The organism is Dactylosporangium darangshiense, assembly GCF_039537565.1.
GTDB lineage: Bacteria > Actinomycetota > Actinomycetes > Mycobacteriales > Micromonosporaceae > Dactylosporangium > Dactylosporangium darangshiense.
In genome coordinates, this window is the sequence record NZ_BAABAT010000008.1 from 112,793 (window position 1) to 222,647 (window position 109,855).

Consider the following 109,855-nt stretch of genomic DNA (forward strand, 5'->3'; position numbering starts at 1 on the left):
CCGGTCTCGGCCCGCCTGGCCTGGCACGCCCCTTGGGGCCAGCGTTTCGCCACGGTCCCCGGCGCCGTCGGCATCCAGGTAGTCCTGCGCGGCGAGTGCTGGCTGATCCCCGACACGGGCGCCCCGACCCGCCTCTCGCCGGGCGACGTCCTGCTCATGGCCCACGGCAACGGCTACGCGCTGGCCGACGCCCCGGAAACCCCACTACAGCCCTGCTCCGCGGCAACACCCTCCGTGCCCGACTCGCCTCCACCAACGCTCGGCACCCCCGACGGCGTTGTGCTATGCGGTGCGTACGAGCTGCAACCAGACCGCGTCCATCCGCTCATCGACGATCTGCCACAACTCGTTCACCTGCACGCACACCCGCAGCTACGTTCCGTGATCGACCTGCTGAACGGGGAGTTGGAGCGCGACGGCGGCGGCGCCGAGGTCGGCGTGTCGGCGCTGCTCGACCTGCTGTTCCTGCACGCCCTGCGAGCCTGCCTCGAGGACCGGGCCGAGCCCACCACGGCCGGTTGGGCAACCGCGCTGCGCGACCCCGCGATCGGCACGGCTCTGAAGGCGATCCACCGCGAGCCGCACCGCCCGTGGACGGTCGCCGATTTGGCCGCCGCCGGCGGCCTGTCCCGCGCCCCATTCGCACGCCGTTTCACCGCCCTCACCGGACGCGCCCCACTGTCGTACCTGACGTGGTGGCGCATGACCCTGGCCGCCCGCCTGCTCCGCGACTCCGACGCCCCACTTCGCGTCGTTGCGCAGCGGGTCGGCTACGCCTCGGAGTTCGCATTCGCCGCAGCCTTCAAGCGCCGCTTCGGCATCGCACCGGGCCGCTTCCGCCGCGCCGCGTGATCGCTGCGTAACCGTCGCCGGTATTCGGTTGCTCCAATGCGCCACGGTCGGTGCTCGGCGGTTCCCGTGTGCCGCGGCCGGTGTTCGGCCGCTCCTTTGTGCCACGGTCGCTGTTCGCGGTTTCCCGCGTGCTGCGGCGGTCGGCGTTCGGCCGTTCCCGCGCGGCGCCGCCGGTGTTCGGCCGATCCGTGGGCCCGGTCGGCGTTCGGCCGTTCCCGCGCGGCGCTGCCAGTGTTCGGCTGATCCGGTGGTCCGGTCGGCGTTCGGCCGTTCCCGCGCGGCGCGGCCGGCGTTCGGCTGATCCGGTGGCCCGGTCGGCCTTCGGCCGCTCCCACGCGGCGCGGCCGGCGCTCGGCCGTTCCTGCGCGCCATCGCCCGACGGCGGCGTCCGTTCGCATCGCCCGAGGTGGCCTCCCGTCGCATCGCCCGGACGACAACTGACCGGTGATCTCCGTCGCCATGCTTGACGGCGATACCCCCTGGGGGTTTATCGTGAGGTAGCTTGGTACCCCCAGGGGGTAGGACGAAGGGAAAGCGATGCTGACGACATACACCGTGACCGGCATGACGTGTGCACACTGCGTGAACGCGGTCAGCGAGGAGCTCGGCCGCCTGGAGGGCGTGAGCGACGTCCGGGTCGACCTCCCGACCGGCGAGGTGGCGGTAACCAGCGACCGCGAGCTCAACCTCGACGAGGTGCGTGCCGCAGTCGACGAAGCCGGCTACGCCGTAGCGGCCTGACGCCCCTAGCGGCGCGAGCCAGGGCCCGTTTCGCCACCGTTCGGACTGGTTCCTGACGTCGGCGCGGAGCTCGTTTCACCACTGGTCGTATGAGTATCGGGCCTGTTCGGAATGTTGGCCGAACAGGAGTTGAGCTGATGAGGGAGGCGACGGATCGTGTCTGGAAGTGATTGGAGCGTGCGGACGCCGCTCAAGCTGGGCGCGTTCGTCGCCGGCCTCGCCACCGTGTTCGCCGCGTCGCTCGGAGTCGGCCACCTGGTCGGCCCCGTCGCGCCGCCGCAGAAGGCCGCACACGCGGACATGACACGCGCAGATATGAACGGCGCGGCCGGTGGTGACGCCGGCCACGACGGTGGAAACGCAGGCGCCGGGGGTCACGACGGTGCGAACGGAAGCGCCGGCGGCCACGACGGTGCGAACGGAGGCGCCGGGGGCCACGACGGGTCCGGCACGCACGGTGAGACCGGTCAGCCGCCCGCGGGCCTGCAGGTGACCGAGGCCGGATACCGGCTCGTGCCCGTGACCACCACGCTGCGTGACGGCGCGGAGTTCCGGTTCAGGATCGACGGCCCGGATGGGCATCCTGTCACGCAGTACGCGACCGCTCACGGCAAGGAGTTGCACCTCATCGCCGTGCGGCGCGATCTCAGCGGGTTCCAGCACGTGCACCCGCTGCGCGGCGCGGACGGCGTCTGGAGCGTGCCGCTGCGCGTGCCCGCCGCCGGCCAGTACCGCATCTTCGCCGACTTCCGCCCCGCGGCCCGTAGCGAAGGCCTCACGCTCGGCATCGACGTCGACGCGCCCGGCGACTACCGGCCGGTTGCGCTGCCGGAGGCGCAGCGCAGCGTGACGATCGACGGCGGGTACACGGTCACGATCGAAGGGGACCTGCACGCCGGCGCCGCCTCGGTGCTCGGGCTGCGGGTCGCGCGTCAGGGGGTACCGGTGACGGATCTCGAACCGTACTTGGGTGCCTATGGGCATCTCGTCGCGCTGCGGCAGGGTGACCTGGCGTATCTCCACGTTCACCCGGAGTCCGACGCGCAGGCCGGGCCGCTCGTGCGGTTCACCGCCGAGGTGCCCTCGGCCGGGACGTACCGGCTCTATCTGGACTTCCAGCACGGCGGAACGGTGCACACCGCCGAATTCACCGCCGCGGCAACGTGAGGACCCGAACGATGACCCAGCCGGCAACCCAACGCGTCGAACTGTCCATCGGCGGCATGACCTGCGCCTCGTGCGCGATGCGCATCGAGAAGAAGCTCAACCGCATGGACGGCGTCACCGCGTCCGTCAACTACGCCACCGAGACCGCCGACGTCGTCTACGCGGAGTCGCTCACGCCGCGTGACCTCATCGCCACGGTCGAGCGGACCGGGTACACGGCGCTGCTCGTGCCCCCACCGTTCGCCCCCGCCCCGGCGCGCTCCGGCTCCGCCGGCGCAAGTCTCGTGGCGGCAAGTCCCGCCACTGGAACTTCCGCCGCGCGTAGCTTGACCGGCGCTGGGCAGGTCGGGCCGACCGCCGGGATCTCGGCCGAGTCTTCCACCGACTACGCAGCGTCTTCCGCTGCCATCCTGTCCTCCGCCGTCGCCGGTACCGCCGCCGACTCCGCTGGGGTCGGACCCGCCGCTGCAGCCGGGTCTGCTGCTGGACCATTCGCTGACTTCGAGGCGTCGAGTGCGGTCGGTTCGGGTGGGGCATTCGCGCCGGACAGGTCGGTACCGCCGCGGAATGCACGCCGTGACGAACTCGCCGCGCTCCGTCTCCGGCTGCTGATCACGGCCGTCCTGAGCATCCCGGTCATCCTGCTGGCGATGGTGCCGGTATGGCAGTTCGAGTACTGGCAGTGGGCCTCGCTCACGCTCGCCGCGCCCGTGGTCGTCTACGGCGGGTGGCCGTTCCACCGCGCCGCGTGGATCAACCTGCGGCACGCCGCGGCGACCATGGACACGCTGGTCTCCGTGGGGACGCTCGCCGCGTTCGGGTGGTCACTGTGGGCGCTCTTCCTCGGCACCGCCGGCGAACCCGGCATGACGCATCCGTTCGAGTTCACCATCGAGCGCACCGACGGAAGCGGCGACATCTACCTCGAGGCCGCCGCCGGCGTGACCATGTTCCTGCTCGCCGGGCGGTACTTCGAGGCCCGCGCGAAACGCCGCGCAGGCTCGGCGCTACGCATGGTGCTCGAGCTCGGCGCCAAGGACGTCGCCGTGCTGCGCGACGGCGTCGAATGGCGCGTGCCCGTCGCGCAACTGAGCGTGGGGGACCGGTTCGTCGTGCGGCCGGGCGAGAAGATCGCCACGGACGGCGTCGTCGAGGAGGGCAGCTCCGCCATCGATGCGAGCCTGCTCACCGGCGAGTCCGTGCCGGTCGAGGTCGGGCCGGGCGCCGAGGTCACCGGCGCGACCGTCAACGCCGGCGGGCGGCTCATCGTGCGAGCGACCCGCATCGGCGCCGACACGCAGCTGGCCCGCATGGCCGAGCTCGTCCGGCGCGCGCAGAGCGGCAAGGCCGCCGTCCAGCGGCTCGCCGACCGGATCTCGGGCGTGTTCGTACCGATCGTGATCGCCCTCGCGGTCGCCACGCTCGGCTACCGGCTCGGCACGGGGGGTGGCGCAACGACGGCGTTCACCGCGGCGGTCGCGGTCCTCATCATCGCGTGCCCGTGCGCTCTCGGGCTCGCCACGCCGACCGCGCTGCTCGTCGGCACCGGGCGCGGCGCCCAGCTCGGCGTCCTCATCAAGGGACCCGAGATCCTCGAGCAGACGCGCCGGGTCGACACGATCGTGCTCGACAAGACCGGCACGGTCACCACCGGAAAGCTGAGCCTCGTCGACGTGACGGGCCGTGACGGGCAGGACACGGACGAGCTGCTGCGCCTGGCCGGCGCCGTCGAGCACGCCTCGGAACACCCCGTCGCGCAGGCCGTCGCCCGCGCGGCCGAGGAGCGGGTCGGCCCGCTGCCGGCGGTCACCGACTTCGCCAACGTGCCAGGGCTCGGTGTACGCGGAGTAGTGGACGGGCGCACCGTCGTCGTCGGCCGTGCGCAGTTGCTGCACGACAATGGCATCGACACGGACGGTGACGAGGACGGGATCCTGGTCGGGTGGGACGGCGCCGTGCGCGGCGCGCTCACGGTCGCCGACACCGTGAAGCCGACGAGCGCCCGGGCGGTGCGCCGGCTGCGCGACCTCGGCCTCACCCCGATCCTGCTCACCGGCGACGGATTGGCCGTGGCCCGCGAGGTCGCCGACGAGGTCGGCATCGACGAGGTCATCGCCGGCGTGCTGCCCGAGGGCAAGGTCGAGGCCGTCCGGCGCCTGCAGGAGCAGGGGCGCGTGGTCGCGATGGTCGGCGACGGTGTCAACGACGCCGCGGCATTGGCACAGGCCGATCTCGGACTGGCCATGGGAACCGGCACCGACGCCGCCATCGAGGCCGCGGATCTGACGTTGGTACGCCCCGATCTGCTCGCCGCCGTCGACGCCATCCGGCTGGCGCGCAGCACCCTCGGTACCATTCGCGGAAATCTGTTCTGGGCTTTTGCCTACAACGTCGTCGGACTGCCGGTGGCGGCGGCCGGACTGCTCAACCCGATGCTCGCGGGCGCGGCGATGGCATTGTCGTCCGTCTTCGTTGTGGCCAACAGCCTGCGGTTGCGCGCTTTCCGCCCGGTGGCATCCTGACTCCATGCGGGTTCTGCTCGTCGCCGCTCCGCTGATCGGCCACGCATTCCCATTCGTGCCGCTCGGCCGGGCGCTGCAGGCCGCCGGTCACGACGTGCTCGTCGCGACCGGCGGCGAGGCCCTTTCCGTCGCTGATGCCGGCCTTGCGGTACACGACATCGCCGGCTCCCTGTCGATCGCCTCCATCGCGATGCCGATCATGCTGCGCCATCCGGTGATCGCCCGCGCCGAATTGGCCGGCCGGGCCGGCACTCGAGGCGTCGGGCTGCTCTTCGGCGCGCTCAATTCCCGCCTTGCCGGACCCGCCGTGGAGCTCGCCGAATCCTGGCATCCGGATTTGGTACTGCATGAGCCCCTCGCCATCGCCGGCTCCCTGGCCGCGGCGGCCGTCGGCGCGCCCGCCGTGCTGCACGAGAACACGTTGTTCGACGCCCGGACGCTGGTGCGGGAAACGCTTTCGCGAATGGGTGCCACCGTCCCCGAGTTCGCCGGCGTCATCAGTTCGGCGCCGCCGAGCGTGCTGCCGGGCCGGGAATCGTCGCGCCCGATGCGCGCGGTGCCCTACGGCGGGATCGGTTCGCCGCCGATTCTTCCCGAGAGCGGGCGGCCGTTGATCGCCGTCAGCCGCAGTACCATCGCGGGGCCCGGACGCGAACGGCTCATGGAACGGGTCGCGGCCGCCGCACCCGGCGTCGACGCCGATTTCCTGCTCATCCGCCCGGCGCGCCAATTCGACGTTCCCCCGAACGTGTACACCTCCGGCTGGGTTTCGATTCCGCAACTGCTCGGGCGGTGCGCCGCAATCGTCCACCACGGCGGCGCCGGCACCACGCTCGCCGCGCTGCACGCCGGCGTGCCGCAGCTCGTCGTCAACGGCGCCGGGGACCGCCGGCACAACGCCGGACTGATCGCGGCCCGCGGCGCCGGGCTCGCCGCCGACGAACCGGAAATCGACGCCAACACATTGACGCGGCTCATCACCGACCCGTCGCTGGCCGCCGCGGCGGGCGAGGTGCGCGACGAAATGGCGGCAATGCCCGCACCGGAGGCGCTCGTGCCGTGGCTGGAGTCGCTGCCCCACGGCTGACCCGATTTTTGTCGTACCCCCCGGCTATGTTCCCCCCATGACCCGCGCTCTCGACGCCACCGCACCCGTCCGGCACCTCGCCGAGGCGGCCGCCCTTGCCGTCCGCCTGCTCACCGGCCGGTCGCCGCATCCGGTCCACTCGGCCGTGCTGTTGCACGGCGGCGAGGACGGCCTCACGCTGTCGGCCACCGATGGCGCGCTCACCGTTCGCCTGCACGTCCCGGCCACGGTCCACGAGCCGGGCGAAGCCCTGGTGTCGCGGCGCGGCCTGGCCGACACGCTCGCGGGCCTCGACCCGCCCGAGGCCAGGCTCGTCGCCGAGGGCAGCCGCGTGGCGGTGCGGGTCCCGGGCGGCCGGTTCGCCCTGCCCGTGCTCGCCGACACCTGGCCGCCGACCGCCGAGCTACCGGCCGAGACCGGCCGCGCACCTGGCGCCGCCCTGCGCACCGCGGCGGCCGCGGTCGCCGGCGCCGCCTCCCGCGAGCACGCGCTGCCCATCTTCACCGGCGTCCGTGTGCGCGCCGCCGCCGGCTCCGTGTCGCTGCTGGCCACCGACCGCTACCGGCTCGCCGCAGCCACGGTGCCGATCGAGTCCACGGCCCCGTTCGACGCCCTGGTCCCGGCGGGCCTGCTGGCAAGGGTCGCCCCGGTCCTGGGCCGCGCCGAGACCGTCGCCCTGCATTGCGGCGGCGACCTCTTCGCCCTGTCCTGGCCTGGCGGCAGCGTGACCACTCCGACGCTGGGCGACGCCTTCCCCGACGCACAGTTCGACCGCCTCCTCGACGTCGCCCCGGAGTGCGTCGCCGAGGTCGAGTCGGACACCCTGGCCCACGCCGTCGACCGCGCCGCGGCCTACGCCGGCCAGCAGGGCCGCATCACCCTGCAGTCGATCGAGGGCGCCCTGCTCGTGCGCGCCTCCGACCCCCTGCGCGGCGAGTCCGAGGAGACGGTGAAGGCGACGGTTCGCTCCGGCCAGGCCACCAGGTCCTATCAGGCCCGCCTGCTCGGCGACGCCCTGCGCGCGTTCGCCGGCGAGCCGGTCCAGCTGCGCATCCAGCCCGCCCTGCGCGCAACGGAGGTGACCACGGCGACCGCCGACCTGCGCTACCTGATCGTGCCGATGCGCCAACCCGACCCGTCCTGACCCGGCCGCCTTGACCGGGCCTGACCCGGTCGCTCTGACCCGGCCGCCCTGGCCGAGCCTGACCCGGCCACCCAGCGCCCGCGGGCGCCCTCCGCGGTCGGCGCATCGCCGGGTTACCCGGGCATCGTCACCGCCGCAGCTGCGCGCTCGCCGATCGCCGCCGCAGGCGCCGCGTCGTAACGCCGTCGGGCCGGGCGCCGCGACACCGCGGTCGCGGTCATGCCCGCTGGCGTGGTGTGAGACGTGGCAACCGCTGCGGTCGTGCGCCACGCCGCGCCACCGCGGGCCGCGCCAACGCGGGCCGCGCCAACGCCACCGCGCCACGCCACCGCGGCGCGTGCCGCGTGACGCGCTATCGCCGTCAGCGTCCGTGTGCCATGACGCGGTCCGCCTCCGCTGCCGCCGGGGCAATCGAGTCGAACTCGACGACGAGGTGGCGTGGTCCGCGCAGTTCCGGGTTGGGTCGGTACGGGGGAGGGTCGGCGACCAGGCTGGGGTTCACGAGCCGGCGGGCCAGTGCCGGCAACGCCACCTGTGTCTCGACCCTGGCCAGCGGGGCGCCGAAGCAGTAGTGGATGCCGCTGCCGAAGCCGAGGTGCCGGTTGTCGGTGCGCTCGGGGTCGAAGCGGTCCGGGTCGAGGAAGCGGTCGGGGTCGCGGCTGCCGGCGGCGAGCACCAGGATCAGCGGGGAGCCCTCGGGGATGGTGGTGCCCGCGATGTTGATGTCGGCGAGCGTGCTGCGCCGGGTCAGCATGTGCACCGGTGGTTCGTAGCGCAGCAGCTCCTCGACCAGCGGGGTGATCAGGTCGGGTTGGTGGCGTAGCCGGTCGAGCACGCCGGGGTGGCGCAGCAGGGTGAGCATGCCGTTGGCGATGAGGTTGACGGTGGTCTCGTGGCCGGCGATCAGCAGCAGGGCGGCGGTGCTGAGCAGGTCCTGCCGGGCCATCGGCGCGTGCGGGCCGGTGTCGGTCAGCAGCCCGGAGATCAGGTCGTCGCCGGGCTGGCGGGCGTGGTCGTCGGCGAGCCCGCCGAGATACGGGCCCAGCTCGGCCATGACCTCGTGCCGCCGTTGCTGACGCTGCGTGAACGTGCCCGTGGTGACATCGAGGGTCTCGACGAGCGCGTCGGCCCAGACGTGGAAGCGCGGCTGGTCCTCGCGGGGGACGCCGAGCAGGCGGCAGATCGCGGTTACCGGCAGCGGGTAGGCGAAGTCGTCGACGAGGTCGACGCGGTGCCTGCCGGCGAGGTTGTCGATGAGCCGGTCGGTGACCTCGGTCAGCCAGGGGCGCATGCCCTCGATGCGGTCGTGGGTGTGCGGTGGCCCGAACGGCCGCATGGCCAGCTCCCGCAGTCGGTCGTGCTCGGGCGGGTCGCGTTGGAGGAACGATTCGGGCAGTCCGGCCGGCGCCTCCTCGGGTGTGGCCGTGGTGGCTGCCATCTCGGGGTGGCTGCGGGGGTCGGAGCTGACCCGTGGGTCGTGCAGCAGCGCGAAGATCTCGCGGTACGTGCTCACGACGTAGGTGCCGTCGGGCTCGCGCGTAACCGGGGTCCTGCGCAGCTCGGCGTACAGCGGGTAGGGGTCAGCGCGGTTGGCGGGGTCGAGGATCTGCTCGACGATGCTGGCCGGTGCCATGGCATGCCTCCCTGGAGATCGCCCGGGCGGCCGTGCTGTGTGCCGCGCGGTGCATCGACGCTCGGGTCAGCCGTGGTAGAGCAGCTCCGCCCGCCGCTCACTCGGATCGTGGCCGGTCACCACGACGGTGGCCTCGAGATCGCGGGTCTTGCGGTCCGGCACCTGGGCCGGCACGGGCCGCCGGTCGGCCGGCTGGTCGACGGTGCGGAAGTCGGGCGGGAACGGTGCGGCCGCCTCGATCATGCCCTGGTAGAACTCCAGCCACTTGCCCTGGTCGAACCCGACGGCGGCGGTGATGCGGCCGTGGTAGCCGTAGACGGCAACGAACTGCCGATCGGCCACCGAGCCCTGGGTGATGACGAGCTCGTCGGCGAAGGTCGGCACACCGACGGACTTGATGTTCGTGCCGAACTGGGAGGACCAGAACACCGGGGTGGCCAGGTGCGGCCACCGGTCGGGCGGGGCATTGATCATGTTGTGGGCGGCGACCTCGGCCTGGGTGACCGCGTTGCCCCAGTGTTCGAGGGCGAGGAATTGGTAGTCGTACAGCGGGTGCGGGAAGCGTGCCACGTCACCGGCCACGAACACATCCTCGGTGACCAGGCCGTTGACGTCGAACGCGCGGCAACCGGCATCGCAACCTACCCCCCAGGCGCCGACGGCCAGGCCCGACCCGCGCAGCCATTCGGTGTTGCGCACCGCGCCCAGCGCCACCACGGCCACCTCGGCATCCAGGGTGGTGCCGTCGGACAGGTGGGCGCGGCGCAGCCGGCCGTTGCGATGACCCTCCAGCCGCGTGACGGTGAGCCCACAGCGCAGGTCGACGCCGTGCTCCCGCTGCAGGTCGGCGGCGACCGCGCCGATCACCCCGCCGAGGGCACCGACCAGCGGGGTGGGGCCCCGCTCGACGACCGTCACCGCCAGGTCGCGTTCCCGGCAGGCGGAGGCGACCTCCGAGCCGGTGAACCCGGCGCCGATGACCAGCACGCGCCGGGGCCCCTCGGCCAGCCGGTGCTGCAGGCCCGCGGCGTCGTCGCGGTCCCGCAGCACGAACACTCCGTCGAGTGCGGCCTCGGCGTCGTCGAACCAGGCCCGGGCCCGGGTCCCGGTGGCGATCAGCAGCCGGTCGAACCCGACCGCGTCGCCGTTGGCGAGGTGGACCTCCTTGCCGGCCAGATCCAGCCCGGTGGCGGGCACTCCGAGCCGCCAGTGCACGTCGAGGTCGGCGCGCAGCGGCAAATCGGTGTGGCCCGAGGGCATCGACCCGTCGAGGACCTGCTTGGACAGCGGTGGGCGGTCGTACGGCTGGTACGGCTCTTCCCCGATCATGGACAGGGAGCCCGTGAAGCCGTCCCGGCGCAGCACCGCCGCGGCCCGCAGCCCGGCCAGCGACGCACCCACGATCACAATGCGACCGTCCCGGCGGAAGGCCTCAACCGCCGCATCCCGTCGGCCCGACAGGGCCGAGCCGAATGGCCTGGCCGGTAAGACGGGACCCGGCGACGTGGCTGCCGACGGCGCGGCCGGCGCGGTAGCCTCCCGGGCGCCGATCCTGTCGACCAGGATGGCCTGCACCGGGCACGCCGCCGCCGCCCGCACGACTCGGTCCCGCTGCGCGTCGTCGGGCTCCGCGTCGTACATCAACGCCTCGGCGCCGTGCATTCGGAAGACGTCAGGGGCGAGAAAAGCGCACTGCGCATAGCCCTCGCAGCGCGTGAGATTCACGACAACCCTCATCGATCACCGCTTCCCGGTTCGCCCGCGGGCAAACCTCTGGCACCACCTGAGCCGGGCCACGCCCAGGAACGGCCAGAATTGAGCCGGGCCACGCCCGGGAACAGCCAGCACTCGATCCGGTGGTGGCCGTCTGCGGGTCGTAGGGCCGCCAGAATTCATCGCCGAAAGCGTGACGTCGGCGCGTCGACCGGTCGGTGTCACCCTTCGCGTCGCTCGATCGCGCCGGGTGAGCGGAATAGCGTGAGCTGCGGTGGCCGACGCGACGCGACCGGGGCAGGCACAACGGCGTATGGCCGCTGGGCGAGAACAACACTGCCACCTCGCTCGCATCACACGACAACTCACCGCGGGAATGACAGCGAGCGGCGCCGGTGGCAGATGACGGGGAGAGGCCGGTGATGTTGACACGCCTCGCGGCTCGGCTTGTACGGCCGACGCCGCCGCCGCTCGGGGCGGGTATCGCGGTCGGCGCGCTCTTTGTCGCGGTCGAGATGTTCCTGGTCTACCTGCTCGGCCGCATGGTGTCGCGAGACATCATGGTGCTGTTCTTCCTGCTCGGCGTGCTGGCGATCTCCACGATCTGGGGCGTGCGGCTCGCGTTGCCCATGGCGGTCGTGAGCGTCGCGGCGTACAACATCGGCTTTGTACCGCCTGTTCGGCACCTCGACGTCGGACAGAGGCGGCCCTGGGCGGAACTCGCGGCGTTCCTCGTCGCGGCCGTGCTGGCCAGCTTGATGGCCGAACTGGCCCGCGCTCGAGCGCTCGAGTCGATCGAACGCCGCGAGGAGGCCGACTTCTTCGCGGGGCTCGCCCGGCACTGTCTGGCCCTGCGCGACCTGCACTCGGTGCTGCCGGAGGCTTCCCGCCGCCTCGCGGGGATGCTGCGGCTGCAGTTCGCGGCGATCGAACTGGGCAGCGTCCCGGCCGAGGAGCGCCGAATGGCACTCCCGCTGAACTACGGATCGCAGACCGGCACCCTCCTGGTCCCAGCCGACTCGCCGGGGCCGGTCCTGCACCGGCTGCAGCAACGGGTAGTGCCCCGTCTGGAGATCGTGCTGCAGGCCGCGACCGAGCGCGAGGCCATCGCCAACTCCCTCCGCGATCTTGCGACCGAACAGGCGAGCCTGCGACGGGTGGCGCTGCTCGTCGCCCACGGCGCGCCGCCGGGCGATGTCGCCGCCGCGGTCGCCGCCGAGACGGCGTCGCTGCTGGCGGCGGACGCCACGAGGCTGATGCGCCGCGAGGTGCCCGGCACGGTCAGTGTCATCGGCGAGTACAGCAAACCCGGCACCGAACCCCTGCTGGGGCGGCAGTTCGCCGTCGAAGGCGGCATCACGGAGCTGGTGCTGCGCACCTCCGCCCCGGCCCGCGTAGACGGCTACGACCTGCGCACCGGTGCCCTCGCCGACCTGGCGCGCAAAGAGGGATTCAACTCGTCGGTCGCCGCACCGATCCTGGTCGAGAGCCGGATCTGGGGCGCACTCGTCGTGCTGTGGGAACGACGCGAACCGGCGCCACCCGACACCGAGGACCGGCTCGCACAGTTCACCGAGCTCGTCGGCACCGCGGTCGCGAACACCGAGAGCCGGGCCGAGCTCAACACGTCGCGTGCGCGAATCGTCCTGGCCGCCGACGAGGCCCGCCGCCGCATCGAACGCGACCTGCACGACGGCGTTCAACAGCGCCTCGTGTCGCTCGGCCTTGAGCTCCGCTCGGCCGAAGCGCTGCTGCCACCCGGCGCCGGCGAGGCCAAGGCGCAGCTCGACCGGACGACCGAGGGCCTGGCCAACGTATTCAGGGAACTGCAGGACATCTCGCGAGGCGTCCACCCGGCCATCCTCTCGCAAGGGGGCCTCAGGTCTGCGCTGAAGACGCTCGTGCGCCGCAGCCCCGTCCCGGTCACCATCAACCCGGGCCCTCGACGCCAGCTGCCCAGCTGCGTCGAGGTCGCTGCGTACTACGTCGTGTCCGAGGCACTCACCAATGCGGCCAAGCACGCCGGCGCCTCCAAGGTCGACGTGCACGTCGACCTCACGGTCGACGAGCGCACGGCGCGTGAGGTCCTCGTGCTCTCTGTCCACGACAACGGCGTCGGCGGCGCCGACCCGGCCCTGGGCTCGGGACTCGTGGGTCTCGTCGACCGGGTCGAGGCGCTCGGTGGACGCTTGCAGATCTCGAGTCCAGCAGGTGCCGGAACGACATTGCTCGCCACGCTACCGGCCGACATCGACTGCTCGTCTGCTTCTTGATACCTGGTGGATCTGTGCGGTGACGCTGAGCGGATGCGGTTTCCCGCGCCGGTGAGCGGGTACGCCCGCTTCCGGCAAACGGAAGGTGCACGAAGGTCTGAAAATGGTTGCGATCGATGGTTCCGTGGCGCTGGTGACCGGCGGTCGACGTGGCATCGGCAAAACGTTCGTCGATGCGCTGCTGCAGCGCGGTGCGGCAAAGGTCTACGCAACCGCACGAAAGCCCAGCCCCAGCCGGGACCCGCGGGTCGAGGCCGTTGCACTCGACGTCACCGATCCGGACGCGATCTCGGCTCTGGCCGGCCGCGCCCGTGACGTGAACATCGTCATCAACAACGCGGGGGTCTTGTTTCCGGCGCCGCTGCTGGACGCGGACATGACCGACGTGCTGGCGACATTCGACACGAACGTGTTCGGGGCACTTCGGGTTGCACGGAGCTTCGCCCCGATCCTGTCGGCGAACGGGGGCGGTGCGCTGGTCGACATGCACTCAGTGTTCTCGTGGGGTGCCGGCGCAGGCGCTTACGGCGCCTCGAAGGCCGCGCTGTGGTCGATCACGAACTCGCTGCGGATCGAACTGGCGCCGCAGGGGACGCAGGTCGTCGGCGTGCACCTCGGCTTCGCCGACACCGACATGGTCGCCGGAATTCCGACCCGGAAGATCTCCCCGGCCGAAGTCGCCGAACTGGCCTTGAACGGCATCGAGGACGGCGGCAACGAGGTGCTCGTCGACGCCCTGACCAGGCAGATGAAGGCCGCACTCGCCGGACCGGTGGAGGGACTCACCGTTCGCGTCGAGCGCTGAGCACCGCCGGCACCCAGTCCGCACCACCGTCACCCGCAAAGGACAGCGCAATGCCTCTATGGCAGGTCTATCACCCGGTCGGCGCCTACACCGCGCGGCAGAAGGAGGAGTTCGCCGCCGATGTCACGGCGTTCTACGCCAACCGCGGTCTGCCGAAGTTCTACGTCGTGACCCTCTTCCACGAGGTCCCCGAATCCTCGTTCCTGATCGGCGGAGAACCATCGAACACCTCCGTCCGAATCATGATCGATCACATCGCTCGCCACTCGCCGGATCCCGCCTCACGAATACAGATCGGCGAGAGCCTGAGCCGCCTGCTGGCTCCCCACACCCAGGACCGCGGCCTGTACTGCGAGTTCCACATCGACGAAACACCGCGCGAGCTATGGATGATCAACGGGCGGTGGCCTCCCGCGTCGGGCAGCGAAGCCGAGCAACTTTGGGTGCGCGAGAACCGGCCGGTTCCCTACTGACCGGCCGGCGGCAGGTCTTTCGAACATTTCTGCTCCTCGGCTGTCGAGAACATCCGGCCGGCTCCGTCCCAGGGGGACGAGCGGCCACGGACATGCCGCTCGACGACGCCGACGGAGGAGCGATCGCCGTGCAACCGACCGAGATCACCGAGATCCTGAACCGCCCGTTGAGCCAGGAGCTGCTGGCCCGCGACCTGACCCGCCTCGCCTACGTCGCCAAGGACGGCACACCGCGCAGTATCCCGATCGCCTTCACCTGGAACGGCTCGGAGATCGTCCTGTGCACTACGAAGAACGCCCCGAAACTGCCCGCACTGCGCGAGAACCCGATGGTTGCCCTGACCATCGACACCGAGGTCCACCCGCCGAAGATCCTGCTCATCCGTGGGCGGGCCGAGCTGGACGTCGTCGACGGCATCCCGGACGAGTACCTGCAGATGAACGGCAGCTACGAGATGACACCCGAGCAGCGCATCGAGTGGGAGGCCGAGGTCCGTTCGCTCTACGACGGCATGGTCCGGATCGTCGTCACCCCGACCTGGGCGAAACTCATCGACTTCGAAACCACCCTGCCCACCGCGGTCGAGGAGCTGATCCGGCAGCGGGCCGAACGTCAGCACGCCTGAGATCAATGCGGCCGCCGCCGCCCGGCCCGGCGACGCGGCGGATCCGCGACCGCGTGCCTGGCGCCTGCCAAACTACACGCGTGTAGTTGCCGATCAAGCCTTTGACCTGGTCAGAGGGCGGGCTAGCCTACGCTGCGTGAAGGTCATCGGCGCGATGCAGACGCCCGGCGGCGACTGGCGCGTCGAGGTGGTCCGGCATCCGAGCGGGTCTCGGTGGTACCGCCTGATCCACCACGACAACGTCGTCGACTATCTGACGATCAGGCGGGTCACGGAGCTGTTGGCGCAGGCCGGGGTGGACATGAGCGACCTCGTCGAGATCGCGGGGCCCGCCGCGCGCGCCGGTTGAGCTGGACCGGCGGCGTTACCTTGTGCTGGTGGCCGATCCGCTGCAGCCGAGCTTCTTGACGAGACTGCGGGCGGGCCTGGCCGGCGAGCGCGACACCGTCTACCTGGAGGCCCTGCGCGCGGCCGGCCGGGTCGCCTACGACGAGATGCTCGCCGCCGACGAGCTGCGTGAGCGGCTGCCCACGCTGTGGAACATCCCGGTCGCGCCGGCCAGCCAGCTGCTGGCCGCCTGGAACGCGTTCGTGCTGCAGACGCTCGGCGAGACGTTCCTCGACGCCGACTACGCTGCGCAGCCGGCCACTGCCGGATATGTGCCGCCGGTGACGTTCGACCAGGCGGCCGCGTGGCTCACCGCCGTCGGTGACTGGGTGTCATGGGCCCGGCAGGCGCGCGCGAACCCGGAGCTCGACCTCGCGCTGCTGACCGCGCTGCCGGCGCCGCTGCCCGCGTGGGCGGAGGTGATCACCTGCCCGCCGGTGCACCTGGCGGCGTTACAGGCCGCGGTCGCGCCGGTACGCGAGCACGCCGAGGTCGCGCTGCACGCGCTCGTGCGCCAGGGCGTGCCGCCGCAGTTCGAGTCCGCGGTACACCGGCTGCACCAGGACACGGCGGCGGCCGCGGCGGCCGTGGAGTACGCGGCGGGGCTGCGCACGGGGCGGCACCACCCCGGGCTGCACGAGCTGATCGAGCAGAACCTCAAGCGCGCGCTGGAGCTGTGGTACCGCGTCGGGCAGCTCGCGTCGATGCCGTCGCTGCTGTCCGGCCCGCGCTTCGACGTGTGGTGCATGACCGACCGCGCGACGCTGAGCCGCTGGCGCAACGACCCGCGGGCGTGCCAGGCGGTGCTCGAGATGTGGCGCGGCGACCCGAACCCGGCCGCGACGCTGGCGATCCAGTCGCGGATCGACGCCGGGCTGCGGGCCGGGGATCTGTGGTACCACGTGCCACGCTTCGGCGACACCTGCTACTTCGAGCCGCCATTCTCGTCGCTGTACGAGGTGCGCCGTCCCATCCGCATCGCCGGCATCGCGCTGCGCGTGCAGACCCAGTTCGCGGTCCGCGGCGGCGTGAACCGCGGCCTCGTCCTGGGCCCGTTCCGCCCCACCGAACGCGTTCGCTACCGCGTCGCGTAGGGCCCGCCCCCGAACACGTTTGCCGCCCGGCCGCAGAAACCCACCGCCCGAACGCGTTCGTCAACGTGCGGCGGTGGAGCGATGAACGAACGCGTTCGTCAGCGCCCGGAAGGAAGACGGCTCGACAGACTGTCGAATGTGGACGATAAACGCGGGTCAGGCGACCGGGGTCAGGGTCGCGGGCGCCGGTGACCGCACCTGCCGGCGGCGCGCCGAACGGGACTCCAGCGCGAAGCTCGCCCCGGCCAGCGCGAACCCGGCCACGCCGAGCCCGACGCCGACCCAGCTCGGCGCCACGTACCCCCAGCCGGACGCGATCACGACCCCGCCCAGCGCCGCACCGAGGCTGTTGGCGATGTTCATCGCCGACTGGTTGACCGCGGCGCCCATGAGCTGCGCGCCCGGCGCGACGCCGATCAGGCGCGACTGCATCGCCGGGCCGAGGAAGAGGCCGGCGGCGCCGATGAGGAAGGCGCCGGCGAACAGGGAGTAGCGGTTGTGGGCGAGCAGCGCGAACGCCGCCATGCTCGCGATGAAGACCACGAAACCGATCAGGAGGCTGCGGCGCAGGTCGCGGTCGGAGGCCCAGCCGCCCAGCGCGTTGCCGACCGTCATGCCCAGGCCCACGGCGACCAGGACCCACGGCACGGCGGACTCGCCCAGGTGGGCCACGTGCGTGGTGACGGGGGCGATGTAGCTGTCGATCGCGAAGAAGCCGCCGAAGCCGACCGCGGCGGTGACGGCGACGAGCCACACCTGCGGGCTGCGGAACGCGCGCAGCTCGGCGCGCGGGGAGCCGGCCGGGTCGGCGGGGGTGGCGGGGACGGTGAGCGCGACGAACGCGAGCGTAAGGGCGAACATCGCGGCGATCGCGAAGTACGCCAGGCGCCAGCCCGCGGCCTGGCCCAGCTTCGTGATGAGCGGGACGCCGAACACGTTCGCCGCGGTGAGGCCGCCGAGGACCGCGGCGAAGCCCTTGGCCTGGCTGCCGGGGCCGATGATCGACGCGGCGACGAGGCCCGCGGCGCCGAAGTAGGCGCCGTGTGGCAGGGCGGCCACGAAGCGTGCCACGAGGACCAGCCAGAAGCCAGGAGCAACAGCCGACGCCACGGTACCGAGGGTGAAGAGCCCCAGCAGCCCGACGACGAGCGTCTTGCGGGGCAGGCGCGCGGTCAGCGCCGCGATGGTGGGAGCGCCCACGACCACGCCCAGCGCGTACGCCGTGATCATCCAGCCACCGTGCGCGACGGCCTTGGCGGGCGACTGGGCGTACAGCTGCGGGAGGAGATCCTTGGAGATGTCCGGCAGCAGGCCCATGGCCACGAACTCGGTCAGGCCGATGCCGAAGCCGCCCAGCGACAGGGCCAGCAGCGCGGTCCAGCGGCGAACCGCGGTGAGGTCCTCCATGCGCGACAGTTTAGCAACGCTGTTGCGTTATAGGATGTGGTCGTGGACACGCCCGGTGCCGGCCTCGGCTACCTCCGCGGGTACAACGACGCGCTCGTCGTCGGGCTCGCCCGCGCCACGCCGCGCTTCGACCGCTCGTCGATCGCCGCCGCCACCGGGCTCACCCCGCAGGCGGTGTCGAAGGTCCTCGCCCGGCTGGTGGGCGACGGGCTGATCGAGCCCGCCGGGGTGCGCCGCCAGGGCGTCGGCAAGCCCGCGACCATCTACCGGATCGTCGCGGCCAGCCGGCACGCGATCGGGGTCCACGTGGCCCGCCCCGGCGTCCGGCTCGTGCTCACGGACCTGCTCGGAGCGGTCGTCGCCGGCGCCGAGGCGCCCCTGCCCGCCGACTTCACGCCCGAGGAGCTGCTCGACCGGGTGGACGCGGCGCGCGCCGAGCTGCTGCACCGCAGCGTGGTCGACCCGGCGCGGATCGTAGGCATCGGCATCGGCATGGTCGGTCCCCTCGACCACGCCAACGGCATCGTCCGGGACGCGCACCGCCTGCGACACTGGCATGACGTTGCGCTGCGAGAGCTCGCGGAACGGCGGTTGGCTCTTGCGGTACACCTGGACAAGGATGTAACCGCCGGAGTGACGGCGGAGGCATGGCGCCGCGGCGCCGAGTTCCGCGACGGCGTGCTCATCATGGTGGAGTCGGGCATCGGCGCGGGACTGTGGCTGGGTGGCGCCGCCTACCGCGGCGCGCACACCAACGCCGGCGAGTTCGGGCACACCGTCCTGCAGTTCGACGGACCCCGGTGCGTGTGCGGGCGGCGCGGCTGCCTGGAGATCCTGCACGACCGCGCCGTCGAGGCCGGCGACGTGCGCCTCGCCGCGCGGCTGCTCGGCATCGGCGTGGTCAACCTGCTGCAGACCACCGACGTCGGCCACGTCGTGCTCGCTGGCGCGGACCTGCTGCGCCACCGCGACGTCTACCTCGACGAGGTTTCCGCGGCGGTACGCCACCAGGTGCCCCGCGCCGACTGGCTCACGGTCGACGTCTCCGTGTCGGCGCTCGGCGGCGACGTGATCGCGGCCGGGGCGGCGATGCAGGTGCTCAACGCCGCCTACGGCCGCCCGTCACTGCACGGCGGCCCCGGCCAGTGAGTCACGGATCGTGAACACTCGGTCCAGCCCGGTGATCTGGAAGATGCGCAGCAGCCGGGCGTGCGGGATGACCAGCTCGACGACCCCGCCGTCCTCGGCGAGCCGCTTGTGCACGCTGATGAGCACGCCCAGCGTCGTCGAGTCGAGGAACCCGACGTCGCTGAGGTCCACCACCAGCGTGGATGCCCCGTCGTCGAGGATCCTGTGCAGGTAGGCGCGTAGCTCCGGAGCGGTCGCGACGTCCAGCTCCCCGCTCGCCGTGACCACGGCGCGCGGTCCATAGATCGTCGAGGTGACCTGCATCGGCGTCCCGCCCCTTCTCTGGATATTCCCTGGCGTGTGCGGATGGATATTCACGACTCGTACTTTCGTCCGGGTAAGCATACGTCCGAACGGCCGATTACTCCCGTCCGGACGGTCACCCATCAGTGGGTCGGTTCCCACGTCAGATGCTTGCTGAAACGGACAAGGGTCCCCGTGTCCTCGACCGAGACCACGTCGAGGCGCTCCACCACGGCGGCGAGGACGTGCAGGCCGCGCCCGCTCTCGCGCAGCCCGCCCGGCTCGTCGGCGGGCCGCACGGGGTCCACCGCCGGCACCAGCGCCGGGTCGAACCCGCCCCCGTCGTCGGTGACCTCGATCACGCACTCGCCCTCGTCGACCGTGACTTCGATGTGGTACCCGTTGGCGAGGCTCGCGTGCGACACGACGTTCCCACACGCCTCGGTGAGCGCGAGCCGAATGTCGTCGCGGCAGTCCTCGGTCACGCCGGCGCCCGCGAGCGCCCCGTCCAGGGTCCGCCGCGCGTCGCGGACCAGTGCGGCGTCGCGCGGCAGCTCCAGCGAGAACTGCAGACGCATCTCGTGCTGCGGCACATTTTCCTCCTTCGTCGCGACCACCGGCGTACCCACCACGCGCGCACCGAAAACTGTCGTACCCATCGGGGAAGATGCGCCCATGGACATCCGGGTCGCACACCACCGCAGCCGCGCCGCCAAGACCACCGTCACCACCGTCGTCGACGTCACCTCACGCGGCCCACACCCGTGGGTGCGTTTCAGCCCGTTCTATCCGCACGGCGGCATCCCGGTCCCCCTCAGCCCGGGCGAGACCGGCACGTCGGTAGAGGCGATCTGGCAGGCCCTGAAGGTGTTCGACACCGCCGACGTGGACCGCGCCCTGCTGTCCGCGACCCGCATGACGGGCCTGAAACGCACCGTGCGCCGCCACGGCCCGGTCCGCGGCCACCGCGCCGGGCTGGCCGGCACCGACCTGCTGGACTACGAGACGGCCCGCCGCCGCCTCTACCTGCCGGCCTACCGTTTCGTCCTCGACCATCACCTCACGGCGGAGCTCGCCCAGCTGCACCGCCTGGCCACGGCGGGCCCGGTGACCCTCCTGGACTACACGACCAACGGCGACGTCTCCGACCTGTCGACGCCCCTGTCGCACGCGGCCCTGATCCGATTACACGTCCTCGGCGAGTGGCCAACCGGGTGACCACACCGCCCGCGCCACCCGCACGCGGCCGGCGCCGGCCGGTTCGTCTCCGCGCTGGTGGCGCTGGCGGGGCCTCCGTCTCCTGACGGCCGGTGCCAGCTGGGGTTCCGTCTCCGCGCAGGGCGGCGTCTGCGGGCCGCGCCCGGCTCACGGTTTCGCCTTCGCGCGGGTGAACGCGGTCGGTTTACTTGCCGGTGTTCTGGAACCGCTTGCCGGTGCCGTGCGGGCAGCGCCCTTCGTTGACGATGGTGTTCGTGGTGGCGTCCAGGATGATGAAGTGGTCGCCCTGGATGATGTTGAGCCGACCGCCGGGGATCGGCGTCCCGGTGCAGTAACTGGGCAACGGCACCGTACGGCCCGCGCTCAGCATGGCCGGCTCCGCCTGCGGCACGAAGGCGGCCAGTGCGAGCACCCCGACCAGTGCCACCCGCGAGCCCCGCCGAGACCGGGCTCGGGGCTCGCGCGGCCTCGGTGCCGCGGCAACCGGCCGGTCGAGGTCGATGACCACCTCGGCGGTGTCCAGGTCCCGGCCGTCACCCGCCGTGTCGCCGAGGCCTGCCGCGTCCGGGTCTCGGCTGTCGCCGGCCGTGTCGCCGAGGCCTGCCGAGTGTGGGTCCTGGCCGTCGCCGGCCACGCAGCCGAGGTCTGCCGCGTGCGGGTCCCGGCCGTCGCCGGCCATGTCGGCGGGGTCTGCCGCGGCCAGGCCGGGCGCGCGATCGAACCGGGCCGCATCCGGGCTGTGCGGGCCGTGCGCGCGGTCGGACGGGTGATCACCGAGGGGACGCGGGGACATTACTGCATATCGTAGCCTTGCGATCGATGCGTTACTTCGTTTACTGCGCCGATCGCGCCGGCTCCTGGGACCAGCGGTACGAGCTGAGGGAGGCGCACTGGTCGTACATGGACGGGTACGAAGCGCAGCTGTATGCGCGCGGGCCGACGTTCAACGCCGATCGCACCGAGGTCACGGGGAGCCTGCACATCGTTGAGTTGCCGTCCGATGACGCGGCGTGGGCGTTTGCCGAGGAGGAGCCGTATCGGCGGGCGGGGGTGTACGAGGCGGTCGAGGTGTACCGGTTCGACGACCTGCTCGGGCGCTCGATGTGGCAGTTCCCGGGGCCGGACGGGGACCGGTTCCTCGCCGTTGCGCTCACCGGTGACGAACCGCCGGCGCCGAGCGGCGAGGACAGGCCGGGCGGCGAGGGCGGGTCGAGCGATGAGGGCGGGCTGATCGTCTACGGGGTGTTGCGGGACCTCGACGGGAACGCAGCCGGGGTGGGCGCGTGCGTGCAGGCCGGCGACGCCGATGCTGCGGGCGCGCTCGTGCGAGCCGTTGCGCACATCAAAGCCGACGTCCAGGTGACCGTGCGGCCGTGGCAGTTCGGCGGGCGGCCGGCCAGCTAGGACCGTGTAAGCCAGGACCGTGCGAGCTAGGACCGTGCCAGCTAGGACCGTGCGAGCCGGGACCGTGCGAGCCAGGATCGGGCGAGCCGGGAACGTGCTGGCTATGAAACTTGCGTGGCGGGAACGTGCTGGCTATGAAACTGCGTGGCGGGAACGTGCTGGCTACGAACGTGCGAGGCGGAACGGGGCGATGATCTCGCGGACCATTGCGGCGGCGCCCCAGTCGTCGTCGCCGTGTGCGATCGTGCTGAGCAGTTCGCGTAGGTACAGCAGGCTCATGCGGTCCCGCCAACCTGGTGGGGGAGGGGCTAGCTCCTCGTAGGCGTCGAAGCAGCGCTGGGACTCCGGCGGGCGCGGGGAGCACCACAGCATGGACAGGTCGGTCTCCGGCCAGCCGAACGAGACGGCCGGGTCGATGAAGGCCGGTGTGCCGTCGGGGGAGGCCAGGACGTTCTCGGTCCACAGGTCGCCGTGGGTCAGGCACGGGAGTTGCGGTGGGACCAGGTCCGGCAGGGCGTTGCAGAGGCGCTCGAGCGCGGCGCGGTCCTCAGCGGTCAGGGCGGCCTCGGTGTGCGGCTCGGGCAGCCAGCGCAGCAGGCGGTGTTCGGCGAAGAAGCGGTGGCCGTCGCTGGCCCATGCGTTGCGCTGGGGGAGGCGGCCCAGCCAGCCGTCCTCCGGCCAGCCGAAGCGGCCCGCGGCAGTGTCCCTTGTGGACAGGTGCAAGGTTGCCAGCATGCGGCCCAGCTGTTCCCAGAAGGCGGGCGTCGCGGGGCGCGGGAACAGGCGGGACAGGACGAGCAGGGCTGGTGTCGCGGCGTACACCTCCGGGACCGTCGCGCCGCCCAGGTCGTGCAGGGCGCGCAGGCCGGCGGCCTCGGTCTCGAACAGGCCGGGCACGGGGGTCGGCAGCGTCTTGGCGAACACCGAGGAGCCGTCCGTGAAGCGTACGACGCCGGCGAGCGCGACCACGCCGCCCGCGGCCGGGGTCACCGCGACGACCGGCATGCCGGCCTCGCGCAGCCGGCGCCGCAGCAGCTCCATGCCGGCAAATGTAGCGGGCAAACCGAATACAAACCCAACACGACTAAATCGAGCACGATCCCGACACGACCAAACCCCGAACACGAATCCAACCCAAGGGCTCCGGAAAGGCCGACGCACCCTGTCAGGTTTTCCTGGGACGGTGACGGCATGAACGCAACAGCACCACTGAAGGGACGGGTCGCGCTCGTCGCGGGAGCCACGCGCGGGGCCGGGCGGCAGATCGCCGTGCAGCTCGGGGCGGCGGGGGCGACCGTGTACTGCACGGGGCGGACCACCCGCGAACGGCAGTCGGAGATGGGGCGGCCGGAGACGATCGAGGAGACGGCCGAGATGGTCACGGCCGCCGGCGGCAACGGGATCGGGATCGGGGCCGACCACCTCGACCCGCGGCAGGTGCGCGACGTCGTGGCGCGCATCGACGCCGAGCAGGGGTGCCTCGACGTGCTCGTCAACGACATCTGGGGGGCCGAAGGGCTGTTCAGCTGGGACAAGAAGCTGTGGGAGGACGACCTCGACGTCGGGCTGCACATCCTGCGGCTGGCCGTGGACACCCACATCGTGACGAGCCACGCGGCGCTGCCGCTGCTCGTGCGCCGGCCCGGCGGGCTCGTGGTGGAGGTGACCGACGGCACCGCGCAGTACAACGAAAGCAGGTACCGCGTCTCCTTCTTCTACGACCTGGCGAAGGCGTCCGTGCTGCGCATGGCATTCGCGCTGTCCGAGGAGCTCAAGGGCTTCGGGGGCACCGCGGTGTCGCTCACGCCGGGGTTCCTGCGCTCCGAGCTGATGCTCGAGCACTTCGGCGTCACCGAGGCCAGCTGGCGTGACGGCGCCGCGAAAGATCCGCACCTCGCGATGTCGGAGACGCCGGTGTACATCGGGCGGGGCGTCGCCGCCCTCGCCGCCGACCCAGACCGGGCGCGCTGGAACGGGGCCTCGCTGTCCAGCGCGGCGCTGGCGAAGGAGTACGGGTTCACCGATGCCGACGGCAGCCGGCCCGACTGGTGGCGGTACGACGCCGAGGTCATCGGTGAGGGGCGGCCGGTGACTACGGAGGGCTACCGTTAGCCGGTGCGCGTCTCCCGGCTGATCTCGCTGGTGCTGCTGCTGCAGTCCGGCGGCACGCGCACGGCCGCCGAGCTCGCCGAGCAGCTCGAGGTGTCCGAGCGCACCATCTACCGCGACGTGCTGGCCCTGTCGGCGGCGGGCGTGCCCGTCTACGCCGAACAGGGCCGCGCGGGCGGGTACCGGCTGCTGGACGGCTACCGGACCCGCCTCAACGGGCTCAGCCGCGCCGAGGCCGAGGCGCTGTTCCTGTCCGGGCTGCCCGGGCCGGCCCGCGACATGGGGCTCGGCGAGGCGCTTGCGGCGGCGCAGCTGAAGGTCGCCGCCGCGCTGCCGGACTCGCTGCGGGAGGCCTCGGGGCGCGCCCGGCAGCGCTTCCATCTCGACGCGCCGGGCTGGTTCCGCGACGCGTCGCCGCCGCCGCTGCTGGGCGAGCTCGCCCGGGCGGTGTGGGAGGACCGGGTCGTGACGCTGGACTACCAGGGGCGGGCCGGCGCGGTGACGCGCAGCATGCAGCCGCTCGGGCTCGTCCTCAAGAACGGCATTTGGTACGTCGTGGGCCGCGTCGGCGCCGACCCGCGCACCTACCGGGTCGACCGGGTGCGCGCGGCCACGGCCACGCAGGAGCGCTTCGAGCGCGACGACGACTTCGACCTCGCCGCGTTCTGGAGCGAGCGGGCCGTGGAGTTCGAGCGGGCCGTGCTGGCCGAGACGGTCACCGTGCGGCTCAGCCCGGCCGGGCTTCGGCTGCTGCGCTTCGCCGTCGAGCCGATCGCGCACCGGGCGGCGACCGAGGGCGCCGGTCCGCCGGACGCCGACGGCTGGGTCACCGTCGAGCTTCCGGCGGAGTCGGTCCCCGTCGCCTACACCCAGCTGCTGGCCCTCGGCCCGGAGGCCGAGGCGGTCGCCCCGCCCGAGCTGCGGGAGCTGCTCGCCGCGTCGGCGGAACGCACCGCCGCCCTGTACCGGCGCTGATACGACAGCGCGGCCACCGCGAGCGCCCACCCGTAGCCACCGGCGGCGAGCGCCCCCGCGCTCACCGCGCTGTGCAGCATGAGGCTGCCCGTGCCGTACAGCGCCAGCAGCCCGGCCGCGGCCCACACCGCCGGCAGTGGCACCCCCGCCACGGCCGGTCGGATCAGCGTGGCCATCAGCCCCCACGCCGCCAGCGCCGCGGCGAGGACGGTCGTGGTGCCGTACCACGGCAGCCGGAACCCCTCGGCGACGAACGGCACGACCGACAGACACCCCGTGTAGGCGTACCAGCGCACGATCTTCGATGCTTCCGTTACCGCCATAGTGGTCAGCCTGCGCCGCTCGGTTGTGACGAGCCTGAGGAAACCTGTGAATCACTCAGGGACACGGCGGCCGCCGCGGCGAGCAGGCCCACGCAGCCGACCTCGAGCAGCCGCACGATCACCGCCTGCGGTGCGAGGAACCACTCGAGGAACGGCTGTACGAGTACACCCGGAAGCCACACCGCTGCCGCGGCCGTCCAGAACAGCCGGGGGCGCGCCCGGGGCAACGGCGCCGGCCCGGCCCCGGCCCGCAGCCAGCCGGTGCGGGCGATGTGCAGGGCCGCGGCGAGCACCGCCAGGCCCCGACCACCGACGAGCCGTAGTGCAGCACCCGCCACCACGGCTGGCCGGCGAACGCCTCCGCGTCCAGGAACGTCAGCTGCGTGGTGCCGCGGCTGGCGTTCGCGCCGTGCGTGACGAGGTCCCACAGCCGGTGCGACGCGGCGCCGAGCCAGGCGCTCAGCGCCGTGACGGCGAGCCGGTGGCGGCGGCCGGTGAGGGCGGCGTAGTCGCGCAGCGCGAACGGGCGCAGCACCCGCCAGCCGGGCATGTGCGCGACGACGGCGGGCGCCGCCGCGCGGGTGAGGATCGTGAGCAGGACCGTGGCCGGCACGCAGAACAGCACCAGCCCGGTCCAGGTGTGCGCGTTGTAGTTGAGGTAGGGCGACAGCGAGTACGGGAAGTCGGGCGCCGCCGAGCCGATGACGAGCGCGACCCCGTCGAACCATCGGCGCCGCGCGAACTTCAGCGGCAGGACGGCGGCCGCGTGCGACGGGAACGTCAGTGGCATGGGCAGAGTCTTGCGGTACCACCGCGGAAACAGGCTCCCGAACACGGAACCTTCACGGGATCTACCCGAGCAGCCCGGCGGCGAGGTCCACCAGGGCCGATCCGGCCACGGCACCGGCGATGCGCTCGCGGCGCTCGACGAAACGCCAGTCGATGACGGCCAGGGTCGGGTCGGACAAGTCCACCCGCACGGGCACGCGCACACCGGGCCCGACAAACCGCAACAGCGGCAGCGGTACCTCCTGACGCACCCGGGCCTGCGCCGTGCCACCGCCGGGAAGCGCCACGGCGAGGTCGATCCGGCTCGCGCTGCGCTCGTCGGGGTCGGCGTTCAGCCCGGTGATCGCCGTGATGACGGCCGTGGTCGGCGTGCCCTCGCGCAGCACCCGCCGCAGCCGGGCGAGCCGGCGCGCGCCGACGACGAGCAGTGGCAGCCCGATGCCGGCGAGGATCGGCACGAACGCGGCGGTGACCGCGAGGGTGATCCAGTCGTCGGCCGACGGCGCGGCGGGCAGCGACACCCACACCAGGGCGGTGGCGGCGGCCATGACGAGGGCGATCGGGGTGAGGATGGCGCCGGTGAGCCGGGCGATGCCGGCGCCGGTCTGCAGCGCCGGCAGCCGGGGCGGCGCGGCGTACGGGTGGGGGTTCGTCATGCCATCGAGCATCGCGAACCCCGCGCCCCCGGTCAGTCGTGCAGGTTCGATCCGTGCTGTGGTGCCTGCACCACGAGCGTCGCGTCGCCGACGAGCCGGTCGAGGAAAGCCGACAGTTTGCCCTGCAGGCGGGCCACCTGCTCCTCGACGGTGAGCGTCTCGTCGAGCCGCCCGCCGGCGCCCGGCTTGCGCAGCCCGCGCACGTACAGCGAGCAGGCGAGGTCGGAGCACAGGTACACCCCGACGGAGTCGCCGTTGCGCCCCGCCTTGCCCGCGCGGCGCCCGGTCATCAGCGACACGCCGCTGCCCGTGTGCGTGGTGAGGCACAGCGAGCACATCCCGCGGTGCAGGAAGCGACGGCCGCTCTGCGCGGCGACGCGCAGCGACACGGCGACGAGCGCCCCGCCGTGCTCAACGGCCAGGTAGGCCCGGTCCGGCGCGCCCGGGTCGCGCCACCCCAGGAAGTCAAGGTTGGCCCACGCTCGGTCCGCCAGGTCGCGCGGGACGTGGGCGCGCTGCGCCTCCCCGCGGGAGCAGTTGACGAAGGCGGCGCGGATGTCAGGTTCGGTCAGCGGTTCCACGACTCGACGGTACGACTGCCTAATGGGTTTAGGGAAGCGATTAAAGCACTTAGGCACGCAGGTGCTCGGCGAAGAACGCCGTGATGCGCCGCCGGGCGTCGTCGGCGGACGCCTCGTGCGGCCCGTACCGCAGGATCGGCCGGGCCATGCGCACCGAGAACGGGATCGGGTCGCCGGCCTTCTCGTGGTCGTTGAGGAAGCCGTGCCCGGCGTCCGCGTACTCCTTGACGTCGTGCGGCACCCCGCACGCGGTCAGCGCGTGCTCCAGCCGTTCGGCCGCCCCGCGCAGGGTGAGGTCGCGCGCGCCGAAGCTCCCGACCACGGGACAGGCGCCCCGCAGCAGGCCGGCGGCGTCCTTCGGCACCGTGCCGTAGTTCGCGCTCGCCGCCCCGAACCCGCGGCCCGGCGGCGCGAGCAGCAGCGCGAACCCGCCGCCCATGCAGAACCCGATCACGCCGATCTTCTCGGTGCACGCCTCGTGCGCCGCCAGCCGCGCGCGGGCGGCTTCGACGTCGTCGAACGTCGGCCCGGAGCGCCGCCGCACGTCGGCGAAGATCGTGCGCAGGCAGGTCATGCGCCGCCCCCAGAAGAACAGGTCCGGCGCGAGCGCGAGGTAGCCCTCGCCGGCGAGCCAGTCCGCCTGGTCGCGGGTGTCCTGCCCCATGCCCATGGCATCGTGGATGACCACGACGCCGGGGTGCGGCCCCGGCCCGGAGGGCTCGGCGAGGTACGCGGGCATCGCCCCATGCCCGGTACCGATGGACACCTCGGTCATGGCCGTGATGCTGCCAGCCTCGGCGTGTGTCGACCACCACAGACCCGCCGTTCCCAGATCTGAGATATCGTCCCGGATATGGGAAACGAGTCGGACCCGCTCGACGCGCGCCTGGCCGGCCGCCTCGCCGAGCTGCGCACCGAGCACGGCTGGTCGCTCGAGGAACTGGCCCAGCGCGCCGACGTGAGCCGCTCCACGTTGTCGCGCCTGGAGCGCGGCGAGATCAGCCCGACGGCGGCGCTGCTGGGCAAGCTCTGCGCCGCCTACGGCCGCCCGATGTCGCGCCTCCTCGCCGAGGTCGAGCCGGCACCGCCGCAGCTGCTCCCGGCGTCACGGCAACCGGTGTGGCGCGACCACGAGACGGGCTTCACGCGCCGCTCGGTATCGCCGCCCCACCCCGGCCTGCGCGGCGAGGTCGTGGAGTCGGTGTTGTCGCCCGGCGCGGACATCGCCTACGAGGAACCCCCGGTCGCCGGCCTCGAGCACCACCTGTGGATGCTCGACGGCTCGCTGCAGCTGACCGTCGACGGCGTCACGCACGCGCTCGTCCCGGGCGACTGCCTGCGGTACCGCCTGTGGGGCCCGTCCAGGTTCGTCAACCCCGGCCCCGGCGACGTGCGCTACGTCCTGCTCATCGTCCTGCCCTGAAGGATTCCCATGCACACGATCACCCGTCTGTCCCCGCAGTCGTACCCTGCACACGTCGACAACCTCGCCGCGGTCCTCGCCGACGTCGTCCGCGGCGGCGCCTCGGTCGGCTTCCGCGCTCCGTTCGGCGCCCGCGACGCCGCGGCCTGGTGGCGCAGCCGCGAGCCGTCGATCCGCGACGGCAGCCTGACGGTCTGGATCGCCGAGGACGGCACCGGCGTGGTCGGCACCGTGAGCCTTTCCCTGGAACCGAAGCCCAACGGCCGCCACCGCGCCGAGGTCGTCAAACTGATGGTCCACAGCCTGTCGCGCGGCCACGGCCTGGGCCGCGCCCTGCTGGACACCGCCGAGCAGGCAGCAGCATCGGCCGGCGCGACCCTGCTCCTGCTCGACACGGCAACGGGCAGCCCAGCCGAGCGCTTGTACGAGACAGCGGGCTGGACGCGCTACGGCATCGTCCCCGACTACGCCACCACCCCGACCGGCACCCTCGAGCCATGCAGCTTCTTTTACAAGCAGCTGACCGCTTCTCACACTGCGTAGCGGCGTTGATCAATAATTTGACGGCGTCGGGTAAGGTTAAGTGCAGGAAAGCGGAAGGGCGGCACGCGACCGGCATCGCGACGACATGCCCGCCCTCTCGCCAACGTTGAACGCCTGACTGGCCCGGCTTCGCAGTGATCGACCACGGCACCCACGCGCACGTGCACGCGCGGCACGCCGCTCGCACCTTTTGCTCCTCACGTCTCCACCGTTTCCACCGTTGCGTTGCCCGCTTGCTTCGCCTTTGCGCGTTGGCTGCGATCGGCGATCGGTGGTTGGTGGTTGGCGATGCTTCGCGGCGGTCGCGACGGCCCTGCGTTGCAGCGACGGCCCGGCCTCGGCGTTGCGCGGCGGTCCGGCCTCGGCCATCGGCCCCGCGGCGGTCCGCCTCGGCGTTGCGCCGTGGTCCGGCATCGGCTATCGGCCGCGCGGCGGTCGGGCATCGGCGTTGCGGGTGTCGCGGTGCCACCGTCAGGCCGCGCGGCGAGCCGGTGCGCGGAGCCCGGCCAGCGGCACGAGCCCGGCGAAGAGCGTGGCCGCGGCCAGCGGGATCAGATCGAGGTTGACGGCGATCATGAGGAACCCGAACAGCACCGCGACCGGGCTCCAGGCCGGCAGCCGCCGTGCCCGGACCAGCTGCACCAGCAGCGTGAGCATGCCGAGCTGGAACGCGGCCGGCCCGGCGATCTGCAGAGCGTCCGGCAGCGGCGCCGCATTGGCGAACGCCGGGGACAGGTCGCCCGCGATGACCCACAAGAAGGCGGCCGTGCTGGCCAGCGCGGCGACCGTCGCGAGGTTGGACAGCAGGCGGTTGCCGAAGTCGGGGAACGGCAGCATCCGGCGCACGCCGACCGCCATCGCGCCGAGCAGCGCCATCGCGGCGAAGAACAGCACGTGGCCCGTATTCCACAGCAGGCCGCCCTTGTCGTGGTGGCCGTCGAGGCCGTCGATCAAGCGCAGGGCGCCGTAGCCGAACAGGAGCACCGGCGCCGCGATGGCGCCGGTGCGCACGAGAGGCGAAGTCGTCATGCATTGAGCTTTGTCGCCGCGCGCGGCGCGGGCATCCGGGCAGAACCCCGACGGTACCCGTAGGTGCGCCGCAGCAACGACCCTGAGCTCGCGGCGATCCAGCCCCACGCGAGGATCACGCCGACGAACAGGGTGAGGGCACCGGCCCGGCCGCCGGTCATCGCCCACAGCAGCAGGGCGGCGAACGCGAGCGCGGCGATGCGGCCGGTGCGGGCCCACGTGCGCCGGCCCTCGGCGGCGAAACGGCGGGCCAGCACGAAGCAGAGCGCGATCATCGCGAAGAAGGACAGGCTGCCGCCGACGTTGTGCACGATCGCGTGCCAGCTCATCGTGGTGGGGGCGCCGAGGGGAGTGCCCGCCGGGAAGCCGTCGCCCGGGTCGAGGCGGAAGACCGCGGCGATCAGCATGCCCGCGCCGATCATGACCAGCAGCCGCGGCGCCCACGTCGCACCTCGGCCGCCGCCGCCGTCGGGCCCGGACCCGTTGTCAGGCCCGGACAGGACCGCGCGGGTGCCGTAGGCCGCGAGGAGCGACAGCAGGCCGGTCACCACGAAGTTGGAGATCTGGATCCATCCGAGGTTGCCGTTCGAGAGCATGCTCACCGGGTGGCGAGTCAGGTCGAAGGCGTCCCGGGTGAGGGCCTGCGCCAACGCCACCACCGCGAACAGAGGCGCGGCCAAGATCCCGGCGAGCAGAGAAAAGCGGATAAATCGTGACATGTCGTGAAACTCCTTCGGCGCTGTGGCGATGATTGCCTGCACTCACGCGTCGAGTTGGGTCAGCGAGTTTCGACGTAGCCCGCCAGAAAAAGTTCGGCGCGGTCAGAAAAGGTCGGCCAGGGTGCCGAACAGGTCGGCACACCACGACGCGAACGGCGCGCGGTCGATTCGGGTCGGGTGCACGCGGTTGGAGAGCACGACCACGCCGTAGCCGCGCGACGGCTCGAACCACACGCGGTTGCCCACGAAGCCCGACGCGCCGAAGCTGTCCGGGGCCGAACGAGGGCCGCCGATGCCGCGGGTCGGGTGCAGCCACCAGCCGGCCGCGAAACGTTCGCCAGCCGAGTTCGTCGCCAGGCACGGCGGGGTTCCCGCGGCGAGCCACGGGCGGGCGGCCGCGGCGACCAGGGAGAGCGTGCCGAAGGCGCCGGCGTGGCCGGAGACGCCGCCCATCGCCCACGCGTTCTCGTCGTGCACCTCGCCGACGATCACCCGGCCCCGCCACGAGCAGCGCTCGGTCGCCACCGCGGGCTCTAGCGAGGTCGCCGCCGCGGGCTCTAGTGAGGCCGCCACCGCGGACTCCAGCGAGGCCGCAACCGCCGGCTCCAGAGAGGTCGCCGCCGCGGGCTCCAGGGAACCGAACCGCAGGCCGGTGCGGCGGGCAGCCAGGGTGGCGAGGGACGAGCCGGTCAGGTCCGAGACCAGGGCGCCCAGGACGATGTACCCGATGTCGCTGTACACCGCCTCCGGCCGCGACGGCGTCGTGTCCAGCGCGGCCTCCACGATCGCCGGCCCGCTCAGGGTGCGATAGAAGGGCGCGTCGGGCGGCAGCCCGGAGCGGTGCGACAGCAGGTCGTCCAGCGTCGCGCCGCCGATCGGGCGGCCGGCCGCGCGGGACCAGAACGAGGCGATCGGACGGTCCCGCGCGGCCGGCAGATCCAGCACCTCAGGCAGCGTGACGAGGACCTTGGTCAGGCTGGCGAGGTCCCACCAGCAATCGGCGGTGACAGCACGGCCCGTCGTCAGGTCGGCGGTGCCGTGCACGGCCGAGGCGAGGACCCCGGCGGTGTCGAAGACGGCGACCGCAACGGCCGGCATGGGGGCGCGCCGGGCCCGGCCGGACACGAGGTCGGCCAGGCCCGCGGGCGCGGTGGTTACAGCGACTCCTGGATGTCCGCGTACACGTCATAGCCGTGGATCCAGGCGACGTTGTCCGGCAGCGAGACGAGCCGGGCGTTGCGCTCCTCGGTCGCCGGGCCGTCGGGCAGCTGGAAGCAGGCCGCGTTGCCGCGCGAACCCATCTGGATCTTGCGAGTGCGGGTCTTGCGCAGGTGCTCGTACCGCTGCAGAGCCTCGGCGACGGTGAGCGAGTCCATGGCGAGGTAGGTGGCCAGGGCGCCGGCGTCCTCGACGGCCTGGTTGCTGCCCTGGCCGGCGTGCGGCAGCATCGGGTGCGCGGCGTCGCCGAGCAGCGTGACGCGGTCGGTGCTCCACCGGCGCAGCGGCTCGCGGTCGTAGAGGGCCCAGCGGCCGGTCTCCTCGACGTTGCCGAGCATTGTGGTGACCGTGTCGTTCCAGCCCTCGAACGCGGCGAGGGCCTCGGACGGCTCGACCTTCGCCGACCACGACTCCAGGGTCCACTCCGGGTCGGGGACGTAGGCGACGAAGTTGATCAGCTCGCCGCCGCGCACCGGGTACACCACGAGGTGCCGGTTGGGGCCGAGGAAGAACGTGAGGCCGAACTTCTCGCCGCCGGGGACCTTGTCGACCGGTACCAGGCCGCGGAAGCAGCTCATCGCGGAGAACACGGCCTCGTCGGGGCCGGTGACGTGGTGGCGCACGGCGGAGCGCAGGCCGTCGGCGCCGACGACGATGTCCGCCTGGGCCTTGGTGCCGTCGGCGAACTCGAGCTCGACCCCGTCGGGGGACTCGTGCACAGCGGCGCAGCGGCGGCCGAGCTGCGGGGTGCCGTCGTAGCCGGCGAGCAGGACCTGGTGCAGGTCGGCGCGGTGCGCGCCGAGGAACGGGCCGCCGAAGTGCTGGTCGTACCAGTCGCCCATCGGGTGCTCGTAGAAGATGTCGCCGGTCTTCCAGTGGTGGAACTCGATGCGCTGCAGGTTGCTGGACACGTCGCGGACGGCCTGGCCGAGGCCGATGGTGTCCAGGACCCGCATCCCGTTGCCGCCGAGGGAGACGCCGGCGCCGATCTCGGAAAGCTCGCTCGCCTGGTCGTACACCTCCACCTCGAAGCCCTTGGCCTGCAAGGCGATCGCGGCGGTGAGGCCGCCGATGCCCGACCCGACGACGGCAACGCGCAGGGGGTGCGAACCCATCCGTGACTCCATGTGATGCGAGGGGACGAAACGTGCAGGAGGCGACGGAAGCCTATCCATCCGGCACGAGGGTGCCTAGCGCCCGGTGATGAATCTTTCATCGCATTTGCCTGTACCCGGGTGTCGTACTCCGCTTGATGCGTTACACGGTGACTTCAGTTGATGGGTTACACGGGCCTTGAGCATGCCGGATACGGACCGTGACGCCGGCGACGAACTCATGCATGGCGCGGATCGGATCGTGCGGCAGACAGGTCATCCATGGCAGGCCCGGCAGATCCTCGGGCAGCACGGGACTGGCCAGGTCCAGCACGTGCCACGGCAACGGTTCGTCGAGTCTGAGCACGCACTCGGCGAGCGGGGGCCGGTCGCCGTTGTGCGTAACCGACGCGAACGAACACTGAGAAACCTGGAGGCGGCCGAGCGGAAGACAGCCGGCCGGCATGTGCACCGCGTTGGGGCGACGCAAGGGGGACCCGCCCTTCGAATCGTGAGCCGCGCAGCGGCAGCCGTTCGCATCCCGACGTTAGACGTGCGCGGGACCGGGGGCAGTCACGTGAAGGGGCGACTGGCACGCAAGAGCGGTGCTAAGGTCGCTGTCCATGGTGGACTACATCGATGAGAATCTCGCTGGTTCCCGGTTTCTCCGGACCGATCTGGCCAATTCCCGATTCCAGCTCACCCAGTTCAGCGACGTCGAGTTCAGCGGTTGCGAGATAGCGAACACCCGCCTGCACATCATGGAGCTCAGTCGCGTCCGGCTGACCGGTGTGGAGCTCACCGACGTCGAGATCTCCGGCGACGTCGGCAACCTGAAGGTCAACGGGGTCGAGGTCGGTCCCCTGGTTGAGGCCGAGCTCGACCGTCTGTACCCCGACCGGGTCAAGATGCGCCCGGCCGACGCCGCCGGGTTCCGCGAGGCCTGGGACACCCTGGAGCGGCTGTGGGAGGAGACGGTGCAGCGGGCCCGCAGACTCGACCCGGAGCAGCTGCACGAGTCGGTCGGCGGCGAGTGGTCCTTCATCGAGACGCTGCGCCACCTCGTCCTGGTCACCGACGGCTGGATCCGGCGCACGGTGCTCGGCGACCCGGCGCCGTTCGACGCCCTCGGCCTGCCCTGGGACGACCCGAACCCGTCCCGTGACCTGCCGCCCGGCCTGACCCGCGACCGCGAGGCGCGCCCCTCCCTGGAGACGGTGCTCAAGCTGCGCCGGGACCGGATGGCGACGGTGCGCGAGGTCGTCGACGGGCTCACCGACGAGTCGCTCGACACCGAGACCACCCCGAACCCGGTGCCGGGCTGGCCGGAGTCCCGGGCATACCGGCTGCGCAACGTGCTGCTGCACCTGTCCGGCGAGGAGTGGCAGCACCGGCTCTACGCCGAGCGTGACCTGGCGGTGCTGCTCGGGCGCTGACGACGGTGAGCGTCAATGCGGCCGCCTGTCCCGGGTTCTGCGGACAGGCGGCCGTATTGACGCTGCGCGAGCCGATTCCGTTGACTGGATCGAGCCCGCCTCGCGTCGTACGTGCCGCGCGGCGTCGATCTCGTGCCCGCCCTGCTCGGCGTCCAGCTGGCCGGCCGGGTCGAGTCGGCGGCGGTGTCGGAAACCGATGTCCGCTGATCGGCTGGCAGCGTGTAGCCGAGTGAGCACACCAACCAAGATCAGGTGCGCTGATCTGCCGCGATCCGCGCGTCTTGACCCGGCAATGAAGGCCGCATGTTCCAGCAATAGGCAGCACACCAGTTACGCACTGTGACAGCAAGGCCCGAGAGAGTCGGCCGACTGTCACCCTTCAAGTGAAGCTGATGTGTAACGGATCAACTGGAGCCCGACATTGCCTGTACCCGGGCGCGCGGCCGGGCGCGGCGTTGTCAATCCGCTGGTCAGCGGCCTTCAATCCGCTGCAACGACAGTTGTCGATGTGACAGGAGAGTGAGGATGAACCCCAGACGAAGGCTTGCGCTGTGGTTCGCCGCGGTGCTGGCCGGCGCCGGCGCCGTGGTGGCGATGGCGACCCCGGCGTCCGCGCACGGCGCGATGATGGTGCCGGGCAGCCGCACGTACCTGTGCTGGAAGGACGGCCTCACCGCCACCGGCCAGATCGTGCCGAAGAACCCCGCGTGCGCCGCCGCCGTCGCGCAGAGCGGGCCCAACTCGCTGTACAACTGGTTCGCGGAGCTGCGCTCGGACGGTGCCGGGCGCACCGCCGGGTTCATCCCCGACGGCAAGCTGTGCAGCGCGGCGGCGACCGTGTACGACTTCTCGGGCTTCGACCTGGCCCGCAACGACTGGCCGGTGACGCACCTGACGTCGGGCGCCACCATGGAGTTCGACTACAGCAACTGGGCGGCGCACCCGGGCACGTTCTCGCTGTACGTCACCAAGGACGGCTTCGACCCGACGAAGCCGATGGCGTGGTCGGACCTCGAGTCCACGCCGTTCCTGCAGGTCACCAACCCGCCGATGGTGGGCTCGCCGGGCACCGCCGACGGGCACTACAACTGGTCGGGCAAGCTGCCCACCGCCAAGTCCGGCCGGCACCTCATCTACTCGGTGTGGGCCCGCTCGGACAGCCAGGAGACGTTCTACGGCTGCTCCGACGTGATGTTCGACGGCGGCCACGGCGAGGTGACCGGCATCGGGGACAGCTCGCCGGCCCCCTCCACATCGCCATCGCCGTCCGCGCCGGGTAACAGCCAAGGCGGCTGCACCGCCACGTACTCCATCACCAGCAGCTGGCAGGGCGGCTTCCAGGCCGACATCAAGGTGAGCAACCCCGGCACCGCGCCGATCACCGGCTGGACCGTCGGCTGGAACTACACCGGCGGCCAGACGGTCAGCCAGGGCTGGAACGCCACCGTCACCCAGAGCGGCACCGCGGTCACCGCGAAGAACGTCACCTGGAACGGCACCGTGCCCGGCGGCGGCAGCACCAGCTTCGGCCTGCTCGGCAACGGCTCCGCGGGCACCGCGCCCCAGCTGAGCTGCACCGCGGCCGGCGGCAGCCAGCCGCCGTCCAGCCCGCCGCCGACGACGCCGAACACCAGCCCCAGCCCGAGCACCAGCAGCGGGCCGCCGCCGGCGGGGTGTACCACGGCGGCATTCTGCGACGGCTTCGAGAGCCAGACCGGCACGACGGTCTCCGGCGCGTGGGGCCTGTCGTACCGCGACTGCCAGGGCAGCGGCACGGCGAGCGTCGACAGCACCGTCGCGCACAGCGGCGGCAAGTCGGTCCGCATCGACGGCAAGGCCGGGTACTGCAACCACGTGCTCGTCAAGCCGACCAAGGATCTCAGCGGCCTGGGTTCGCTGTGGTACGCCAGGTTCTACGTCCGCCACAGCACCGCCCTGCCCTCGGCCCACGTGGCGTTCGCCGCGCTGCACGACAACGCCGACGGCAAGGACCTGCGCATGGGCGGGCAGAACGGCGCCCTGCAGTGGAACCGCGAGTCCGACGACGCGACCCTGCCGGCGCAGAGCCCGAACGGCGTCGCCCAGAGCCGGCCGCTGTCCACGAACGCGTGGAACTGCGTCGAGTTCATGGTCGACGGCCGGGGCCTGCTCACGACGTGGCTCAACGGCACGCAGGTGCCGGGCCTGACGGTCGACGGCACCCCGACGGCCGACATCGACCAGCAGTGGCTGGCCCGCACCTGGCGCCCGCAGGTGACCGACCTGCGGCTGGGCTGGGAGAGCTACGGCGTCGGCGACGACACGCTGTGGTTCGACGACGTGGCCGTCGGCGGTTCGCGCATCGGCTGCTGAAAAAGCTCAAGGGGCCCGCCCGGCCGGGCGGGCCCCGCCTCGGTGCGCATTCGTGACACACCGTCGATCATTTTCCTGACGCCGCACGGGCAACCCGCTCTCTAACGTCACTGAGCGTCAACCACGACCAGAGGGAGCACTGGTACACCATGGGCCTGTTCAAGCAGATGAAGGACCTCCGCAACGTCGCCGCACAGGCGCCCGACATGGTCGCGCAGGCGCAGCAGACCGCCGCCGCCGCGCAGGCCTACGCCGCGCAGACCCAGGCCGCCTACGGCATGACCGGCTACACGGCCGCGAACGCGTTCGGCGCCCCGGTCGCGACCAGCATCGCCGCCGACGACCCGCGCCTGGCCCCGATCGCCGGCGTGGACCTGGCGATGTACGCCCGGATCTCCAAGGCCGCCTCGCAGGAGGGGCTCGGCGCCGACGGCCTCGTCGCGAAGGCGCAGTCGTTCGGCATCTCCGCCGACGCGTGGCAGCAGGCCGCGACCGGCTGGCCGGCCCGCATGCGCGGCGACACGCAGCTCGCCGTGCACTACGGCAACCTCTTCGGCCAGGTCTGAGCGGCATGGGACTCTTCGGCGACCTGCGCCGCCTGCAGAAGCAGGCGAACGAGATCTCCGCGAACTACGACCCGGCCGCCCAGATGCGCGCCGGCATGGCCCAGATGCAGCAGATGCAGCAGAGCATGCAGGCGCAGACCGCCGACCTGGAGCTGCTGCGCATCGGCACGCCCGGCGCCGCGACGATCATCGGGCTGACCGACACCGGCGCCCGGGTGAACATGCAGGCGATGGTCCGCCTCGACCTGCTCGTCGAGGTCGGCGACCGCCCGCCGTACCCGGTCAGCCGCGAGACCCTGCTGCCGCTCGGCGCCGCCGCACAGACCGGCGTCGGGCAGCGGGTCAACGTCATGGTCCACCCGCAGCAGCCCGAGCGCGTCCTGGTCCGCTGGGGCGTGTGAGGTCACGCCGCTCAGGTGACGCCGGATCATGCGACCTTCCGCGACCGTTGGCGCGTAACCCCGGCCCGGACAGACTCGGGAGCCGGGCCGGGTCCGCCCGACCGAGGGAGAAGTCCGTGACCAGTGCCACCGCCGAGCGCCAGGAGTCGAGCGAGCGCGAGATGGGGATGGGCATCGAGCACCCGCTGCTGCTCGCCGCCATGCTCTCGCGCCGAGAAGAGGGCGAAAGCATCTTCGAAAACCCGCTGATGATCGCCGCCCTCGCCAAGCGGCGCTCCGAGGAGGGCGAAAGCATCCTCGACAACCCGCTCATGCTCGCCGCGCTCGCGCGCGGCGGCCGCCGCCGTAGCCGCGGCATGGGCATCGAGCACCCGTTGCTGATGGCGATGATGATGCGCCGCCGCGAGGAAGAGGGCGAGAGCATGATCGAGCACCCGCTGCTGCTCGCCGCCATGCTCTCCCGCCGCTAGCCGGCGCGCCACCACCGGTCATTACCGACCAGGTCCGTCCCGCCGTCACTTCCGCGGCGGCGGGGCGGGCCGCCCACCAGCGCGGGAAACGGAGCACCCATGCCGGCCGACACGCCGCACGAACACGAGGGCGCGCAGTCGCAGCCCGTCGACGCCCTCATCGACGACCTCATTCTCGACATCCTCAACGACGCGGGCCGCGGCGGCGCAGGAGCCGGCCGGGGCCGCGGCGGCTCCGCCGGCATCCTCGAGTCCGTCATGGGCATCGCGCCCCGGATCGCGCCCGGCACGCCGCTGCTGGAGCGGGTGCTCATTGCCGAGGCGCTCGCCGGCGCACTCGCCGATTCGCTCGCGCCCGCCCTCGCCTCCGCGCTCGCACCGCGGATTATGCAGCTCATGGAGGGCGAGGAGCACAGCGCCGCCAAGCGCCCCGCCGCCCGCAGCGGGGCGCGGAAAACGGAATCCAAGTAACGCCGCAGCGGCGACGGTAGGACCGCCGGCGAGAGGGATGCGCGTGCGACGCGGCCGCAGTGGCCGCGCTGCTGGCCGCCGCCGCCCTGCTCGCCGGCCTCCGTGTGAGAAGCTCGGGCCGTGCTCGTCAGGGACAGCTACCCGGCCGCCGACGCCGGCTGCCTCGGGCCGTGAACCCGCGCCGGTCCGCCATCGACCACGTCCTTGCCCTCATCGGCGGGTCGCCCCTGTCGGGTGCGCTGGTGCTGCGCGGCAGCGTCACCATGCTCGCCTGGGCCGGCGACCGGGCCCGCGCGCCCGGCGACCTCGACTTCGTCGTGCGCCCCGGCGCGGTCGGGGTGCAGGATCGTTTCTGGCCCTACCCGTACGTCGACGACCCCCACCGCCTGCGGACGGCCCCGGAGACGGTGCACCGCCGCAGCCGCGACGAGCTGTGGGCGCCCGAGGACTGGGAGGCGGAGGGTTTCCGCCCGCGGCTGCCGCCCGAGGGCCTGAGCTGGATGCGCGGCGACGACCTCGACCCCGACCGCCCGCACATGGACCTCCTCGGCCTCATCGAGCGCCGCCCGGTGACCCCCGAGGGCGTGCGCCTGGAACCGGCCAAGGCGCTGTTCACGTCCTCCTACTACGACTACGACAGCGGCGGCGGCGCCCGGATCGTCGTGCCGTTCGCCGGCGGTGACGGCTCGGTGCAGGTGGACTTCGCCTACGACGAGACGCTGCCCGAGCCGCCGGTGCTCACCGCGATCCCGCGCGCCGACGGCGCACTGCACGCGCTGTGGACCGCCGGCCCGTCGCTGTCCCTGGCGTGGAAGCTGCAGTGGCTGGCCACCGACCACGAACGCCTCGGCGCCGCGGGCGGGAAGGACCTCTTCGACGCGGTACTGCTCGCCGAGCTGCCCGGCGTGCGCCTCACGCCCCGGCTGCGCCGCCTGCCCGGGGTCGCCGGCCTGACCCCCGGCGACGTGCGGTCCTGGACCGTCGAACCCCACCCGGCCCTGGACGGCGGCCCCGGCCCCTGGCTCGCTCGTCTGGCGGGCGCGCTGCACCGCGGCCTAGGCTGACGCCCATGTCGTACGCGTCGTTCCGAGAGGCCCGCGACCTGCTCCTGGCCACGCGGGAGGACTACGCGGCCGCGGTGGCGCGCTTCCGCTGGCCCGAGCTCGGCTCCTTCAACTGGGCCCTCGACTGGTTCGACACCGTCGCGAAGGACAACGACGCGCCCGCGCTGTGGATCGTCGAGGAGGACGGCCGCGAGCAGCGGTTCTCCTACGCGCAGATGTCGCAGCGCTCCAACCGGCTCGCTAACTGGCTGCGCGCGCAGGGCGTCGCCCGTGGCGACCGGATCGTGCTCATGCTCGGCAACCAGGTCGAGCTGTGGGACACGATCCTCGCCGCGATGAAGCTCGGCGCCGTCATCATCCCGGCCACGCCGCTGCTCGGCCCGGCCGACGCCCGCGACCGGGTCGCCCGCGGCGGCGCACGGCACGTCATCGCCGGCGCCGCGTCCGCCGCCAAGTTCGACGGCGTCGACGCGTCCGTGACCCGCATCGCCGTCGGCGGCGACGCCGGGGGCTGGCTGCCGTACACGCTCGCCGACGACGCCACGTTCACGCCGGACGCGCCGACCGACGCCGGCGACACGCTGCTGCTGTACTTCACGTCCGGCACCACGGCCCGCCCGAAGCTCGTCGAGCACACCCACGCGTCCTACCCGGCCGGGCACCTGTCCACGATGTACTGGATCGGCCTGCGCCCCGGCGACGTGCACCTCAACATCTCCTCGCCCGGCTGGGCCAAGCACGCCTGGAGCAACGTCTTCGCACCGTGGAACGCCGAGGCGTGCGTGTTCATCTACAACTACACCCGCTTCGACGCCTCGGCGCTCATGCGCGAGATGCAGCGCTGCGGCGTGACGAGCTTCTGCGCGCCGCCGACCGTGTGGCGGATGCTCATCCAGTCCGACCTGACCCAGCTCGCCGCGCCGCCGCGGCTGGCCGTCGGCGCCGGCGAGCCGCTCAACCCCGAGGTCATCGAGCAGGTCCAGAAGGCGTGGGGCGTGACGATCCGCGACGGCTTCGGCCAGACCGAGACCACCGTCCAGATCGCCAACTCGCCCGGCCAGCCGGTCAGGCCCGGCTCCATGGGCCGCCCCGCCCCCGGCTACACCGTCGCCCTCATCGACACCACCACCGGCGAGCCGTCGCAGGAGGGCGAGATCTGCCTCGACCTCGCCCACCGCCCGCTCGGCCTGATGACCGGCTACCACGGCGACGAGGAGCGCACCGCCGAGGCGATGGCCGGCGGCTACTACCACACCGGCGACATCGGCGCCCGCGACGCCGACGGCTACATCACCTACGTCGGCCGCGCCGACGACGTGTTCAAGGCCTCCGACTACCGCATCTCCCCGTTCGAGCTCGAGAGCGTCCTCATCGAGCACGAGGCCGTCGTCGAGGCCGCGGTCGTGCCCTCGCCGGACCCGCTGCGCCTGGCGGTCCCGAAGGCCTACGTCGTCCTCGCCGCCGGCTGGCCCGCCACCGAGGAGACCGCCCGGGCGATCTTCGCCCACTGCCGCGCACACCTGTCGCCGTTCCTGCGGGTCCGCCGACTCGAGTTCGCGGAGCTGCCGAAGACCATCTCCGGCAAGATCCGCCGCGTCGAGCTGCGCGCACAGGAGCACGCCAAGCACGCCGACCCGCAGTCGCGCCCCGACGGCGAGTTCTGGGACGCCTGAGCGCCGAAGAGCCGATCCAGTTGGTACACCAGGATGAGCAGGACCTGCCGGGCGGAGCCGGTGGTCAGCGGCCGGCGATCACCCTCGGCACCGGCACTGCGAGCGCCGTCATCGCCGCCTCCCGCGCCCTGACGAACGCCTGACTCGCCGGACCACGGAGTCGGGTCAGCGGTGCGGTGCCAGGAACATGAGGAGGACGAGCAGGACCATCGCGGCCAGCGCGGCGCACGGCAGGATGACGAGCCAGACCCGATGGCCCCGGGCCACCGCGGCCGGCGCCGGGGACGGCGACCGGTCGGGCCGCAGGCGGGCGGTTGCCGCGGCAGCGGCCCACCCGATGGTCGCGGTCATCAGGGGCAGCGCCACCAGGTAGAACACCGCCTGGTTGCCGAGGTTGTCGTCGACCACCTGGGCGGGCGTCCAGCCGTCGCTCGGGTCGTGCCCGGCGGCGCCGACGACCGCGACCGCCAACACCCCGTAGAGGTAGACGCCGAGCGCGGCGGTCACCGCGGCCAGCCGGGCGGCGCGCCGGCCGGCGGCGGCGCTGCCGCCCCACAACGTGCCGCCGGCGCCGACCACGACCGGCGCCAGAAACGCCAGCAGCCAGTGCGACCGCACCGAGTTGATCCAATGGTCGAAGTCGAACCCGCTGACGGCCAGCCAGGCCGCGGCGGTGAGCAGGCCGCCGGCCAGCCCGGGCCCGGCCACACCCGGCCGGCGCAGCAGGGTGCTTCCGCCGAGCACGTAGCCGACGAGGACCAGCAGCAGGACCGCGTCCCAGAACCACGTCCAGCCGTCGGCCGGCAGCCGGTAATGCAGGTGCGCGTAGGCGACCAGGCCGCCGGCGCCGGCCGCGGCCGTCAGCAGGGCGCCGAGGGCGGCCGCCGAGCGGCCCCACGGCGGCATGACCAGCGCGCCGCCGGCGCAGCCGAGGGCGAACCGCCACCGCTGGGTCCGGCCCTCGATGCGGTCCAGCTCACCGATCATCGCCCGGCCCCGCTCCTCGCGCTCCGCCGCGAGGAGGCCGACGGACCAGCCCAGCATCCGCGCGGGGGCGTCCGGGATCGAGCCCGGCCCGGCCAGCAGGCGGCGGCGCACGACGGCCGCTGCGGCGCCGACGATGAAGACGAAGATCAGGGGCATCATGGCGCCTCACTCGGCCGCAGGTTCAGACGCGGTGCCGGCCGGGCGGGGGTCGGGAGCGCCGCGAGGTACTCCCGGCCGGACCCGGTCAGCCGATACATGTGGCGGGGCGGGCGGCCCTCCGGGCCGGGCTCCCAGGCCGCCTCCAGCAGGCCGCGGTCGGCCAGCCGCAGCAGGATCGGATACAGCGAGCCGGACTTCAGCCCGACCTCGGTGGCCAGGTCGTAGCCGTAGCGCCAGCGGGAGGGCTCGGCCGCCAGCGCGCGCAGGACGCCCACGGCCTGAGCGGACAGTGGACGGTTCCGCGGCGGCATGGGCTTAACTCTACTCATGTAGAGCTAAGCGTCAACGGTTCAGCAGCTGTCGAACCGGGCGATCCGTCAGAACGGTGTGGACGTCCATGTTGCCGAGTAGGGTTGTGAATGCATGATGCATCGTTGGTGGTCGAAGTCGGCGCTGTTCGCTCCCGGCTGCTGATCCTGACCGTGCACCTACCGTGACCGGCCATGCGGCATAGAGCGGATGCCGTACGAGTTCCTCGGTCAGGTCGGTGATCATTATTCTTGAGGGGTGTCCCACACCCTCGATGAGCTGTTGCGTTCACTCGCCGCTGCGGGTCGAGGCGTGGATGTGTCGTCACTGGTCGACGACATCGAGGGTGTTGCTGCCGCTCGCTGATGATCCGGTTCCGCACGTACGGATGGTCCTCGGCTGGTATCTGGGCGGGCTGCGCGACCGGGCAGCCGAACCCACACTTCGTGCGTTGCTCGCCGATCCGGACGAGCAGGTGCGCAAGTTCGCAGCTCGCGGCCTCGCGAGGTTGAACAACAGATAGCCGGCCGCTGGACGCCGACCAAACGCGACCGCGCATCAGGACGCCCGCGACGCAAGCCTTGGCCCAGCAGGAAACGACGCGTAAGCCTAGGCCGGTCGGCCGAAATCGACGGCTTCGCGGACGAGCCGGGGTGCCCTCTCAGCGAGCTGCTGATCCGGCCGCGCTCCCAGCGCGTCGTTGACTGTGGAGAACGCCAGCCGCAACGCGATGAAGGTGGTCGCCTCGAAGATCTCCAGGTCGTTGAGGCCCGCGTCGCGCAGGCGGTCGACATCGGCGTCGGTCGTGGCGTTCGGATCCAGAACGACCTGACGAGACCAGCCGGCCAGTGCGGCCTCCCGCTCGGACAGCCCACCGTCCAAGCCTTGCAGCACGCCCGCAGCGGTCGCCTCGTCACTGAGTCCGGCCAGTTTCGAGCCCCAGGCCAGCGCACAGTAGGCGTCGCCTCGAGCGGCAGCGGTGGCGGCCACCATCACTGCGGCTTCCCTGCCCGACAGGCCCGACCCGGCGAGGAGATCCTTGCGCAGCGCCTGGAACGACGCCAACACGTCAGGGCGCCAGCACCAGACCCGAGTGAGGTTGTTGACGTACCCGTCGCCGGTGACATCTGCCTCGTATTCGGCAGCCACCTCCGCACTGAGCGGCGGATCGGCGAGAAATGAAGCAGGACGGTCCATGAGATCAGTGTGCGTCACCTGACACCTAGCCGGTCCACCGGTCATCGGACGGATCATGGACAGGTCGGGCGCCGGAACGACCATGCCGAACATCCGCTATACGGCATGCGCGCGCCGGCCATCCAGATCAGGGCGTGCGGGGCGTGACGATCGCCGGTGGGTGCCGGACCACCACCGGTGGCGGTGGCGGGCCGCTCATGTGCGGGTGATCTACTCGATGGGTGAGCAACCTGCGAGATCTCATCGTCCGCTGGCAGCGCGGCTGGGGCGCGGCCCGCTCTCTGCCCGTCGCGGAGGACGTAGGCGGCGCGTTGCGGGTCCGGTCCATGCAGCCCGGCCGCGACATCGAGTACGTCGCGCTCGATGCCGGCGAGGATCTCGCGTCGCTCACCAGGCTGGCTGAGCTGGTCGCCGGCGAGGATTCCGTCACCTGGCTGACCGTGCCCACCACCGATCCGGCGAGGGCGGCCTCGGCTCTGACGGCCGCGGGCCTGATCGTGCTCAAGCACTCGGAGCTGCTGATGACCGCCGATCTTCGCGGGCATCCGCAGAATCTGCCCGCTGCACCGTACCGGCTCATGACCCAGGTCGACTCGCACCGAGACGACAGCGTGGTCAGGGCCACGGTACGGCACGAGTCGGGAGAGGTCGGTGCGCGCGGGACGATGGGATTGGCCGGCACGGATGCAGTCGCGGACCGCATCGAGACCATGCCGGCTCATCGCCGCATGGGCCTGGCCAGCGCGGTCATGGGTGCACTGGCCCGTTCCGCGGTCGAAGAAGGCGCCGAACGTGGCATGCTCATCGCCAGCGAGGACGGTCAACGTCTGTACATGACGCTCGGCTGGCAGCCGGTGGCCGGCGTATTGATCGCAACGACGCCTGGCAACACGTATCCGTCCTGAGCGGCGCAGACAGCTTCGGGGACCCACTCCTCGTCGTCGCCCGGGCGAGCGCGCAATCCAACGTCCGACGACAACGGCGGCCACACCAGCGCCCAGCCGAGGGTCGCCGGAACCGGCGCCGATCCGATCGCCATCGGCGCGCAATATCGTCCGACTACAAGGGGCCGGCGCTGTAGCTGCGCCGGCCCCCTGGTAGTGCGTGGTCAGCCGGTGAAGGTGGCCGTGATCTGGGTGAACTGCCAGTTGTTCTGGGAGATGCCGCTGCAGTTGGAAACCACGCCGCCGCCGGGGCATGGGCGGTCGCGGTTGACCGACCAGAACGCGAGGCGGGCGAGGTGGTTGTTCTGGGCGTAGTCGCGGATCTGCTGCCACTGCGCGGGTGAGGTGTTCTCCTGCTGGTCGGACAGGCCGTTCATGCCGGAGATGCCCATGTGCCGGTAGGCGGTGGCGTCGTCCCAGCCGAACGAGGACTTCAGCATCGTCTTGAGGCCTTCGGCGGCGCTGACGGTGCTCTGGTACATGTTGGCGCCGCCGCCGAAGTCGAACGGCATGATGGTGAACACATCAATGCCGGCGCCGGTCGACGCGGCGCGGCTGACGAGCTGCTGGGCGTAGTAGCCGGGGCCGGTGGTGGCGGTGCCGAAGGTGACGATGACCTTCACCGACGGGTTGTTCTGCTTGACGATCTTCAGGGCGTCGACGATCCGGTTGCGTACGGTGTCGTTCTCGAACTCGTCGGTGTTCTCGATGTCGATGTCGATCGCCTTGAGGCCGTAGGCGTTGATCACGGTCTGGTAGGCGCCGGCCAGGGCCTGCGGGGTGGAGCAGTTCGGGCCGAGCTTGTTACCCTGCCAGCCGCCGAAGGACGGGACCACGTCGCCGCCGCCGGCGCGGATCTGGCTGATCGCGGTCGCGTCGGCGCTGCCGGACAGCGGCCGGCTGCCGTCCCACGCCGGGGTGCAGCCGCCGCCGGAGAGCATGAACGCCATCGTGAACCACCTGATGCCGGTGGCCGACTGGACCGTCTGCGGGTTCGGCGGGTCGCCCCAGCCCATGTACAGGTAGGGTGCGGCGGCGCCGCCGGACGGCGGCGGGTTGGTGCCGCCGGTCGTGGTGGCGGTGACGCTGTTCGACGCCCCCGACTCGCCCTGGGCGTTGTACGCCTTCACCGTGTAGGTGTGCGTGGAACCTGCGGCCAGGCCCGACACCGTGGCCGAGGTCGCCGTCACCGTGGCCCGCACGGTCGAGCCCTCATACACCCGATACCCGGTCACGGTACCGCTGGAGGCATTCCAGGCCAGGGTGAAGCTGGTGTTCGTGGTGGCGGTGACCCGCAGGTTGGACGGCGCTGACGGAACTCCCGACGGCGTCGTCGGCGGGGGCGTGGTCGGGCCGCCGCCTCCGGTGCACGCGCCGAGATCCTTCCACAGCGCCGGTGTGGTGGACGGGGTCCAGCCGGCGCCCGGATAGGCGGTGTGCGTCTGCAGGGCCTGGTAGGTGTGGCCCTGATACGTGACCTGGGTGCCGGCGGTGTACGTGTTGCCTTCCGCCCAGGTCGGGGCGGTGCAGGCGGCCTGGATGGCGGTACTGGCGGCCTGCGCCTGGAGCGTGGGCACGAGCACCATGGTCGTCACGACGGCCAGTGCCGCGCCCGCTGCCAGGGCGAATGTACGACGTCGAGATCTCACTGGACTCCTCACCGTCGATGGATCGATGGTGAGGAAGGCTATCAGTTAACATTATTAAATGTAAGAGTCGCGACCCTAGGCGAATGTAAACAGGATCTTTCCGGTGTGACCTGGCGTCATCTCGTGTTCGAACGCCTCGCGGTAGTCGTCCAACCGGTAGGTCGCATCGACCGGGACGCTCACCACGCCGTCGGCGACAAGGTCGCTGAGCGTGCGGTAGGTCTGCTCGATCTCGGCGCGTGGCGCGTGGCGCAGCCAGTTGTGCACCCAGAATCCGGTGTGCGTGATCTCCTTGAAGATGAGGTCGTGGGCCCGGACGGCCGGGGGTATGTCGGTCACGAACGCGTAGGTGACGATCACACCCCGGAACCTCAGCGCACCGGCGAGGTCGGCGACGATCGGGCCGGCCGTGGCATCCAGCACCAGGGCGAGTTCCGCGCCGTCCAGTGCGCCGGCGATCTGGGCGGGCAGGTCGTCACCGGCGACGATCACACGGTCTCCGCCGGCGTCACGAACGATCTGGGCCGCGGCCTCACGCCGCACGATGTTGAGGGTCTTGAGGCCCTGCAAGCGGGCGAGGGCGATGATCCAGCGGCCGACAACGGAGTTGGCGGCGTTCAGGCCGACCCAGTCGCCGGCGGCCAGCTCGGCGTACTTGTGCAGCAACAGGTACGCGGTCGCCGGATTGATCGGCAGCATGGCGAGCTGCAACGGATCGGCGTCCTCGCGCACCGCAACCACATTGCGGTACGAGGTCGCCACCTTGTCGGCCCAGGTGCCTTGTTCGTAGGTGGGCAGGATGACGACCCTCCGCCCGACCAGCGGCGTGCCGGCGGCCCCGCCGGCGTCGACCACTCGCCCAACTCCTTCGCCGCCGACCGGGGTGGGCAGCTGCGGCCGGACACCGTAGCCGCCCCGGACGAGCAGGAAGTCGGACGGGTTGACCGGCGCGGCCTCCATCTCGACCAAGATGTCGTTGGTGCCCAGCAGCAGACTGGGAGCCCGCTCGAGCGATACGGACTCGCGCGGATCGCCGTACGACGTGACAACTAGCTGCGACATGATGCCCCCCGGATCAGCCGGCGCGGATCGGGCGCACGATGCCCCGCGGACGCGCAATCATGCGGCGAAGGCAGGCGGCGGTCAGCCGACCAAGCGGCCGGCGAGCAGCGCGGCGCCCAGCAGCAGCATCGCGGCGCCGGCCGTGCGGGTCACCGCCGCCGTCGCCCGCGGCCGCGCCGACAGCAGCGTGCGCGCGGCGGTGCCCAGCGCCGTGTAGAAGGCCGCGCACGTCGCCGTGAACGTCAGGCCCAGCGCGGCCAGCTGCGCCGGCACCGGCCACGGCGCCGCCGGGTCGGTGAACTGCGGCAGCAGCGCCAGGAACAGCAGCAGCGCCTTCGGGTTCAGGGCGCTCACGCCCACGCCGCGGCGGAACACCGGCCAGCCGCCCGGCGCCGGCGCCGCCACCGCGGCCGGGGCGGCCGCGGGCCGGGACAGCAGGGTCGTCGCGCCGTGCCAGACCAGGTAGGCGCCGCCGGCCACGGTCAGCGCCGTCATCGCGGCGGGGGAGCCGGCGACCAGGGCGCCGACCCCGGCCGACACCGCGGCGGTCAGCGCGCAGTAGCCGGCGGCCAGGCCGGCCACCGCCGGGCCGACCGCGCGCGAGCGGGCGCCCGCGGCCAGGGTGAACGCCCAGTCGGCGCCGGGCACGACGATCAGCAGGGCGGCGAGGAGCCAGAACGCCGCCAGGGAGCTCGCGGACATGGGCGCAACATATCGACGAACGCGTGGAAAGTGTTGCCAAAGTCTGTCCCCCGAACGGCCCCCGGTGGAAGAATCGTGCGCGTGGACGCCATCGACCGGAAGATGCTTGCGGTACTGCAGGACGAGGGCCGCCTCACCGTCACCGAGCTCGCCGGGCGGGTCGGGCTGAGCGTGTCGCCGTGCCACCGGCGGCTGCGGGAGCTGGAGCGCGACGGCACCATCCGCGGCTACCGGGCCGTCGTCGACGCCGACGCCGTCGGGCTCAGGTTCCAGGCGCTCGTCTTCGTCACCATGCGGCAGGAGGACCGCGACACGCTGCTGGCGTTCGAGGCCGCCGTCGCCCGCGTCCCCAACGTGGTGCAGGCGCAGCGGCTCTTCGGCGACCCCGACTACCTGCTGCGGATCGTCACCGCCGACCTCGCCGCCTACCAGCAGCTCGAGGACGACGTCCTCGCGGTGCTGCCCGGCATCCAGCGGCTCAACTCGACGCTCGTCATGAAACACGTCGTGGCCGACCGGCCGCTGCCCGCCTAGGCGTCCGGGCCGCTATGATCCGAACCGGACGGGGACCCCCAGGCGGAACACACGTGCGGAGAACGGACATGTCTGGCGCCGAGTGGATGCGCAAGCCCGCGGCTGATCGCGAGCCGATCGACCTGCAGACCGACCGGCCTCACCCGGCCCGGGTCTACGACTACCTGCTGGGCGGCAAGGACAACTTCCCAACCGACCGGGCCGCGGCCGAGCAGGGCCTGCAGGCCAACCCCAACAGCCGCATCCCGCCCCGGGAGAACCGCAACTTCCTGCGGCGCGTGGTCGAGTACCTCGCCGTCGAGCAGGGCGTGCGGCAGTTCCTCGACATCGGCACCGGCATCCCGACCTCGCCGAACGTCCACGAGGTCGCCCAGGCCGTCGCGCCGGACTCGCGGATCGTCTACGTCGACAACGACCCGATCGTGCTCGCGCACGCCCGGGCGCTGCTGACCAGCAAGCCCGAGGGCCGCACCGAGTACGTCGACGCCGACCTGCGCGACGTCGAGCAGATCCTCAGCGCGCCGCAGCTGCGCGCCGCGATCGACCTCGACCGGCCCGTCGCGCTCATGCTCATCGCGATCATGCACTTCGTCGGCGACGCCGACCGGCCCTACGACGTCGTGCGCCGCCTTGTCGACGCGCTGCCGTCCGGCAGCTATCTGGCCCTGTCGCACCTGACCGGCGACTTCGACCAGGCGGCGTGGGACCGGGTCGCGGCGATCTACGCGCGGCAGGGCGTCACCATGCAGGTGCGCTCCCACGACGAGATCGCCCGCTTCTTCGACGGCCTCGAGCTGCTCGACCCGGGCCTGCCGATCGTGACGAAGTGGCGCCCGGACGCCGACGTCGACCCGAACGCCACCGACACCCAGGTCGCCGTCTACGGCGGCGTCGCCCGCAAGCCCTAGCAGCCGGCCCGCAGGTCGGCTCGGACCAGGCTGTAGACGGCCATGTCGGCCCGGGAGCCGTCCCGGGCCGGCGCCAGGCTGCGCAGCACGCCCTCGAAGCGGAACCCGGCCGCCTCGGCGACCCGCCGCGACGCCGTGTTGCGGGTGTCGGCCTGCAGGTGAATGCGTTCCATGCCGCAGTCGGCGAGGGCCCACCGGGCGACCTCGGCGGCCGCCTCCGCCGCGTAGCCGTGACCCCGCGACCACGGCGACGTCCAGTAGTGGATCTCCGCCGTGCGGGCCGTCCAGTCGGCGCCGAACAGCTGTACGTGCCCCGCGAGGCGCCCGCCGGCCCGGGGCTGCAGCGCGAACCCGACGCCCTTGCCGTCCACCCGCCGCTGTTCCATCCCGCTGGTACACCAGGACACCGCCGTCGGCAGGTCCGCGGCCGCGTACGGGTACCCGACCGGTGCGCTGTGCACGAACGCCGTGTCCTGCCACGCAGCGTGCACGTCCGGCGCGTCGGCGGCCCGGAACGGCCGCAGCACGAGCCGGCCGGTGGTGAGCACCGTGCGCGGGAAGACCTCGGCAGCCTGGACCATGCCCGAAAACATAGCTCGACCGGCAGAAACGATCGCAACATGCCCAGCGGCGACGCCGACCGCCCCGGTCAGCCGCCGGCGGCGATGAGCTCGGCGACGAGCGCCACCCGGTCCTGGAGGGTTCCCGGCGGTACCTCGACCAGCTCGTAGCCCAGCCCGCGGTACACCTCCTCGTGGATGCGCTCGAAGCGCTGCGAGTCGGCGAGGCTGATCCGCCGGGCGGCGGTCGGCACGATGAACCCCATCAGCCGCACGAACACCACCCGCCGCTCGTAGGTGCCCTCCCGCTCGATGCGTTCGGCCTCGGCCGCGAGGGTCACGGTCGGCGGCAGTCCACTGTAGACGGCCAGGGCGAGGGTGCAGACCGGCGAGCGGTCGAACACCTGCACCGCGCCGCGCGCCGCCAGCTGCCGCGTCCGCTGCACGGCCACGATCCGGTCGAGGAACGCCGGCCCGTCGCCCTCCAGGTGCGGCGTCTCGGCGATGACGTCGGTGGCCGCCTCGTCGACGACGAGATGCCCGGCCGCGCGCAGCGCGAGCGCGATACTGGTCTTGCCGGCGCCGGGCGCGCCGGTGAGCACGATTCTGCGGGTCATGGCCGCCTCCGAGCGGTTAGTTTGGTGGGATGTCCAACGTTGCGATCGTCGGCCCCGGCGGTGTGGGCGGGCTCCTCGGCGGGGTGCTGACCCGCGCCGGCCACGACGTCGTCTATGTCGCCCGCCCCGAGACCGCGGCCGCGCTGAACGAGCGCGGCATGAGCGTGCACAGTGTGCAGTTCGGGGATTTCACGGTACCGGCACGGGCGGTCGAGTCGCTCACGTCCCCGGTCGACGTCGCCGTCGTGGCGACGAAGGCCACGACGCTGACCGACGCGCTCGACCGTCTCCCGGCATCGGCGCCCGGCATCATCCTGCCCCTGCTCAACGGCGTCGAGCACGTGGAGCTGCTGCGCGAGCGCTACCCGTCGGCGCGGGTCGTCGCCGGCGCCATCCGCGTCGAGTCCACCCGCGTCGCCACCGGCCGCATCGAGCACACCAGCCCGTTCTCCGGCATCGACGTGGCCGGCCCCGGCGCCGACACGGTGGCGGCGCTGCTGACGGGCGCGGGCTTCGACGTCACGATACGCGACACCGAGGCCGCCGTCCTCTGGGCCAAGCTGGCGCTGCTGGCCCCGGTGGCCCTCATCACGACGGCGGCGCGGGCGAGCATCGGCACCGCCCGCCAGACCCGCCGCGACGACCTCGTCGAGATGGTGTCCGAGGTGACGGCGCTCGCCCGCGCGAGCGGCACCCAGGTCGAGGCCCCCGCGATCCTGTCCGTCATCGACCAGATCCCGCCCCCGATGAAGTCCTCGATGCTGCGCGACGCCGAGGCGGGCCGCCCGCTGGAGCTGGACGCGATCGGCGGCTCGGTCCTGCACGCGGGCGCCCGGCTGGGCATCCCGACTCCGGCAACGTCCCGCGTGGTGGCGGAGCTGCGCGCGATGTCGTAGCGGCTATGTCCGCCACTCCGTGACGGACATAGCCGACATTTCGGCACCGCCTCGGCGACGGCCACCTGTGGACCTTCACCGAGTACGCCACCGCCGCATGCTCGTGCGCATCTACACCAACGAGTACAACGACCCGCCGAGCGGCTGCCCTACGCAGTGACCCGCCAGTGCTGGCGCGGGGCGTAGCCGTCGCGGCGCAGCCAGTGCTCGGTGTACACGATCCGGTCGGCGTCGACGACGACCAGGGGGTCCGCTGGGGGTTCGGACAGCGAGCGGCCGCGCTCGGCGTGCTCGTTCTCCCAGCGGAACGCCTCCCAGTAGCCGGCGCGGTCCGGGTCGTGCGGGCCCAGGACCCGGGCGGTGCCGAAGATCTGGGCGCCCCGGCTGCTGGCCAGGCCGGCCAGCGGGGCGAACAGGCCGATCGAGACCCGCGGGTCGGCGGCGATGTTGCGCATCTTCGGGGAGCGCGGCGCCGCGGTGAACATGAGTGCGAAGCCCAGGTGGTAGTACCGCACCGGGGTGGCGAGCGGGCCGCCCGGCCCGGTCGTCGCGAGGACGCACATGTTCTGCGACGACAGCAGGTTGAGGATGCGCTCCTCGAGGCGCTCGCGGGGCAGGACCCCGCCCGGGGTGGGGTCGGACAGCCACGGGTTCGTCAGCGGCACGTGATCACCATCGCCGAACCCTAGTCGACCAGGACCTTCTCCGGTGCGGCGGCGGGGGCCGGGGCGGTCGGCGGGGTGCGGCGCAGGTGCGGTGCCAGCAGGAGGGAGACCGTGATCGAGGCCGCCGCCATCACCGCCATGGCGTGTGCGGGGGAGACGACCTGGGCGACGGCGCCGGCCAGCGTGGCGCCGACGGCCTGCATGGTGAACATGCCCGAGCCGTGCAGGCCCAGCGAGTGGCCGCGCAGGTCGGCGGGGGTCAGCTCGACGAGGCGGTCCTGCAGCAGGAGGCTGCCGCAGTACCCGATGGCGGCCACTGCGACCAGGACCAGCGCCACGGGCAGGGGCGGGGACGCGGCCACCGCCAGGAAGGGCACCGCCAGCAGCAGCTGGACCGGCGTGGTGAACGGGCGGCGCCAGCGCGCCGGCAGCACGCGGCCGGCCAGGGCGTCGCCGACGAGCATGCCGAGGGCGGCGGCGACGAAGAGGGCGCCGGCGGCGGTGGGGGAGTACGGGACGAAGAGGGCCTCGCAGCCGACGATGAGGCCGTTGGGGACCCACAGTCCGATGTAGACGGCGCGGCGGGCCGGCGAGGAGAGCAGGGCGCGGTTGCCCTGCCAGGTGGCCCGGATCGACGCCCGGCCCGTCGCGCGGGGCGGGCGCCGGGTGAGGCCGGCGCGGGCCACGAGCGCGGCGAGCAGGGACAGGGCGGCGCCGCTCAGCAGTACCGTCGCGGGGGAGAAGGCCGCCAGGAGCGCGCCGCCAGCGGCGAAGCCCGCGATCTGCATGGCGCCGACGGCCATGTTCAGCAGGGAGCGGCCCAGCAGGTACCCGTCGGCGGGCAAAATCTCGGCGAGCAGGCCGAAGCGGACGCCGCCGCCGATCGACGCGGCCAGGCCCTGGACGAGCACGACCGCGAGGACGGCGGCGACCGGCAGGCCGGGCAGTGCGAGCAGCGCGGTGGTGAGGCCGGTGAACGCGGCCAGGCCCGCGATGGCCGTCCGCGGCGGGATCCGGTCGGCGGCCGACAGCAGCGTCATCGCGCCGACCACCTGGGCGAACGACGAGCCGAACATGCTCAGGGCGCTCAGCAGCGCCGAGCCGGTCGCCCCGTACACGAGGGTCGCCAGCGCGATGCCGGTCACCGTGCCGGCGGCGACCTGCGCTGAGACGGTGGCGAACAGGGCCCGGAACTCGGGTTCGGCGAACAGCTCGCGGTACGTGCGCATGCGCCGAAGTCTGCGGTCCCGCGCCCGGCGGGCGTTAGAGTTTCGGTTGGAGGCGAAACATGGGGGTCTGGCGCATCGATGCCGACGTGCTGGCGAGCAGCCGGTTCGTGGTCTCGCCGATGGTCGAGACCGTCGGCTGCCTCGCCGCGTTCACCGGGCAGCACCGGATCTCGGCGACGCAGCGGGAGTGGTTGCGCGAGTACGAGCCGGTGTTCCGCGCGCGGTGGGGCGCCGACCCGTTCGCGCTGCCGTTCCTGCGCGACGCGATCCGCCCCGGCTGGCTCGCCGACTTCCTCGTCCGCCCGCCGCGCGTCGAGGCGCCGGTGTTCGCCGACGACCTCGCCCGGGTCGCCGCCACCACCGACGAGCATGCCCGCCGCGACATCCTCGAGACGATGGACCGGCCGCTGACGCCGGTGCTGCACGAGGACGGCCTCGTCGCCCGCGCCGTCGAGCTGCTGGACTGGGCGTGGCGGCACACGGTCCGCCCCGGCTGGCCGCGCCGCCGCCGCGTGTTCGAGGCCGACATCGTGGCCCGCACCGGCCGCCTCGGCACCGGCGGCTGGGCGGCCGTGCTCGACGGGATGCGCCCCGGCATGCGCTGGCTCGGCGACGGCCGGCTGCAGATCAACGCGTACGACTATCCGCCCCGCGACGTGACCGGCAGCCGGCTCGTGTTCGCCCCGACCACGTCGGCGCGCGGCTGGGTGAGCTGGGAGGAGCCGGCGGACGTGCACGCGATCATCTATCCGTGCACCGGCTGGCTGGCTCAGGACCCGGATGTGGTACCCCCGGGAGCCCTCGCCAGCCTCATCGGACCGGCCCGGGCCAGGATCCTCACGCTGCTCGCCGAGCCGAAGAGCACCACGCAGCTGGTCGCGCTGACCGGCCAGACCCTCGGCTCGGCCGGCGGCCACCTGCGGGTCCTGCGCGACGCCGGCCTCGCCGACCGCCGCCGGGCGGGCCGGTCGGTGCTGTACTACCGGACCCCGCTCGGCGACGCCCTGTGCCGCGGCGAGCCCCCGGTCAGCTCGTCTGGATCCGCACGACCACCTCGGCGTCGGTGACCTTCTGCACCGTGATGTCGAACCCCTGGGCCTGGGCGCTGCCGTCGACGGGCACGCTGACGGTGGTGCCGGCGACGTCGAGCTTGACCACGCCGTTGTCGACGCCGACCAGCTTCACGTCGACGCCGAGCACGGAGGACTTGGCCTCGACCCCGCGGTCGAACGTGACCGTGCACGCGCTGGTCGTGCAGTCGACGTTGTCGCTGCTACAGGCGGCGAGGCCCCCGGTCGCGATCACGAGGGCGGCGGCTACGGCGGCGAGTCGTCGGCTCAGGTACGTCATGCTGATCGAGTCTAACCATGACGCCCAACTGTACGGTCGTCTACGCCCCTTGCCTGCCGTTTTGCCCGACAAGTCGGGCGCTCCGCGCCACGACTTGTCGGATTTATACCCCGACAGCGGATAAACGCGGACGTTGTGGAGCTCGAGCGCGTTTTGTTTCCGTGATCATGCAACAGCGCGGGGTGCAAATCGAACATTGCCATGATCCAGGTGTGCGTTTTCTTCCGCCAACAGGGAGATGTCCGATTTCGGGGTGCTGAAATCGCATGATCGCGGAGAGAAAACGCCGGTCGTCAGCGGTGCGGGCGCAGGTCGACGATCGTGCGGGTGCCGGCCGCGTGCGTTGCGGCGAGGGTCAGGCCGGCCGTGGCGGCGAGCGCGGTGAGCTCGTCGAGGGAGCGTTCCCGGCCGCGTACGTAGCACAGCATCCGCAGGTCGCCCTCCGTGTCCGGGGCGCCGCCGAAGTGGTCGGCGACCAGCACCCGGCCCGTGCCGCCGGCGGCCTCGGCGCAGCGGGACAGGATGCGCGCGGCGTGCTCGTCGTCCCAGTCGTGCAGGATGCCGGACAGGACATAGGCGCCGGCGCCGGCGGGCAGCGGGTCGAAGAAGCTGCCGGGCCGGGCGGTGGCGCGGTCCGCCAGGCCGGCCGCCGCGATCGCCGCCCCGGCGCGTTGCGCGGCGCCGGGCAGGTCGACCACCGTGCCGCGCAGCGTCTCGTGCGCGCGCAGGATCGCGATCAGCAGGCTCGCGTTGCCGCCGCCGACGTCGACGACGTGGGCGAGCGGCGACCACGGGTACGCGTCGGCGATGACGGGGGCGTCGGCGGTCAGGCGGCCGCCCATGAGGTCGTCGAAGGCTGCCGAGCGGGCCGGGTCGGCGGAAAGGTCGTCCCAGAACGGGCGGCCGAAGTGGCGCGGGTACGCCGGCTCGCCCGTCCGGACCGTGTGCAGCAGCTCGACCAGGCACAGATCGGCGCGCCCGATCGGGCCCTCGAGGTCGAGCCAGGCGCGCAGGCCCGCGGGGTGGTCGTCGCGCAGCTGCTCGCCCAGCGGCGTCAGGCCGTGCTCGCCGGACTCCTCGCGGGTGAGCACGCCGGCGGTCACCAGGTGGGCGAGGATGCGGGCCAGGACGTCAGGCTCAGCGGGTACCACTGCGGAAAGTTCTTGGCTCGTGCGGCGTCCGGCGGCGATGTGGTCGGCCAGGCGCAGCGTCGCCGCGACCCGCACGGCCATCGGCGTGATGAGGTCGGCGGCGGCCCACAGGCCTTCGCGCCAGGTGTTCGGTTCGTCGGGCACGTTTACCACCATCCCTGACGTTTGGCCCAGCCGAGCAGGGTCGCCGACATGACGGCCATGATGACCAGCACCGCGACCAGGTGCGGGACCTGGGTGTGGTCGCTGACGATGAGGTTCATGCCGTACACCGAGGAAAGCGCCGTGATCGGCAACGTGATGGCGGCGATGACGGCCAGTCGCTCCGCCGCGATCGTCATCTTCGTGTCGGTGCGGGCCTTGTAGAACTCGATGACGCCCTGGAGGTACTCGCGCTCGCCGTCGGCCACGCTGCGCACCCGGTCGAACTGGTCCACCACGTCGACGACGAGGTGGTGCGCCTCCGGCGGCACGGCCCGCGCGAGCCCGGCGAGGCGGCCGTAGATCGCGCCGCCGAGGGTGGCCATCGTGCGCACCGCGAGCAGCCCGTGCCGGGCCTGGAACAGCTCCTCCAGGAACTGCTCCGGGTTGCCCAGGTGCCCGGCGGTGACCCGCTGCTCGAGCCGCCACACCTCGGCGGTGACGTCCTCGACGTGGGTCTCCTGCAGCCGCGTGATCGCCGAGACGATCGCGTAGGACAGCTCGAACGCCGAGCCGGGCACGAACCGCCCGGACTCGATGCGGCGCAGCACGTCGCGGGTCTGGCGCAGCGGCACGTCCGGCGGCACCGCGGGGTTGGCCGGGCCGTGGACCGTCACGAGGTACCGCGGGCCGATGAACTGGTCGAGCTCCACGTAGTGGACGTGGCCCCGCGCCCCGAAGTGCGGTGCGTGCAGGACGATGAACACGTGGTCGGCGTAGGGATGGATCTTCGGCACCCGGTTGCGCACCGAGGCGTCGCGCAGCGCGAGCGGATGGAAGCCGAACGCCGCGCCGAGCGCCTTGACCGCCTCCCCGTCGCAGGTGGGCACGTCGACCCAGACCAGCCCGTCGTCACGGGCCAGCAGGGCCGGCAGTTCGTCCGCCGTGTGGGTGGTGACCCCGTTCGGCAGGATGAGCCGGACGTCCATGCGGCGAAGCATGCCAGCCCCGGTCTCCGCCCGCCAGCGCCACGGAACGTGATGGATTCTTGCGGTGCGTGACGGCGTTGGAGATCGGTTTGGTGGGGTCGATTAAGCTGTGGTGGAGATCTGAGCGGGGCCGCGGCGCATCGGCGTCAGTTGTTCGATGTCGTGGCGGGCCCGGACGGCGGCAATGACGGCCGGGTCAGGCGCTCCGCCCGCACTCGCGAGCGCGCGCCCGACCTCCGCGAGGTAGTCCTCATGCCCCGACGGCGCGACCAGGAACAACAGCCGCGCGGGCGTGTCGAGCGGGTTGGCGAACGCGTGCGGACACCCGGGCGGCACCCACATCACGCTGCCGGGACCGCCGCGCAGCACCGTGGCCCCGTCGCCGGACGTCCACGCCCGCCAGTCCCCGGCGGTCATGGTCTCCGGCTCGAACGCGAGGAGGTCGAGCTCACCGTCGAGCACGTAGAAGACCTCCTCGGCCGCCGCGTGCCGGTGCGCGCCGACGTCGAACCCGGGCGCGACCTCGGCCTCGAACATCGACCAGGTCGCCGATCGCTCGGCGCCGATCTTCAGCGTCATGCCGGCGCTCGGGATTCGGGTGCCGCCGCCGGGCGGGAGCATCAGTCCATCGGTCATGGGGTCAGCGTGCCGGATCGACGGCGTGCGATCCTGGTACGGCTGTTACCACCCAGCGCCGGACGCGGGGGCCGATGACGACCGGGACGAGCGACGAGCGCCACCGCGCGGGAGGGCGGCCACGCCGGCACCCCGAACGTCCGGCCGCGCCGCGCGGCGCGGCGTCACCCGAGCGGCGGCCGCCCGGACCGCTGGACGTGCGAATCGGCGCGGCGGCACCGAAGCGGCCGACGTCCGGACGGCTGGACGCGCGGCGCGGCGCGCCGGCACCCAAGCGGCCGGCACCCAAGCGGCGGGCGTCCGGACCGCTGGACGTGCGAATCGGCGCGGCGGCACCGAAGCGGCCGGCACCCAAGCGGCGGGCGTCCGGACGGCTGGAGGTGCGGCTCGGCGCGGCGGCACCGAAGCGGCCGGTGGGCTGCGGGCGCGCGCATGAGTGACGAGCAGCGCCGCCGCGAGCTGGCCAAGTTTCTCCGCGTGCAGCGGGCCCGCGTGCGGCCGCGCGACGTCGGGCTGCCCGAGAGCCCGGGCGTGCGGCGGACCCCAGGGCTGCGCCGCGAAGAGGTGGCCGAGCTGTCCGGGGTGGGGCTGACCTGGTACACGTGGCTGGAGCAGGCCCGCGCGATCCCCGCATCGCCGCAGGTCATCGACGCGCTCGCGCGGGCGCTGCGGCTCGGCGCGGACCGGCACGCGCACCTGCGGGCGCTCGCCGGGCTGCCGCCGCCGGGCGACGGTGGCCGTGCGGCGGGCGAGCCGGACGCCGGGCGGCTCGCGCGGCTGGTCGAGGCGATGATGCCGAACCCGGCCTCGGCGTACGACGTGCATTGGGACTACCTTGCGTGGAATCGCGCATATGCCATAATTCGGCACAATCCCGGACAAATAGCACCGGAGCGGCGGAATCTGCTGTGGATGCTGCTCACCGACGGTGAGATCAGGCGGCGGATGCCGGGGTGGGAAGGGGCGGCGCGGGCCGTGCTCGGGCAGTTCCGGGCGGCCGCCGGGCGGCACGCCGGTGAGGCGCGGTTCGACGAGCTCATCGCGGCGCTGGAAGGCGCCAGTCCCGAGTTCCGGCAATGGTGGGCCGAGTATCCCGTGCGCGACTTCCGGCCCGCGACGGTCGGCGTCGAGCATCCCGGCGTGGGCGCCGTCGAGCTGGAGCTGTTCCAGCTCCGGCCGATCGAGCACCCAGGGGCGCTCGTCGTCGTCCAGGTGCCGGTCGGGGCAGCGGACCGGGAACGCGTCACGGCACTGCTGTGTACAGCGACGCCGTAGCGGGCTGCTGGGTGTACCACAGGCAGAACATCAGCACCGTCCAGACCTTGCGCGAATGGTCGCCGGCGCTCCGGCGGTGCGCGGCCAGCAGGCGCTGGACGTGCTCGATGTCGATGAGGTGGTCCACCGGGGTCTCGGACAGCACGTCGGCCGCCCACTCGCCGATCGGGCCGCGCAGCCAGACCCGCGTCGGGGTGGGGAAGCCGAGCTTGCGGCGGTTCACGACGGCGTCGGGTACCAGGCCGCGCACCGCCTCGCGCAGGGCGTGCTTCGTCGCGTGCGGGCTCAGCTTGAGCTCCGGCGGCAGGGACGCCGCGGCGGCGTAGACGGCGCGGTCCAGGAACGGGACCCGCAGCTCCAGGGAGTGTGCCATCGACATGCGGTCGGCCTTCGTGAGGATGTCGCCGGGCAACCAGGTGTGCAGGTCGACGTACTGCATCGTGCTCACCTCGTCCAGGCCCTGCGCGGCGCGGAAGATCGGGGCGGTCACCGCGGTGTGCGGCTCGGCCGGGCCGCGCATCAGGCGGGCCTTCTCGTCGGCGCCGAAGATGCGCGCGTTGCCGTAGTAGCGCTCGCCGATCGGGGTCGTGGCCCGCTGCAGGAAGCTCCTGCCGCGCATGCCCTCCGGCAGCACGCCCGCGACGGCGCGCAGGCCGCGGCGCAGCGGATCCGGCAGGCCGGCCACTGCGGCGAGCGCGGACGGCTCGCGGTAGATCTCGTAACCGGCGAACAGCTCGTCGGCGCCCTCGCCGGACAGCACCACCGTCACGTCGCGGGCGGCGGCGCGGCACAGGAAGTACAACGGCACGATTGCCGGGTCGGCGACCGGGTCGTCGAGGTGCCACACGATGCGGGGCAGCGCCTCGATGACCTCCTCGTCGCGGACCAGCGTCGCGGTCAGGTCGACGCCCAGCGCTGCGGCGGTCTCGCTCGCCGCCTCGATCTCGCTGTACCGCGGGTCGTCGAAACCGGCCGTGTACACGCGGATGCCGGGGTGCACCTCGCGGGCGAGCGCGACGACGGCCGTGGAGTCCACGCCACTGGACAGGAATGCCCCCAGTGGTACCTCGGACTGCAGGTGGGCGTGCACGCTCTCGCGCAGCGCGTCGCGCACGGCGGCGATCGCGTCGGCGGCGGGGCGCGGGACGGGGCGCAGCGCCGGCTCGAAGTGCCGGCGGATCTGTGGCTCCTGCCCGACCCGGCAGGTGAGCGCGTGGCCGGCGGGCAGCCGGTGCACGGCCGGGTGCAGGGTGGCCGGCTCCGGCACGTACTGCAGCGTCAGGTAGTGCGACAGCTGCGCCGCCCCGATCCGGGCCGCACCGCCGGCGAACGGCATGAGCGCCTTCTTCTCGCTGGCCAGGTACAGCCCGTCGGGGGTCCGCAGGTGGTACAGCGGCTTGATCCCGAACGGGTCCCGGATCGCGTGCAGCGTCCCGCTCGCCGCATCCCACAGCACCGCGGCGAACATGCCCCGCAGCCGGCCCACCGCCGACGGGCCCCAGTGGTGGAACGCCGCGGCGAGGACCTCCGCCTCCCCCTCGGTGGCGAAGGTCGCGCCGTGCTCGCGGGCCAGCTGCTCGCGCAGCTGCCGGTAGTTGTAGATCTCGCCGTTGAAGGCGACGGTCCAGTGGCGGTACTGCCCGGGCTGGCGGCTGTGTGCCCGGTCGATGATCGCCAGCCGGGTGAAACCGAACACGACGCCGCCGTCGGCCACCATCGACGTCTCGTCGGGGCCGCGGTGGTGCAGCCGCTCGAGCGCCGCGGCGAGGGCGGAGCGGTCGGCGGTACCGTCGCAGCTGAGAAACACCAGGAGTCCACACATGCCGGTGAAGGTAGGAACCGGCCCGTTGGGAACCGATGAAGAAGTCGTTGCCGGATCGAAACCCGAAACGGATTTCGCAGGTTCCTCACATTCGGCGGGTCACAATGGCCGGGATGAGCGCGCGGATCCTGGTCGCCGACGACGACCCCAAGCAGGCCGAGTTGATCCGGCTGTACCTCGAGCGCGACGGGCACAGCGTGCTCACCGTGCACAACGGCCGGGCCGCCCTGGAGCAGTGCCGCTCGCGCAAGCCGGACCTGCTGGTGCTCGACGTCATGATGCCGCAGGTCGACGGCCTCGACGTGTGCCGCATCGTGCGGGCCGAGTCCAGCGTCGCGATCCTGCTCGTCACCGCCCGCTCCACCGAGGAGGACCTGCTGCTGGGCCTGGACCTCGGCGCCGACGACTACATGACCAAGCCGGTCAGCCCCCGCGAGCTCGCCGCCCGGGTGCGCGCGCTGCTGCGCCGCTCCGGCATCGGCAGCCCCGGCCACCAGCGGGTGCTCAACGTCGGCGACCTCGTCGTGGACGCCGGGCGCTTCGAGGTCCGCGTCGGCGGCGAGCCCGTCGTGCTCACCGCGAAGGAGTTCGGCATCCTCGAGCTGCTCGCCGGCGAGCCCGGGCGCGTGTTCACCCGCGGCGAGATCATCAACCGGGTGTTCGGCTTCGAGCGCGACGTGTCCGAGCGCACCGTGGACGCGCACGTGGTCAACCTGCGGCGCAAGCTCGAGGCCGAGCCGGTGCAGCCGCGGTACGTCCAGACGGTGTACGGCCGTGGCTACCGCCTCGCCGAGCAGCCGTGAGCTTTCGCGCGCGGATCTTCGCGCTGATCCTGGTCGTGGCCGTCGCGGCGATCGGGACCACGGCGTACCTCAGCTTCCGGCTGACCGCCCGGCAGATCTCCGACTCGCAGCGCCAGGCGACCCAGCACGTCGCCGACATCGCCGACACCGTGCGCTCCTACGCCCGCCGGCACGGCTCGTGGGCCGGCGTCGCGGAGAAGGTGCGGCAGCTCTCCGAGGCCAACCACCAGCGGATCCGCCTCGTCAACCTGTACGGCGAGGTCACCGTCGACAGCGACAACCTCGCCGGCCGCGCCGCCCGCCCGGTGGTCAGCCCGCCGACGCTCATCGACCCCCGCCCCACGCTGAAGCTCGACCTGAACGACAAGAAGGCGGAGGGGCTCGTCCTGGAGGAGCTGGCGCAGTACCGCATGGCGAGCGTCACCGCCCGCTGCCGGACCGAGCAGTCCCTGGACGTCGCGGCGGTCACCCCGGACGCGTACGGGGTGCCGCTGCCCAACTCCGTCCCGCCCGGCACCAACGGCGGCTGCCCCGAGCAGGCCGAGCGCGAACAGGACCTCGCACATGAGGGCGACCTGGCCGCCATCGCCGACTGCCATGCCGAGCCGACGCCGAACTACCAGCGCTGCCTCGTCGAGGCGTTCGGCGACCGGGCCGCGGGCTTCGCGCCGGAGCCGCTGCAGCTGTTCCTCGGCGCCGTCGACGACGACGCGGTCGGCCTCGTCGCCCGCCCGACGCTGCTGTCGATCGGCGGCGTGCTCGTCCTCGCCATGGTCGGCACCGCGTTCGTCGCCCGGCACGTGAGCCGGCCGCTGCGCCGCCTGACCGCCGCGTCGCGCCTGCTCGCCGACGGCCACCTCGACACCCGCGTCCCCGACGCCGGCCGCGACGAGGTCGGCCAGCTCTCGACGTCGTTCAACCGGATGGCCGAGGCCCTGGAGGAGGCCGAACAGGCGCAGCGCCGCCTGGTCGCGGGGGTCGCGCACGAGCTGCGCACGCCGCTGTCGAATCTTCTCGGGTACCTCGAGGCGCTGCAGGACGGCCTGGTGCCCCCGTCGCGCGAGCTGTTCGGTTCGCTGCACGAGGAGGTCCTGCTGCAGCGGCGCATCCTCGACGACCTGCAGGACCTGACGCTGGCCGAGGCCGGCCACCTGGCGTACCGCCGCACCGGCTTCGACCTCGCGGAGCTCGTCGAGGTCAGCCGCGTGGCGCACCTGGCGGTCGCGGAGGCGGCGGGCGTGCGCCTGACCGCGGAGGCGGTCGGCCCGCTGCCGGTCTATGGCGACCAGGATCGCCTGCGCCAGGTCATCGGCAACCTCGTGTCGAACGCGCTGCGCTACACCGACCCGGGCGGCGACGTGCTGCTGCGCGCGTTCCCGTCCGCCGGCCGCGCCGTGGTCGAGGTCCGCGACACCGGCTGCGGCATCAGCGCGTCGGACCTGCCGCACGTGTTCCAGCGCTTCTGGCGCGCCGACCCGGCCCGCGACCGCGAGACGGGCGGCAGCGGCCTGGGCCTGACCATCGCCCGCCAGATCGTGCTCGACCACGCCGGCACGATCGAGCCCGCGAGCGAGCCCGGCGTCGGCACCACGATGCGGGTCACGTTCCCGATCGCGGAGCCGCCCCCGGCGTGACGGGCGCTACACCTCGATGTGGGAGCCCATGATGACGGTCCGCTCGCGGGGCAGGCCGAAGTGCTCGGCGGCGTCGGCGGTGATGTACGACGTCGCGATGAAGAGGCGTTTGCGCCAGACCGCCATCGTCGGGTTGTCGCCGCGGCGCAGCTCGATCTTCGACAGGAAGTACGACGCCTGCTCGGGCCGATCGGTGGCGCCCTCGGTCTTCGAGGCATCGAGCAGGCGCAGGGTCGAGGTCAGGTCGGGGGTGTCCATGTAGCCGAAGCGGACGGTGACGTGGACGATGCCGTCGTCGGCGTACCCGAGGTCGTCGACGCTGATGCGGTCCTGCGTGGCGACGCGCGGGACCGGCAGGGTCTCCAGCGACATGATCAGCACGTGCTCGTGGCGGACGTGGTTGTGCTCGACGTTGGCCCGCATCGCCAGCGGCGCCGTCTCCTTGCCGCGGTTGAGGAACACCGCGGTGCCGGGGACCACGCGGGTCAGCGACGGGTCCGAGCGCAGGCGCTCGATGAACTCGTGCAGCGACCCCTCCTGCCGGCGGCGCTCGGCGGTGACGATCTCGCGGCCCTTCTGCCACGTCGTCATGACGGTGAACGCGGTCAGGCCGATGAGCAGCGGCAGCCAGGCGCCGTGGACGAACTTCGTCAGGTTCGCGGCGAAGAACAGCAGGTCGACCAGCAGCAGCACCGCGGCGCCGGGGGCGAGCAGCCACACTGGGGTGCGCCACTGGCGGTGGGCGATGTAGAAGAACATCAGGGTGGTGATCGTGATCGTGCCGGTGACCGCCATGCCGAAGGCGAAGGCGAGGGCGGCGGAGCTGCGGAAGGCGAACACGAGGGTCAGCACGGAGACCATGAGCAGCCAGTTGATCCACGGCACGTAGATCTGGCCGATCTGCGACTCGGAGGTGTGCGCCACCCGCAGCCGCGGCAGGTACCCGAGCTGCGCGGCCTGCGCCGCCACCGAGTACGCGCCGGTGATGACGGCCTGCGAGGCGATGACGGTCGCGGCGGTCGCCAGCAGCACCAGCGGCAGGCGGGCCCAGCCGGGCACGAGCAGGAAGAACGGGCCGGCGATGTTGGAAGGGTCGTCGAGAATGAGGGCGCCCTGGCCGAAGTACGACAGGGTGCACGCCGGGAACACCAGCCAGACCCAGGCGCGGGTGATCGAGCGGCGGCCGAAGTGGCCCATGTCGGCGTACAGCGCCTCGGCGCCCGTCACGGCGAGCACGACCGCGGCGAGGGAGAAGAAGGCGACGCCGAAGTGGCCGGCGAGGAAGCCGACGGCGTAGGTCGGCGACAGCGCCTTGAGGATCTCCGGGTGCTTGCCGATGCCGACCACGCCGAACACGCCGATGGTGACGAACCACAGGATCATCACGGGGCCGAAGACCCGGCCGACGGCGGCGGTGCCGCGCCGCTGCACGAGGAACAGCGCGATGATGATGACCGCGGTGATCGGCACGACGGCGTCGTCGAACGACGGCGACACGAGCTTCAGGCCCTCGACGGCGGACAGCACCGAGATCGCCGGGGTGATCATGCTGTCGCCGAAGAACAGCGCGGCGCCGAAGATGCCCAGGCCCGCGAGGATCGCGGCGGCGCGCCCGCCGCCCTTGCCACCCCAGCGGCGCAGCAGGGTGATGAGGGCCAGGATGCCGCCCTCGCCGTCGTTGTCGGCGCGCATCGCCAGGAGCACGTACGTGACGGTGACGATGATCGTCACGGACCAGAAGACGAGGGAGACCACGCCGTACACGTTGTTCGCGCTGACCGGGACCGGGTGCGGGTCGCCCGGGTTGAAGACCGTCTGCAGCGTGTAGATCGGGCTGGTGCCGATGTCGCCGAACACCACGCCGAGCGCGCCGATCACGAGCGCCGTGCTCACCGACTGTTGCCGTCCGCTCACGGCGATCCTCTCGACACGGGTGGGTCCCCGGCGGACAGTACCCGCCGGGGACCCCGGGAGCGCCCGGTTCAGCCCTATACGAACGAGCGGACCTGGGACAGCACGATGGTGTCGGTGAGGTACGTCAGGTGGTTCTCGCACGCGACGTAGGTGTTGGTGGCGCCGCTGAGCACGGTGCTGGTGTACGGGATGATGACGCCGTCGCAGGGGGAGTACCAGGTGTGGTACACCGTGCTGCCCGGCGTCTCGTCGCCGGCGCTCAGCGTCGCGATGAACGACGAGCCCGGGTACATCTGCTGGCACGTGACGAACACCAGGCAGGCCCCGGCGGCGGTGGTGCCGTGGTTCGCGCCGGCCAGGGAGGCCAGGTGCGCGACGCTTCCGGCGCCGCCGAGCTGCTTGAGATACCAGAGGCTGACGAGGCCACCCATGGAGTGGTTGACGATGTCGACCTTCGACCACCCGGTGCGCGACTTGACCTGGTTGACGAAGGACGCCAGCCCCTGCGCGTTGCTGACGTTGTTGCCATACGAGTTGTACTCGTACGCGAAGAGCTCGCTGCTGCTGTACCCGGCGGCCATGAACACCGACTCGGCGGTGACCCAGTTGGACGCGCTGCCGGTGTACCCGTGCACGAACACGACCGGCCGGTGCGCCGTCGCCGCGTGCGCCTGGGTGGCCGGAGCGGCGAAGACCAGCGCCGCGCAGGCCAGCACGAGCGCGAGAACCCGTCGCATGGGGGACCTCCTCGATCTTGGGGGAACGGCTCGGCGGAAACCGTCGATCGAAGCGTGCCGATCGTGCAGGCGCGGGCGCATCGGCGAAATCGCCGGTGCGCCGGTCAGGACATGACGCGGGCGAGCTCGGTGCGGGAGCGCACGCCGAGCCGCACGAAGATGTTGCGCAGGTGGTGATCGACGGTGCGCGGGCTGACGAACAGCGCCGCCGCGATCTCCCGGTTGGTCGCACCGCCGGCGACGAGCCGCGCGATGCGGTCCTGCTGCGCCGTCAGCCCCGGCCGCCCCTCGAGCTCGGCCCCTGGCGCGTGGTCCCCGGCCGCGCGCAGCTCCGCGGCCGCCCGCTGCACCCACGGCGCCGCCCCGAACTGCTCGAACGTCGCCAGCGCGCTGCGCAGGTGCTCCCGCGCCGCGGCGGGCCGTCGCCGCCGGCGCAGCTCCTCGCCGTACAGCAGCTCGGTCCGCGCCCGCGCGAACGCCGAGTCCCCGGCCAGGTGCAGCCGCAGCGCCTCCCGGAAGTGCGCGTCGGCCTCGTCGTCGGCGCCGGCGAGCAGCCCGTGGCAGCGCGCGGACAGCGCCAGCCAGGTGGGGTTGGCGGTGCTGCCCGCCCACAGGTCATAGGCTTCGAGCACCTGCCGCGCGGGCCCCGGATCCCCGCACCGCACCACGGATTCCACGAGCGTCGGAATGGCCGGCACCTGTACCCCGAGATGCCCGCGCCCCACCGCCGTGCGCATCACGCCCCACAGCCGCCCGGCGGCGTCGGCGTGCCGCCCTTCGGCGACGTCGACGAGGCTCGCCGCCCACACGCACATCGCGCGCGCCTGGCTGTCGATGTCGACCCCCGCCCGGGCCCGGCACCGCCGCACCCACCCCCGGCACCCTTCGGCGTCGCCGAGCATGCCGGCGATGACGGCGAGCAGCCCGCAGCAGTTGTCGGCGACGGCGTCCTGCCCGGTCGCGGCCGCCAGCCGCAGCCCTTCCCCGGCGTTGGCCCCGGCCAGGTCGAGATCCCCGAGCGCGAGGGCCGCCGTGGCGGCGACTTCGAGCGCCAGCGGCTCGGTCGCCCGATCCCCGACCCCGCGGGCCAGCCGCGCGGCCCGCGACGCGAGCCGATGCGCCACTTCGTCCTGCCCGACGATGATCCCCGCCCAGGCGGCCCGCACGAGCGCCGGCGGCTCGTCGATGACCGCGGCCAGCTCCAGCACCCTCCGCAGCGGCTTCGCGGCTCGCTCCGGCTGCCCGCGGAACCCGGCCGCAAGCCCTTCGAAGTGCGCGAACAGCATCTCGTCCACCGCCCCGCCCTCGTGGCCGGCTGGGCGGAGACCCAGCGCGAGCGCCGCCACCTCCGGGAAGCGGTCGTGCCTTCCTGACGCGCACAGGGCCTCCCCGGCCAGCTCGAGCGCGCGCAGCGCACGCCGCCCCGGCAGCCGCGCGGCGGCCGACAGCAGCGTGTGCTGGGCGTCCGCCGAGGCGCCGGTGCGCAGCTCGATCTCGCCGAGCAGGAGTTCACGTTCGGCATGCAGCTTCGGCGGTACCGAAGCAGCGAACACCCCGCGCAGCAGCAACCGCGCCCGATGCGGCTCCCCACCGCGCCACGACAGCCGTGCCGCGGCCAGCGTCCGCTCGGCGGCGCGCGCCGGATCGGCGGTCAACGCAGCCGCCCGCTGCAACGCGGCAGCGGCCAGGCCAGGCGCAACCCCTTCGGCGGCGGCCGGCTCGTCGGCGAGCCCGCCATCCGCGTCGCCGGCAACGCCCGTCCGGCGCAGCGCGGCGGCGATCGGCTCGACGGTGGTCGGTTCGGTGGTGAGTGCCCCAGAGACCCCCGTCTGGCGCGGCGTGGCGGTGTTCGGTTCGCCGGCGGTCGCAAGGTGAGGCGCGGCGGCGGTCGGTTCGGCAGTGACTGCGCCGGCGGTGGCCGGGCGGTGCAGTGCGGCGGCGACCAGCTCCGCGGCGAGGCCGTCGTCGGGGCCGTCGGCGACGGCGGCCCGGTGCAGCGCCGCGGCCAGGGCGGCGGCCGGCTCGCCGGGTTCGCCGGGCAGGTCGTGTGCGAGGGCGGCCAGCCGGCGGTGGGCGGCGTGGCGCTCGGCGAGGCCGGCCTCGGCGTACACGACGGGGGCCAGCAGCGGCGGGCCGAACCGCACCCAGCCGTCCTCGACGTGCACCAGCTCGGCGCGTTCGGCGGGGCCGAGGTCGGTGGGCGGGTGACCGGCGGCGAGCAGCAGCGCGGCCCGGCAGCCGGGCAGGCCGCCGGGAACGCCGCCGCGGGCGCCGCCGGCCGGGGCGCCGGGGCCGAAGGGTGCGCGGGCGCCGGCGGTGAGGGCCGCCGCGGCGGCGAGCACGAGGACCCGGCGCGCGGGGGTGGGCAGGGTGCGCAGGACCGCCCGGTACTCCCGGCGCAGCAGGCTGTCCCGTGGCGGCGTGCCCGGCGGGGCGGCCTCGCCGCGGCGCTGGTCGTCGTCGAGGGCGGCGGCGAGCTCGACCAGGGCGCGGGGGTTGCCGGCGGCTAGGCCGGCGAGGACGCCCGCGACGTCGCCGGCCAGGTCCGGTACCGCATCCGCCAGCACGTCCCGGCTCTCCCGCAGGTCCAGAGGTGCGAGGCGGCGCCGGGGCAGGCCGGCGAGGGCGGCCTCGGCGGCGGCGCAGCCGGGCGCGTCGCGCAGGGCGAACAGCATCGCGATCGGCTCGCCACCGGTGCGCCGCGCGGCAAGGGCGAGGGCGTCGAGCGAGGCCCGGTCGAGCGCGTGCGCGTCGTCGACGACGCACACGACGGGGCCGGCGGCGGCGATCGACCGCAGCACGGCCAGCGCCGCCAGGCCCGCGGCCAGCCGATCGCCCGGCGCGTCGCCGCCGCCGCGCCGGTCGTCCCGGTCGTCCCGGTCGTCCCGGTCGTGCCGGTCCTGCCGATCGTCCCGGTCGTGCCGGGCGTCCGGGTCGTGCAGAAGGCCCCGGCCGTCCCGGTCGTGCGGAAGGTCCCGATCGTGCGGGGAGTCCTGGCCGGGCCCGGCGAGCGGCCGATGGATGCCGGCCGGATAGGCGACCCGCCGGTCGTCGGGCACGGACGCGAGCAGCCGATGCAGCCCGGCGAACGGCAGGGCGGACTCCGCCGGGCATCCGGTGACGGACAGCACCGTGACACCGCCGGCCGCCGGACGGGCGACATTTCCGAAATGTCCGGACAAAGCGGCGGACGGCGTGCCGACGGCGGAGGGGGAGGGCCAAGACGCGGCGGCGAGGAGGGCGGTCTTGCCGATGCCGGCGGGGCCGGTCACCACCAGCGCCGAGCCGCGGCCGGCGGACGCCGCGGCGATCAGCGCGGCGACGGCGGACAGGTCGGCGTCGCGCCCCCGCAGCCAAACTTTCTGCACGGTCGATGCATCAACCATGCCGCCGATTGTTACGCGTCAGTAACGCGGAAGGAAGTGGGTGAGGGTCATTCGACGTGCAGGACGTTTTCCACGCGGGCCAGCTGCAGGGTCCGGGTGATGCGCGGGCCCGGCGAGCGCAGGGTGAGGCGCCCGCCGGCGGCGAACAGGCGGCGGTGCACGTCCAGCAGCATGCCGATCGCCGCGGCGTCCACGAACGGGCACTGCGCCAGGTCGACGACCAGGACGGCCGGCCGCAGGTCGGCGGCCTCGTTGAGGAGGAGGGTGAACCGCGGTACCGACGTGGCGTCCAGTTCCTCCGTGATCACGATCTCGATCGTCGCGGCCGTTGGGCCGGCCGTGCCGCTGTGCATGGTGGTTCTCCCGTCGCCCCCGGGCGGCCGAGTACGTGAGCCACCTTCCGTAAGCGTTCGGCGTCGATGTGGCGACGGGTGCCCGGTACTGTGACGGTTGTATGACATCGGCCCGCAGCGGCGCACCAGGTGGTAGCGGGGTGGGCGCGGGCGGCATGATGCCTCCTATGGCAGGCGTGCTGGTGATCGAGGACGACGACCGCATCCGGCTCTCGCTGGCTCTGGCGCTGGAGGACGAGGGCTACGTGGTGCGCGGCGCGGCGAGCGCGGAGGAGGGGCTGGTCGCGCAGCGTGACCAGCCGGCCGACACCGTGCTCGTCGACCTGATGCTGCCGGGGATCGACGGGTTCGAGTGCATCCGGCAGCTGCGCCGCGGCGACGACGTGCCGATCGTGGTGATCAGCGCGCGCGACGACACGCACGACATCGTCGCCGCGCTCGAGGCCGGCGCCGACGATTACCTGGTCAAGCCCGTGGCGGTGAAGGAGCTCTCGGCGCGGCTGCGGGCGCTGCGCCGGCGCGGGCGCACGGTGCAGGCGCTGTCCAGCCTGGTGTTCGGCGACATGGAGATCCTGCCGGACGCGGGCGAGGTGCGCATCGAGGGCGAGGCGGTGGCCGTGACCCGCACCGAGTTCCGGCTGCTGTGCGAGCTGGCCGAGCACCCGGGGCAGGTGCTCAGCCGCCAGCAGCTGCTGCAGCGGGTGTGGGAGTACGAGATCGGGGACGAGCGGCTGGTCGACGTCCACGTCGGGCGGCTGCGGCAGAAGATCGAGCAGGACTCCAAGCAGCCGCGGTACCTCGTGACCGTGCGCGGCATGGGGTACAAGCTGCAGAAATGACGCGATGGCGGGCTGGGCTGCGCACCCGGGTGGTGGCCGGGTTCGCGGCGGGGGCGCTGACGTTGTCGGCGTCGATGGCGCTGGTGTCGTACGAGGTGACCAGGAGCTCGCTGATCAGCGGGCGCGAGCGCGCGGCGGTGCGCTCGGCGACCTTCGACGCCCGGGTCGTCGCGGCGGGGCTGAGCGCCGAGCACCCGGACATCGCCGGGATGCTGCGCTCGCTCGACAGCGGCGGCAACCGGCGCGTGCTCGTGTTCCACCTCGGCCACTGGTACTCCCGCAATGCCGACAGCGGCGCCGCCACCGCGGTACCGCAGAGCCTGCAACGCCTCGTGAGCGACTCCGGCCAGGGCATCCAGCGGGTGCACGTCGACGGCTCGCCCGCCGTCGTCGTGGGCCTGCTGCTGACGCCGTCGAGCGCGCTGTACGAGATCGACTACCTGCGGGAGCTGGACCAGACGCTGCGCACCCTCGGCTGGCTGCTGACCCTCGCCGCGTCCGTCGTGGCGGCGGCCGGCGCCGGCGTCGGCTGGTACGCCACCCGCTACGTCCTGCGCCCCCTGCGCTCGGTCGCCGACGCCGCGCAGGGCATCACCGCCGGCGACCTCAGCGCCCGCCTCGACCCCGCCACCGACCCCGACCTGGCGCGGCTGTCGACGTCGTTCAACGAGATGGTCGACCAGCTGTCCCGGCGCATCGAGCGGGACCGCCGCTTCGCCGCCGACGTCAGCCACGAGCTGCGCTCCCCGCTGCAGACCCTGGCCGCCTCGGCGAGCGTGCTGGAGCGGCGCCGCGACTCCCTCGACGAGCGCACCGCGATGGCGGCTGGGCTGGTCGTGGCGGAGCTGGCCCGGTTCCAGTCGCTCGTCGACGACCTCCTCGAGCTCTCCCGCGGCGACCTGCCGGCGCAGCTCGCGCCCGTCGACGTCGGCGAGCTGGCCCGCCGCGCGGTGCAGCGCCGCGGCCTGTCGCCGGACATCGTCGAGGCCGCCGGCGGCGAGGACGGGCTGCGGTGGACCGTCGACCGGCGCCGCCTGGAGCAGGTGCTCGTCAACCTCCTCGACAACGCGGTCACGCACGGCGGCGGGCCGGTCGCCGTGCGGGTGCACGCCGCCGGACACGACGGCGTCATCGAGGTCGACGACGAGGGCCCGGGCGTCGCACCGGGCGAGCGCGACGTCATCTTCGACCGGTTCGTGCGCGGCCGCTCCTCGGGCGCCCGCGGCAACGACACGGGCACGGGCCTGGGCCTGTCGCTCGTCGCGCAGCACGTTGCCGCGCACGGGGGCCGGGTGCTGGTGCTCGACCGGCCGGGCGGCGGCGCGCGGTTCCGTATCGAGCTGCCGGGGGTGCGATGAGAAGGCCGATCCTCGTCGTGCTGGCCGCCTGCCTCGCGGCCGGGTGCGGCGTGCCGACCGAACCCACGCCGCGGGCCATCGAGCCGTCGGTCACGATCGGCGCCTACGAGGGGCCGATGGGGCCGGCCTCGCCGGGGACCGCGGTCGAGCGGCTGTACCTCGTGCGCGACAACCAGCTCGTCGCCGTCGACCGCCGCGTCAATGCCGTGCCCGCGCCGGAACGCCAGCTCGAGGAGCTCGTGTCCGGGCCGACGCCGCAGGAGCGCGACCGCGGCCTGGACAGCGCGCTGGTGGGCACGGCGTTCATCACCGGGGTACAGCTGCGCAACGGCACCGCGATGGTCGGGCTGTCGCGCGACAACCCGATCCGCAACGACGAGATCCTGGCGTTCGGCCAGATCGTCTGCACGCTCACGGCCCGCGCCGACGTGGTCGGGGTGCGCTTCGTGCAGGAGGGCCGTGCGATGGAGGTGCCGCGCGCCGACGGTGCGCTCACGTCGGAGATGCTCACCGACGCCGACTACAAGACCCTGATCCGCCTCTAGGAGCGCGCGCGGTCCACGACGATGCTGAACTGGTCCACGCTGCGGATGAGCCCAGACAGCTGCGCGAAGTCGACCGGCTTGCGGAAGTAGAACTCGGTCGGCACGCCGAAGTCGCGCAACATCTGCTCCTCCAGCGGCGAGCTGGTCAGCACGACCACGGTGAGGTCGGACAGGCGCGGGTTGCCCAGCACCCGGTCCAGCACCACCCGCCCGTCGACACCGGGCAGGTTGAGGTCCAGCAGCAGGATGTCCGGCGTCGGCGCCTCGGTGTGCGCGCCGCGCCGCTCGAGGTACTCGATCGCCTCCAGCCCGTTGCCGAGCACCGTCAACGGGTTGCGCAGCCGGTGCTCGCGAAACTCGTCGATCGTGTATGCGACATCGCCCGCATCGTCCTCGACCAGGAGGATGTGTGCGAGGCCGAGTGTCTCCCCGCCGTCCGGGTCGCTCATCTGCTCCCCATTTATTGCAGCTGTGCAATTTTCCGCTACACCGTAACCCACACCCACGGGCGGATCCACCCGGCGCACCAGGGCGCGGGCATACGGCCGCGCTGCCTTCATGCAACGATTGCCGCGTGACAACCGAGCCGCTCGTGGAGGCCCTCCTCGCCGTGAGCCGCAGCATGGTCGCGCTCGCCGCGCGCAACCTCTCGGCGCTGGGGGCCGATGTCACGTTGCCGCAGTACCGCACGCTGGTCCTGCTGGCCGGCGGCGGCCCGCAGCGCAGCGCGGTGCTGGCCAAGGAGCTCGGCGTGGCGCCGTCGACGCTCACCCGGATGTGCGACCGCCTGGTGCGCAAGTCGCTGGTGCAGCGCTTCCATCGGTACAACGACCGCCGCTCCATCTGGCTCGGCCTCACGCCCGAGGGCCGCGACCTGGTCGGGGTGGTGATGGGCGCCCGCCGCCGCGAGATCGAGGCGATCGTGCGCGCCGGCATCCTGCACGCCACCGACGCGGACCTGGCCCTGCTGCACGCCTTCGTCCGCGCCGCGGGCGAGCTCCCCGACGAGGAGTGGTGGCGCAACTGGCGCATCTCGGCCGACCCGGTCGATGGCGCCCAGCCCATGCACCCGAGCCGCAACGGCGGCCCGTTCACCGGGTTGCGCGCCCCGGCCCACTGAGCCGCCCCGGCCATCACGCCACGGGCCCGTTCACCGGTCCACCCGTCCGGCCCACCGAGGGCCATGCCACGTCCTGAGGCGCAGCGGCCAATTCGCCGATTCCTCCGCCGCGGCCGGGACGCGGCGGCCTGCTCGCCGGTTCCTCCGCCAAGGCCCGAGCCGTAGCGGCCTGTTCGCCGGTGCTCTCGGCGCGGCCCGTCGAGGCCGCGCCGACGTCTCCAGCCGCCATGACGGACGTGGCCGCGAAGACTATGCTGATTTTTCGCCTGTCAGGGTATAAGTCCGACAAGTCGTGGCACGGAGTGCCCGACTTGTCGGACCGCTCAGCGCACCCGCGGCCCCGGCCCGGTGAGGCGGGGCACGATCGTGTCGTAGTCCGCCGGCAGCTGCGCCATCGTGTCGCGGAACTCCTCGGCGCCGGCGATGTCGCGCAGCACCGACAGCACCGCCCTCGCGTGCGCGGCGGCGTCCTCGCTCGTCGCGTCCGGGCCCTCGCGGACCGCGACCTCGTCGAGGAGGTCGGCCAGGTCGGTACGGCGAGCGCCGCCGCGGCCCCGCTCCACGCCGCGCTGCAGCGGCGGGTGCAACGGCGGCGGCACGAACGGGCGGAGGCCCTCGACGCGGCGCTCGGGGATGCGCAGCGCGAGCGCCTCCAGGACCGCCTCGCAGGCCACCGTGGCCCGCTCCCGGCCGAGGCGCGCCCGCTCGGCGACAAGGCCGGCGAACTCGCCCGCGGTCAGTGGCCCGGCGTACTCCCTCGGCGGCTCAAGGGGCCCGACCGCGGCCGCTTCGGTCGAACGCCCGCCAAGGCGCACCGGGCCGCCGGGCGTCGACTGGGACGGGCCGGGGTACTCGACGGGGCCGGGCGCCGGCACCGTGCCGCCGGGCGCCTCGCCGCCGCGCAGCACCGGGCCGTCCGGCGTGGCGTCCAGCAGCGACTCGTACTCCTTCGGCAGCTGCGCCGCCGTCTCGCGGAACGACCGCTCGCCGGCGGACGCCCGGATGGCGGCGAAGACCGCCCGGGCGCGCGCCGCGGCCTGCTCGCGGGTGGCGTCGCCCTCCCGGCGCGCTATCTCGTCGAGGAAATCCTCGACCGGCATGCGGTGCGAGCGGCCCTGCCCGAGCACGATGCCGCGCTGGATCGCCGGCCCCAGTTCGGCCGGCAGGCGAGTCTGTAGGTCCTCGAGGTGGCTCCGCCCGACCCGCATCGCGAGGGTCTCCAGGACGGCGTTCGCGGTGCGCTGCGCCTGGTGCGGGTCGAGCCCGCTCCCGCGCGCGACGATGCCGGTGAAGGTGTCGTGGTCCATGCCCGCCCCCAGGGGTTTTCGGCGGTCATTTCGGGACTTTTCCACCGTACGCCGGGCCACTGCCCCCACCAATCGTCCCCGGCGCGCCACCGCGAACCGCCGGACGGCTAGCGGGTCTTGCCCTCGGTGCGCGGGCGGGGCACGCCCTCGACCGCGGTGCACAGGCCGTAGACACGTGCGTGGCCGGTCCAGCCGTTGACGTGCCCGTGGTTGTTGCTGATCTGCACGCGGCGGTTGGCGTGGTCGACGGCGGAGACCAGGTGGACGTACACGGTGCCGGCCACCCGCGCCAGGACGATGTCGCCGGGCTCGACCCGGGCCGGGTCGGCGGGCGCGACGGTCACCAGGGCGCGGCTGCGGATCAGCGGCGTCATCGACTGGCCGGTCGGGCGGAACTGCACCGTCGCGCCGGCCGCCACCCGCGTCGCCATGAGATCGAGCATTCCCATCGCGAGCCAGCGTCGCGCGCGGCCGGCATCCCGCGCGAGCGAATTACGGCCGCGCCGCCACGGGCTCGGCCTCCGCTGCGCCGTCGCCGGCTTCGTGCGAAGGCTCTGGTCCGTCCGACGGCTGCGGCGAAGGCTGCGCGGCGCGACGGCGGCGGTGCAGCAGCAGGGCGGTCAGGCCGCCGGCGAGCAGGCCCCAGAACGCCGAGCCGATGCCCAGGATCGTGGTGCCGGACGCGGTGACCACGAACGTGACGACGGCCGCCTCGCGGCCCTCGGGCTCGGTGACCGCGGTGGCCAGGGACGAGCCCAGCGCCGGCAGCAGGGCAAGGCCCGCGACGGCGACGACGAGCAGCGGCGGCGACAGCAGCACCAGCGCCATGGCCAGGGACGCGCCCAGGCCGAGGGTCAGCTGGCCGGCGCCGAGGGCGACGGTGGCGACCCAGCGGCGGCGCGGGTCGGGGTGGGTGTCGGGGCCGGCGGTGAGGGCCGCGGTGATCGCGGCGAGGTTGACCGCGTGCCCGCCGAACGGCGCCGCGGCGGCGCTGGCCAGGCCGGTGGCCACGAGGAGGGGGCGCAGCGGCGGCGTGTACCCGTACGTCGCCATGACCGCCATCCCGGGCACGTTCTGCGCCGCCATGGTGACCAGGAACAGCGGCACCGCGATGCTCACCACCACGGACGGGTTCAGCGCCGGCACGGTCAGCGCCGCGGCCGGGCGCAGCGCGGCGCCGGACAGGCTCCCGCCGGAGCCGTGCACCGCGATCGCGGCGACGGCGGCGACCAGCGCGCCGGGCACGGCCCACTGCCGGGCGAAGCGGAACAGCACCGCCCACGCCACGATGACCGGCGCGGCCAGCAGCGGCAGTTCGACCATGGCCTTCACCGGTGCGGTGCACAGGCTCAGGATCACCCCGGCGAGCATGGCGCCCGCGATCGGCCGCGGGATGGCCGCGATCGCCCGCGCGAGCCACGGCACCAGCCCGGCGAGGACCATCAGCCCGGCGGCGACGAGGAACGCGCCGACGGCCGCCGGGAAGCCGCCCGGCACGTGCCCGGTCGCGACGAGCAGCGCCGCGCCGGGGGTGGACCAGGCGATGGAGATCGGCATCCGGTACCGCAACCCGAGCCCGATCGCCGTCACCGCGATCGCCAGGCACAGGGCCAGGAGCCCGGAGGCCGCCTGCGCGGGCGTGGCGCCGACCGCGCGCAGCCCGGCGAGCACGACGGTGAACGAGCTCGCATAGCCGACGACGGCGCTGACGAGGCCCGCCAGGACCGGGGGAAGCATGCCGCGGTACCGCATGAGCGCCTCTCGTCGATCGTTCCGTAAACGGAACGCCACAATAACCGGATGGACGCAGGCGGGACAAGCCGTGCCGCACCGGGGCCGGCGAGCGAGCCGAGCGAGGTGGGCGAGCGGCTGCGACGGCTGCGCGAGGCCCGCGGGGTCTCGCTGTCGGCCCTGGCGCGCGCCGCCGGCATCGGCAAGGCGACGCTGTCCGGGCTCGAGCACGGGACCCGCAACCCCACGCTCGAGACGTTGTACGCGGTGGCGGGAGCACTGGGGGTACCACTGACGGCTCTGGTGCTTGCGCCCGGTGATCCGCCGGGGTCCGCCGCGGACGTGCGCGGCGCGGCCGTCACGGCGACCCTGCTCGAGGTCTTCTCGGAGCCGCAGGCCACGTTCGAGCTGTTCTGGATGCGGGTGCAGCCCGGTGTCGTGCAGCACTCGCCGGCGCACGCGCCCGGGGTGACGGAGCACATCACCGTCCACCGCGGCGTGCTGCGGACCGGGCCCGGCGAGGCGCCCCTGGTGGCGCGGGCCGGCGAGCACGTGTCGTTCCGGGCGGACGTGCCGCACGAGTACGCCACCGTGGGCCCGGAGGAGGTCGTGGCGAACCTGCTGATCCGCTCGCCACGCGCGCTCTGATCAGCCGGACCAGGGGCCGGGTCCGTCGGGCGCGGTCAGCTCGGCGACGATCGCGGCCAGCCGCGGCGGCTCGAGGCGGTCCGGCAGCCCGGCGAGCTCGCCGGGCGCGACCCAGCGGTGCCCGCGCAGGGTCTCCTGCTCGTCGGGCATCAGCCCGGCGCGCCCCAGCCCGGGCCGGTCGGTGCCGAAGCGGGCGAGGAAGAACTGCTCGACCCCGACGAGGTGCACGCCGTTCCACCGCATGTCCCGCTCGACGTCGACCTGCCGGTCGAGGATCGCCGCGCCGTCGAGGCCGGTCTCCTCGCCGAGCTCCCGCCGCGCCGTCTGCAGGGGCGTCTCGCCAGGGTCGATCCCGCCGCCGGGCGGTTCCCACAGCAGCGACCCGTCGGACGGGTCCTGCCACTGCAGCAGCAGCAGGCGCTGCCCCGCGTCGAGACATACCACCCGCACGGCCGGTCGATGCCTGATCTGCATGGACCCGACCTTATCCGGTACCGCCGGGCGCCGTACGCTCCACGTAAGTGACCCTCCTGTTGAAGCTGTTGCTCGCGCCCCTGCTCGTCGCCGGCTCGAGCCTGGCCGGGCGCCGCTGGGGCCCGCCGGTCGCCGGGGTCCTCGTCGCCCTGCCGATCGTGGCCGGCCCGATCCTGCTCATCACGTGCCTCGAGCACGGGCCGCGCTTCGGCGCGCAGGCCGCCGCGTCGTCGCTGCTCGGCCTGGTCTCGCTCCTGCTGTTCGTCGTCGTCTTCGGCCACGCCGCCCGACGCCTGCGCTGGCCGGGCGCCCTGGCCGTGTCGTGGGCGGCGTGCCTGGCCGCCGACGCCGGCCTCGCCCAGGTCTCGCTGCCGCCGTACGTCAGCGTCGCGCTGGTGCTGGTGTCGGCCTGGCTGGCGGCGCGCGCCCTGCCCCGCGCCGAGCCCGGCCCGGCGCCCTCCGCGGCCCGCCCGCCGTGGTGGGACCTGCCGGCCCGGGCCGTGGCCACCGGCGCGCTCGTGCTCGTCGTGACCGGTGCCGCGTCGGCGATCGGACCGGCCGCCACCGGGGTGCTCGCGCCGTTCCCGATCGCCACCAGCGTCGTGGCCGCGTTCGCCCTCGCCCGCGACGGCGCGCCCGGCGCGGTGCGGATGCTGCGCGGCGTGCCCGGCGGCCTCGTCGGCTTCGCGGTCTTCTGCCTCATGGTGGCGCTGCTGGTGCCGAGGCTCGGCGCGTACCCGGCGTTCGGCGCCGCGCTCGCCGTCAACCTTGCCGTGCAGGCGGTCGCGCTGCGGGCGGTGCGCACCCGTCGAGCGGCCGGCCCCGCCCCGAGTCCCGAGCACCAAACCTTCACACGGGCCGCACCGTCGTGATGGGACGATGGCCGCATGCTCCTCGCGGTGGTGCTCGGCGTCGCGCTCGGCGTCGCGTCGTTCTCGGCCGACCTGGCCGGCGGCGCGACCGGGGTCATCCTGCAGTTCGTGGCGAGCACCGGCTTCGCGTGGGGCTGCCTCGCCTTCGCCGCCGCGGCGCCGGTCCGGTCGCGGCCGCGGGCGGTCGCCGCACCGGTCGCGCTGCTGTGCTCGGCGACCTGGTGCTACTACGGGCTCAACCTCGCCACCGGGCGCTGGCGCGCCTACGGGCTGGAGCCGGTGCTGACCGCCGCCGCCTACTGGACGGTCCTGTCGGTGGCCGGCGGTGCCGCGCTCGGCGCCCTCGCGCACGTGGTGCGCACCGCGCGGGCGCCGTGGGCGGCGGCCGCCGCCGGGCTCGTCTGCGGCCTGCTGTCCGGCGCCGGCATCGACATCGTGCTGACCCTGCTCGCTGTCGGCGACCACGGCCGCCAGCGCCTGCTCGAAGGCCTGCTGCAGGCCGTGCTCGGCGCGGCGGTGGCGACGTGGGCGTTCGGCCGGCGCCCCGGCCCGCGGTCCTGGCCGCGCTACGCCGCCGCGGCCGCGGTCGCCTGCACCGTCGCCGCGGCCGCCTGGGGCGCGGTCGAGTCGGTCCCGGTCGCCGGCTTCTGAGCCGTCACAGCGCCAGGGCGGCGAGGTCGGCGCGGGCGGCGACGCCGAGCTTCGGATACGCCTTGTAGAGGTGGTAGGCGACCGTCTTCGGGCTGAGGAACAGCTGCGCCGCGATGTCCTTGTTCGACAGGCCCTGCGCGGCCAGCCGGGCGATCTGCAGCTCCTGCGGCGTGAGCCGGGCCGCGCTCGGCTCGGCCCGCGCGGCCGTCGGCAGCCCGGTCGCCTCCAGTTCGGCGCGGGCGCGGGCCGCCCACGGCCGGGCGCCGAGCCGCTCGAACGCCTCCAGGGCGCGTTGCAGGACGGGCCGGGCGTCGGCCTTGCGGCGGGCGCGGCGCAGCCACTCGCCGTACAGCAGCTCGGTGCGCGCCTGCTCGAACGGCCGCGCCGGCAGCTTGAGCGACATGCGGTACTCGTGCTCGTCGCCGCGGAGCAGCGCCCGGCACCGGTGCACGAGGGCCTGCGCCCACGGCTGCCCGGTCCGGTCGGCGAACGCCTCGAGCCGCCCCACCGCCTCGGTCGCGGCGCCGGGGCTGCCGGCCCGCACGGCGGCCTCGACGAGGTCGGGGATGCAGCGGTGCGCGGCGACGTGATGCGCGTGCGGCTGCTCCTGCAGTGCCAGCACCCGTGGTACCGCGGACTCGGGCCGGCCCAGGCCCAGGTCCAGCAGCGCGAGGGCCCACTGCGCCCAGGCGTGGCCGGCGGGCCGCGCGCCCGGCGAGGCGGCGGCGAGGGCGTCGGCGGCGAAGGCGCGGCACGCCTGCTCGTCGCCCTCGATGGCGGCGAGCGTTGCGTGTACCGCGGACAGCTGGCTCACCCACAGCGGCTGCCCGCCGCCGCGGGCGATGGCGAGCCCTTCGGCGGCGCTGACCGCGGCGTCGCGGTGGCGGCCCTGGAACAGCTCCGCCTCGGCGATGAAGAACAGCAGCGTCGGCAGCAGCCCGGCGAGCCCTTCGGCGCGGCACCGCCCGGCGAGCGCGGCGGCCAGGCCGTGCGCCTCGGCGTCCTGCCCGGCCACGAACCCGAAGCCGCACAGCTCGACGAGGTCCCGCGGGTTGCGGGCCGGGTCGAGCGCGGCCCGCCGGTCGGCGACGGCGCCCATCGGCAGCGGCCGCCCCCGCACCGCGGCGACGTGGTAGCGGGCGAGCGGCTCGTCGAGGCGGGCGAGCCGGTCGAGGCACTCGCCGAGCTGGGGTTCGCCGAGGTACCAGGCGGGGTGCACGGCGTGCAGCAGCGCCCGCCCCGCGGTGTCGGGCGCGAGGTCGGCGGCGGCGGTCAGCAGGTCGTAGGCGTTGCGGTGCCCGCCCTGCCAGAACCAGGCCTGCCCCTCGACCCAGCCGACCCGACCGAGGAACGCGGGTTCGCTGTCGATGCCGGCGGCCCGCTCGGCGAGCCGGACCGCGGCGGCGGCGTCCCCGGCCACCAGCGCGTTCTCGGCGGCGAGCAGCAGCCTGCGGGCCTGCGCGGCCGGCGCCTCGCTCAGCTGTGCGGCGCGCTCGTAGGCGGCCGCGGCCGCGCCGTAGCCGCCGCGCTCGCGGGCCTGCCGGGCGGAGCTCTCGAGGGCCTCGGCGACGTCGTCGTCGGGCCCGGTGGCGGCCGCGGCCCGGTGCCAGGCGCGCCGGTCGGCGGCCTCGGGCCCCGGCAGCGCGGCGGCGAGCGCGAGGTGCACCGCGACCCGCTGCGCGAACGGCGCACCGTGGTACACGGCGGCGCGCACCAGGGGGTGCCTGAACCGCAGCGCCGCCGCGGACACTTCGACGAGCCGCGCCTGCTCCGCCGGCCGCAGATCGCCGACCTGCGCGCCCGCGGCCCGCAGGACGACGCCGAGGTCCCCGGTGTCCTCGGCCGCGGCGACCAGCAGCACCGCGCGGGTGGCCTCCGCCAGCCCGTCCACCTGCCCCCGGAACGCCGCGAGGAGCCGCTCGCTCAGCCCGCCGGCCGCGGCCGGCTCGTCGCCGGCGACCCGCGGCAGCTCGATGAGGGCGAGCGGGTTGCCCTGCGCCTCGGCGAGGATACGGTGGCGCACCCCGGGGTCGAGCCCGTCCTCGATGAGCCGAGCGGCATCGGCGTCGGCGAGCCCGGACAGGCGCAGCTCCGCCAGCCCCGGCGCGGCGAACTCGCCGTCGCGCGCGGCGAGCACCAGCGCGACGCCTTCGCCGCCGAGGCGCCGCGCGGCGAACAGCAGCGCGTCGGCGGAGACGGAGTCGAGCCACTGCGCGTCGTCGACGAGGCAGAGCACCGGCCCGTCCCCGGCCGCCTCGGCCAGCAGCGACAGCACCCCGAAGCCGACGAGCAGCCGGTCGGCGGCCGCGGCGGGCCCGAGCCCGAACGCCCCGGCGAGCGCGGCGCGCTGCGGCGCCGGGAGCCGCTCGAGGTGGCCGAGGACCGGGCGCAGCAGCAGGCTCAGCCCGGCGAAGGGCAGGTCGGCCTCGAACTCGACGCCCCCGCCGCGCAGGACCAGCGCCGCGTCGAGCCCGGCGGCCCAGTCCAGCAGCGCGGTCTTGCCGATGCCGGGTCCGCCGCGCACCACGAGGACGCCGCCGGAGCCGTCGCGGGCCGCGTCGAGGAGCTCGCGCAGCCGCTCCTGCTCCCGCTCCCGCCCGTACAGCACGCTGTCGACCCTACATGCCGGCCCGCCTCCGCCCCGGCCCGCGAACCGGGGGCGACGGACGCCGTACCAGTGCGGATTACCTAAGCGATGCCGATTCCGGACCGCGCCGGTCTCCGTAGCGTCGTCGGCGTCGAAGGGGGAACACCATGACCAGCACCGCGATCGCCGCCTCGGCGGCCATCGACCCGGCCGGGGCGCGCGCGCCGCGCGGCGTCCTGCCGGCCCTGCTCACCGTGACGTTCATGACCGCGCTGGACTTCTTCATCGTCAACGTGGCGATGCCGGCGATCCAGCTCGACCTGCGGGCCGGGCCGGCCGCCCTGCAGTGGGTCGTCGCCGGCTTCGGGCTGGCCCTGGCGGCCGGGCTCATCACCGGCGGCCGGCTCGGCGACATCTACGGCCGCCGCCGGGTGCTCTCGGCCGGGCTGACCCTGTTCACCGTCGCCTCGGTGCTGTGCGGCGTCGCGCCGCAGGCGTGGGCGCTGATCGCGGGCCGGGTCCTGCAGGGCGCCGGCGCGGCGATGATCATGCCGCAGACCCTGGCGGTGCTGCGGACCGCGGTGCCGGCGACGGCGCAGCCGAAGGCGTTCGCGCGCTACGGGCTCACGCTCGGGCTGGGCGCGGTCTTCGGCCAGGTCGTCGGCGGGCTGCTGATCCGCGCCGACCTGTTCGGGCTGGACTGGCGGCTGTGCTTCCTCATCAACCTGCCGATCGGCGCCGCCGCGCTGGTGATGCTGCGGGCGGTGCCGGAGTCGCGCGGCTCCGGCTCGCGGCTGGACCTGGGCGGCGCCGCGCTGGTGACCTCGGCGCTCGTGGCACTGGTACTGCCGCTGATCCAGGGTCCGCAGCGGGGGTGGCCGCTGTGGACGTGGCTGTGCCTCGGGCTGGCCGCGGTGCTGTTCGCCGCGTTCGTGCTGCATCAGCGGGGCCGCGCGGGGGCGCTCGTCGACCTGGCGATGTTCCGGCGCCGGGCGTTCAGCACGGCGCTGGTGTCGGTGCAGGTGTTCTGGATGGGCCAGGCGTCGTTCTTCCTGGTGCTGGCGCTCTACCTGCAGTCGGGCCGCGGCCTGTCGGCGCTGGGCTCGGGCGCGGTGTTCATGGCGGTCGGCGGCGGCTACCTGCTCACGTCGACGAACGCGCACCGCATCGCGGCCCGGCTCGGCCGGCACTCGGTGACCGTGGGCGCGCTCGTCATGGCGGCGGGCCTCGCCGCGCTCGCCGTGGCGGCGACGCACTCGGTCGCGGCGCTGCTGCCGGGCCTGGCCCTGGAGGGGGTCGGGATGGGCATGGCCCTGGCGCCGCTGACGACGGTGGCGCTGTCGAACGTGGCGCCGGAGCACACGGGCGCCGCGTCGGGTGTGCTGGCGACGGTGAACCAGACCGGCAACGCGGTCGGCGTCGCGCTGGTCGGGATCGTGTTCTACCGCGCGGCGAGCATCACGGCCGGATTCCAGGCCAGTGTCGTCGCCCTGGTCGTGCTCGAGATCGCGCTGGCGCTGCTGATCCAGCTGCTGCCCCGTCGTTAGTGGGCGGCCGTTCGGCGCCGCCGGTTGCCGGCCTCCATCGCGGCCGGCAGCCGGCGGCGCTCTTCGGCCTCGTACTGACCCGCCTACGGGCGGGTGTCGCCCTCGCCGGTGCGCTGCTTCGCGGTGTCGACGCCCTTGTCGATCTGCTCGGTGTACTTGCCTCCGGTCTTCTTGTCGGCGGCCTCGCCGCCCTTCTCCAGTCCCTGGTCGACCTTGTCGTCGTGCTTGTGCACGAGGTCCTTGACCTTGTCGAAGAAGCTGTTCATGGTGCAGAGCTACCCGCCGGATCGGCCCCTACACCGAAGAAGTCACCCCCGTGCGGAGGGTGGCACACCATGTGCGAGCCACGGACGTAGCGCGACGCCGGTCGCGTGCTCGACGGCCTGGCGCACCTCGGCCGGGTCCTGCGGCTCGTCGGTGTTCAGCAGCGCCTGCAGGGCGCCGGTGACGGCGCCGACGAATGCGCCGACCAGGGCGGCGGCGGTGACGGCGTCGAGCTCGTCCGGGAACGCGGCGGCGAGGTGCCGGGCGATCTCCTGCTGGGCGTCGAGCTGGATCTGCAGTGCCCGGCCGCGCACGGCGGGCACCTGGCGGACGAGCCGCATCCGCAGCGCGGCGAGCCGGCCGGTCATGTCGTCGCTGTCGTCGCCGACGCGCTGCAGGGCGCGCAGCAGCACCTCGGCGGGCCCGTCGCCGGGGCCGCGGGCCTCGATCTCGCGCACGGCGGCGCTCACCCGCACGTCGGACTCGGGGAAGAGCAGCTCCTCCTTCGTGGCGAAGTACCCGAAGAAGGTCCGCGTCCCGATCTCCGCCGCGGCGGCGATGTCCGCGATCGTCGTCTGCTCGTAGCCGTCGCGCTCGATCAGCTCGACGGCCGCCTCGACGATTGCCTGCCGGGTGCGCCGGCGCTTCAGGTCCCGCAACGACATGCGGTACACCATATCGCATCGAGTGTGAGTTCGCACTCGTTGCAAACTTGCACTAAGTGCGGCTATGGTTGCCGGCATGACGAAGACTTCGGTACTCATCTCCGGCGCCGGCGTTGCCGGCACCACCGCCGCCTATTGGCTCGCCCGGCACGGCTTCGAGGTCACCGTCGTGGAGCGGTCGACCGGCCAGCGCTCCAGCGGCAACCCGGTCGACGTGCGCGGCCCCGCGCTGCCCGTCGCCGAGGCCATGGGCGTCATGCCGGCCCTGCGCGAGCGCGCCACCCACGCCGACGCGATGCGGGTCATCGGCCGCGACGGGCGCACCGTCGCCCAGCTGCCCATGCAGACCGCGCCCGGCGCGCTCGAGATTCCGCGGGCCGACCTCGCCGCCGCGCTGCACGACGCGGCCCGCGAGCACGCCGACTTCCGCTACGACGACAGCATCACGGCCCTGTCCGGCGACGAGCGCGGCGTCGACGTCACCTTCGACCGGGCCGCACCGCGCCGCTTCGACCTGGTCATCGGCGCCGACGGGCTGCACTCGGCGGTGCGCCGCCTCGCCTTCGGCCCGGAGCGGGACCTGGTGTCACACCTGGGCGTGTGGGTGGCGAGCCTGCCGCTGGGCGAGGCGGCGCAGGACCCGCGGCACGTGCTGCTGTACAACGAGCCCGGCCGCCTGGTCTCCATCCACCCGTCGCGCGGCGAGGCGCTCATCGCGTTCATCTTCCGCGGCCCGGCGATCCCCGGCCTCGACCACCGCGACACCGAGCGCCACCGCCGCATCGTCGCCGACGCGTACGCGGGCGCCGGCTGGCAGGTCCCGCGCCTGCTGTCGAAGCTGCCGGACGCCGACCTGTACTTCGACAGCGTCAGCCGCGTCCACCTGCCCCAGTGGACCCGGGGCCGCATCACGCTCGCCGGCGACGCCGCCTCCTGCGTGTCGCTGTTCGGCGACGGCTCCAGCCTGGCGATGGCCGGCGCGCACGCCCTGGCGGAGTCGGTGGCCGCGCACGGCGTCGACGCGGGCCTGCGCCGCTACGAGGCCGAGCACCGGGTCCGCACCGACGCGAAGGTCCGCCGCGCCGGTCGCTCGGCGGCGCTGGTGGTGCCGCGCACCCGCCTGGGCCTGGCCACCCGCAACGCCACGGCCCGGCTGCTCAGCGCCCGCCACTAGCCGCTGGGCTCGGTCTGGTCGAGCCGGAGCGCCTGCTCGGGTACCACGGGAGAGGCCTTCGCGCCGCCCAGCGCGTGCCGGGCGGCGAGGACCCGCAGCAGGTGGGTGATCTCCAGCTCCGGCACACCGGCCCGCGAGCAGGCCCGGCGCAGCGCGTCGTCGAGCAGGTGCCGCCCGGTCGGTACCCCCTCGATCCGCCGCCGCTCGACCCCGAGCAGCGCCCCGAGGACGTGCTCGCGCCGCAGGGGTACCACCGCGGCCTCCAGGGGCGTCGCGAGCCGGGCGGCCACCGCGGCCCGCCACTGGCGCAGCCTCAGGGCGATGTTCGCGCCGGCCACGGCGACGCCGGCGATGAGCGCGGCGGTCGCGACGGCCGCGGTGACGTGCTCAGCGGCGAGGCGGCCGCAGGCGAGCACGGCTAGGGCGGCGACGACCGCGCCGGCGCCGGCCCGGGGCAGCGCGGCGAGCAGGACCGGCGTCTGCGAGGCGGGCGGGCGCACGCCGGAGAGCGTGAACAGCAGCGGCGCGGCGTGCGGCGGCCACGCCCACGGCCGGGCCAGGACGTCATCGAGCAGCCGCCCGTACGCGGAGCCGCGCGTGGCCGGGAACGCCTGCCAGCGGCCCGCGGTGACCGGCCCGGTGTCGCGGCCGGGCTCGCGCAGCAGGGCCACGGCGACGCCCGGCTGCAGCTGCGCCCGGTACGCCAGGGCCGTCTCCCACGGCGGGTACACCGCCCGCCGCGCCAGCACGGCTCGTACCACCGCCGGCTCGTCCGCGGCCCGCGCGACGGCGTCGAGGTCGAGCGGGTCCGTGGTGCGCTCGGCCGCCGCGATCGCCGCGTCCGGGTCGCGCCGCGCGAGGATCGTCAGCGGCGCCGACCCGGCCCGCCCGGTGGCCGCCATCCGCAGCAGCACCGCCCCGCCCGCGGGCGCCTCGGCGTCGTCGTCGCGGTGCGCGCCGCCGTCGAGCACGTCGAGGACGGCGAGCAGCCGCGACACCCAGGACGCGTCCCGCGCCGCGGCGGAGGTCCCGGCGAGGGCCTCGATCTCGGTGCTGGCGGCCCGGCGCACGCCGTCGTCGTCGCACCCGCCGGCGGCGAGCGCGGCGCGGAACAGCAGCCGCCGGTCGCCGAGCGCGGCGAGGTCGTCGATGATGCGCCGGCGCAGCTCCTCGCCGGCGCCGGCGCACGCGGCCACGACGGCCGCGAGGAGCCCGGCGGGCCAGTGCAGCCGGGTGCGCAGCCGTTCGGCGAGGGCGTCCCACGCGCCGTCGGAGGGCGGGTCGCCGGCGCCGGCGGGCGGACCCTGCTGTATCGGATCCTGCGGTATTGGATCCGGCAGGAACAGTGCGGGGATGTGAAAACCGCGAACCGGCTCGGCGTGCGAGACCGCGATGACCGTCGAGGCCGGCGCGCGGCGCGCGAGCGGGCCGGACACCCCGGCGACGGCGGCCCGGACCGCGCCGCCGGCGGTGTCGAGGCCGTCGAGCAGCAGCAGGTACCCGCCGGCGGTGGCCGCGCCGTCCAGCGCTCGCAGCAGCGCGCCGGCGGTCACCGGCCCGTCGGCGGCCGGCCGCGCGAGGTCGACCAGCACCGGCCGCTGCGCGTCGCCGGGATCGGCGGCGGCGCGCCGCCATGCGGCCTCGTGCAGCCACGGCAGCGGGCCGGGCGTGGTGGTGCCGGGCGCGGCGAGCAGCCACAGGCGCTCGCCGCGCCGGTCGAGCAGGGCGGCGGGGTCGACGCGGGCGCCGTCGGGGGCGAGCAGGGCGGGCGGCACGGCCGCGCCGGGCGGCCCGGCGGGACGTTCGACGGCGTGCCGGCGCAGCGTGCGCTCCGCCGCGCGTCGCATCCGGTTGGCGGGCATCGGCGTCGAGGCTCCGAACGGTGACGGTGTGATGACGGTCGACGTCATCGTTTCGTCCGCGGCCCGGGCCCGCAGCCGAATCGCGGCCGAATCCATCGATCGGGGTCATCCGTTCGTGGCGCGCCGGGCCCTGCTAGGGCCCTTCGAGGGCCGCGATCCGGTCGGCGGCGGCGAGCATGTCGCGGCCGACGGGCTGGACGCCGATCTCGGCCAGCAGCAGGGCCGTCGACACCCGCTCGGCGACGCCCCACTCCCAGATCGCCTCCTCGCGGCGACCGGTGCGCGCCGCCAGCCAGCGGGAACGCTCGCGCGGGTCGCCTTCGAGGAGGTCCTGCGGGTCCTCGCGCATGAGCACCCCCAGGTCGTACTCCGCGTCGGCCAGCAGCCCGTCCGGGTCCACGAGCCGGAAGCCGCCCTCGGGCGCGCGCAACGCGTTCCACTGGTGCACGTCGCCGTGGACGAGGACGGCGCGCTCGTCGTCGTGCGCGGCGCCGCGCCGGGCGCAGCAGGCCAGGGCGTGCTCGACGGTCCGCTCGGCGCAGGGCCGGCCGGTGCGCTCCCACACGCGCACGATGAACCCGGCCAGCCACTCGGCCTTGTCCCGGCCCGTCGGCAGCCCGGCGTCCGGCGCCGGCCGCCACACCCGCGAGGCGGCCCCGGCCAGGATCTCCAGGCGCCGCGGCAGCGGCTCGCCGAGGTCCGACAGCGACGGGCCGAGCCGCTCGAGCAGCAGCGCGCGGCGCTCCTCGTCGGCGCGCAGCAGCCTTGCGCAGCCGTCGCCGCCAGCCAGGCGCAGGACGGCGGCCTCGTGGCGGGCGTGGTCGCCGGGGCGGTCGATGTGCACCTTCAGCACGGCCGGCGCGCCGTCCGCGGTGACGGCCTCGGCGACGAGGGCCTCTGTCCCGCCCTGGTACACCCGGCCGGCCCGGATCTCCCAGTCGCGCTCGAGGCCCTCGACGAGCCCGGGCAGGTCCGCCAGCCACGCGTGCGCTCCGGCGGCGAGGGCCTTCGCGCGTACCACCTCGGGCACGATCATCCGCACAGCTTTGCAGCTTCGCGGGAACTTTCCCCAACCGCGCACCGACTATGGACTCGTGCTGATTCGCCGTACCGCCGGCTCGGTCCTCGCCGTCGCCGCCGTGACCATTGCCGTCGTGCTGTCCACCGCGCTGCCCGCCGCCGCGCACGTCGAGGTCAAGGCCGACAAGGCACAGGCCGGCGCGACCAACGTGACGATCACCTTCAGCGCCGAGAACGAGTCGTCGAAGGCCTCCATCACCTCGGTCGAGGTGGCGCTGCCCGCCGGTATCGCGCCCGCCGACGTGACGTACGTCTCGGGGCCGACCGGCTGGGCCCTCACGCCGACCGCGAGCGGCTACAAGGTGGCGGGCCCGGGGCTGGCGGCGAAGCAGAACGCCGAGTACGCGGTGAAGGTCGCGAAGCTGCCCGACGCCAAGACGGTGTCGTTCAAGACCCTGGTGAACTACAGCGACGGCCGCGTCGACCGGTGGATCGAGCTGCCCGACGCCGGCGCCGGGTCCGACAACCCCGCCCCGACGCTGGCCCTGGCCCCGGCCGCCGCGCCGGCGTCCTCGGCCGCGCCGAGCACCGCCGCCGCGTCCTCAGCGGCGCCGGTCGAGACCACGGCCACCGCGATCGCCGCCGACGGCGACGGCGGCTCCTCCGCCCCGCTGTTCATCGGCCTGGCCGTGGTCGTGGTCGCGATCCTGGCGGGCGTCGTGATCTGGCGGGTACGCCGGACGTCATGACATCTGTCATGGGGGTGCGGGTGACGCGATGCAGCCCGATCGCCGTCGATGCGCCGCCATGCTGTTGCCATGACGAACGAAGCAGTCCAGCTGACGGGGCTCACGAAGCGGTTCGGTGAGGTCACCGCCGTGGACGGGTTGGACCTGACGATCCGCCGCGGCGAGGTCGTCGCGCTGCTCGGCCCGAACGGGGCGGGCAAGTCGACCACCATTGACATGCTGCTCGGCCTGCAGCGCCCGGACTCCGGCGAGGTGCGCCTCTTCGGCGACTCACCGACGAAGGCGATCGCCCGGGGCGGCGTCGGCGCGCTCATGCAGAGCGGCGGCCTGCTGCCGGACCTCACGGCCGGGGAGACGGTACGCCTGGCCGCGGCCCTGCAGCGCAACCCGCGCCCGGTCGGCGAGGTGCTCGAGCGGGCCGGCGTGGCCGAGTTCGCCGGCCAGCGCGTCGCCGGGCTCTCCGGCGGCCAGCAGCAGCGCATCCGCTTCGCCATGGCCCTCGTCGTCAACCCGGACCTGCTGGTGCTCGACGAGCCCACGACCGGCATGGACGTCGAGACCCGCCGCGCCTTCTGGGCCTCGATGCGCGAGGAGACGGCCCGCGGCCGGACGGTCCTCTTCGCCACGCACTATCTCGAAGAGGCCGACGACTACGCCGACCGCATCGTGCTGCTGCGGGCGGGCCGGGTCATCGCCGACGGCAGCGGCGCCCAGATCAAGGCCGCCGTCTCCGGCCGCACCATCCGCGCCTCCATCCCCGGCGCCGACCTCGCCAGCCTCGCCGCCCTGCCCGGCGTCGAGCGCGCCGAGGCCCGCGGCGAGACGGTCCTGCTGCACTGCGACGACTCCGACGCCGCCCTGCGCGCGCTGCTCGCCGCCACCGACGCCCGTGACATCGAGGTCACCAGCCGCAACCTCGAAGACGCCTTCATCGCCCTTACCGCCGCCGGGAGCATCCAGTGAACGTCACCTACATGCGGCTCGAGGCCGTCCGCCTGTTCCGCAACAAGCGCGTCGTGATCTTCTCGACCCTGATGCCGGCGCTGCTGGTGCTCATCATCGGCGGCGTGTCCGTGGGCGGCGACGCGGACGCCAAGAAGTACGTGATGGTGAGCATGGCCCTGTTCGGCGCCATGACGGCCGCGATCTCCAGCGGCGGCACCATCGCCGTCGAGCGCGGCCTCGGCTGGAACCGCACGCTGCGGCTCACCCCGCTGTCCCCGGCCGCCTACGTGCTCAACAAGGTGCTCCTCGCCCTGCTCGTCGGCGTCCTGCCGGTGCTCATCACGTTCGTCGTCGGCGCCGTCGGCCTGCACGTGCGGCTGAGCCCGGCCGAGTGGGTGCTGTGCTTCATCGGGGCGTGGCTCGCGTCGCTGCCGTTCGCGGCCCTCGGCGTCGTCATCGGGTACCTCGCCAAGCCCGACAGCGTCCAGCAGGTCTCCGCGCTGATCAACCTGACCCTCGCCGCGTTCGGCGGCCTGTGGGTCCCCGTCAACCTCATGCCGGACACGCTGCAGTACATCGCCAAGCTGACCCCGTCGTACTGGACCGGCCAGGTCGCACGCAGCCCGCTCGAGCACGGCCACATCGACGGCCAGGCGATCGCGGTGCTCGCCGGCTGGACGGTGGCCCTGGCCCTCGTGGCCCTGCGCCGCTTCCGCGTGGACACCGCCCGCGCCTGACCTCGACTAGCGTGTTCGACATGTCGACGGACCAGCCCGACCGCCGCCCCGGATCATCCAGGTTCTTCTGGCTCTGGGCGGCGGTCTGGCTGTTCTACATGGCCGGGCCCATCAGCGACGCCTGGCACCGCCCCGAGATCTGGCAGCGCGTCGTCGGCCTCGCCGCGGCCCTGGGCTTCTGCGTCCTCTACGTGGCCGGGTTCCTGTCGGTGCGCGGCACCCTGCGCGCCACCGGCCGCCTGCAGAGCGTGACGCGGGCCGTGACCCGCCTCGGCGTCCTCACCGCGTTCGCGACGGTCCTGACCCTCGTCGTCGGCGAGTCCGGCCTGACGTCCCTCGTCTACATCGCCGTCACCGCCGTCTTCTCCCTGCCGCCCCCCTCGGCCTGGAGCACCGTGCTGGGTTGCGCCGCCGCCGCATTCGTCCTGCCGCGCGCGGTGCCCGGCTGGGACCGCGGCATCGACCTGACCTTCGCCATCATGGTCGCCGCCCTGGCGGTGTGGGGCGTGACCCGCGTCGTGCAGCGCAACGCCCAGCTCGCCGAGGCCCGCGAGGAGATCACCCACCTGGCGATCGCCGCCGAGCGCAACCGCTTCGCCCGCGACATGCACGACCTGCTCGGCCACTCCCTGACGGTCGTGTCCGTCAAGAGCGAGCTGGCCGGCCGCCTGGTGCAGCTGGCGCCTGAGCGCGCCGAGGCCGAGCTGGCCGACATCCAGCGCCTGGTCCGCGAGGCCCTCGCCGACGTGCGCGCCGCCGTCGCGGGCTACCGCGAGATGTCCCTGGCCACGGAGCTGGCCTCGGCCCGCAGCGCCCTTGACGCGGCGGGCATCGAGGCCGACGTCCCGGTCACGGGCGAGGAGGTCGCCCCCGAGCGCCAGGAGCTGTTCGCCTGGGTGGTCCGCGAGGGCGTCACCAACGTCGTGCGCCACAGCGACGCCAGGCACTGCTGGATCCGCCTGGACCGCGGTGCCGTCGAGATCAGCGACGACGGCCGCGGCCCGGCCGGCGACGTCACGTCCACGCCCGGGGGCCAGGGCCAGGGCCACGGCCTGGGCGGCCTGCGCGAGCGCCTGGACGCGGCGGGCTGCGCACTGACGGTCGGCCGGCGCGACGGCGGCGGCTTCCTGCTGCGAGCCGCCGCCTCGTGACACCGGCCGCGCTGTGATAGCGCCCGTCGGTGGCCGCGAGTGGGTGCGCGGTATCCTTGCCGTGCCGTATAGAAGGGACCGCATTGCCTGCTCAGGACGACGGCGGCACCGCCCGGCGGGCACCGGCCAAGGCCGGCTCGGCGGCCGGCGACGCCCGGGACGCATTACGCGAGGCGATTCTGGCGGGGGAGTACCTGCCGGGGGAGCGGCTGGTCGAGGCGCAGCTGAGCGAGCGCTTCGAGGCGAGCCGGTTCAATGTCCGCATCGCGCTGCAGGACCTCGCCGGCGAAGGGCTCGTCGAGATCCAGCGCAACCGCGGTGCCCAGGTGCGCAAGGTGTCGCTGGACGAGGCGATCGAGATCACCGAGGTACGCATGGTGCTCGAGGGCCTCGTCGCCGCCCGCGCCGCCGAGCGCGCCACCGCCGAGCAGGCCACCGAGCTCGACGAGATCGGGCTGCTCATGCGGCGGGCGGTGACGGCCGGGGAGTACCGCCGCTACAGCGACCTCAACCATCGGCTGCACGCCCTCATCCGCTCGATCGCCGGGCACCGCACCGCGGACGGCATCATCGAGACGCTGCGCGGCCAGCTGGTGCGCCACCAGTTCATGCTCTCCCTGCTGCCGGGCCGGCCGCAGGTGTCGCTGCCGCAGCACGAGGCCGTCATCGCCGCGATCCGCGCCCGCGATCCGAAGGCCGCCGAGGACGCCATGCGCGAGCACATCGCGAGCGTCATCGAGGCGCTGCGCTCGATCGAAGCGCTGGGCTGAGCGCCGGCGCGGGCCGCCGGGCCAGCGCGAGCGCGGCGCACCCGGCCAGGGCGGCCGCGGCCGCGATCTGCACGCGGTAGTCGAGCGCGGACACGGCAAGGCCGCCGAGCAGCAGCGCCGGACCGGCAGGGGCGAACATGAGCGTGTCCGCGGTCGCCGACGCGCGGCCGAGCAGGTGCCCGGGTGCGAGGCGTTGCAGCGCCGTCACGGCCGCGATCAGCGGCGCCGGCAGGCCCAGGCCGATGAACACGCAGCCGGCGAGGACCAGCCACGTCCACGGCGCCGCCCGGCACGCGGCGCCGATCGCGAACAGCGCCAGGCCCAGCGCCGCGAACCCCCGCTCGCCGAGGCGCCGCATGAGGGAGCCGGCCAGCAGGCCGCAGGCGATCGACCCGAGGCCCTGCGCGGGCGTGAGGACGCCGGCGAACGCGGGCGGGCGGTGCAGGCCCTCGTCGAGTACCGCAAACGTCGCGCTGCTGGAAAGACTCGAGGCGACGAGCGCCGCGCCGCCCGCGAGCACGAGGGCCCGCAGGGTGCGGTCGCGGCGGATCACGCCGAATCCCGACTCCCGCGGGCGCGCCGACGGCCGCGGCGAGGGCTCCGGCGGCGCGGCCGGGCGGGGACGCAGCAGCGCGAACGCGATCGCGGCGGCGGCGAACGTCGCGGCGTCGAGCAGGGCGACCGCCGGGCCGCCCAGCAGCGCGAACAGCCCCGCACCGGCGGCCGGTCCGAACAGTTTCATACCCTCCGCCACGGTACGAACAAGGCCGTTGAAGTCCCCGCGAAGCTCGCCTGGCAGCACCGACGGCAGGATCGCCGCCTCGGCCGCGCCGGCCAGCACCGAGCCGGCGCCGACGAGCGTGAGACCGGCGAAGATGACCCACACCCGACCCGAGGCGAGCGCGGCCAGCACGACGGCGAGCGCCAGGTGCACCGTCACGAGCAGCCGCCGCCGCTCGACGCGGTCGGCGACGCCGCCCAGCACCGGCCCGAGCAGCAGCGCCAGCCACATGCCGGCGCCGACGACGCCGGCGAGGGCGTCGGAGCCGGTCAACGTCTTGACCCACACGCCCGCGGCCAGCGACATCGCCGAGTCGCCGAAGCCCGAGACGAGCACGCCCGTGAGGTACAGCCGCGCGTTGCGCTCGCGGAGCACCCTCCCCGTGGTCCACACACCCCCAATAATATGCTTGGGGGATGGCGGACGATGTCCTGCGCGCCCTCGCACACCCCCTTCGGCTGCGCATGCTCAACCTGATGTGGCCGGGCCCGCTGTCGGCGGCCGAGCTGGCCCGCGAGCTGTCGGTGTCGCACGCCCTGGCCAGCCAGCACCTGCGCCGCCTGGCCGCCGCGGGCCTGGTCGAGCTCGCCGAGGAGCGCAATCGCCGCGGCGGGCACGAGCGGCGCTACCGCACCGTGCACGGCTCGCCCCTGTCCGACCGGCGCGAGGGCGACGCGTTCCTGGCGGAAGCCCTGGCCGCGGGCCTGCGCGAGCGCGCGGCCCGCCGCGACCCGGCGCACCCGGGCGTGACCGTCGACGGCGAGCTGTGGGTCGCGGCGGAGGCCTGGGAGGCGTTGCGCACCGGGCTGCAGGCGCTCGGCGAAGCGCTGCACGAGGCGGCCCGCCCGGCCCGCACGCCCGGCACGGTCCCGGTCGCGGTGACGATCCAGACGTTCCGGACGCGGGCCTAGCGGATCAGGCCTGGGTCACCGGGATCGCGGTGCCGTAGCGGACCTCGAGCACGACCCGGTCGCCGAGCGGCTCGGTGAGCTGGACCGAGGCCTCGCGCGGGTGGCCGACGTCGTCACAGCCGTAGTTTTCCGAGCCGGCGGGCGGCTCGTAGTTGCGTTCCAGGACGAGCACCACCACCGCGATGTCGGAGGCGATGACCTCGGCGCTGTAGTCGGCGCCGCACGGTTGCGCCGCCGAGCCGCCGGCGCCGGTGAAGTACACGGTCAGGGTCCGGTCGTGGATCGTGGCGCGTTCGCCGGACAGGCCCGCGGGCGGGTTGTTCGGGTCGTGCGGGCCGGGCTCGGGTGACTTCGTGGCGACGGCGACGCGCCAGATGCGCACCGCGCTGTCCCGCACCGTGAACTGCCACGCCGGGACGACCGCCGGGCCGCGGCTGGTGCTCACGTTCGCCGTCGCCAGGGTCGCGCCGGTGACCAGGATCGGCGGGCAGGTCATCGCGCACTGGCCGGAGCCGGCCTGCCGCAGGCGCTGGAGTGTCTCGGCGGCCGGCAGCACGTCGACGGTACGCCGGTTGCCGTCCGCCCACCGGATCTCGCCCGGCGGCGGTGTCTCGGCCGGCAGCGTCCCCGCGGCCTCGACGGCGCCCGCCAGCATCGCCTGCTTGTAGGCGTCGCCGACGCCGGGCTCCCAGTTGCCGGTCTGGCCGGTCTGCTCACCGGCGGCCACGAACGGCGGGCCGTCGGCCGATGCCGTGGCGGCCCAACGGTCCAGCGCCGCATGGGCCTGCTCGACCTGGGCGGCGTGCGAGTCGTAGCCCGCGGACTCGCCGGGGCGGGCGCAGGCGGCAGGGAGCAGGAGCAGCACGAGCAGCGGCACGACGGATCGGCGCACCACGTCACGATCCCACGTGGTACGCCGATCCGCTGCCCCGGGCGCTCAGCGGCACGGCAGGGCGCGGTACAGCCGGACCGAGATCACCGCGAGCCAGGTGAGGATGACGATCACCGCGGCGACGAAGCCCAGCGTGAACCAGGGCGCCTGGTTGCCGGAGGCGATCCCCGCGAACCCGGCCAGGAACAGCGTGCCCGAGATCCGCGAGTACAGCGCCAGGCCGCGCGGCTGGTGCCGGGCCAGCACGTACGTGGCGGCGATGACGCACAGGAAGCCGATCCCGCCGGCCGTGAGGTGGCCGATGCCGTGCCAGGACACGGTGCCGGGGCCGTCCGGGGTACCCGCGGGGAAGCCCATCGCAGGGTCGGCCCGCAGCGCGCCGGCGGCGATCATGCTCGCGCCGAACGCGCCGACCAGCCGGGGCGCCCAGCGGGTCTGCGGCAGCGCGCGGGCCAGGCCCACGGCGCCGGCGATGATCATCAGTCCGCTCAGCACGAAGTTGGTGATCTGGATCCAGCCCAGGGAGCCGTTGGACAGCAAGCTCCACGCGTGCCGGGTGATGTCGAAGTGCTCGCGGGTCAGCGCCTGCGCGAGGCTCACGGCGACGTAGAACGGTCCGGCGAGCACGCCGTAGCCCAGCAGCGAGCGGGTGACGCGGTTGGCGCGGATCTCGGCGGTGACCGGGGCGGGAGCGGCGATGGCGGTCATGGCAGGTGTTCCTTTCGTGGTGGGTGCCTTCACCCCTGCCTCGAACGGCCCCGCCCGGATCCGACATGGCTTGCCAAGATTTTTCCTACCAGTCGTCGCCGGCCCTGAAGTCGCAAGCCAGGACGCCCTCGAGGGGCAGCGCCGTGACCGGCAGGACGTAGGTGCTGCCGTCGTCGCCCGGGGTCGCGCGCAGGCCCTTCGGGCCGAGGACCGCGGTGGTGCCGGGCCAGCGGACCCAGCCGCGGCGGGCGTAGAGGCCCGCGCCGGCCGCCGAGGCCGACAGGGCCCCGATGTCGTACGCCGCCAGGATGATCCGCTCGACCTCGTCCATGACCGCGGTGGCGTACCCGAGCCGCTGGTGGTCGGGGTGCACCGCGACGGCCTCGACGTACCCGGCGCGCACGGGGACGCCGCCGACGAGCATGGCCCGCTGTACCACCGCGGCGTGTGCCACGATCCGGCCGCCGGCCTCGAAGAGCACGTGCAGGCCGCCCAGGGCGTGCGCCCAGTCGGCGTCGTCGAAGCGGCCGGCGAACGCGGCGTCGAGCACGGTGCGCAGCTGGGCGCGCTCGCCCGCGGTCAGGTCGGCGGTGTGTACCGTCCTCATCGCATCCGCGCCTTGCCGCGGTTCTCCCGCACGATCCAGGCGATGTCGGGGTCGGCGGACGCGGCGTACCGCTCGAAGACCGGCAGCCCGGCGGCGCGGTCCGCGGCGACGGCGACGCTCCAGCAGTAGCCGAGTGCCTTGCGCAGCGCCCGCACGTCCTCGTCGCGGCGGGTCGCCGCGGGCCGGGCGGCGAACGCGCCGGTGACCGCCGCGCACGCCGCCACCGCCTCGGCCGCCGCCTTCGGGTCCTTGAGCAGGCGGGGCTCGCACAGGCCGGCGACCGCGGCCCGCTGCACGAGCGGGTGCGGGTCGCCGGCCCAGTCGCGCACGAGGCCGAACAGGCGCGGCGGGTCGGCGTCGCCGAGGCGCTGCAGGGCCATGGCGACGCCCTCGCGGACCCGCCACCGCCCGTCGGCGGCGTAGGAGCGCAGCCGGTCCGCGGCGCCCGGCGCGTCCTCGGCGAGCAGCCGGCCGAGGGCGATCACGCCGCAGAGCACGAGGTACTCCTCGTCGCCGCCGAGCAGGGCGTCGATCGTCTCCGGCGCGGCCACGTCGGCGGCGGCCTGCGCGAGCTCCAGGTTCGCCCGCGGGCCCGGCAGCCCGCTGCCGGCGAGCAGGTGGGCGGGCCAGGCCGCGGGTGGGAGCTCCCGCAGTACCAATGCGTGTTCTTGACGACGCCCCATGCCCGGGACCCTATCGGGTCAGGCCGCATACTCCTTCGGTTCGACGATCACGAGCCAGTTGCCGCTGTTGTCGCGCAGGACGGCCTCCACGCCGTATGGGCGGTCCTCGGGCTCCTGGACGAAGACGACGCCCTTGGCGACCAGCTCGGCGTGGGTCTTGCGGCAGTCGTCGACGCGCAGGCCGAGCCCGCCCATGCCGCCCTTCTCCAGCTGGCGGCGCACGAACGCGGCCGCCTCGTCGTCCAGCGGCGGGCCGGGGGTCATGAGGGTGACCTGGAGCTCGGGCTGGCTGGGGTGACGCACGGTGACCCAGCGGAACTCGCCGAGCAGCACGTCGCTGACCGGCTCGAAGCCGAGGATGTCGACGTAGAAGTCCCTGGCCTGGTCCTGGTCGAGGCAGTAGGTGGTGACGAGGGAGATGTTCATAATCATGGGCCCGACGTTACTGCTCGTGACGGCGGGGGCCTTCTCCGAAATTGCGCACGACGCCGGCCATGAACAGCCAGCACCCCGGGATGTGGGGCGCGCCGCTGGCGGCGAAGCGGTTGCGGTACGCCACCGGGCTCTCGCCGACGATCCGCGTGAACTTGGCCGAGAACGAGCCCAGGCTGGTGAAGCCGACCGCCATGCACACCTCGGTGACCGTCAGGTTTGCGGTGCGCAGCAGGTCCTGGGCCCGCTCGATGCGCCGGCGCGTGAGATAGCGCATCGGCGTCTCGCCGTAGGCGTCTTCGAAACAGCGGATGAAGTGGTACTTCGAGACGGCGGCCACGGCCGCCACCGTGCCCAGGTCGAGCCGCTCGCTGTAGTTGCGGTCGATATGGTCGCGCGCGCGGCGCAGATGCGGCAGCAGCTCGACCGGCACGGTCACACTTGCACTCTACCGACGTGGCTCGCTGTGAGGTCCATGTACACGCTGCGCGGTCGGAACCGGGGCGGGGCTGCGTCGAACTCCCACCGTTCGATAGCGTGACCCCCTCTGAGTTCGACGGCGGAGGATGGGGAGCCCGAAGAAGTGCTCGGCAACAGACCCGCGACGGCCCGGCTGGCCGCGATCGTGGCGTTGGTGTTCGGCATCGTGGCGTGCGGCGCCGGCGACCAGCCGCGCTCGGCCTCGCAGCCCGGCGTCGCAGTGGCGCAGCATTCGAGCGCGGAGCCGGCGATGTCGGCCGCGGCCCGGCCTTCGCCGCCTGCGTCGCCCTCCGCCACCCCTTCCGCGCCGGCGTCACCGTCGGCCCCGCCGAGCACGCCGGCGAGCACGAAGGCGCCCGCGGACGGCTACAACGTGCGCCCGCCCGGCACCGACCACGGTCCGGCAAACTCGGTCACCCGCACCGCGGGCACCGAGGTGGCGCTGACCTTCGACGACGGCCCCGACCCGATCAACACGCCGGCGCTGCTGCAGATCCTGCGCGAGAACAACGTCAAGGCGACGTTCTGCATGGTCGGCTTCCGCGTGCGCGACCGCCCTGACCTGGTCCGCCAGATCTACGCCGACGGCCACACCCTGTGCAACCACTCGTGGCAGCACCTGACCGACCTGGCGAAGCGCGACCCGGCGTATATCGACTGGGACCTCCGCCACACCAACGACATGATCCACGCCGCGGTCGGCGCCGACGCCCCGATCAAGTACTTCCGCGCACCGGGCGGCAACTTCACGCCGTCGCTGGTCGCCAAGGCCACGGAGCTCGGCATGTCCTCGATCTACTGGGACGTCGACCCGCGCGACTGGGACCACAAGCCGGACAGCAACCACTCGGCACACATCGCCCGCGTCATCTCCCAGATCAAGTCCCAGATCCGCCAGGGCTCGATCGTCCTGTCCCACGACAACGGCCAGCCGGACACCATCGTCGTGTACCGCACCCTGATCCCCTGGCTGAAGCAGCACTTCACCCTGGAGGGCCTCCCCACGACCTGACCTCCGCGCCCTCCCGCAGCCCGAAAACGCATCATCGCGGAGAGAAAACGCCGGCCTGGGGGTCAGCTGCCGTCGGGGAAGCCGCCGCGGTGGGTGACGAGCGGGTGGTGGGGCAGCGCGTTGAGCGGGTCGGCCAGGAACGCGTTCGTCTGGGCGCGGTATGGCGGATGGGCGCGCCACCCGTCCTCCGGCGGCCGGATCGCCTCGGCGGCGCCGGCGACGACCGGGGTGAGAGCCGCCGTCAGCGCCTCGGCCGGCAGCCGGGTCTCCACGCGGGCCATCCGCGCGTGGTAGTTGCGCAGCGCCGCCTCGCCCCGCGGCGTGAGCCACACCAGTGCCGCGGCGCCCTTGCCGTCGGCGTCGGCCAGGCCGTGCCGCAGCAGCAGCGTGAGCGACTGCGTGGCCGCCTCCTTCGCGATCCCGGCCCGCAGCGGCACCTCGCGTGGCCGCAGCGGGCCGGCCCCGAGCGCCCGCAGCGTGTTGGCGGAGACGGCGAGGGGCAGGCGGGCGTCGGCCTCGTACTCGGCGGTGAGCTCCAGCAGCACCCGCGACAGCAGCGCCGCCAGGTCGGGCGGATCGGGGTCGCGCCGCGGCGGCGGCAGGACGGTGCGGCGGGCGGGGGAGAGCACCGGCATGTACCGCGGCAGCAGCGGCGAAGCGATCGGCTCCAGCGCCCGGCGCAGCCCCGGCCCGAACCGCCCCTGCCAGCGCGCCTCGACCTGCGCGCACAGCGGCACGAACAGCTCCTGCGCCCGCACGCCGTGCCCGGTCGGCCGCACGACCCCGCCGGCGACGCGCACGTAGCCCCACCGCTGCAGCCCGGGCAGGTTGGTGAGCGCGGCGAGGTCGCGCAGCTGCGGCTGCGGCACCCCGTCGCCCGGCAGGTACCGCAGGAAGTTCGCCCACATCGCCAGCGACACCAGCCACGGCCCGGTGCCCCCGCGCGCCGGGCCGCGCGTGGTGCGGTGCGGCATCCGCGCCTCGAAGGCGTTGTCCACCTCGATCGTGAACGCCACGAGCGCCTGCGACAGCAGCCGCGACACGAGCATCACGCTGATGAACCTACGCCCGCCGGCCCACTGCGCATCGGCCCCGCGCCCAGCGACCGAAGCTTTTCGGACTGAAGGCTGTTCGGACTGAGGGCGCCGCTACGCGAGGCGGGCGTCCAGGGCGGCGCGGTCGGGCAGGAACCAGGCGTCGCGGCCGCGGTTGGACTCGCGGATCAGGTCGCGCAGCGCGGTGCTCGCCTCGACGTGGGAGGACACGTCGCCGATGATGGCCAGGCGCAGCCGGTAGTTCACCAGCTTCTGCAGGATCTCGCCCGCCACGCCGGTGCGCAGCACGTAGAAGTCGTCGGCGAGGCGGGCCGCCGGGACGACGAGGAGCTCGACGCCGTGCGAGAAGGCCGCGCCCACCAGGTCGCCGGCGTCGAGCTCGGCGCCGTAGCGGGGTCCTTCGCCGGCCAGCACGAGCGCGTCGACACCGTTGATCTTCTCCACGCGGTCCATGGGCGAGACGCTACCGGGGGATGCGGTGCAGCAGCACGTCGTTTATCGCGCCGCCGTGCAGGGTCGCGGTCATGTAGGTGGCGTGGGGCTGGCGGCGGCGGTCGGTGGGGGAGCCGGGGTTGAGCAGCCGCAGGCCGCCGGGGGCGACGGTGTCCCACGGGATGTGGGAGTGGCCGAACACGAGCAGGTCGCGGCCGGGGAAGCGGGCGGCGCAGCGGGCCTCGCGGCCCGTCGACGGGCCGGTCTCGTGGATGACCGACAGGCGCACGCCGCCGAGCACGGCGTCGGCGACCTCGGGCAGGCGGGCGCGCAGCGGCGGGCCGTCGTTGTTGCCGTACACGCCGATGAGGCGCCGGGAGCGGGACTCCAGGGCGTCGAGCAACGCCACGCCGACCCAGTCGCCGGCGTGGACCACGACGTCGGCGGCCTCGACGGCGGCCCAGACCTCCGCGGGCAGGTCGCGGGCGCGGGCCGGCACGTGCGTGTCGGCGAGCAGCATCACCCGGACCGGTACCCCCTCGGCAGTCATGCGTCCAGCCTAGGCGGGCGGTAGAGTCGGCGGCATGGAGTGGCTGCGGCGGTGGCCGGTGTACCGGCAGCTGACCGGGCCGGATCCAACCGGTCGTGGCGAGGCGGTGCGCTCGCCGCGCACCGACGCGATCGCCGCCCGCACCGAGCGGGCCGACGCCGTGGCGAAGTCCGTGTGCCCCTACTGCGCCGTGGGCTGCGGGCAGCAGGTGTTCGTCAAGGACGGCAAGGTCATCCAGATCGAGGGCGACCCCGACAGCCCGATCTCGCGCGGGCGGCTGTGCCCGAAGGGCTCGGCGAGCAAGAGCCTGGTGACGTCGCCGCTACGGGCGACCCGGGTGAAGTACCGCCGGCCGTATGCCACCGAATGGGAGTATCTCGACCTCGAAACGGCGATGGAGATGATCGCCGACCGGGTGGTGGCCGCGCGCGAGCAGACCTGGCAGGACCGCGACGAGGAGGGACGGCCGCTCAATCGCACGCTCGGCATCGCGAGCCTCGGCGGCGCGACGCTGGACAACGAAGAGAACTACCTCATCAAGAAGCTGTTCACGGCGATCGGCGCCCTGCAGATCGAGAACCAGGCGCGCATTTGACACTCCGCCACCGTCCCCGGTCTGGGGACCAGCTTCGGGCGCGGCGGGGCCACGGGATTCCAGCAGGACCTGGCCAACGCTGACTGCATCGTGATCCAGGGTTCGAACATGGCCGAGGCGCACCCGGTCGGCTTCCAGTGGGTGATGGAGGCCAAGGCCCGCGGCGCGACGGTGATCCACGTCGACCCCCGGTTCACGCGCACCAGCGCGCTCGCCGACAAGTTCGTGCCGATCCGCGCCGGGTCGGACATCGCGTTCCTCGGGGGCGTGGTCAACCACATCCTGAGCAACGAGCTGGGTTTCCGCGAGTACGTCGTGGCGTACACCAACGCCGCCACGATCGTCGGCGAGGACTTCCGCGACACCGAGGACCTCGACGGGCTGTTCTCCGGGTTCGACACCGAGACGCAGGCGTACGACCCGTCGTCGTGGCGCTACGAGGGCCATCGGCACGTGCTCGAGCACGGCCACTCGGCCCGCGAGACCGCGCGGGGCATGCAGCACGAGGCCCACGGCCCGTCGATCCCGGCGGCCGTGCACCGAGACGAGACGCTGCAGCACCCCCGGTGCGTGTACCAGATCCTGAAGCGCCACTTCTCGCGGTACACCCCGGAAATGGTGCAGCAGGTGTGCGGCGTGGCGCCGGAGGACTTCGCGCGGGTCTGCGAGGCGTGGACGCGCAACTCGGGCCGGGAACGGACCACGGCCCTGGTGTATTCGGTCGGCTGGACGCAACACTCCGTGGGGGTGCAGTACATCCGCACCGGCGCCATCATCCAGCTCCTGCTCGGCAACATGGGCCGGCCCGGCGGCGGCATCATGGCCCTGCGCGGCCACGCCAGCATCCAGGGCTCCACCGACATCCCGACGCTGTTCAACCTCCTGCCCGGCTACCTGCCGATGCCCTCGGCCGGCCGGCACGACACGTTGGACGAGTGGGTCGACGCCATCCGCAACCCGGGCCAGAAGGGCTACTGGGGCCACGCGCGCGCATACGCGGTGAGCCTGCTCAAGGCGTACTTCGGCGACGCCGCCACCGCCGCGAACGACTACTGCTACGGCTACCTGCCGCGCCTCACCGGCGACCACGGCACCTACCGTCAGGTGCTGTCCATGCTGGACGGCAAGATCAAGGGGTACTTCCTGCTGGGGCAGAACCCGGCCGTCGGCTCCGCGCACGGCCGCGCGCAGCGCCTCGGCATGGCCCGGCTGGACTGGCTCGTCGTGCGCGACCTCTACGAGATCGAGAGCGCCACCTTCTGGCGCGACGCGCCCGAGATCGAGACCGGCGAGATCGTGCCCGAGCAGTGCGCGACCGAGGTGTTCCTGCTCCCCGCCGCCTCGCACGTGGAGAAGGAGGGCACGTTCACCCAGACCCAGCGGCTGCTGCAGTGGCGGCAGAAGGCCGTCGACCCGCCCGGCGACTGCCGCTCCGAGCTGTGGTTCTTCTACCACCTCGGCCGCATGGTCAAGGACCGCCTGGCCGCCTCCACGCTGGACCGGGACCGTCCGGTGCGCGACCTGACATGGGACTACCCCACGCACGGCGTGCACGACGAGCCTTCCGCGGAGTCGGTACTGCGGGAGATCAACGGCTACGACGTGGCCACCGGCGCGCCCGTGTCCGGCTTCAACGAGCTCGAGGACGACGGCTCCACCGCCTGCGGCTGCTGGATCTACTCCGGCGTCTACGCCGGCGGCGTCAACCAGGCCGCCCGGCGCACCCCGGCCTCGAGCGCCGACCCCAACGGCCTGGAGTGGGGCTGGGCGTGGCCGATGAACCGCCGGATGCTGTACAACCGCGCCTCCGCCGACCCCGCCGGGCAGCCCTGGAGCGAGCGCAAGCGCTACGTCTTCTGGGACCCGGCAAAGGGCGAGTGGACCGGACCCGACGTGCCCGACTTCGAGCGGACCAAGCCGCCGACGTACCGCCCGGAGCCGGGCACCGCCGGTTCGGCCGGCATCGCCGGCGACGACCCGTTCGTCATGCAGGGCGACGGCAAGGGCTGGCTGTTCGCGCCCAGCGGGCTCGTCGACGGGCCCATGCCGACGCACTACGAGCCGGCCGAGTCGCCGGTGGAGAACCCGCTGTACAAGCAGCAGGCCAACCCGACGCGCAAGCGCTACCAGCGCTCCGAGAACCCGATGAACCCCTCGCGCAGCGACGTGTTCCCGTTCGTGTTCACCATCAGCCGGCTCACCGAGCACCACACGGCGGGCGGGATGAGCCGGACGCTGGAGTACCTCTCCGAGCTGCAGCCGGCGATGTTCGTCGAGGTGTCCCCGGCCCTGGCCGCCGAGCGGGGCCTCGAGCACCTCGGCTGGGCGCACGTCGTCACCAGCCGCTCGGCGATCGAGGCCCGGGTGATGGTCACCGCGCGGCTGCGGCCGCTGCGCATCGAAGGGCGGCCGGTGCACCAGATCTGGCTGCCGTACCACTGGGGCGGCTCCGGGCTGACGACCGGCGACTCGGCGAACGACCTCGTCGGCATCGTGCTCGACCCCAACGTGCTGATCCAGGAGAGCAAGGTCGGCACCTGCGACGTGCGGCCCGGCCGGCGGCCCCGCGGCGCGGCGCTGCGCGCCCTGGTGGACGATTACAACCGGAGGGCCGGCCTGTGACTGTGACACCGCGACGGATGGGGTTCTTCACCGACACCAGCGTCTGCATCGGCTGCAAGGCGTGCGAGGTCGCCTGCAAGGAGTGGAACGACGTGCCCGCCGACGGGCTCGACCTGCTCGGCATGTCCTTCGACAACACCGGCCAGCTCGACGCGAACTCGTGGCGGCACGTCGCCTTCATCGAGCAGCCGGCGCCCGACGGGTCCGGGGACATGCGCTGGCTGATGGCCTCCGACGTGTGCAAGCACTGCACCCACGCCGCGTGCCTCGACGTGTGCCCGACCGGCTCGCTGCTGCGCACCGAGTTCGACACCGTCGTCGTGCAGGCCGACATCTGCAACGGTTGCGGGTACTGCATCTCCGCCTGCCCCTACGGCGTCATCGGCCGCCGCGAGGGCGACGGCCGGGCGTGGAAGTGCACCATGTGCTACGACCGCATCGGCGCCGGCCTGCAGCCCGCGTGCGCGACGGCCTGCCCGACCCAGTCGATCCAGTACGGCCCCCTCGACGAGCTGCGCGAGCGCGCGCAGGCGCGCCTCGAGGCGCTCGACCGCCCGGAGGCGCGCCTCTACGGCCACGACCCCGGCGACGGCGTCGGCGGCCAGGGCGCGTTCTTCCTGCTGCTGGACGAGCCCGAGGTCTACGGCCTGCCGCCGGCACCCGTCGCCACCACGCGGGACCTGCCGCGGATGTGGAAGCGGGCGGGGCTCGCCGCGCTGACCATGGCCGCCGCGGTGGCCGTGTCGTTCCTGGGGCGGCGGCCGTGACGAGGTCCTACTACGGGCGGCCGATCCTCAAGAAGCCGGTGTGGCAGCACGACATCCCGGCGTACTTCTTCACCGGCGGGCTCGCGGCCGGCAGCGCCCTGCTCGCCGCCGGCGCCGACCTGACCGGGCGGCCGCGCACCCGGCGCGCCGCGCGGCTGGCGGCCCTCGGCGCGCTCGGCGTGAGCACCTACTTCCTCGTCAACGACCTCGGCCGGCCCGAGCGCTTCCACCACATGCTGCGGGTGGCGAAGCCGACGTCGCCGATGTCGGTGGGCACCTGGATGCTGAGCGCGTTCGGCGGCGCAGCGGGCCTCGCGGCGGCGGCCGAGGCGCGGCCCCGCGGCTGGACCGGGCGGGCCGGCGTGCTCGCCGGCGCCGGCGCGGCCGCGCTCGCGCCCGGCATCGGCACCTACACGGCCCGCCTCATTGCCGACACTGCGGCGCCGTCGTGGCACGCGGCCGCCGACGAGCTGCCGTTCGCGTTCGCCGGCAGCGCCCTGGCCAGCGGGGCGGCGGTGGGGCTGATCGCGGCGCCGATGAGCGAGGGCGGGCCGGCGCGGACCCTCGCGGTGACCGGCGTGGCGCTGGAACTGGCCGCGACGCACCGCATCGAGACGCGGCTGGGCCTGGAGGGCGAGCCGTATCGCACGGGCAAGGCCGGCCGGCTGCTGCGCGCCGCGCGAGCGCTGAACCTCGCCGGTGCGGCCGGGGCTGTGCTCGGGCGGCGCAGCCGGGTGCTGTCCGCCCTGTCGGGTGTGGCGCTGCTCGCGGGCTCGCTCGCCACCCGGTTCGGGGTGTTCGAGGCCGGTGTGGCCTCGACGGAGGATCCGAAGTACGTGGTGGAGCCGCAGCGGGGCGCGACGCCCCGCCACGGCTCCGCGCCCGTCAGGCGGCCTTGATCACGACCGTCTTGACGATCTTGTCGGCGATCGTCTGCCGCTTGGCGTCCCACAGCGGGAACAGGTAGCCGATGTAGCAGATGATGCTGTCGACGAAGTGGCAGATGTCGCGGACGAAGGCCATGGCCATGCCGATCGGCTGCCCGCTCTGCTCGCTGATGAGGCGCAGCCCGAGGGCCTTCTTGCCGATGGTGGCGCCCTGGCCGCCGAGGTACCAGCGGTTGAAGATGAGGTACACGAGGCCGATCAGGTAGAAGATCCAGAACACGGCGCCCATGTCGCTGTCAACGGCCCCGCCGATGCCGGCGATGACCGCGAACGGGATGAAGTCGACGATGGTAGCGCCGACGCGCTGGATCCAGCTTGCGTAGTTCATCGGGGGTGGTTCTCCTCAGGAGAGTTGGGGGTTGGGGGTAGCGCTTCCGGTTCAGACGAATCCGAACCGGTGGAGCTGAAAGAGCCAGCTCGCCGCGGCGGCCGCGATGGCGGCCACCTGCGTTCTGCGACGGGCCCGGGCGGACCAGGGCACCGGGGTGGCGACCAGCCCGAGCTGCCGCAGCACGATGAGGGGGACCGTCACGACCGTGAGGATCGCGAGGGCCAGGGCGGCCGGGTTGTCGGCGAGCGAGGCGAGCAGCCGGCCGTGTGCGAGATCCACGGCGGCGGTGGTGAGCCCGCAGGCGGGGCACGGGATGCCGGTCGACCAGCGCAGCGGGCACGGCAGACCGAGGCCCGTGCCGGCGCTGAACGCCGGCCAGACCGTCGCCGCACCCGCGACCGCAACACCGAAGCCGCCCAGGCGCTCCGGTATCGAGTACTGTCTGCGCACCTGAGACCCCGTTGCTCGACTGACGAGAGGTGATCTTAGGTGGTGACGGACGTCACTACGGATCGTCCGAATGTACGATCCTGAGAAGTCACACAGCCGTCATAAAGATCAGCTCACGCGCAGTGTGGCCCCCGAGTACGCAACCAGCTCACCGATCACGGGGTGGCCGGGGATCTCGCCCGCGACCAGCAGCCCGCCGGAGGTCTGCGCGTCGGCGAGCAGCAGCAGCTCGTCCTCGCTCGGCGCGCCCGCGTCGAGGTGCGGGCGGACCCAGTCGAGGTTGCGCCGGGTCCCGCCGCTGACGAACCCGTCAGCCAGCGCCTTTCGGGCGCCGTCGAGGTAGGGCACCGCGGCGGCCTCGACGACCGCGGTGACGCCGCTGGCCCGGGCCAGCTTGTGCAGGTGGCCCAGCAGCCCGAAGCCGGTCACGTCAGTGGCGCACTCGGCGCCGGCCGCCAGGGCCGCCTCCGACGCCGCCCGGTTCAGCGTCGTCATCGCCGCCACCGCGTGCGGGAACGCCTCGCCGGTCGCCTTGTGCCGGCTGTTGAGCACGCCGATGCCCAGCGGCTTCGTGAGCGTCAGCGGCAGCCCGGCCCGGCCGCGGTCGTTGCGCAGCAGCCGGTCGGGGTCGGCGACGCCGGTGACCGCCATGCCGTACTTCGGCTCCGGGTCGTCCACCGAGTGCCCGCCGGCGACGTGGCAGCCGGCCTCGCGGGCCACGTCGAGCCCGCCGCGCAGCACCTCTGCGGCGAGGGTCATCGGCAGCACCTCCCGCGGCCACGCGAGGAGGTTGACCGCGACCACCGGCCGGCCGCCCATCGCGTAGACGTCCGACAGCGCGTTGGCGGCGGCGATGCGCCCCCAGTCGTAGGCGTCGTCGACGACCGGGGTGAAGAAGTCGGCGGTGGCCACCACCGCGGTGCCGCCCGCCAGGGTCACCACCGCGGCGTCGTCGCCGTCGTCGAGCCCGACGAGCAGCTCGCCGGGGCCGTCCGGCGCCCGGCCGCCGACGAGGCCGGCGACCACCGCCTCCAGCTCGCCGGGCGGGATCTTGCAGGCGCAGCCGCCGCCGTGGGCATACCCGGTGAGCCGGATCGTGCTCGTCATGCGCTCCAATGTAGCGATCGCTCGATCTCGTGATCGCACCGGATTGTCAGCGATTCCCGGTTGATCGGGCGTTCGCAGAGCCAGCGGTGGGCGGAAGATTGTTGACAATGCTGCGGGCGGGTTGGGACACTTCGGCCGTGCCCGCCGAGCCGCCGCCCCGCGCCGCCACCCCGTCCGCGCAGGCCCGGGAGGTGCTGCGCGCGGCGATCCTGCGCGGGGAGTACCTGCCCGGCGAGCGGCTCGTCGAGGCGCAGCTGTGCGTGCGCCTCGGGGTCAGCCGCTTCAACGTGCGCGCCGCCCTGTCGGAGCTCGCCGCCGACGGCCTCGTCGAGGTCCAGCGCAACCGCGGCGCCCACGTGCGCAAGGTCTCCGTCGAGGAGGCCATCGAGATCAGCGAGGTCCGCATGGTCCTCGAGGGCCTCGTCGCCGCCCGCGCCGCCACCCGGGTGACCGACGCGCAGGCCAGCGAGCTCGACGAAGTCGCGCTGCTGATGCGCCGCGCCGTCGCGGCCGGGGAGTTCCACCGCTACAGCGACCTCAACCAGCGCCTGCACGCGCTGATCCGGGCCATCGCCGCGCACCGCACCGCCGACGGCATCATCGAGACGCTGCGCGGGCAGCTGGTGCGCCACCAGTTCATGCTCTCGCTGCACCCGGGGCGGCCCGCGGTGTCGTTACCGCAGCACGAACGCATCATCGAGGCCATCCGCCAGCGCGACCCGAAGGCGGCCGAGGCGGCCATGCGCGAGCACATCGCCAGCGTCATCGATCATCTGCGCGGCATCGACCCGGCGGGGATGTCATGACCGCGGCCGCCGGCTCGCCGGTGATCGCGGTGCTCGGCCTCGGCGAGGCCGGCGGGCGCTTCGCCGCCGACCTGGCCGCCGCCGGTGCCCGGGTGCGCGGCTACGACCCGCGGGTGGCCGCGCCGCCGGGCGTGCACGACGCCGCGGACGCCGCCGAGGCGTGCCGCGGCGCGGCGCTCGTGCTGAGCGTCAA

The 109,855-nt window shown here is 73.5% G+C and carries 114 protein-coding genes and 5 pseudogenes (2 of these 119 cut by a window edge); 60 read left to right on the forward strand and 59 right to left on the reverse strand.

Annotated elements, in window-relative coordinates; translation table 11 throughout:
• From ABD901_RS17520 to ABD901_RS17545, 7 genes and pseudogenes are all read left to right on the forward strand, one after another.
• Positions 1-852 carry the 3' portion of an AraC family transcriptional regulator gene (locus tag ABD901_RS17520; RefSeq protein WP_345127968.1) on the forward strand. The gene continues 45 nt to the left of window position 1, outside the view, so only the last 852 of its 897 coding nucleotides appear in the window; its start codon lies beyond the left edge, outside the window; it ends in the stop codon at positions 850-852.
• Between the two features lie 537 nt (positions 853-1,389).
• On the forward strand, positions 1,390-1,593 hold the full coding sequence (locus ABD901_RS17525; protein ID WP_345127969.1) for a heavy-metal-associated domain-containing protein: 204 nt from the start codon (positions 1,390-1,392) through the stop codon (positions 1,591-1,593).
• 156 nt (positions 1,594-1,749) lie between these two features.
• Complete coding sequence (locus tag ABD901_RS17530; protein ID WP_345127970.1) at positions 1,750-2,760, forward strand: hypothetical protein; 1,011 nt, start codon at positions 1,750-1,752, stop codon at positions 2,758-2,760.
• Positions 2,761-2,771: 11 nt separating this feature from the next.
• Positions 2,772-3,014 (forward strand): annotated as a pseudogene (locus ABD901_RS59035) (cation transporter); the annotation flags it as partial.
• 324 nt (positions 3,015-3,338) lie between these two features.
• Positions 3,339-5,282, forward strand: a pseudogene (locus ABD901_RS17535) (copper-translocating P-type ATPase); the annotation flags it as partial.
• A 4-nt stretch (positions 5,283-5,286) separates the two neighbouring features.
• Positions 5,287-6,369, forward strand: a complete 1,083-nt coding sequence (locus ABD901_RS17540; RefSeq protein WP_345127972.1) for a nucleotide disphospho-sugar-binding domain-containing protein — start codon at positions 5,287-5,289, stop codon at positions 6,367-6,369.
• A 37-nt stretch (positions 6,370-6,406) separates the two neighbouring features.
• Positions 6,407-7,513: a DNA polymerase III subunit beta gene (locus ABD901_RS17545; RefSeq protein ID WP_345127973.1), complete on the forward strand. Its 1,107-nt coding sequence runs from the start codon at positions 6,407-6,409 to the stop codon at positions 7,511-7,513.
• 361 nt (positions 7,514-7,874) lie between these two features.
• On the opposite strand, the gene ABD901_RS17550 is transcribed toward ABD901_RS17545, so the two are convergent.
• Positions 7,875-9,146: a cytochrome P450 gene (locus ABD901_RS17550; RefSeq protein ID WP_345127974.1), complete on the reverse strand. Its 1,272-nt coding sequence runs from the start codon at positions 9,144-9,146 to the stop codon at positions 7,875-7,877.
• 66 nt (positions 9,147-9,212) lie between these two features.
• Positions 9,213-10,883, reverse strand: coding sequence for an FAD-dependent oxidoreductase (locus ABD901_RS17555; protein ID WP_345127975.1), 1,671 nt, complete (start codon positions 10,881-10,883; stop codon positions 9,213-9,215).
• A gap of 398 nt (positions 10,884-11,281) precedes the next feature.
• Between ABD901_RS17555 and ABD901_RS17560 the strand changes: the two genes are divergently transcribed.
• From ABD901_RS17560 to ABD901_RS17585, 6 genes are all read left to right on the forward strand, one after another.
• Complete coding sequence (locus ABD901_RS17560) at positions 11,282-13,132, forward strand: DUF4118 domain-containing protein (protein ID WP_345128202.1); 1,851 nt, start codon at positions 11,282-11,284, stop codon at positions 13,130-13,132.
• A 103-nt stretch (positions 13,133-13,235) separates the two neighbouring features.
• A complete protein-coding gene (locus ABD901_RS17565) occupies positions 13,236-13,937 on the forward strand; it encodes an SDR family oxidoreductase (protein WP_345127976.1) in 702 nt (233 codons plus the stop codon).
• Positions 13,938-13,987: 50 nt separating this feature from the next.
• Positions 13,988-14,410, forward strand: a complete 423-nt coding sequence (locus ABD901_RS17570) for a tautomerase family protein (protein WP_345127977.1) — start codon at positions 13,988-13,990, stop codon at positions 14,408-14,410.
• A 128-nt stretch (positions 14,411-14,538) separates the two neighbouring features.
• Complete coding sequence (locus ABD901_RS17575) at positions 14,539-15,036, forward strand: pyridoxamine 5'-phosphate oxidase family protein (protein ID WP_345127978.1); 498 nt, start codon at positions 14,539-14,541, stop codon at positions 15,034-15,036.
• Positions 15,037-15,172: 136 nt separating this feature from the next.
• The gene (locus tag ABD901_RS17580; RefSeq protein ID WP_345127980.1) at positions 15,173-15,385 is read left to right on the forward strand and encodes a hypothetical protein; all 213 of its coding nucleotides are present in this window, start codon (positions 15,173-15,175) and stop codon (positions 15,383-15,385) included.
• A 28-nt stretch (positions 15,386-15,413) separates the two neighbouring features.
• Positions 15,414-16,517, forward strand: a complete 1,104-nt coding sequence (locus tag ABD901_RS17585; protein WP_345127981.1) for a hypothetical protein — start codon at positions 15,414-15,416, stop codon at positions 16,515-16,517.
• Positions 16,518-16,673: 156 nt separating this feature from the next.
• Here the strand turns inward: ABD901_RS17585 and ABD901_RS17590 are convergent, their stop codons facing one another.
• On the reverse strand, positions 16,674-17,924 hold the full coding sequence (locus ABD901_RS17590; protein ID WP_345127983.1) for an MFS transporter: 1,251 nt from the start codon (positions 17,922-17,924) through the stop codon (positions 16,674-16,676).
• Positions 17,925-17,966: 42 nt separating this feature from the next.
• Here ABD901_RS17590 and ABD901_RS17595 point away from each other — a divergent pair, with 42 nt between their 5' ends.
• On the forward strand, positions 17,967-19,073 hold the full coding sequence (locus tag ABD901_RS17595; protein WP_345127985.1) for an ROK family transcriptional regulator: 1,107 nt from the start codon (positions 17,967-17,969) through the stop codon (positions 19,071-19,073).
• Here ABD901_RS17595 and ABD901_RS17600 read toward each other — a convergent pair.
• Complete coding sequence (locus ABD901_RS17600) at positions 19,047-19,376, reverse strand: STAS domain-containing protein (RefSeq protein WP_345127986.1); 330 nt, start codon at positions 19,374-19,376, stop codon at positions 19,047-19,049. The two genes, ABD901_RS17595 and ABD901_RS17600, sit on opposite strands and share 27 nt — an antisense overlap.
• A 122-nt stretch (positions 19,377-19,498) precedes the next feature.
• Positions 19,499-19,948 carry an ATP-binding protein gene (locus ABD901_RS17605; RefSeq protein WP_345127988.1) on the reverse strand — a complete coding sequence of 150 codons (450 nt, stop codon included), beginning with the start codon at positions 19,946-19,948 and terminating at the stop codon, positions 19,499-19,501.
• A gap of 82 nt (positions 19,949-20,030) precedes the next feature.
• Between ABD901_RS17605 and ABD901_RS17610 the strand changes: the two genes are divergently transcribed.
• Entirely contained in the window at positions 20,031-20,573 is a 543-nt protein-coding gene (locus ABD901_RS17610; protein WP_345127989.1) for a DUF6939 family protein, read from the forward strand.
• A 184-nt stretch (positions 20,574-20,757) separates the two neighbouring features.
• Here ABD901_RS17610 and ABD901_RS17615 read toward each other — a convergent pair whose 3' ends face one another.
• Positions 20,758-21,366 carry a hypothetical protein gene (locus ABD901_RS17615; RefSeq protein ID WP_345127990.1) on the reverse strand — a complete coding sequence of 203 codons (609 nt, stop codon included), beginning with the start codon at positions 21,364-21,366 and terminating at the stop codon, positions 20,758-20,760.
• Positions 21,367-21,392: 26 nt separating this feature from the next.
• Here ABD901_RS17615 and ABD901_RS17620 point away from each other — a divergent pair, with 26 nt between their 5' ends.
• Entirely contained in the window at positions 21,393-21,977 is a 585-nt protein-coding gene (locus ABD901_RS17620; protein WP_345127991.1) for a YciI family protein, read from the forward strand.
• 162 nt (positions 21,978-22,139) lie between these two features.
• Here the strand turns inward: ABD901_RS17620 and ABD901_RS17625 are convergent, their stop codons facing one another.
• Positions 22,140-23,018 carry a fructosamine kinase family protein gene (locus tag ABD901_RS17625; RefSeq protein WP_345127992.1) on the reverse strand — a complete coding sequence of 293 codons (879 nt, stop codon included), beginning with the start codon at positions 23,016-23,018 and terminating at the stop codon, positions 22,140-22,142.
• 150 nt (positions 23,019-23,168) lie between these two features.
• Between ABD901_RS17625 and ABD901_RS17630 the strand changes: the two genes are divergently transcribed.
• Together ABD901_RS17630 and ABD901_RS17635 are read left to right on the forward strand one after the other, a co-directional pair.
• Positions 23,169-24,089 (forward strand): SDR family oxidoreductase, encoded by a 921-nt coding sequence (locus tag ABD901_RS17630; RefSeq protein ID WP_345127993.1) that lies wholly within the window; start codon positions 23,169-23,171, stop codon positions 24,087-24,089.
• A 3-nt stretch (positions 24,090-24,092) separates the two neighbouring features.
• A complete protein-coding gene (locus tag ABD901_RS17635; protein WP_345127995.1) occupies positions 24,093-25,061 on the forward strand; it encodes a helix-turn-helix transcriptional regulator in 969 nt (322 codons plus the stop codon).
• Here ABD901_RS17635 and ABD901_RS17640 read toward each other — a convergent pair.
• From ABD901_RS17640 to ABD901_RS17660, 5 genes are all read right to left on the reverse strand, one after another.
• Complete coding sequence (locus ABD901_RS17640; protein ID WP_345127996.1) at positions 24,950-25,384, reverse strand: hypothetical protein; 435 nt, start codon at positions 25,382-25,384, stop codon at positions 24,950-24,952. The genes ABD901_RS17635 and ABD901_RS17640 overlap by 112 nt on opposite strands.
• Positions 25,385-25,502: 118 nt before the next feature.
• On the reverse strand, positions 25,503-26,174 hold the full coding sequence (locus ABD901_RS17645; RefSeq protein WP_345127997.1) for a DUF4184 family protein: 672 nt from the start codon (positions 26,172-26,174) through the stop codon (positions 25,503-25,505).
• Between the two features lie 61 nt (positions 26,175-26,235).
• Complete coding sequence (locus tag ABD901_RS17650) at positions 26,236-26,829, reverse strand: DUF3592 domain-containing protein (RefSeq protein WP_345127998.1); 594 nt, start codon at positions 26,827-26,829, stop codon at positions 26,236-26,238.
• A 32-nt stretch (positions 26,830-26,861) separates the two neighbouring features.
• Positions 26,862-27,410, reverse strand: coding sequence for an FBP domain-containing protein (locus ABD901_RS17655; protein ID WP_345127999.1), 549 nt, complete (start codon positions 27,408-27,410; stop codon positions 26,862-26,864).
• A 49-nt stretch (positions 27,411-27,459) separates the two neighbouring features.
• A complete protein-coding gene (locus ABD901_RS17660; RefSeq protein ID WP_345128000.1) occupies positions 27,460-28,185 on the reverse strand; it encodes a dienelactone hydrolase family protein in 726 nt (241 codons plus the stop codon).
• A 78-nt stretch (positions 28,186-28,263) separates the two neighbouring features.
• Here ABD901_RS17660 and ABD901_RS17665 point away from each other — a divergent pair, with 78 nt between their 5' ends.
• The gene (locus ABD901_RS17665) at positions 28,264-28,833 is read left to right on the forward strand and encodes a helix-turn-helix domain-containing protein (protein ID WP_345128001.1); all 570 of its coding nucleotides are present in this window, start codon (positions 28,264-28,266) and stop codon (positions 28,831-28,833) included.
• A gap of 9 nt (positions 28,834-28,842) precedes the next feature.
• Positions 28,843-29,376, forward strand: coding sequence for a GNAT family N-acetyltransferase (locus ABD901_RS17670; RefSeq protein WP_345128002.1), 534 nt, complete (start codon positions 28,843-28,845; stop codon positions 29,374-29,376).
• 471 nt (positions 29,377-29,847) lie between these two features.
• On the opposite strand, the gene ABD901_RS17675 is transcribed toward ABD901_RS17670, so the two are convergent.
• From ABD901_RS17675 to ABD901_RS17695, 5 genes are all read right to left on the reverse strand, one after another.
• A complete protein-coding gene (locus ABD901_RS17675; RefSeq protein ID WP_345128003.1) occupies positions 29,848-30,405 on the reverse strand; it encodes a hypothetical protein in 558 nt (185 codons plus the stop codon).
• Entirely contained in the window at positions 30,402-31,124 is a 723-nt protein-coding gene (locus tag ABD901_RS17680; RefSeq protein ID WP_345128004.1) for a DUF998 domain-containing protein, read from the reverse strand. The genes ABD901_RS17675 and ABD901_RS17680 overlap by 4 nt, the downstream gene beginning before the upstream one ends.
• A gap of 102 nt (positions 31,125-31,226) precedes the next feature.
• Positions 31,227-32,249 carry a serine hydrolase domain-containing protein gene (locus ABD901_RS17685; protein WP_345128005.1) on the reverse strand — a complete coding sequence of 341 codons (1,023 nt, stop codon included), beginning with the start codon at positions 32,247-32,249 and terminating at the stop codon, positions 31,227-31,229.
• 29 nt (positions 32,250-32,278) lie between these two features.
• Entirely contained in the window at positions 32,279-33,457 is a 1,179-nt protein-coding gene (locus ABD901_RS17690; RefSeq protein WP_345128007.1) for an FAD-dependent monooxygenase, read from the reverse strand.
• A 142-nt stretch (positions 33,458-33,599) separates the two neighbouring features.
• Positions 33,600-33,926 (reverse strand): hypothetical protein, encoded by a 327-nt coding sequence (locus ABD901_RS17695; RefSeq protein WP_345128009.1) that lies wholly within the window; start codon positions 33,924-33,926, stop codon positions 33,600-33,602.
• 133 nt (positions 33,927-34,059) lie between these two features.
• Here ABD901_RS17695 and ABD901_RS17700 point away from each other — a divergent pair, with 133 nt between their 5' ends.
• The 10 genes and pseudogenes from ABD901_RS17700 to ABD901_RS17745 all read left to right on the forward strand — a co-directional run bounded on the left by ABD901_RS17700 (position 34,060) and on the right by ABD901_RS17745 (position 42,012).
• The gene (locus ABD901_RS17700) at positions 34,060-34,872 is read left to right on the forward strand and encodes a DinB family protein (protein WP_345128010.1); all 813 of its coding nucleotides are present in this window, start codon (positions 34,060-34,062) and stop codon (positions 34,870-34,872) included.
• 525 nt (positions 34,873-35,397) lie between these two features.
• Positions 35,398-36,450 (forward strand): annotated as a pseudogene (locus ABD901_RS17705) (lytic polysaccharide monooxygenase auxiliary activity family 9 protein); the annotation flags it as partial.
• A gap of 135 nt (positions 36,451-36,585) precedes the next feature.
• A pseudogene (locus ABD901_RS17710) lies at positions 36,586-37,224 on the forward strand (cellulose-binding protein); the annotation flags it as partial.
• Between the two features lie 149 nt (positions 37,225-37,373).
• Entirely contained in the window at positions 37,374-37,790 is a 417-nt protein-coding gene (locus ABD901_RS17715) for a hypothetical protein (protein ID WP_345128011.1), read from the forward strand.
• Between the two features lie 5 nt (positions 37,791-37,795).
• Positions 37,796-38,191 (forward strand): hypothetical protein, encoded by a 396-nt coding sequence (locus ABD901_RS17720; protein WP_345128012.1) that lies wholly within the window; start codon positions 37,796-37,798, stop codon positions 38,189-38,191.
• 116 nt (positions 38,192-38,307) lie between these two features.
• Positions 38,308-38,661 (forward strand): hypothetical protein, encoded by a 354-nt coding sequence (locus ABD901_RS17725; RefSeq protein WP_345128013.1) that lies wholly within the window; start codon positions 38,308-38,310, stop codon positions 38,659-38,661.
• A 99-nt stretch (positions 38,662-38,760) separates the two neighbouring features.
• Positions 38,761-39,132, forward strand: coding sequence for a hypothetical protein (locus ABD901_RS17730; protein WP_345128014.1), 372 nt, complete (start codon positions 38,761-38,763; stop codon positions 39,130-39,132).
• Positions 39,133-39,302: 170 nt separating this feature from the next.
• Entirely contained in the window at positions 39,303-40,196 is an 894-nt protein-coding gene (locus ABD901_RS17735) for a hypothetical protein (protein WP_345128015.1), read from the forward strand.
• Between the two features lie 5 nt (positions 40,197-40,201).
• Positions 40,202-41,869, forward strand: coding sequence for an AMP-binding protein (locus tag ABD901_RS17740; RefSeq protein WP_345128016.1), 1,668 nt, complete (start codon positions 40,202-40,204; stop codon positions 41,867-41,869).
• A 20-nt stretch (positions 41,870-41,889) separates the two neighbouring features.
• Entirely contained in the window at positions 41,890-42,012 is a 123-nt protein-coding gene (locus ABD901_RS17745; RefSeq protein WP_345128017.1) for a hypothetical protein, read from the forward strand.
• A 22-nt stretch (positions 42,013-42,034) separates the two neighbouring features.
• Here the strand turns inward: ABD901_RS17745 and ABD901_RS17750 are convergent, their stop codons facing one another.
• Together ABD901_RS17750 and ABD901_RS17755 are read right to left on the reverse strand one after the other, a co-directional pair.
• Positions 42,035-43,015: a hypothetical protein gene (locus tag ABD901_RS17750; protein ID WP_345128018.1), complete on the reverse strand. Its 981-nt coding sequence runs from the start codon at positions 43,013-43,015 to the stop codon at positions 42,035-42,037.
• Positions 43,012-43,326 (reverse strand): PadR family transcriptional regulator, encoded by a 315-nt coding sequence (locus tag ABD901_RS17755; protein ID WP_345128020.1) that lies wholly within the window; start codon positions 43,324-43,326, stop codon positions 43,012-43,014. Before ABD901_RS17755 ends, ABD901_RS17750 begins: the two co-directional genes overlap by 4 nt.
• 344 nt (positions 43,327-43,670) lie before the next feature.
• Between ABD901_RS17755 and ABD901_RS17760 the strand changes: the two genes are divergently transcribed.
• Positions 43,671-43,847, forward strand: a complete 177-nt coding sequence (locus ABD901_RS17760) for a HEAT repeat domain-containing protein (protein ID WP_345128021.1) — start codon at positions 43,671-43,673, stop codon at positions 43,845-43,847.
• 86 nt (positions 43,848-43,933) lie between these two features.
• On the opposite strand, the gene ABD901_RS17765 is transcribed toward ABD901_RS17760, so the two are convergent.
• Entirely contained in the window at positions 43,934-44,614 is a 681-nt protein-coding gene (locus ABD901_RS17765) for a carboxymuconolactone decarboxylase family protein (protein WP_345128023.1), read from the reverse strand.
• A 128-nt stretch (positions 44,615-44,742) separates the two neighbouring features.
• Between ABD901_RS17765 and ABD901_RS17770 the strand changes: the two genes are divergently transcribed.
• Positions 44,743-45,426 carry a GNAT family N-acetyltransferase gene (locus tag ABD901_RS17770; RefSeq protein WP_345128024.1) on the forward strand — a complete coding sequence of 228 codons (684 nt, stop codon included), beginning with the start codon at positions 44,743-44,745 and terminating at the stop codon, positions 45,424-45,426.
• 203 nt (positions 45,427-45,629) lie between these two features.
• Here ABD901_RS17770 and ABD901_RS17775 read toward each other — a convergent pair whose 3' ends face one another.
• The 3 genes from ABD901_RS17775 to ABD901_RS17785 form a co-directional block, all read right to left on the reverse strand.
• On the reverse strand, positions 45,630-47,042 hold the full coding sequence (locus ABD901_RS17775) for a carbohydrate-binding protein (protein WP_345128025.1): 1,413 nt from the start codon (positions 47,040-47,042) through the stop codon (positions 45,630-45,632).
• A 147-nt stretch (positions 47,043-47,189) separates the two neighbouring features.
• Positions 47,190-48,176 carry a zinc-dependent alcohol dehydrogenase family protein gene (locus tag ABD901_RS17780; RefSeq protein ID WP_345128026.1) on the reverse strand — a complete coding sequence of 329 codons (987 nt, stop codon included), beginning with the start codon at positions 48,174-48,176 and terminating at the stop codon, positions 47,190-47,192.
• An 81-nt stretch (positions 48,177-48,257) separates the two neighbouring features.
• Positions 48,258-48,878 (reverse strand): LysE family translocator, encoded by a 621-nt coding sequence (locus tag ABD901_RS17785; RefSeq protein WP_345128028.1) that lies wholly within the window; start codon positions 48,876-48,878, stop codon positions 48,258-48,260.
• An 81-nt stretch (positions 48,879-48,959) separates the two neighbouring features.
• On the opposite strand from ABD901_RS17785, the gene ABD901_RS17790 reads away from it, so the two are divergent.
• Both ABD901_RS17790 and ABD901_RS17795 read left to right on the forward strand, forming a co-directional pair.
• Positions 48,960-49,412, forward strand: coding sequence for an Lrp/AsnC family transcriptional regulator (locus ABD901_RS17790; protein WP_345128029.1), 453 nt, complete (start codon positions 48,960-48,962; stop codon positions 49,410-49,412).
• Between the two features lie 68 nt (positions 49,413-49,480).
• Positions 49,481-50,320 carry an SAM-dependent methyltransferase gene (locus tag ABD901_RS17795; protein WP_345128030.1) on the forward strand — a complete coding sequence of 280 codons (840 nt, stop codon included), beginning with the start codon at positions 49,481-49,483 and terminating at the stop codon, positions 50,318-50,320.
• Here ABD901_RS17795 and ABD901_RS17800 read toward each other — a convergent pair.
• A complete protein-coding gene (locus ABD901_RS17800; protein ID WP_345128031.1) occupies positions 50,317-50,901 on the reverse strand; it encodes a GNAT family N-acetyltransferase in 585 nt (194 codons plus the stop codon). The genes ABD901_RS17795 and ABD901_RS17800 overlap by 4 nt on opposite strands.
• A gap of 68 nt (positions 50,902-50,969) precedes the next feature.
• Positions 50,970-51,497: an AAA family ATPase gene (locus ABD901_RS17805; protein ID WP_345128033.1), complete on the reverse strand. Its 528-nt coding sequence runs from the start codon at positions 51,495-51,497 to the stop codon at positions 50,970-50,972.
• A gap of 29 nt (positions 51,498-51,526) precedes the next feature.
• Between ABD901_RS17805 and ABD901_RS17810 the strand changes: the two genes are divergently transcribed.
• Positions 51,527-52,393 carry a ketopantoate reductase family protein gene (locus ABD901_RS17810; protein WP_345128035.1) on the forward strand — a complete coding sequence of 289 codons (867 nt, stop codon included), beginning with the start codon at positions 51,527-51,529 and terminating at the stop codon, positions 52,391-52,393.
• A 149-nt stretch (positions 52,394-52,542) separates the two neighbouring features.
• Here the strand turns inward: ABD901_RS17810 and ABD901_RS17815 are convergent, their stop codons facing one another.
• Together ABD901_RS17815 and ABD901_RS17820 are read right to left on the reverse strand one after the other, a co-directional pair.
• Positions 52,543-53,058: a pyridoxamine 5'-phosphate oxidase family protein gene (locus ABD901_RS17815; protein ID WP_345128036.1), complete on the reverse strand. Its 516-nt coding sequence runs from the start codon at positions 53,056-53,058 to the stop codon at positions 52,543-52,545.
• A gap of 20 nt (positions 53,059-53,078) precedes the next feature.
• Positions 53,079-54,287: an MFS transporter gene (locus ABD901_RS17820; protein WP_345128037.1), complete on the reverse strand. Its 1,209-nt coding sequence runs from the start codon at positions 54,285-54,287 to the stop codon at positions 53,079-53,081.
• Between the two features lie 59 nt (positions 54,288-54,346).
• Here ABD901_RS17820 and ABD901_RS17825 point away from each other — a divergent pair, with 59 nt between their 5' ends.
• The gene (locus tag ABD901_RS17825; protein WP_345128038.1) at positions 54,347-55,354 is read left to right on the forward strand and encodes an ArsR/SmtB family transcription factor; all 1,008 of its coding nucleotides are present in this window, start codon (positions 54,347-54,349) and stop codon (positions 55,352-55,354) included.
• Here the strand turns inward: ABD901_RS17825 and ABD901_RS17830 are convergent.
• The 4 genes from ABD901_RS17830 to ABD901_RS17845 all read right to left on the reverse strand — a co-directional run bounded on the left by ABD901_RS17830 (position 55,314) and on the right by ABD901_RS17845 (position 58,554).
• On the reverse strand, positions 55,314-55,637 hold the full coding sequence (locus tag ABD901_RS17830; RefSeq protein ID WP_345128039.1) for a hypothetical protein: 324 nt from the start codon (positions 55,635-55,637) through the stop codon (positions 55,314-55,316). The two genes, ABD901_RS17825 and ABD901_RS17830, sit on opposite strands and share 41 nt — an antisense overlap.
• Before the next feature lie 293 nt (positions 55,638-55,930).
• Positions 55,931-56,932 (reverse strand): methyltransferase, encoded by a 1,002-nt coding sequence (locus tag ABD901_RS17835; RefSeq protein WP_345128041.1) that lies wholly within the window; start codon positions 56,930-56,932, stop codon positions 55,931-55,933.
• A gap of 2 nt (positions 56,933-56,934) precedes the next feature.
• Positions 56,935-57,918 carry a magnesium transporter CorA family protein gene (locus ABD901_RS17840; protein WP_345128042.1) on the reverse strand — a complete coding sequence of 328 codons (984 nt, stop codon included), beginning with the start codon at positions 57,916-57,918 and terminating at the stop codon, positions 56,935-56,937.
• 102 nt (positions 57,919-58,020) lie between these two features.
• A complete protein-coding gene (locus ABD901_RS17845; protein ID WP_345128043.1) occupies positions 58,021-58,554 on the reverse strand; it encodes a cupin domain-containing protein in 534 nt (177 codons plus the stop codon).
• A gap of 432 nt (positions 58,555-58,986) precedes the next feature.
• On the opposite strand from ABD901_RS17845, the gene ABD901_RS17850 reads away from it, so the two are divergent.
• Positions 58,987-59,829, forward strand: coding sequence for a helix-turn-helix transcriptional regulator (locus tag ABD901_RS17850; protein ID WP_345128044.1), 843 nt, complete (start codon positions 58,987-58,989; stop codon positions 59,827-59,829).
• Here ABD901_RS17850 and asnB read toward each other — a convergent pair.
• Positions 59,798-61,651 carry an asparagine synthase (glutamine-hydrolyzing) gene (gene asnB, locus ABD901_RS17855; RefSeq protein WP_345128045.1) on the reverse strand — a complete coding sequence of 618 codons (1,854 nt, stop codon included), beginning with the start codon at positions 61,649-61,651 and terminating at the stop codon, positions 59,798-59,800. The two genes, ABD901_RS17850 and asnB, sit on opposite strands and share 32 nt — an antisense overlap.
• Positions 61,652-61,755: 104 nt before the next feature.
• Between asnB and ABD901_RS17860 the strand changes: the two genes are divergently transcribed.
• The gene (locus tag ABD901_RS17860) at positions 61,756-62,454 is read left to right on the forward strand and encodes a response regulator transcription factor (protein ID WP_345128046.1); all 699 of its coding nucleotides are present in this window, start codon (positions 61,756-61,758) and stop codon (positions 62,452-62,454) included.
• Positions 62,451-64,088, forward strand: coding sequence for a HAMP domain-containing sensor histidine kinase (locus ABD901_RS17865; RefSeq protein ID WP_345128047.1), 1,638 nt, complete (start codon positions 62,451-62,453; stop codon positions 64,086-64,088). The genes ABD901_RS17860 and ABD901_RS17865 overlap by 4 nt, the downstream gene beginning before the upstream one ends.
• Positions 64,089-64,094: 6 nt before the next feature.
• On the opposite strand, the gene ABD901_RS17870 is transcribed toward ABD901_RS17865, so the two are convergent.
• From ABD901_RS17870 to ABD901_RS17885, 4 genes are all read right to left on the reverse strand, one after another.
• Positions 64,095-66,002 (reverse strand): potassium transporter Kup, encoded by a 1,908-nt coding sequence (locus tag ABD901_RS17870; protein WP_345128048.1) that lies wholly within the window; start codon positions 66,000-66,002, stop codon positions 64,095-64,097.
• A gap of 74 nt (positions 66,003-66,076) precedes the next feature.
• On the reverse strand, positions 66,077-66,739 hold the full coding sequence (locus ABD901_RS17875; protein ID WP_345128050.1) for an esterase/lipase family protein: 663 nt from the start codon (positions 66,737-66,739) through the stop codon (positions 66,077-66,079).
• A gap of 104 nt (positions 66,740-66,843) precedes the next feature.
• Positions 66,844-70,125 (reverse strand): helix-turn-helix transcriptional regulator, encoded by a 3,282-nt coding sequence (locus ABD901_RS17880; protein WP_345128051.1) that lies wholly within the window; start codon positions 70,123-70,125, stop codon positions 66,844-66,846.
• A gap of 47 nt (positions 70,126-70,172) precedes the next feature.
• On the reverse strand, positions 70,173-70,478 hold the full coding sequence (locus ABD901_RS17885) for an STAS domain-containing protein (protein WP_345128052.1): 306 nt from the start codon (positions 70,476-70,478) through the stop codon (positions 70,173-70,175).
• Positions 70,479-70,645: 167 nt separating this feature from the next.
• On the opposite strand from ABD901_RS17885, the gene ABD901_RS17890 reads away from it, so the two are divergent.
• Genes ABD901_RS17890 through ABD901_RS17900 form a run of 3 tightly spaced genes read left to right on the forward strand, consistent with a single transcriptional unit; the run spans position 70,646 to position 73,220 of the window.
• A complete protein-coding gene (locus ABD901_RS17890; protein WP_345128054.1) occupies positions 70,646-71,317 on the forward strand; it encodes a response regulator transcription factor in 672 nt (223 codons plus the stop codon).
• Positions 71,314-72,675 carry a HAMP domain-containing sensor histidine kinase gene (locus ABD901_RS17895; protein ID WP_345128056.1) on the forward strand — a complete coding sequence of 454 codons (1,362 nt, stop codon included), beginning with the start codon at positions 71,314-71,316 and terminating at the stop codon, positions 72,673-72,675. Before ABD901_RS17890 ends, ABD901_RS17895 begins: the two co-directional genes overlap by 4 nt.
• Positions 72,672-73,220 carry a GerMN domain-containing protein gene (locus ABD901_RS17900; protein WP_345128058.1) on the forward strand — a complete coding sequence of 183 codons (549 nt, stop codon included), beginning with the start codon at positions 72,672-72,674 and terminating at the stop codon, positions 73,218-73,220. Before ABD901_RS17895 ends, ABD901_RS17900 begins: the two co-directional genes overlap by 4 nt.
• On the opposite strand, the gene ABD901_RS17905 is transcribed toward ABD901_RS17900, so the two are convergent.
• Complete coding sequence (locus ABD901_RS17905; protein ID WP_345128061.1) at positions 73,217-73,669, reverse strand: response regulator; 453 nt, start codon at positions 73,667-73,669, stop codon at positions 73,217-73,219. The genes ABD901_RS17900 and ABD901_RS17905 overlap by 4 nt on opposite strands.
• Positions 73,670-73,794: 125 nt before the next feature.
• On the opposite strand from ABD901_RS17905, the gene ABD901_RS17910 reads away from it, so the two are divergent.
• Positions 73,795-74,340, forward strand: a complete 546-nt coding sequence (locus ABD901_RS17910; RefSeq protein WP_380132761.1) for a MarR family winged helix-turn-helix transcriptional regulator — start codon at positions 73,795-73,797, stop codon at positions 74,338-74,340.
• A gap of 323 nt (positions 74,341-74,663) precedes the next feature.
• Here ABD901_RS17910 and ABD901_RS17915 read toward each other — a convergent pair whose 3' ends face one another.
• The 3 genes from ABD901_RS17915 to ABD901_RS17925 form a co-directional block, all read right to left on the reverse strand.
• On the reverse strand, positions 74,664-75,647 hold the full coding sequence (locus ABD901_RS17915; protein WP_345128062.1) for a DUF2267 domain-containing protein: 984 nt from the start codon (positions 75,645-75,647) through the stop codon (positions 74,664-74,666).
• Positions 75,648-75,754: 107 nt separating this feature from the next.
• Positions 75,755-76,096, reverse strand: a complete 342-nt coding sequence (locus tag ABD901_RS17920; protein ID WP_345128064.1) for a S24 family peptidase — start codon at positions 76,094-76,096, stop codon at positions 75,755-75,757.
• Positions 76,097-76,139: 43 nt separating this feature from the next.
• A complete protein-coding gene (locus ABD901_RS17925; protein WP_345128066.1) occupies positions 76,140-77,399 on the reverse strand; it encodes a benzoate/H(+) symporter BenE family transporter in 1,260 nt (419 codons plus the stop codon).
• 48 nt (positions 77,400-77,447) lie between these two features.
• Between ABD901_RS17925 and ABD901_RS17930 the strand changes: the two genes are divergently transcribed.
• Positions 77,448-78,026 carry a helix-turn-helix domain-containing protein gene (locus ABD901_RS17930; RefSeq protein WP_345128067.1) on the forward strand — a complete coding sequence of 193 codons (579 nt, stop codon included), beginning with the start codon at positions 77,448-77,450 and terminating at the stop codon, positions 78,024-78,026.
• On the opposite strand, the gene ABD901_RS17935 is transcribed toward ABD901_RS17930, so the two are convergent.
• Complete coding sequence (locus tag ABD901_RS17935) at positions 78,027-78,500, reverse strand: NUDIX hydrolase (RefSeq protein ID WP_345128068.1); 474 nt, start codon at positions 78,498-78,500, stop codon at positions 78,027-78,029. It lies immediately after the preceding gene.
• A gap of 47 nt (positions 78,501-78,547) precedes the next feature.
• Here ABD901_RS17935 and ABD901_RS17940 point away from each other — a divergent pair, with 47 nt between their 5' ends.
• A complete protein-coding gene (locus tag ABD901_RS17940) occupies positions 78,548-79,372 on the forward strand; it encodes a hypothetical protein (RefSeq protein WP_345128070.1) in 825 nt (274 codons plus the stop codon).
• Positions 79,373-79,387: 15 nt separating this feature from the next.
• Positions 79,388-80,023, forward strand: coding sequence for a hypothetical protein (locus ABD901_RS17945; RefSeq protein ID WP_345128071.1), 636 nt, complete (start codon positions 79,388-79,390; stop codon positions 80,021-80,023).
• A 4-nt stretch (positions 80,024-80,027) separates the two neighbouring features.
• Here ABD901_RS17945 and ABD901_RS17950 read toward each other — a convergent pair whose 3' ends face one another.
• A complete protein-coding gene (locus ABD901_RS17950; protein ID WP_345128073.1) occupies positions 80,028-82,631 on the reverse strand; it encodes a helix-turn-helix transcriptional regulator in 2,604 nt (867 codons plus the stop codon).
• Positions 82,632-82,777: 146 nt separating this feature from the next.
• Here ABD901_RS17950 and ABD901_RS17955 point away from each other — a divergent pair, with 146 nt between their 5' ends.
• A complete protein-coding gene (locus ABD901_RS17955; protein ID WP_345128074.1) occupies positions 82,778-84,157 on the forward strand; it encodes an MFS transporter in 1,380 nt (459 codons plus the stop codon).
• Positions 84,158-84,240: 83 nt separating this feature from the next.
• Here the strand turns inward: ABD901_RS17955 and ABD901_RS17960 are convergent, their stop codons facing one another.
• Entirely contained in the window at positions 84,241-84,423 is a 183-nt protein-coding gene (locus ABD901_RS17960) for an antitoxin (protein WP_345128076.1), read from the reverse strand.
• A gap of 42 nt (positions 84,424-84,465) precedes the next feature.
• Positions 84,466-85,086 carry a TetR/AcrR family transcriptional regulator gene (locus tag ABD901_RS17965; protein ID WP_345128078.1) on the reverse strand — a complete coding sequence of 207 codons (621 nt, stop codon included), beginning with the start codon at positions 85,084-85,086 and terminating at the stop codon, positions 84,466-84,468.
• A 76-nt stretch (positions 85,087-85,162) separates the two neighbouring features.
• On the opposite strand from ABD901_RS17965, the gene ABD901_RS17970 reads away from it, so the two are divergent.
• Positions 85,163-86,260 carry an FAD-dependent oxidoreductase gene (locus ABD901_RS17970; protein ID WP_345128079.1) on the forward strand — a complete coding sequence of 366 codons (1,098 nt, stop codon included), beginning with the start codon at positions 85,163-85,165 and terminating at the stop codon, positions 86,258-86,260.
• Here ABD901_RS17970 and ABD901_RS17975 read toward each other — a convergent pair.
• Both ABD901_RS17975 and ABD901_RS17980 read right to left on the reverse strand, forming a co-directional pair.
• Positions 86,257-88,170, reverse strand: a complete 1,914-nt coding sequence (locus ABD901_RS17975) for a hypothetical protein (protein ID WP_345128081.1) — start codon at positions 88,168-88,170, stop codon at positions 86,257-86,259. The two genes, ABD901_RS17970 and ABD901_RS17975, sit on opposite strands and share 4 nt — an antisense overlap.
• A gap of 85 nt (positions 88,171-88,255) precedes the next feature.
• Complete coding sequence (locus tag ABD901_RS17980; RefSeq protein ID WP_345128082.1) at positions 88,256-89,158, reverse strand: aminoglycoside phosphotransferase family protein; 903 nt, start codon at positions 89,156-89,158, stop codon at positions 88,256-88,258.
• Positions 89,159-89,216: 58 nt separating this feature from the next.
• On the opposite strand from ABD901_RS17980, the gene ABD901_RS17985 reads away from it, so the two are divergent.
• From ABD901_RS17985 to ABD901_RS18005, 5 genes are all read left to right on the forward strand, one after another.
• Positions 89,217-89,891: a DUF1775 domain-containing protein gene (locus ABD901_RS17985; RefSeq protein WP_345128083.1), complete on the forward strand. Its 675-nt coding sequence runs from the start codon at positions 89,217-89,219 to the stop codon at positions 89,889-89,891.
• Positions 89,892-89,960: 69 nt separating this feature from the next.
• Positions 89,961-90,854, forward strand: a complete 894-nt coding sequence (locus tag ABD901_RS17990; protein ID WP_345128084.1) for an ABC transporter ATP-binding protein — start codon at positions 89,961-89,963, stop codon at positions 90,852-90,854.
• On the forward strand, positions 90,851-91,573 hold the full coding sequence (locus ABD901_RS17995) for an ABC transporter permease (RefSeq protein ID WP_345128085.1): 723 nt from the start codon (positions 90,851-90,853) through the stop codon (positions 91,571-91,573). Before ABD901_RS17990 ends, ABD901_RS17995 begins: the two co-directional genes overlap by 4 nt.
• Positions 91,574-91,593: 20 nt before the next feature.
• On the forward strand, positions 91,594-92,724 hold the full coding sequence (locus ABD901_RS18000) for a sensor histidine kinase (RefSeq protein ID WP_345128087.1): 1,131 nt from the start codon (positions 91,594-91,596) through the stop codon (positions 92,722-92,724).
• An 83-nt stretch (positions 92,725-92,807) separates the two neighbouring features.
• The gene (locus ABD901_RS18005) at positions 92,808-93,494 is read left to right on the forward strand and encodes a GntR family transcriptional regulator (RefSeq protein ID WP_345128088.1); all 687 of its coding nucleotides are present in this window, start codon (positions 92,808-92,810) and stop codon (positions 93,492-93,494) included.
• On the opposite strand, the gene ABD901_RS18010 is transcribed toward ABD901_RS18005, so the two are convergent.
• Positions 93,457-94,668 carry an MFS transporter gene (locus ABD901_RS18010; protein ID WP_345128089.1) on the reverse strand — a complete coding sequence of 404 codons (1,212 nt, stop codon included), beginning with the start codon at positions 94,666-94,668 and terminating at the stop codon, positions 93,457-93,459. The two genes, ABD901_RS18005 and ABD901_RS18010, sit on opposite strands and share 38 nt — an antisense overlap.
• Positions 94,669-94,691: 23 nt before the next feature.
• Between ABD901_RS18010 and ABD901_RS18015 the strand changes: the two genes are divergently transcribed.
• The gene (locus ABD901_RS18015) at positions 94,692-95,186 is read left to right on the forward strand and encodes an ArsR/SmtB family transcription factor (protein ID WP_345128090.1); all 495 of its coding nucleotides are present in this window, start codon (positions 94,692-94,694) and stop codon (positions 95,184-95,186) included.
• A 4-nt stretch (positions 95,187-95,190) separates the two neighbouring features.
• Here the strand turns inward: ABD901_RS18015 and ABD901_RS18020 are convergent, their stop codons facing one another.
• The 6 genes from ABD901_RS18020 to ABD901_RS18045 all read right to left on the reverse strand — a co-directional run bounded on the left by ABD901_RS18020 (position 95,191) and on the right by ABD901_RS18045 (position 98,947).
• On the reverse strand, positions 95,191-96,078 hold the full coding sequence (locus ABD901_RS18020) for a hypothetical protein (protein ID WP_345128091.1): 888 nt from the start codon (positions 96,076-96,078) through the stop codon (positions 95,191-95,193).
• A 45-nt stretch (positions 96,079-96,123) separates the two neighbouring features.
• Positions 96,124-96,786, reverse strand: coding sequence for a DUF998 domain-containing protein (locus ABD901_RS18025; protein WP_345128092.1), 663 nt, complete (start codon positions 96,784-96,786; stop codon positions 96,124-96,126).
• Positions 96,787-96,871: 85 nt separating this feature from the next.
• Positions 96,872-97,393, reverse strand: coding sequence for a GNAT family N-acetyltransferase (locus ABD901_RS18030; RefSeq protein WP_345128094.1), 522 nt, complete (start codon positions 97,391-97,393; stop codon positions 96,872-96,874).
• Positions 97,390-98,076: a hypothetical protein gene (locus ABD901_RS18035; protein WP_345128095.1), complete on the reverse strand. Its 687-nt coding sequence runs from the start codon at positions 98,074-98,076 to the stop codon at positions 97,390-97,392. The genes ABD901_RS18030 and ABD901_RS18035 overlap by 4 nt, the downstream gene beginning before the upstream one ends.
• A gap of 18 nt (positions 98,077-98,094) precedes the next feature.
• Positions 98,095-98,508 (reverse strand): VOC family protein, encoded by a 414-nt coding sequence (locus ABD901_RS18040; RefSeq protein WP_345128096.1) that lies wholly within the window; start codon positions 98,506-98,508, stop codon positions 98,095-98,097.
• Between the two features lie 10 nt (positions 98,509-98,518).
• Positions 98,519-98,947 (reverse strand): helix-turn-helix domain-containing protein, encoded by a 429-nt coding sequence (locus tag ABD901_RS18045; RefSeq protein ID WP_345128097.1) that lies wholly within the window; start codon positions 98,945-98,947, stop codon positions 98,519-98,521.
• A 144-nt stretch (positions 98,948-99,091) separates the two neighbouring features.
• Between ABD901_RS18045 and ABD901_RS18050 the strand changes: the two genes are divergently transcribed.
• Positions 99,092-100,000 (forward strand): polysaccharide deacetylase family protein, encoded by a 909-nt coding sequence (locus ABD901_RS18050; protein WP_345128099.1) that lies wholly within the window; start codon positions 99,092-99,094, stop codon positions 99,998-100,000.
• Between the two features lie 62 nt (positions 100,001-100,062).
• On the opposite strand, the gene ABD901_RS18055 is transcribed toward ABD901_RS18050, so the two are convergent.
• The 3 genes from ABD901_RS18055 to ABD901_RS18065 form a co-directional block, all read right to left on the reverse strand.
• On the reverse strand, positions 100,063-101,052 hold the full coding sequence (locus ABD901_RS18055; RefSeq protein WP_345128100.1) for a hypothetical protein: 990 nt from the start codon (positions 101,050-101,052) through the stop codon (positions 100,063-100,065).
• 96 nt (positions 101,053-101,148) lie between these two features.
• Positions 101,149-101,508 (reverse strand): DUF4180 domain-containing protein, encoded by a 360-nt coding sequence (locus ABD901_RS18060; RefSeq protein ID WP_345128101.1) that lies wholly within the window; start codon positions 101,506-101,508, stop codon positions 101,149-101,151.
• A gap of 10 nt (positions 101,509-101,518) precedes the next feature.
• Positions 101,519-102,037: a metallophosphoesterase family protein gene (locus ABD901_RS18065; protein WP_345128102.1), complete on the reverse strand. Its 519-nt coding sequence runs from the start codon at positions 102,035-102,037 to the stop codon at positions 101,519-101,521.
• A 34-nt stretch (positions 102,038-102,071) separates the two neighbouring features.
• Between ABD901_RS18065 and fdh the strand changes: the two are divergent.
• The 3 genes and pseudogenes from fdh to nrfD form a co-directional block, all read left to right on the forward strand.
• Positions 102,072-105,251, forward strand: a pseudogene (gene fdh, locus ABD901_RS18070) (formate dehydrogenase); the annotation flags it as partial.
• The gene (locus ABD901_RS18075; protein WP_425556697.1) at positions 105,251-106,021 is read left to right on the forward strand and encodes a 4Fe-4S dicluster domain-containing protein; all 771 of its coding nucleotides are present in this window, start codon (positions 105,251-105,253) and stop codon (positions 106,019-106,021) included. The pseudogene fdh and the gene ABD901_RS18075, both read left to right, overlap by 1 nt.
• Entirely contained in the window at positions 106,018-106,920 is a 903-nt protein-coding gene (gene nrfD, locus ABD901_RS18080) for an NrfD/PsrC family molybdoenzyme membrane anchor subunit (protein ID WP_345128105.1), read from the forward strand. The genes ABD901_RS18075 and nrfD overlap by 4 nt, the downstream gene beginning before the upstream one ends.
• Here nrfD and ABD901_RS18085 read toward each other — a convergent pair.
• The 3 genes from ABD901_RS18085 to selD form a co-directional block, all read right to left on the reverse strand.
• Positions 106,907-107,296 (reverse strand): RDD family protein, encoded by a 390-nt coding sequence (locus ABD901_RS18085; protein ID WP_345128107.1) that lies wholly within the window; start codon positions 107,294-107,296, stop codon positions 106,907-106,909. The two genes, nrfD and ABD901_RS18085, sit on opposite strands and share 14 nt — an antisense overlap.
• A gap of 51 nt (positions 107,297-107,347) precedes the next feature.
• Complete coding sequence (locus ABD901_RS18090; RefSeq protein WP_345128108.1) at positions 107,348-107,749, reverse strand: DUF2752 domain-containing protein; 402 nt, start codon at positions 107,747-107,749, stop codon at positions 107,348-107,350.
• A gap of 108 nt (positions 107,750-107,857) precedes the next feature.
• Positions 107,858-108,856: a selenide, water dikinase SelD gene (selD, locus tag ABD901_RS18095; RefSeq protein ID WP_345128109.1), complete on the reverse strand. Its 999-nt coding sequence runs from the start codon at positions 108,854-108,856 to the stop codon at positions 107,858-107,860.
• A 137-nt stretch (positions 108,857-108,993) separates the two neighbouring features.
• Here selD and ABD901_RS18100 point away from each other — a divergent pair, with 137 nt between their 5' ends.
• Together ABD901_RS18100 and ABD901_RS18105 are read left to right on the forward strand one after the other, a co-directional pair.
• Positions 108,994-109,662, forward strand: a complete 669-nt coding sequence (locus tag ABD901_RS18100; RefSeq protein WP_345128110.1) for a GntR family transcriptional regulator — start codon at positions 108,994-108,996, stop codon at positions 109,660-109,662.
• On the forward strand, positions 109,659-109,855 hold the start of the coding sequence (locus ABD901_RS18105) for a DUF1932 domain-containing protein (RefSeq protein ID WP_345128111.1). Its footprint extends 583 nt past the window's final position; only the first 197 of its 780 coding nucleotides appear in the window; the start codon lies at positions 109,659-109,661; its stop codon lies off the right edge, out of view. Before ABD901_RS18100 ends, ABD901_RS18105 begins: the two co-directional genes overlap by 4 nt.

Bases quoted from the DNA above. Each gene is read 5' to 3' on its own strand.
- ABD901_RS18030 (WP_345128094.1), bottom strand. From the start codon at position 97,393: ATGAGGACGGTACACACCGCCGACCTGACCGCGGGCGAGCGCGCCCAG.
- ABD901_RS17615 (WP_345127990.1), bottom strand. From the start codon at position 21,366: ATGTCCCCGCGTCCCCTCGGTGATCACCCGTCCGACCGCGCGCACGGC.
- ABD901_RS17975 (WP_345128081.1), bottom strand. From the start codon at position 88,170: ATGACGTCGACCGTCATCACACCGTCACCGTTCGGAGCCTCGACGCCG.
- ABD901_RS17715 (WP_345128011.1), top strand. From the start codon at position 37,374: ATGGGCCTGTTCAAGCAGATGAAGGACCTCCGCAACGTCGCCGCACAG.
- ABD901_RS17920 (WP_345128064.1), bottom strand. From the start codon at position 76,096: ATGGGAATGCTCGATCTCATGGCGACGCGGGTGGCGGCCGGCGCGACG.
- ABD901_RS17845 (WP_345128043.1), bottom strand. From the start codon at position 58,554: ATGACCGATGGACTGATGCTCCCGCCCGGCGGCGGCACCCGAATCCCG.
- ABD901_RS17670 (WP_345128002.1), top strand. From the start codon at position 28,843: ATGCACACGATCACCCGTCTGTCCCCGCAGTCGTACCCTGCACACGTC.
- ABD901_RS17875 (WP_345128050.1), bottom strand. From the start codon at position 66,739: ATGCGACGGGTTCTCGCGCTCGTGCTGGCCTGCGCGGCGCTGGTCTTC.
- ABD901_RS17890 (WP_345128054.1), top strand. From the start codon at position 70,646: ATGGCAGGCGTGCTGGTGATCGAGGACGACGACCGCATCCGGCTCTCG.
- ABD901_RS17795 (WP_345128030.1), top strand. From the start codon at position 49,481: ATGTCTGGCGCCGAGTGGATGCGCAAGCCCGCGGCTGATCGCGAGCCG.
- ABD901_RS17980 (WP_345128082.1), bottom strand. From the start codon at position 89,158: ATGATCGTGCCCGAGGTGGTACGCGCGAAGGCCCTCGCCGCCGGAGCG.
- ABD901_RS18000 (WP_345128087.1), top strand. From the start codon at position 91,594: ATGTCGACGGACCAGCCCGACCGCCGCCCCGGATCATCCAGGTTCTTC.
- ABD901_RS17700 (WP_345128010.1), top strand. From the start codon at position 34,060: ATGGTGGACTACATCGATGAGAATCTCGCTGGTTCCCGGTTTCTCCGG.
- ABD901_RS17810 (WP_345128035.1), top strand. From the start codon at position 51,527: ATGTCCAACGTTGCGATCGTCGGCCCCGGCGGTGTGGGCGGGCTCCTC.
- ABD901_RS17850 (WP_345128044.1), top strand. From the start codon at position 58,987: ATGAGTGACGAGCAGCGCCGCCGCGAGCTGGCCAAGTTTCTCCGCGTG.
- ABD901_RS17895 (WP_345128056.1), top strand. From the start codon at position 71,314: ATGACGCGATGGCGGGCTGGGCTGCGCACCCGGGTGGTGGCCGGGTTC.
- ABD901_RS17645 (WP_345127997.1), bottom strand. From the start codon at position 26,174: ATGCCACTGACGTTCCCGTCGCACGCGGCCGCCGTCCTGCCGCTGAAG.
- ABD901_RS17555 (WP_345127975.1), bottom strand. From the start codon at position 10,883: ATGAGGGTTGTCGTGAATCTCACGCGCTGCGAGGGCTATGCGCAGTGC.
- ABD901_RS17570 (WP_345127977.1), top strand. From the start codon at position 13,988: ATGCCTCTATGGCAGGTCTATCACCCGGTCGGCGCCTACACCGCGCGG.
- ABD901_RS17660 (WP_345128000.1), bottom strand. From the start codon at position 28,185: ATGACCGAGGTGTCCATCGGTACCGGGCATGGGGCGATGCCCGCGTAC.
- ABD901_RS17820 (WP_345128037.1), bottom strand. From the start codon at position 54,287: ATGCGCACGTACCGCGAGCTGTTCGCCGAACCCGAGTTCCGGGCCCTG.
- ABD901_RS18060 (WP_345128101.1), bottom strand. From the start codon at position 101,508: ATGGACCGCGTGGAGAAGATCAACGGTGTCGACGCGCTCGTGCTGGCC.
- ABD901_RS17945 (WP_345128071.1), top strand. From the start codon at position 79,388: ATGCTCCTCGCGGTGGTGCTCGGCGTCGCGCTCGGCGTCGCGTCGTTC.
- selD (WP_345128109.1), bottom strand. From the start codon at position 108,856: ATGACGAGCACGATCCGGCTCACCGGGTATGCCCACGGCGGCGGCTGC.
- ABD901_RS17785 (WP_345128028.1), bottom strand. From the start codon at position 48,878: ATGTCCGCGAGCTCCCTGGCGGCGTTCTGGCTCCTCGCCGCCCTGCTG.
- ABD901_RS17885 (WP_345128052.1), bottom strand. From the start codon at position 70,478: ATGCACAGCGGCACGGCCGGCCCAACGGCCGCGACGATCGAGATCGTG.
- ABD901_RS18025 (WP_345128092.1), bottom strand. From the start codon at position 96,786: ATGACCGCCATCGCCGCTCCCGCCCCGGTCACCGCCGAGATCCGCGCC.
- ABD901_RS17740 (WP_345128016.1), top strand. From the start codon at position 40,202: ATGTCGTACGCGTCGTTCCGAGAGGCCCGCGACCTGCTCCTGGCCACG.
- ABD901_RS17720 (WP_345128012.1), top strand. From the start codon at position 37,796: ATGGGACTCTTCGGCGACCTGCGCCGCCTGCAGAAGCAGGCGAACGAG.
- ABD901_RS17800 (WP_345128031.1), bottom strand. From the start codon at position 50,901: ATGGTCCAGGCTGCCGAGGTCTTCCCGCGCACGGTGCTCACCACCGGC.
- ABD901_RS17590 (WP_345127983.1), bottom strand. From the start codon at position 17,924: ATGGAGGACCTCACCGCGGTTCGCCGCTGGACCGCGCTGCTGGCCCTG.
- ABD901_RS17990 (WP_345128084.1), top strand. From the start codon at position 89,961: ATGACGAACGAAGCAGTCCAGCTGACGGGGCTCACGAAGCGGTTCGGT.
- ABD901_RS17650 (WP_345127998.1), bottom strand. From the start codon at position 26,829: ATGACGAACCCCCACCCGTACGCCGCGCCGCCCCGGCTGCCGGCGCTG.
- ABD901_RS17780 (WP_345128026.1), bottom strand. From the start codon at position 48,176: ATGTCGCAGCTAGTTGTCACGTCGTACGGCGATCCGCGCGAGTCCGTA.
- ABD901_RS17955 (WP_345128074.1), top strand. From the start codon at position 82,778: ATGACCAGCACCGCGATCGCCGCCTCGGCGGCCATCGACCCGGCCGGG.
- ABD901_RS17970 (WP_345128079.1), top strand. From the start codon at position 85,163: ATGACGAAGACTTCGGTACTCATCTCCGGCGCCGGCGTTGCCGGCACC.
- ABD901_RS17930 (WP_345128067.1), top strand. From the start codon at position 77,448: ATGGACGCAGGCGGGACAAGCCGTGCCGCACCGGGGCCGGCGAGCGAG.
- ABD901_RS17560 (WP_345128202.1), top strand. From the start codon at position 11,282: ATGTTGACACGCCTCGCGGCTCGGCTTGTACGGCCGACGCCGCCGCCG.
- ABD901_RS18015 (WP_345128090.1), top strand. From the start codon at position 94,692: ATGGCGGACGATGTCCTGCGCGCCCTCGCACACCCCCTTCGGCTGCGC.
- ABD901_RS17900 (WP_345128058.1), top strand. From the start codon at position 72,672: ATGAGAAGGCCGATCCTCGTCGTGCTGGCCGCCTGCCTCGCGGCCGGG.
- ABD901_RS18035 (WP_345128095.1), bottom strand. From the start codon at position 98,076: ATGGGGCGTCGTCAAGAACACGCATTGGTACTGCGGGAGCTCCCACCC.
- ABD901_RS17825 (WP_345128038.1), top strand. From the start codon at position 54,347: ATGGGGGTCTGGCGCATCGATGCCGACGTGCTGGCGAGCAGCCGGTTC.
- ABD901_RS17620 (WP_345127991.1), top strand. From the start codon at position 21,393: ATGCGTTACTTCGTTTACTGCGCCGATCGCGCCGGCTCCTGGGACCAG.
- ABD901_RS17755 (WP_345128020.1), bottom strand. From the start codon at position 43,326: ATGCCGCCGCGGAACCGTCCACTGTCCGCTCAGGCCGTGGGCGTCCTG.
- ABD901_RS17860 (WP_345128046.1), top strand. From the start codon at position 61,756: ATGGCCGGGATGAGCGCGCGGATCCTGGTCGCCGACGACGACCCCAAG.
- ABD901_RS17630 (WP_345127993.1), top strand. From the start codon at position 23,169: ATGAACGCAACAGCACCACTGAAGGGACGGGTCGCGCTCGTCGCGGGA.
- ABD901_RS17680 (WP_345128004.1), bottom strand. From the start codon at position 31,124: ATGTCACGATTTATCCGCTTTTCTCTGCTCGCCGGGATCTTGGCCGCG.
- asnB (WP_345128045.1), bottom strand. From the start codon at position 61,651: ATGTGTGGACTCCTGGTGTTTCTCAGCTGCGACGGTACCGCCGACCGC.
- ABD901_RS18040 (WP_345128096.1), bottom strand. From the start codon at position 98,508: ATGATTATGAACATCTCCCTCGTCACCACCTACTGCCTCGACCAGGAC.
- ABD901_RS17600 (WP_345127986.1), bottom strand. From the start codon at position 19,376: ATGCAGGTCACCTCGACGATCTATGGACCGCGCGCCGTGGTCACGGCG.
- ABD901_RS17960 (WP_345128076.1), bottom strand. From the start codon at position 84,423: ATGAACAGCTTCTTCGACAAGGTCAAGGACCTCGTGCACAAGCACGAC.
- ABD901_RS17525 (WP_345127969.1), top strand. From the start codon at position 1,390: ATGCTGACGACATACACCGTGACCGGCATGACGTGTGCACACTGCGTG.
- ABD901_RS17805 (WP_345128033.1), bottom strand. From the start codon at position 51,497: ATGACCCGCAGAATCGTGCTCACCGGCGCGCCCGGCGCCGGCAAGACC.
- ABD901_RS17965 (WP_345128078.1), bottom strand. From the start codon at position 85,086: ATGTCGTTGCGGGACCTGAAGCGCCGGCGCACCCGGCAGGCAATCGTC.
- ABD901_RS18085 (WP_345128107.1), bottom strand. From the start codon at position 107,296: ATGAACTACGCAAGCTGGATCCAGCGCGTCGGCGCTACCATCGTCGAC.
- ABD901_RS17625 (WP_345127992.1), bottom strand. From the start codon at position 23,018: ATGGAGCTGCTGCGGCGCCGGCTGCGCGAGGCCGGCATGCCGGTCGTC.
- ABD901_RS17750 (WP_345128018.1), bottom strand. From the start codon at position 43,015: ATGATGCCCCTGATCTTCGTCTTCATCGTCGGCGCCGCAGCGGCCGTC.
- ABD901_RS17730 (WP_345128014.1), top strand. From the start codon at position 38,761: ATGCCGGCCGACACGCCGCACGAACACGAGGGCGCGCAGTCGCAGCCC.
- ABD901_RS17565 (WP_345127976.1), top strand. From the start codon at position 13,236: ATGGTTGCGATCGATGGTTCCGTGGCGCTGGTGACCGGCGGTCGACGT.
- ABD901_RS17830 (WP_345128039.1), bottom strand. From the start codon at position 55,637: ATGACGTACCTGAGCCGACGACTCGCCGCCGTAGCCGCCGCCCTCGTG.
- ABD901_RS17935 (WP_345128068.1), bottom strand. From the start codon at position 78,500: ATGCAGATCAGGCATCGACCGGCCGTGCGGGTGGTATGTCTCGACGCG.
- ABD901_RS17640 (WP_345127996.1), bottom strand. From the start codon at position 25,384: ATGGCGGTAACGGAAGCATCGAAGATCGTGCGCTGGTACGCCTACACG.
- ABD901_RS17925 (WP_345128066.1), bottom strand. From the start codon at position 77,399: ATGCGGTACCGCGGCATGCTTCCCCCGGTCCTGGCGGGCCTCGTCAGC.
- ABD901_RS17905 (WP_345128061.1), bottom strand. From the start codon at position 73,669: ATGAGCGACCCGGACGGCGGGGAGACACTCGGCCTCGCACACATCCTC.
- ABD901_RS17540 (WP_345127972.1), top strand. From the start codon at position 5,287: ATGCGGGTTCTGCTCGTCGCCGCTCCGCTGATCGGCCACGCATTCCCA.
- ABD901_RS17610 (WP_345127989.1), top strand. From the start codon at position 20,031: ATGGACATCCGGGTCGCACACCACCGCAGCCGCGCCGCCAAGACCACC.
- ABD901_RS17675 (WP_345128003.1), bottom strand. From the start codon at position 30,405: ATGACGACTTCGCCTCTCGTGCGCACCGGCGCCATCGCGGCGCCGGTG.
- ABD901_RS18065 (WP_345128102.1), bottom strand. From the start codon at position 102,037: ATGACTGCCGAGGGGGTACCGGTCCGGGTGATGCTGCTCGCCGACACG.
- ABD901_RS17765 (WP_345128023.1), bottom strand. From the start codon at position 44,614: ATGTTCGGCATGGTCGTTCCGGCGCCCGACCTGTCCATGATCCGTCCG.
- ABD901_RS17665 (WP_345128001.1), top strand. From the start codon at position 28,264: ATGGGAAACGAGTCGGACCCGCTCGACGCGCGCCTGGCCGGCCGCCTC.
- ABD901_RS17690 (WP_345128007.1), bottom strand. From the start codon at position 33,457: ATGGGTTCGCACCCCCTGCGCGTTGCCGTCGTCGGGTCGGGCATCGGC.
- ABD901_RS17880 (WP_345128051.1), bottom strand. From the start codon at position 70,125: ATGGTTGATGCATCGACCGTGCAGAAAGTTTGGCTGCGGGGGCGCGAC.
- ABD901_RS17915 (WP_345128062.1), bottom strand. From the start codon at position 75,647: ATGGACCACGACACCTTCACCGGCATCGTCGCGCGCGGGAGCGGGCTC.
- ABD901_RS17550 (WP_345127974.1), bottom strand. From the start codon at position 9,146: ATGGCACCGGCCAGCATCGTCGAGCAGATCCTCGACCCCGCCAACCGC.
- ABD901_RS17545 (WP_345127973.1), top strand. From the start codon at position 6,407: ATGACCCGCGCTCTCGACGCCACCGCACCCGTCCGGCACCTCGCCGAG.
- ABD901_RS17840 (WP_345128042.1), bottom strand. From the start codon at position 57,918: ATGGACGTCCGGCTCATCCTGCCGAACGGGGTCACCACCCACACGGCG.